The organism is Nocardioides sp. Root140, from assembly GCF_001426745.1.
Classification (GTDB): Bacteria; Actinomycetota; Actinomycetes; order Propionibacteriales; family Nocardioidaceae; genus Nocardioides.
In genome coordinates, this window is the sequence record NZ_LMFI01000010.1 from 1,299,522 (window position 1) to 1,409,274 (window position 109,753).

At 70.2% G+C, this 109,753-nt stretch carries 122 protein-coding genes and 1 pseudogene (1 of these 123 running past the window's edge); 53 read left to right on the forward strand and 70 right to left on the reverse strand.

What is annotated here, in order from left to right; translation table 11 throughout:
- Positions 1-1,256: 1,256 nt before the first annotated feature.
- The gene (locus tag ASD30_RS16465; RefSeq protein ID WP_056683682.1) at positions 1,257-3,104 is read right to left on the reverse strand and encodes a penicillin-binding transpeptidase domain-containing protein; all 1,848 of its coding nucleotides are present in this window, start codon (positions 3,102-3,104) and stop codon (positions 1,257-1,259) included.
- 74 nt (positions 3,105-3,178) lie between these two features.
- Here ASD30_RS16465 and ASD30_RS16470 point away from each other — a divergent pair, with 74 nt between their 5' ends.
- Complete coding sequence (locus tag ASD30_RS16470) at positions 3,179-3,751, forward strand: GNAT family N-acetyltransferase (protein WP_056683684.1); 573 nt, start codon at positions 3,179-3,181, stop codon at positions 3,749-3,751.
- Complete coding sequence (locus ASD30_RS16475) at positions 3,748-4,164, forward strand: hypothetical protein (RefSeq protein WP_156388752.1); 417 nt, start codon at positions 3,748-3,750, stop codon at positions 4,162-4,164. The genes ASD30_RS16470 and ASD30_RS16475 overlap by 4 nt, the downstream gene beginning before the upstream one ends.
- A 1-nt stretch (position 4,165) precedes the next feature.
- Here the strand turns inward: ASD30_RS16475 and ASD30_RS16480 are convergent, their stop codons facing one another.
- The 5 genes from ASD30_RS16480 to ASD30_RS16495 all read right to left on the reverse strand — a co-directional run bounded on the left by ASD30_RS16480 (position 4,166) and on the right by ASD30_RS16495 (position 8,119).
- A complete protein-coding gene (locus ASD30_RS16480; RefSeq protein WP_056683690.1) occupies positions 4,166-4,576 on the reverse strand; it encodes a VOC family protein in 411 nt (136 codons plus the stop codon).
- 124 nt (positions 4,577-4,700) lie between these two features.
- Positions 4,701-5,750 carry an NAD(P)-dependent alcohol dehydrogenase gene (locus ASD30_RS16485; protein ID WP_056683693.1) on the reverse strand — a complete coding sequence of 350 codons (1,050 nt, stop codon included), beginning with the start codon at positions 5,748-5,750 and terminating at the stop codon, positions 4,701-4,703.
- 30 nt (positions 5,751-5,780) lie between these two features.
- On the reverse strand, positions 5,781-5,930 hold the full coding sequence (locus ASD30_RS27590) for a hypothetical protein (RefSeq protein ID WP_156409837.1): 150 nt from the start codon (positions 5,928-5,930) through the stop codon (positions 5,781-5,783).
- A 19-nt stretch (positions 5,931-5,949) separates the two neighbouring features.
- Positions 5,950-7,296 (reverse strand): MFS transporter, encoded by a 1,347-nt coding sequence (locus tag ASD30_RS16490; protein ID WP_200951163.1) that lies wholly within the window; start codon positions 7,294-7,296, stop codon positions 5,950-5,952.
- Between the two features lie 40 nt (positions 7,297-7,336).
- Entirely contained in the window at positions 7,337-8,119 is a 783-nt protein-coding gene (locus ASD30_RS16495; protein WP_082563884.1) for a glycoside hydrolase family 25 protein, read from the reverse strand.
- A gap of 19 nt (positions 8,120-8,138) precedes the next feature.
- On the opposite strand from ASD30_RS16495, the gene ASD30_RS16500 reads away from it, so the two are divergent.
- The gene (locus ASD30_RS16500; RefSeq protein WP_056683698.1) at positions 8,139-8,630 is read left to right on the forward strand and encodes a GNAT family N-acetyltransferase; all 492 of its coding nucleotides are present in this window, start codon (positions 8,139-8,141) and stop codon (positions 8,628-8,630) included.
- A 77-nt stretch (positions 8,631-8,707) separates the two neighbouring features.
- Here the strand turns inward: ASD30_RS16500 and ASD30_RS16505 are convergent, their stop codons facing one another.
- Entirely contained in the window at positions 8,708-9,829 is a 1,122-nt protein-coding gene (locus ASD30_RS16505; protein WP_056683701.1) for a DNA glycosylase AlkZ-like family protein, read from the reverse strand.
- Positions 9,826-10,395: a GNAT family N-acetyltransferase gene (locus tag ASD30_RS16510; RefSeq protein ID WP_056683704.1), complete on the reverse strand. Its 570-nt coding sequence runs from the start codon at positions 10,393-10,395 to the stop codon at positions 9,826-9,828. Before ASD30_RS16510 ends, ASD30_RS16505 begins: the two co-directional genes overlap by 4 nt.
- A 54-nt stretch (positions 10,396-10,449) precedes the next feature.
- Between ASD30_RS16510 and ASD30_RS16515 the strand changes: the two genes are divergently transcribed.
- Positions 10,450-11,400: a helix-turn-helix transcriptional regulator gene (locus ASD30_RS16515; RefSeq protein ID WP_056683707.1), complete on the forward strand. Its 951-nt coding sequence runs from the start codon at positions 10,450-10,452 to the stop codon at positions 11,398-11,400.
- Here ASD30_RS16515 and ASD30_RS16520 read toward each other — a convergent pair.
- Positions 11,397-12,077 carry a lysophospholipid acyltransferase family protein gene (locus tag ASD30_RS16520; RefSeq protein ID WP_056683710.1) on the reverse strand — a complete coding sequence of 227 codons (681 nt, stop codon included), beginning with the start codon at positions 12,075-12,077 and terminating at the stop codon, positions 11,397-11,399. The two genes, ASD30_RS16515 and ASD30_RS16520, sit on opposite strands and share 4 nt — an antisense overlap.
- Positions 12,078-12,141: 64 nt before the next feature.
- On the opposite strand from ASD30_RS16520, the gene ASD30_RS16525 reads away from it, so the two are divergent.
- The 3 genes from ASD30_RS16525 to ASD30_RS16535 all read left to right on the forward strand — a co-directional run bounded on the left by ASD30_RS16525 (position 12,142) and on the right by ASD30_RS16535 (position 13,487).
- Entirely contained in the window at positions 12,142-12,717 is a 576-nt protein-coding gene (locus tag ASD30_RS16525) for a TetR/AcrR family transcriptional regulator (RefSeq protein WP_082563885.1), read from the forward strand.
- 10 nt (positions 12,718-12,727) lie between these two features.
- A complete protein-coding gene (locus ASD30_RS16530) occupies positions 12,728-13,141 on the forward strand; it encodes a VOC family protein (protein WP_056683713.1) in 414 nt (137 codons plus the stop codon).
- A 64-nt stretch (positions 13,142-13,205) separates the two neighbouring features.
- Positions 13,206-13,487 carry a hypothetical protein gene (locus ASD30_RS16535; RefSeq protein WP_056683716.1) on the forward strand — a complete coding sequence of 94 codons (282 nt, stop codon included), beginning with the start codon at positions 13,206-13,208 and terminating at the stop codon, positions 13,485-13,487.
- Positions 13,488-13,505: 18 nt separating this feature from the next.
- On the opposite strand, the gene ASD30_RS16540 is transcribed toward ASD30_RS16535, so the two are convergent.
- Positions 13,506-14,330 carry a dienelactone hydrolase family protein gene (locus ASD30_RS16540; RefSeq protein WP_056683718.1) on the reverse strand — a complete coding sequence of 275 codons (825 nt, stop codon included), beginning with the start codon at positions 14,328-14,330 and terminating at the stop codon, positions 13,506-13,508.
- A 97-nt stretch (positions 14,331-14,427) separates the two neighbouring features.
- On the opposite strand from ASD30_RS16540, the gene ASD30_RS16545 reads away from it, so the two are divergent.
- Complete coding sequence (locus ASD30_RS16545; RefSeq protein WP_056683721.1) at positions 14,428-15,045, forward strand: class I SAM-dependent methyltransferase; 618 nt, start codon at positions 14,428-14,430, stop codon at positions 15,043-15,045.
- On the opposite strand, the gene ASD30_RS16550 is transcribed toward ASD30_RS16545, so the two are convergent.
- From ASD30_RS16550 to ASD30_RS16560, 3 genes are read right to left on the reverse strand one after another with little or no spacing between them, the layout of a single operon-like run.
- Complete coding sequence (locus tag ASD30_RS16550) at positions 15,023-15,742, reverse strand: alpha/beta fold hydrolase (RefSeq protein ID WP_056683724.1); 720 nt, start codon at positions 15,740-15,742, stop codon at positions 15,023-15,025. The genes ASD30_RS16545 and ASD30_RS16550 overlap by 23 nt on opposite strands.
- The gene (locus ASD30_RS16555) at positions 15,739-16,296 is read right to left on the reverse strand and encodes a DinB family protein (RefSeq protein WP_056683727.1); all 558 of its coding nucleotides are present in this window, start codon (positions 16,294-16,296) and stop codon (positions 15,739-15,741) included. Before ASD30_RS16555 ends, ASD30_RS16550 begins: the two co-directional genes overlap by 4 nt.
- Before the next feature lie 43 nt (positions 16,297-16,339).
- On the reverse strand, positions 16,340-17,005 hold the full coding sequence (locus ASD30_RS16560; protein WP_235532606.1) for a hypothetical protein: 666 nt from the start codon (positions 17,003-17,005) through the stop codon (positions 16,340-16,342).
- Positions 17,006-17,036: 31 nt separating this feature from the next.
- Between ASD30_RS16560 and ASD30_RS27220 the strand changes: the two genes are divergently transcribed.
- Entirely contained in the window at positions 17,037-17,198 is a 162-nt protein-coding gene (locus tag ASD30_RS27220) for a hypothetical protein (protein ID WP_200950090.1), read from the forward strand.
- A gap of 74 nt (positions 17,199-17,272) precedes the next feature.
- Positions 17,273-17,686, forward strand: a complete 414-nt coding sequence (locus ASD30_RS16565; RefSeq protein WP_056683731.1) for a hypothetical protein — start codon at positions 17,273-17,275, stop codon at positions 17,684-17,686.
- Positions 17,687-17,696: 10 nt separating this feature from the next.
- Here the strand turns inward: ASD30_RS16565 and ASD30_RS16570 are convergent, their stop codons facing one another.
- The 6 genes from ASD30_RS16570 to ASD30_RS16595 form a co-directional block, all read right to left on the reverse strand.
- Entirely contained in the window at positions 17,697-18,239 is a 543-nt protein-coding gene (locus ASD30_RS16570; protein WP_200951164.1) for a DinB family protein, read from the reverse strand.
- A gap of 52 nt (positions 18,240-18,291) precedes the next feature.
- Positions 18,292-18,780 carry a GNAT family N-acetyltransferase gene (locus ASD30_RS16575; protein WP_235532607.1) on the reverse strand — a complete coding sequence of 163 codons (489 nt, stop codon included), beginning with the start codon at positions 18,778-18,780 and terminating at the stop codon, positions 18,292-18,294.
- Between the two features lie 14 nt (positions 18,781-18,794).
- Positions 18,795-19,310: a GNAT family N-acetyltransferase gene (locus tag ASD30_RS16580; RefSeq protein WP_235532608.1), complete on the reverse strand. Its 516-nt coding sequence runs from the start codon at positions 19,308-19,310 to the stop codon at positions 18,795-18,797.
- Entirely contained in the window at positions 19,303-20,046 is a 744-nt protein-coding gene (locus tag ASD30_RS16585) for a DinB family protein (protein ID WP_056685152.1), read from the reverse strand. The genes ASD30_RS16580 and ASD30_RS16585 overlap by 8 nt, the downstream gene beginning before the upstream one ends.
- Positions 20,047-20,302: 256 nt before the next feature.
- Positions 20,303-20,965, reverse strand: a complete 663-nt coding sequence (locus ASD30_RS16590; RefSeq protein WP_056683740.1) for a hypothetical protein — start codon at positions 20,963-20,965, stop codon at positions 20,303-20,305.
- 44 nt (positions 20,966-21,009) lie between these two features.
- On the reverse strand, positions 21,010-21,591 hold the full coding sequence (locus tag ASD30_RS16595) for a dihydrofolate reductase family protein (protein WP_056683743.1): 582 nt from the start codon (positions 21,589-21,591) through the stop codon (positions 21,010-21,012).
- 116 nt (positions 21,592-21,707) lie between these two features.
- On the opposite strand from ASD30_RS16595, the gene ASD30_RS16600 reads away from it, so the two are divergent.
- Positions 21,708-22,007 carry an ArsR/SmtB family transcription factor gene (locus ASD30_RS16600; protein ID WP_056683746.1) on the forward strand — a complete coding sequence of 100 codons (300 nt, stop codon included), beginning with the start codon at positions 21,708-21,710 and terminating at the stop codon, positions 22,005-22,007.
- Positions 22,004-23,242 (forward strand): SRPBCC domain-containing protein, encoded by a 1,239-nt coding sequence (locus ASD30_RS16605; RefSeq protein ID WP_056683749.1) that lies wholly within the window; start codon positions 22,004-22,006, stop codon positions 23,240-23,242. The genes ASD30_RS16600 and ASD30_RS16605 overlap by 4 nt, the downstream gene beginning before the upstream one ends.
- Positions 23,243-23,346: 104 nt before the next feature.
- On the opposite strand, the gene katG is transcribed toward ASD30_RS16605, so the two are convergent.
- The 3 genes from katG to ASD30_RS16620 are packed head-to-tail and all read right to left on the reverse strand — an operon-like array spanning position 23,347 to position 28,427.
- On the reverse strand, positions 23,347-25,545 hold the full coding sequence (katG, locus tag ASD30_RS16610; RefSeq protein ID WP_056683752.1) for a catalase/peroxidase HPI: 2,199 nt from the start codon (positions 25,543-25,545) through the stop codon (positions 23,347-23,349).
- 49 nt (positions 25,546-25,594) lie between these two features.
- Positions 25,595-26,011 carry a Fur family transcriptional regulator gene (locus tag ASD30_RS16615; RefSeq protein ID WP_082563886.1) on the reverse strand — a complete coding sequence of 139 codons (417 nt, stop codon included), beginning with the start codon at positions 26,009-26,011 and terminating at the stop codon, positions 25,595-25,597.
- Between the two features lie 55 nt (positions 26,012-26,066).
- Positions 26,067-28,427, reverse strand: coding sequence for an ATP-binding cassette domain-containing protein (locus ASD30_RS16620; protein ID WP_056683755.1), 2,361 nt, complete (start codon positions 28,425-28,427; stop codon positions 26,067-26,069).
- Positions 28,428-28,569: 142 nt separating this feature from the next.
- Between ASD30_RS16620 and ASD30_RS16625 the strand changes: the two genes are divergently transcribed.
- The 6 genes from ASD30_RS16625 (at position 28,570) to ASD30_RS16650 (ending at position 33,521) form a co-directional block, all read left to right on the forward strand.
- Entirely contained in the window at positions 28,570-28,947 is a 378-nt protein-coding gene (locus ASD30_RS16625) for an ArsR/SmtB family transcription factor (RefSeq protein ID WP_056683758.1), read from the forward strand.
- 41 nt (positions 28,948-28,988) lie between these two features.
- Positions 28,989-29,486: an SRPBCC family protein gene (locus tag ASD30_RS16630; protein WP_200950092.1), complete on the forward strand. Its 498-nt coding sequence runs from the start codon at positions 28,989-28,991 to the stop codon at positions 29,484-29,486.
- A gap of 176 nt (positions 29,487-29,662) precedes the next feature.
- Entirely contained in the window at positions 29,663-30,286 is a 624-nt protein-coding gene (locus ASD30_RS16635) for a maleylpyruvate isomerase family mycothiol-dependent enzyme (protein WP_056685157.1), read from the forward strand.
- 111 nt (positions 30,287-30,397) lie between these two features.
- Positions 30,398-31,009, forward strand: a complete 612-nt coding sequence (locus ASD30_RS16640) for a dihydrofolate reductase family protein (RefSeq protein WP_056683764.1) — start codon at positions 30,398-30,400, stop codon at positions 31,007-31,009.
- 125 nt (positions 31,010-31,134) lie between these two features.
- On the forward strand, positions 31,135-32,634 hold the full coding sequence (locus ASD30_RS16645) for an APC family permease (protein WP_056683767.1): 1,500 nt from the start codon (positions 31,135-31,137) through the stop codon (positions 32,632-32,634).
- On the forward strand, positions 32,631-33,521 hold the full coding sequence (locus ASD30_RS16650; RefSeq protein ID WP_056683770.1) for a universal stress protein: 891 nt from the start codon (positions 32,631-32,633) through the stop codon (positions 33,519-33,521). The genes ASD30_RS16645 and ASD30_RS16650 overlap by 4 nt, the downstream gene beginning before the upstream one ends.
- A gap of 6 nt (positions 33,522-33,527) precedes the next feature.
- Here the strand turns inward: ASD30_RS16650 and ASD30_RS16655 are convergent, their stop codons facing one another.
- The 4 genes from ASD30_RS16655 to ASD30_RS26680 form a co-directional block, all read right to left on the reverse strand.
- Complete coding sequence (locus tag ASD30_RS16655; protein ID WP_056683773.1) at positions 33,528-34,430, reverse strand: anti-sigma factor; 903 nt, start codon at positions 34,428-34,430, stop codon at positions 33,528-33,530.
- On the reverse strand, positions 34,427-34,972 hold the full coding sequence (locus ASD30_RS16660) for a SigE family RNA polymerase sigma factor (RefSeq protein WP_056683776.1): 546 nt from the start codon (positions 34,970-34,972) through the stop codon (positions 34,427-34,429). The genes ASD30_RS16655 and ASD30_RS16660 overlap by 4 nt, the downstream gene beginning before the upstream one ends.
- 61 nt (positions 34,973-35,033) lie before the next feature.
- Positions 35,034-35,759, reverse strand: coding sequence for a ParB N-terminal domain-containing protein (locus ASD30_RS16665; protein ID WP_056683779.1), 726 nt, complete (start codon positions 35,757-35,759; stop codon positions 35,034-35,036).
- Between the two features lie 14 nt (positions 35,760-35,773).
- Entirely contained in the window at positions 35,774-35,926 is a 153-nt protein-coding gene (locus tag ASD30_RS26680; protein ID WP_156388754.1) for a hypothetical protein, read from the reverse strand.
- Between the two features lie 80 nt (positions 35,927-36,006).
- Between ASD30_RS26680 and ASD30_RS16670 the strand changes: the two genes are divergently transcribed.
- Positions 36,007-36,612 (forward strand): TetR/AcrR family transcriptional regulator, encoded by a 606-nt coding sequence (locus ASD30_RS16670; RefSeq protein ID WP_056683782.1) that lies wholly within the window; start codon positions 36,007-36,009, stop codon positions 36,610-36,612.
- On the opposite strand, the gene ASD30_RS16675 is transcribed toward ASD30_RS16670, so the two are convergent.
- From ASD30_RS16675 to ASD30_RS16695, 5 genes are read right to left on the reverse strand one after another with little or no spacing between them, the layout of a single operon-like run.
- Positions 36,597-37,409, reverse strand: a complete 813-nt coding sequence (locus tag ASD30_RS16675) for a putative hydro-lyase (protein WP_056683785.1) — start codon at positions 37,407-37,409, stop codon at positions 36,597-36,599. The genes ASD30_RS16670 and ASD30_RS16675 overlap by 16 nt on opposite strands.
- Positions 37,399-38,289 (reverse strand): biotin-dependent carboxyltransferase family protein, encoded by an 891-nt coding sequence (locus ASD30_RS16680; protein WP_056685159.1) that lies wholly within the window; start codon positions 38,287-38,289, stop codon positions 37,399-37,401. Before ASD30_RS16680 ends, ASD30_RS16675 begins: the two co-directional genes overlap by 11 nt.
- 4 nt (positions 38,290-38,293) lie before the next feature.
- Complete coding sequence (pxpB, locus tag ASD30_RS16685) at positions 38,294-38,902, reverse strand: 5-oxoprolinase subunit PxpB (RefSeq protein WP_056683788.1); 609 nt, start codon at positions 38,900-38,902, stop codon at positions 38,294-38,296.
- A complete protein-coding gene (locus ASD30_RS16690) occupies positions 38,899-39,678 on the reverse strand; it encodes a LamB/YcsF family protein (RefSeq protein ID WP_056685162.1) in 780 nt (259 codons plus the stop codon). Before ASD30_RS16690 ends, pxpB begins: the two co-directional genes overlap by 4 nt.
- Before the next feature lie 5 nt (positions 39,679-39,683).
- Complete coding sequence (locus ASD30_RS16695; RefSeq protein ID WP_056683792.1) at positions 39,684-40,913, reverse strand: NRAMP family divalent metal transporter; 1,230 nt, start codon at positions 40,911-40,913, stop codon at positions 39,684-39,686.
- Positions 40,914-41,048: 135 nt separating this feature from the next.
- Between ASD30_RS16695 and ASD30_RS16700 the strand changes: the two genes are divergently transcribed.
- Positions 41,049-41,756, forward strand: coding sequence for a GntR family transcriptional regulator (locus tag ASD30_RS16700; protein WP_056683794.1), 708 nt, complete (start codon positions 41,049-41,051; stop codon positions 41,754-41,756).
- A gap of 246 nt (positions 41,757-42,002) precedes the next feature.
- A complete protein-coding gene (locus tag ASD30_RS16705; RefSeq protein WP_056683797.1) occupies positions 42,003-42,653 on the forward strand; it encodes a glyoxalase in 651 nt (216 codons plus the stop codon).
- A gap of 65 nt (positions 42,654-42,718) precedes the next feature.
- Here the strand turns inward: ASD30_RS16705 and ASD30_RS16710 are convergent, their stop codons facing one another.
- The 7 genes from ASD30_RS16710 to ASD30_RS16740 all read right to left on the reverse strand — a co-directional run bounded on the left by ASD30_RS16710 (position 42,719) and on the right by ASD30_RS16740 (position 51,498).
- Positions 42,719-43,573, reverse strand: coding sequence for an alpha/beta fold hydrolase (locus tag ASD30_RS16710; protein WP_056683799.1), 855 nt, complete (start codon positions 43,571-43,573; stop codon positions 42,719-42,721).
- A gap of 48 nt (positions 43,574-43,621) precedes the next feature.
- Entirely contained in the window at positions 43,622-45,262 is a 1,641-nt protein-coding gene (locus tag ASD30_RS16715; protein WP_235532609.1) for a long-chain fatty acid--CoA ligase, read from the reverse strand.
- Positions 45,263-45,348: 86 nt separating this feature from the next.
- On the reverse strand, positions 45,349-46,746 hold the full coding sequence (locus tag ASD30_RS16720; protein ID WP_056683805.1) for a sensor histidine kinase: 1,398 nt from the start codon (positions 46,744-46,746) through the stop codon (positions 45,349-45,351).
- Positions 46,743-48,398, reverse strand: coding sequence for an FAD-dependent oxidoreductase (locus ASD30_RS16725; protein WP_056683808.1), 1,656 nt, complete (start codon positions 48,396-48,398; stop codon positions 46,743-46,745). Before ASD30_RS16725 ends, ASD30_RS16720 begins: the two co-directional genes overlap by 4 nt.
- A gap of 100 nt (positions 48,399-48,498) precedes the next feature.
- Complete coding sequence (locus ASD30_RS16730; RefSeq protein ID WP_056683811.1) at positions 48,499-49,374, reverse strand: RNA polymerase sigma-70 factor; 876 nt, start codon at positions 49,372-49,374, stop codon at positions 48,499-48,501.
- The gene (locus tag ASD30_RS16735) at positions 49,371-49,964 is read right to left on the reverse strand and encodes a carboxymuconolactone decarboxylase family protein (protein WP_056683817.1); all 594 of its coding nucleotides are present in this window, start codon (positions 49,962-49,964) and stop codon (positions 49,371-49,373) included. Before ASD30_RS16735 ends, ASD30_RS16730 begins: the two co-directional genes overlap by 4 nt.
- Before the next feature lie 82 nt (positions 49,965-50,046).
- Positions 50,047-51,498 carry a flavin-containing monooxygenase gene (locus tag ASD30_RS16740; RefSeq protein WP_056683820.1) on the reverse strand — a complete coding sequence of 484 codons (1,452 nt, stop codon included), beginning with the start codon at positions 51,496-51,498 and terminating at the stop codon, positions 50,047-50,049.
- Between the two features lie 113 nt (positions 51,499-51,611).
- Between ASD30_RS16740 and ASD30_RS16745 the strand changes: the two genes are divergently transcribed.
- On the forward strand, positions 51,612-53,360 hold the full coding sequence (locus tag ASD30_RS16745; RefSeq protein WP_056683822.1) for a pyruvate dehydrogenase: 1,749 nt from the start codon (positions 51,612-51,614) through the stop codon (positions 53,358-53,360).
- A gap of 148 nt (positions 53,361-53,508) precedes the next feature.
- The gene (locus tag ASD30_RS16750; protein ID WP_082563888.1) at positions 53,509-54,591 is read left to right on the forward strand and encodes a WD40/YVTN/BNR-like repeat-containing protein; all 1,083 of its coding nucleotides are present in this window, start codon (positions 53,509-53,511) and stop codon (positions 54,589-54,591) included.
- 28 nt (positions 54,592-54,619) lie between these two features.
- Here ASD30_RS16750 and ASD30_RS16755 read toward each other — a convergent pair whose 3' ends face one another.
- Both ASD30_RS16755 and ASD30_RS16760 read right to left on the reverse strand, forming a co-directional pair.
- Positions 54,620-55,411 carry a hypothetical protein gene (locus ASD30_RS16755; RefSeq protein ID WP_056683824.1) on the reverse strand — a complete coding sequence of 264 codons (792 nt, stop codon included), beginning with the start codon at positions 55,409-55,411 and terminating at the stop codon, positions 54,620-54,622.
- Positions 55,412-55,432: 21 nt separating this feature from the next.
- Positions 55,433-56,167 (reverse strand): sulfite exporter TauE/SafE family protein, encoded by a 735-nt coding sequence (locus tag ASD30_RS16760; RefSeq protein ID WP_056683827.1) that lies wholly within the window; start codon positions 56,165-56,167, stop codon positions 55,433-55,435.
- A gap of 146 nt (positions 56,168-56,313) precedes the next feature.
- Here ASD30_RS16760 and ASD30_RS16765 point away from each other — a divergent pair, with 146 nt between their 5' ends.
- Together ASD30_RS16765 and ASD30_RS16770 are read left to right on the forward strand one after the other, a co-directional pair.
- On the forward strand, positions 56,314-56,880 hold the full coding sequence (locus tag ASD30_RS16765; RefSeq protein WP_056683828.1) for a dihydrofolate reductase family protein: 567 nt from the start codon (positions 56,314-56,316) through the stop codon (positions 56,878-56,880).
- A gap of 21 nt (positions 56,881-56,901) precedes the next feature.
- Positions 56,902-57,288, forward strand: a complete 387-nt coding sequence (locus ASD30_RS16770) for a VOC family protein (RefSeq protein ID WP_056683833.1) — start codon at positions 56,902-56,904, stop codon at positions 57,286-57,288.
- Between the two features lie 34 nt (positions 57,289-57,322).
- Here the strand turns inward: ASD30_RS16770 and ASD30_RS16775 are convergent, their stop codons facing one another.
- Positions 57,323-58,534 carry an HNH endonuclease signature motif containing protein gene (locus ASD30_RS16775; RefSeq protein ID WP_056683835.1) on the reverse strand — a complete coding sequence of 404 codons (1,212 nt, stop codon included), beginning with the start codon at positions 58,532-58,534 and terminating at the stop codon, positions 57,323-57,325.
- 295 nt (positions 58,535-58,829) lie between these two features.
- Between ASD30_RS16775 and ASD30_RS16780 the strand changes: the two genes are divergently transcribed.
- Entirely contained in the window at positions 58,830-59,657 is an 828-nt protein-coding gene (locus tag ASD30_RS16780; RefSeq protein ID WP_056683842.1) for an SRPBCC family protein, read from the forward strand.
- A gap of 5 nt (positions 59,658-59,662) precedes the next feature.
- Here the strand turns inward: ASD30_RS16780 and ASD30_RS16785 are convergent, their stop codons facing one another.
- The 5 genes from ASD30_RS16785 to ASD30_RS16805 all read right to left on the reverse strand — a co-directional run bounded on the left by ASD30_RS16785 (position 59,663) and on the right by ASD30_RS16805 (position 62,643).
- On the reverse strand, positions 59,663-60,169 hold the full coding sequence (locus tag ASD30_RS16785) for a SigE family RNA polymerase sigma factor (RefSeq protein WP_056683845.1): 507 nt from the start codon (positions 60,167-60,169) through the stop codon (positions 59,663-59,665).
- Positions 60,166-61,128: a hypothetical protein gene (locus ASD30_RS16790; RefSeq protein WP_056683848.1), complete on the reverse strand. Its 963-nt coding sequence runs from the start codon at positions 61,126-61,128 to the stop codon at positions 60,166-60,168. Before ASD30_RS16790 ends, ASD30_RS16785 begins: the two co-directional genes overlap by 4 nt.
- Complete coding sequence (locus ASD30_RS16795) at positions 61,125-61,703, reverse strand: GNAT family N-acetyltransferase (RefSeq protein WP_235532610.1); 579 nt, start codon at positions 61,701-61,703, stop codon at positions 61,125-61,127. Before ASD30_RS16795 ends, ASD30_RS16790 begins: the two co-directional genes overlap by 4 nt.
- Positions 61,675-62,163, reverse strand: a complete 489-nt coding sequence (locus ASD30_RS16800) for a DoxX family protein (protein ID WP_056683851.1) — start codon at positions 62,161-62,163, stop codon at positions 61,675-61,677. Before ASD30_RS16800 ends, ASD30_RS16795 begins: the two co-directional genes overlap by 29 nt.
- Positions 62,164-62,241: 78 nt before the next feature.
- Positions 62,242-62,643: a VOC family protein gene (locus tag ASD30_RS16805; RefSeq protein ID WP_056685166.1), complete on the reverse strand. Its 402-nt coding sequence runs from the start codon at positions 62,641-62,643 to the stop codon at positions 62,242-62,244.
- A 116-nt stretch (positions 62,644-62,759) separates the two neighbouring features.
- Between ASD30_RS16805 and ASD30_RS16810 the strand changes: the two genes are divergently transcribed.
- Positions 62,760-63,536 (forward strand): TetR/AcrR family transcriptional regulator, encoded by a 777-nt coding sequence (locus tag ASD30_RS16810; protein ID WP_056683854.1) that lies wholly within the window; start codon positions 62,760-62,762, stop codon positions 63,534-63,536.
- Between the two features lie 28 nt (positions 63,537-63,564).
- Positions 63,565-64,017 carry a cytidine deaminase family protein gene (locus ASD30_RS16815; RefSeq protein WP_056683857.1) on the forward strand — a complete coding sequence of 151 codons (453 nt, stop codon included), beginning with the start codon at positions 63,565-63,567 and terminating at the stop codon, positions 64,015-64,017.
- 31 nt (positions 64,018-64,048) lie between these two features.
- Here ASD30_RS16815 and ASD30_RS16820 read toward each other — a convergent pair whose 3' ends face one another.
- The 11 genes from ASD30_RS16820 to ASD30_RS16870 form a co-directional block, all read right to left on the reverse strand.
- The gene (locus ASD30_RS16820) at positions 64,049-65,695 is read right to left on the reverse strand and encodes an acyl-CoA dehydrogenase family protein (RefSeq protein ID WP_056683859.1); all 1,647 of its coding nucleotides are present in this window, start codon (positions 65,693-65,695) and stop codon (positions 64,049-64,051) included.
- Between the two features lie 4 nt (positions 65,696-65,699).
- Complete coding sequence (locus ASD30_RS16825) at positions 65,700-66,689, reverse strand: NAD(P)H-dependent flavin oxidoreductase (RefSeq protein ID WP_056683864.1); 990 nt, start codon at positions 66,687-66,689, stop codon at positions 65,700-65,702.
- Positions 66,686-67,849 carry a thiolase family protein gene (locus tag ASD30_RS16830; protein ID WP_056683866.1) on the reverse strand — a complete coding sequence of 388 codons (1,164 nt, stop codon included), beginning with the start codon at positions 67,847-67,849 and terminating at the stop codon, positions 66,686-66,688. Before ASD30_RS16830 ends, ASD30_RS16825 begins: the two co-directional genes overlap by 4 nt.
- 37 nt (positions 67,850-67,886) lie before the next feature.
- Complete coding sequence (locus ASD30_RS16835; RefSeq protein ID WP_056683869.1) at positions 67,887-68,669, reverse strand: crotonase/enoyl-CoA hydratase family protein; 783 nt, start codon at positions 68,667-68,669, stop codon at positions 67,887-67,889.
- A complete protein-coding gene (locus ASD30_RS16840) occupies positions 68,666-69,430 on the reverse strand; it encodes an SDR family NAD(P)-dependent oxidoreductase (RefSeq protein WP_056683871.1) in 765 nt (254 codons plus the stop codon). The genes ASD30_RS16835 and ASD30_RS16840 overlap by 4 nt, the downstream gene beginning before the upstream one ends.
- Positions 69,431-69,437: 7 nt before the next feature.
- Entirely contained in the window at positions 69,438-70,586 is a 1,149-nt protein-coding gene (locus tag ASD30_RS16845) for an acyl-CoA dehydrogenase family protein (RefSeq protein WP_056683875.1), read from the reverse strand.
- 73 nt (positions 70,587-70,659) lie between these two features.
- Positions 70,660-71,847: a CaiB/BaiF CoA transferase family protein gene (locus ASD30_RS16850; RefSeq protein WP_056683877.1), complete on the reverse strand. Its 1,188-nt coding sequence runs from the start codon at positions 71,845-71,847 to the stop codon at positions 70,660-70,662.
- Positions 71,844-73,166, reverse strand: a complete 1,323-nt coding sequence (locus ASD30_RS16855) for an MFS transporter (protein ID WP_200950094.1) — start codon at positions 73,164-73,166, stop codon at positions 71,844-71,846. The genes ASD30_RS16850 and ASD30_RS16855 overlap by 4 nt, the downstream gene beginning before the upstream one ends.
- 23 nt (positions 73,167-73,189) lie before the next feature.
- Complete coding sequence (locus tag ASD30_RS16860) at positions 73,190-73,984, reverse strand: enoyl-CoA hydratase-related protein (RefSeq protein ID WP_056683879.1); 795 nt, start codon at positions 73,982-73,984, stop codon at positions 73,190-73,192.
- A gap of 153 nt (positions 73,985-74,137) precedes the next feature.
- Positions 74,138-75,163: a LysR family transcriptional regulator gene (locus ASD30_RS16865; protein WP_056683882.1), complete on the reverse strand. Its 1,026-nt coding sequence runs from the start codon at positions 75,161-75,163 to the stop codon at positions 74,138-74,140.
- A 40-nt stretch (positions 75,164-75,203) separates the two neighbouring features.
- Positions 75,204-76,697: a SulP family inorganic anion transporter gene (locus tag ASD30_RS16870; protein ID WP_082563891.1), complete on the reverse strand. Its 1,494-nt coding sequence runs from the start codon at positions 76,695-76,697 to the stop codon at positions 75,204-75,206.
- Positions 76,698-76,788: 91 nt separating this feature from the next.
- On the opposite strand from ASD30_RS16870, the gene ASD30_RS16875 reads away from it, so the two are divergent.
- The 3 genes from ASD30_RS16875 (at position 76,789) to ASD30_RS16885 (ending at position 78,841) form a co-directional block, all read left to right on the forward strand.
- Positions 76,789-77,196 (forward strand): MerR family transcriptional regulator, encoded by a 408-nt coding sequence (locus ASD30_RS16875; RefSeq protein ID WP_200951165.1) that lies wholly within the window; start codon positions 76,789-76,791, stop codon positions 77,194-77,196.
- A gap of 69 nt (positions 77,197-77,265) precedes the next feature.
- Positions 77,266-78,096 (forward strand): SMP-30/gluconolactonase/LRE family protein, encoded by an 831-nt coding sequence (locus ASD30_RS16880; protein WP_056683891.1) that lies wholly within the window; start codon positions 77,266-77,268, stop codon positions 78,094-78,096.
- A 52-nt stretch (positions 78,097-78,148) separates the two neighbouring features.
- Positions 78,149-78,841, forward strand: a complete 693-nt coding sequence (locus tag ASD30_RS16885) for a 2'-5' RNA ligase family protein (protein ID WP_162250990.1) — start codon at positions 78,149-78,151, stop codon at positions 78,839-78,841.
- A gap of 49 nt (positions 78,842-78,890) precedes the next feature.
- Here ASD30_RS16885 and ASD30_RS16890 read toward each other — a convergent pair whose 3' ends face one another.
- On the reverse strand, positions 78,891-79,556 hold the full coding sequence (locus tag ASD30_RS16890; protein WP_056683897.1) for a response regulator: 666 nt from the start codon (positions 79,554-79,556) through the stop codon (positions 78,891-78,893).
- The gene (locus tag ASD30_RS16895) at positions 79,553-80,320 is read right to left on the reverse strand and encodes a sensor histidine kinase (RefSeq protein ID WP_057294162.1); all 768 of its coding nucleotides are present in this window, start codon (positions 80,318-80,320) and stop codon (positions 79,553-79,555) included. The genes ASD30_RS16890 and ASD30_RS16895 overlap by 4 nt, the downstream gene beginning before the upstream one ends.
- A gap of 197 nt (positions 80,321-80,517) precedes the next feature.
- Here ASD30_RS16895 and ASD30_RS16900 point away from each other — a divergent pair, with 197 nt between their 5' ends.
- Positions 80,518-81,891, forward strand: coding sequence for an FAD-binding oxidoreductase (locus tag ASD30_RS16900; RefSeq protein WP_056683903.1), 1,374 nt, complete (start codon positions 80,518-80,520; stop codon positions 81,889-81,891).
- 15 nt (positions 81,892-81,906) lie between these two features.
- Here ASD30_RS16900 and ASD30_RS16905 read toward each other — a convergent pair whose 3' ends face one another.
- Positions 81,907-82,416: a putative immunity protein gene (locus tag ASD30_RS16905; RefSeq protein WP_056683906.1), complete on the reverse strand. Its 510-nt coding sequence runs from the start codon at positions 82,414-82,416 to the stop codon at positions 81,907-81,909.
- A 99-nt stretch (positions 82,417-82,515) separates the two neighbouring features.
- Here ASD30_RS16905 and ASD30_RS16910 point away from each other — a divergent pair, with 99 nt between their 5' ends.
- The 7 genes and pseudogenes from ASD30_RS16910 to ASD30_RS16935 all read left to right on the forward strand — a co-directional run bounded on the left by ASD30_RS16910 (position 82,516) and on the right by ASD30_RS16935 (position 87,771).
- Positions 82,516-83,214, forward strand: a complete 699-nt coding sequence (locus tag ASD30_RS16910) for a FadR/GntR family transcriptional regulator (RefSeq protein ID WP_235532611.1) — start codon at positions 82,516-82,518, stop codon at positions 83,212-83,214.
- Positions 83,211-83,972 (forward strand): creatininase family protein, encoded by a 762-nt coding sequence (locus tag ASD30_RS16915; RefSeq protein WP_056683911.1) that lies wholly within the window; start codon positions 83,211-83,213, stop codon positions 83,970-83,972. The genes ASD30_RS16910 and ASD30_RS16915 overlap by 4 nt, the downstream gene beginning before the upstream one ends.
- Positions 83,973-84,095: 123 nt before the next feature.
- Positions 84,096-85,073 (forward strand): alpha/beta hydrolase family esterase, encoded by a 978-nt coding sequence (locus ASD30_RS16920; protein ID WP_056683912.1) that lies wholly within the window; start codon positions 84,096-84,098, stop codon positions 85,071-85,073.
- Positions 85,070-86,620 (forward strand): AbgT family transporter, encoded by a 1,551-nt coding sequence (locus ASD30_RS16925; RefSeq protein ID WP_056683915.1) that lies wholly within the window; start codon positions 85,070-85,072, stop codon positions 86,618-86,620. Before ASD30_RS16920 ends, ASD30_RS16925 begins: the two co-directional genes overlap by 4 nt.
- A 129-nt stretch (positions 86,621-86,749) precedes the next feature.
- Positions 86,750-86,857, forward strand: a pseudogene (locus ASD30_RS27980) (hypothetical protein); the annotation flags it as partial.
- 85 nt (positions 86,858-86,942) lie between these two features.
- Positions 86,943-87,266 carry a hypothetical protein gene (locus tag ASD30_RS27225; RefSeq protein ID WP_200951166.1) on the forward strand — a complete coding sequence of 108 codons (324 nt, stop codon included), beginning with the start codon at positions 86,943-86,945 and terminating at the stop codon, positions 87,264-87,266.
- Between the two features lie 154 nt (positions 87,267-87,420).
- A complete protein-coding gene (locus ASD30_RS16935) occupies positions 87,421-87,771 on the forward strand; it encodes a DUF1330 domain-containing protein (protein WP_056683919.1) in 351 nt (116 codons plus the stop codon).
- A gap of 14 nt (positions 87,772-87,785) precedes the next feature.
- Here the strand turns inward: ASD30_RS16935 and ASD30_RS16940 are convergent, their stop codons facing one another.
- The 4 genes from ASD30_RS16940 to ASD30_RS16955 all read right to left on the reverse strand — a co-directional run bounded on the left by ASD30_RS16940 (position 87,786) and on the right by ASD30_RS16955 (position 91,219).
- Entirely contained in the window at positions 87,786-88,466 is a 681-nt protein-coding gene (locus ASD30_RS16940; RefSeq protein ID WP_056683922.1) for a Type 1 glutamine amidotransferase-like domain-containing protein, read from the reverse strand.
- A gap of 115 nt (positions 88,467-88,581) precedes the next feature.
- Positions 88,582-89,124, reverse strand: coding sequence for a hypothetical protein (locus ASD30_RS16945; protein WP_156393680.1), 543 nt, complete (start codon positions 89,122-89,124; stop codon positions 88,582-88,584).
- A gap of 312 nt (positions 89,125-89,436) precedes the next feature.
- Positions 89,437-90,558 carry a sensor histidine kinase gene (locus tag ASD30_RS16950; RefSeq protein ID WP_327152740.1) on the reverse strand — a complete coding sequence of 374 codons (1,122 nt, stop codon included), beginning with the start codon at positions 90,556-90,558 and terminating at the stop codon, positions 89,437-89,439.
- Positions 90,545-91,219 carry a response regulator transcription factor gene (locus ASD30_RS16955; RefSeq protein WP_056683930.1) on the reverse strand — a complete coding sequence of 225 codons (675 nt, stop codon included), beginning with the start codon at positions 91,217-91,219 and terminating at the stop codon, positions 90,545-90,547. Before ASD30_RS16955 ends, ASD30_RS16950 begins: the two co-directional genes overlap by 14 nt.
- Positions 91,220-91,306: 87 nt before the next feature.
- On the opposite strand from ASD30_RS16955, the gene ASD30_RS16960 reads away from it, so the two are divergent.
- Both ASD30_RS16960 and ASD30_RS16965 read left to right on the forward strand, forming a co-directional pair.
- A complete protein-coding gene (locus tag ASD30_RS16960; protein WP_056683935.1) occupies positions 91,307-91,975 on the forward strand; it encodes a M15 family metallopeptidase in 669 nt (222 codons plus the stop codon).
- Between the two features lie 5 nt (positions 91,976-91,980).
- Positions 91,981-92,568 carry a VanZ family protein gene (locus ASD30_RS16965; protein ID WP_056683938.1) on the forward strand — a complete coding sequence of 196 codons (588 nt, stop codon included), beginning with the start codon at positions 91,981-91,983 and terminating at the stop codon, positions 92,566-92,568.
- Positions 92,569-92,645: 77 nt separating this feature from the next.
- Here the strand turns inward: ASD30_RS16965 and ASD30_RS16970 are convergent, their stop codons facing one another.
- Positions 92,646-93,089: a DUF6069 family protein gene (locus ASD30_RS16970; RefSeq protein ID WP_082563895.1), complete on the reverse strand. Its 444-nt coding sequence runs from the start codon at positions 93,087-93,089 to the stop codon at positions 92,646-92,648.
- A 209-nt stretch (positions 93,090-93,298) separates the two neighbouring features.
- Between ASD30_RS16970 and ASD30_RS16975 the strand changes: the two genes are divergently transcribed.
- The 3 genes from ASD30_RS16975 (at position 93,299) to ASD30_RS16985 (ending at position 95,376) form a co-directional block, all read left to right on the forward strand.
- Complete coding sequence (locus ASD30_RS16975; RefSeq protein WP_056683941.1) at positions 93,299-93,661, forward strand: YciI family protein; 363 nt, start codon at positions 93,299-93,301, stop codon at positions 93,659-93,661.
- Between the two features lie 51 nt (positions 93,662-93,712).
- A complete protein-coding gene (locus ASD30_RS16980; RefSeq protein ID WP_056683945.1) occupies positions 93,713-94,927 on the forward strand; it encodes an RNA polymerase sigma factor in 1,215 nt (404 codons plus the stop codon).
- Positions 94,928-95,037: 110 nt separating this feature from the next.
- Positions 95,038-95,376, forward strand: coding sequence for a YciI family protein (locus tag ASD30_RS16985; protein WP_056683948.1), 339 nt, complete (start codon positions 95,038-95,040; stop codon positions 95,374-95,376).
- A 28-nt stretch (positions 95,377-95,404) separates the two neighbouring features.
- Here the strand turns inward: ASD30_RS16985 and ASD30_RS26685 are convergent, their stop codons facing one another.
- Entirely contained in the window at positions 95,405-95,650 is a 246-nt protein-coding gene (locus ASD30_RS26685) for a hypothetical protein (protein ID WP_156393681.1), read from the reverse strand.
- Between the two features lie 855 nt (positions 95,651-96,505).
- Here ASD30_RS26685 and ASD30_RS16995 point away from each other — a divergent pair.
- Together ASD30_RS16995 and ASD30_RS17000 are read left to right on the forward strand one after the other, a co-directional pair.
- On the forward strand, positions 96,506-98,830 hold the full coding sequence (locus ASD30_RS16995; protein ID WP_235530143.1) for a molybdopterin cofactor-binding domain-containing protein: 2,325 nt from the start codon (positions 96,506-96,508) through the stop codon (positions 98,828-98,830).
- A gap of 10 nt (positions 98,831-98,840) precedes the next feature.
- Positions 98,841-99,317: a (2Fe-2S)-binding protein gene (locus ASD30_RS17000; RefSeq protein ID WP_056683954.1), complete on the forward strand. Its 477-nt coding sequence runs from the start codon at positions 98,841-98,843 to the stop codon at positions 99,315-99,317.
- A 12-nt stretch (positions 99,318-99,329) separates the two neighbouring features.
- Here the strand turns inward: ASD30_RS17000 and ASD30_RS17005 are convergent, their stop codons facing one another.
- From ASD30_RS17005 to ASD30_RS17015, 3 genes are all read right to left on the reverse strand, one after another.
- Entirely contained in the window at positions 99,330-100,106 is a 777-nt protein-coding gene (locus tag ASD30_RS17005) for an amino acid ABC transporter ATP-binding protein (protein WP_056683957.1), read from the reverse strand.
- A complete protein-coding gene (locus ASD30_RS17010; protein ID WP_056683960.1) occupies positions 100,106-100,900 on the reverse strand; it encodes an amino acid ABC transporter permease in 795 nt (264 codons plus the stop codon). The genes ASD30_RS17005 and ASD30_RS17010 overlap by 1 nt, the downstream gene beginning before the upstream one ends.
- 64 nt (positions 100,901-100,964) lie before the next feature.
- Positions 100,965-101,750, reverse strand: a complete 786-nt coding sequence (locus tag ASD30_RS17015; RefSeq protein ID WP_056685184.1) for an ABC transporter substrate-binding protein — start codon at positions 101,748-101,750, stop codon at positions 100,965-100,967.
- Between the two features lie 141 nt (positions 101,751-101,891).
- Here ASD30_RS17015 and ASD30_RS17020 point away from each other — a divergent pair, with 141 nt between their 5' ends.
- The 7 genes from ASD30_RS17020 to ASD30_RS17050 all read left to right on the forward strand — a co-directional run bounded on the left by ASD30_RS17020 (position 101,892) and on the right by ASD30_RS17050 (position 109,583).
- Positions 101,892-102,530: a dihydrofolate reductase family protein gene (locus ASD30_RS17020; protein ID WP_056683963.1), complete on the forward strand. Its 639-nt coding sequence runs from the start codon at positions 101,892-101,894 to the stop codon at positions 102,528-102,530.
- Positions 102,531-102,659: 129 nt separating this feature from the next.
- A complete protein-coding gene (locus ASD30_RS26125) occupies positions 102,660-104,807 on the forward strand; it encodes a M4 family metallopeptidase (protein WP_082563896.1) in 2,148 nt (715 codons plus the stop codon).
- 126 nt (positions 104,808-104,933) lie between these two features.
- Positions 104,934-106,490, forward strand: a complete 1,557-nt coding sequence (locus tag ASD30_RS17030) for an FAD-dependent monooxygenase (protein ID WP_056683966.1) — start codon at positions 104,934-104,936, stop codon at positions 106,488-106,490.
- Positions 106,491-106,621: 131 nt separating this feature from the next.
- On the forward strand, positions 106,622-107,290 hold the full coding sequence (locus ASD30_RS17035) for a methyltransferase (protein WP_056683969.1): 669 nt from the start codon (positions 106,622-106,624) through the stop codon (positions 107,288-107,290).
- A gap of 84 nt (positions 107,291-107,374) precedes the next feature.
- Positions 107,375-107,842 (forward strand): hypothetical protein, encoded by a 468-nt coding sequence (locus tag ASD30_RS17040; RefSeq protein ID WP_056683972.1) that lies wholly within the window; start codon positions 107,375-107,377, stop codon positions 107,840-107,842.
- A 257-nt stretch (positions 107,843-108,099) separates the two neighbouring features.
- Complete coding sequence (locus ASD30_RS17045) at positions 108,100-109,131, forward strand: RNA polymerase subunit sigma-70 (RefSeq protein WP_056683985.1); 1,032 nt, start codon at positions 108,100-108,102, stop codon at positions 109,129-109,131.
- Positions 109,128-109,583, forward strand: a complete 456-nt coding sequence (locus ASD30_RS17050; RefSeq protein WP_056683988.1) for a DUF6069 family protein — start codon at positions 109,128-109,130, stop codon at positions 109,581-109,583. Before ASD30_RS17045 ends, ASD30_RS17050 begins: the two co-directional genes overlap by 4 nt.
- A 26-nt stretch (positions 109,584-109,609) precedes the next feature.
- Here the strand turns inward: ASD30_RS17050 and ASD30_RS17055 are convergent, their stop codons facing one another.
- A protein-coding gene (locus tag ASD30_RS17055; RefSeq protein WP_056683991.1) for an NUDIX domain-containing protein crosses the window boundary here: on the reverse strand, positions 109,610-109,753 show its 3' end. 276 nt of this gene lie beyond the right edge of the window; only the last 144 of its 420 coding nucleotides appear in the window; its start codon lies beyond the right edge, outside the window — the gene reads right to left on this strand; its stop codon occupies positions 109,610-109,612.

The following is a 109,753-nucleotide window of genomic DNA, read 5'->3' on the forward strand; positions in this document are numbered from 1 at the left end:
GATCGCGGATCGGCAGGCCAGCGCCGACCTCCTCGGCCTCATCGGCGACGACAACGGGACCGACGACCATGCCAACAGGAACCGTGACGGCGACGGCAACCACGACGGTGCAGGAGCCGGCGAAGGCGACGGCGACGGCGATGCAGCCAGTGAAGGCGACGGCGCGGGCAGTCACGGTGCGGGCAAGCAGGTCACGCCGCGCAAGTCCTACCTCAAGACCCGGCTCTACATCCACGTGAACCTCGCCGACCTCGCCACCANCGCGGGCAGTCACGGTGCGGGCAAGCAGGTCACGCCGCGCAAGTCCTACCTCAAGACCCGGCTCTACATCCACGTGAACCTCGCCGACCTCGCCACCACCGGCACCTCCGCAGGCACCGGTGGCCACGAGCCGGCGCCGGGGATGGCGGAGACGAACCTGTTCGGCGCCGTCACCGCGGAGAAGATTCTCGACTGGATCCGAGACCTCGGACCCGACGCCACCCTCACCCCAGTCATCGACACCAACCAGACCTGGGCCGTCGACCAGCACGACCCACCCGAAGCCATGCGCGAACAAGTCCTCACCCGCGACCGAAACTGCGTCTTCCCACACTGTTCGGTTGACTCGAGGCGTTGCGACCTCGACCACATCACCGCCTACGACGACACCGGGCCACCGGGCCAGACCAGCCCCGACAGACTTGCCCCGTTGTGTCGACGACATCACCTCGCCAAAACCCACGGCAGATGGTCCTACGTCCGCAACAAGGACGGCACCTATACCTGGACCAACCAATACCGCCGGACCTGGCTGGTCACCACCCACGGGACCATCGAACTCCCCACCAACTGAACCCGACACCTGCAGCCTCATCCGCGGGCAATGTCGGGAACAGCACAAGCAGCACCGGCCCCACAGCACCACCAGCGCAAGCCCCGCCACCACAACACGGTGGCCGGGGCTACCGCCACGCCCACACCCGGCCCCACCCGCCGTCCTCACCGCCCGCCTGGCCCTGTTGCCCTGACCGGGCCTGGTTTCGGGACGGTCGCCAGAGCGACCTCCTCAACCACCGATCCATGCATGGTTCGAGACGGCGCTGGCGCGCCTTCTCAACCACCGAGAAGCGCACGGCGTCGCAAGCACGGCCTTCCGAGGTGGCTGACGACTCCCGATCGTCGTCTGGACGACAAGCACCCACCACGGAAACAACAGCCCCGACGCCCGCGCGAATACGAGACCGCAGACCCTTGAGCGACCGAGGCAAGCCTGACTATCGAGCTTGGAGGAAGGCGGTCAGCAGGGGGCCGGCGGTCGCCGAGCCGGACTCGCCGGTCTCCACGAACACCGCCAGGGCGAGGTCCTTCGTCGACGCGATCATCCAGGTGTGCGTGGGAAGCGGGTCGCCGGTGCCGTACTCCGCGGTGCCGGTCTTGGCCATCACCTCGCCTGGCAGCCCGGCGAGGAACGAACCCGAACCGTCGGTGACCACGCCCCGCATCAGCTCGCGCAACTGGTCCGCCTCGCGGGCGGTCAGCGGCACCTCGGGCTCGATCTGGGTGACCTTGTGGCCGGTGATCAACCGCGGAAGAACCGTGCGTCCGGCGCGCACCGACGCAGCCACCGTCGCCATCGCCATCGGGGAGGCGAGCACCGTGCCCTGGCCGATCTGGTCCGCCGCCTTGCCAGTCTCGCTGGTCGGATCCGGCACCTGCCCGAAGTAGGCCGGGAAGCCGAGGTCGTGGTCGACGCCGAGGCCGAGGGCTGCGGCGGCCTGCGCCAGGTCGCCCTTCTTCAACCGGTCGCGCTCGGCGATGAAGGCGGTGTTGCAGGACTGGGCGAAGGCCTCACGGAACGGGATGTCGCCGATGTGTCCGGCCGGGTAGTCGTCGTAGTTCTTGAACGTCTTGCCGTCGACGACCAGCGTCGAGGTGCACGGCACGGTCGTGTCCGGGGTCAGGCCGGCACGCAGCAGTGCCAGCGCGGTGACCACCTTGAACGTCGAGCCGGGTGCGTACTGCCCGAACGTCGCGGTGTTGATGCCCTTCGAGCCGGGGCCACTCGCGGCGGCGAGGATGTCGCCGTTCTTCGGGTCGATCGCGACGATCGCGCTGGCCGGCCTGGTCTGTGCGAGGACCTGCTCGGCCCTCATCTGCAGGCCCGAGTCGAGGGTCAGCACCAGCGGCTCACCGTTGACCGGCTTCGTCGTGAAGAGCTCCCGCTCGCTGCCCTTGCCGGCCACCGCCTCGATCTGCACGCCGGCCTTGCCCGACAGCTGTTCGTCGTACCTCGCCTGCAGTCCGGAGAGCCCGGTGAGGTCACCGGCCGAGAGGCGTCCCTCGGACTTCTCGATCGCCTCGGCGGTGGCCTCGCCGACGGTGCCGAGGATCGGGGCGGCGAACTCCTTGGTCGGGGCCAGCGGGCGCTGTGAGCCGATCGCCACGGCGCCCTTGATCTCACCGTACGTCGGGGGCAGGTCTGCCGCGGCCGACTTGCGCAGCACCAACGCCTCGACGAACGCCTTGTCCCCGCTGGCCTTGGTGCGTGCCACGAAGGACTTCACGTCGAGGTCGAGGACCTGGGCAATGGCCCGGGCGCTGGCCAGCTCCTCGGCCTTCGTCAGGGTGGACTTGTCGAGGCCGAGCTTGACGACGTCGCGCTCGACGACGATCGGGGCTTCCTGCGGCCCGAGGATCGCGCCACGGGAGGGCAGCAGCGTGTCGACCTCGAGCACCTCCTTGTCGGTCAGCGAGGGCTCCACGATGGCGCGGTCCCAGGCCACCTGCCAGTCGTCGCCGCTCTTCTCCAGCGCGGCCGTTGACCGGTAAGACCATTCGTTGCCCTTGACGTCCCACGTCCAGGTCAGTGCGACCGAGCCCGTGTCACCGTCGAGGTCCGGCTCGGCAGCCTTCACCTCGAGCGGGGCATCGCCCAGTCCGCCGATCACCTCGGCGTACTCCTCGGTCGGGTCGGCGCCGGTGAACGCCACGTCGGAAAGTTTCTTCTGGGTCAACCCCGCGGCCAGGTCGTCGGCGACTCCCTGGGCGTCGTCGTCCCCGTCGGACGAACACGCGGTCGGCAACAACAACAGCAACGAGATCCCGAGAGCAGCGGTGCGCATGCGCAGATCATGTCAGCCGGGTCCTGACGGCGTCGCCGGGAATTTCGCTTGCGCAGGTTCGGCATGATGTCTCCATGGCCCGCACCTTCGACCGCATCGACTGGCCCGTGCGCACCGATCGCCTGACGTTGCGCCCCGCCACGTTCGCGGACGCCGACGCGACCTGGGAGTTCCGGCACCTGCCGGAGGTGAGCCTCTGGATCACCCGTGCAGCCACCGACTACGACGACTACGTGCGCCGCTTCGTCGAGCCGGACTCCATCGACCTCACCCTCGTCATCGAGCTGGACGGCGAGATCATCGGCGACCTGATGCTGCGGGTCAACGACCCGTGGAGCCAGGTCGAGGTCCGTGAGCTCGCCGCGGGCACCCAGGCCGAGCTCGGGTGGTCCCTCCATCCCGACCACGGCGGCAAGGGCTACGCCACCGAGGCGGTCGCCGCCGCCATGGGAGTCTGCTTCGACCAGCTCGGGCTGCGCCGGGTCACTGCCGAGTGCTTCGCCGAGAACGAGGCGTCCTGGCGGCTGATGGAGCGTCTCGGCATGCGAAGGGAGTCACACACCGTGAAGGATTCGTTGCATCGCGACGGCGAGTGGCGCGACGGGCTGCTCTACGCGATCCTCGACGAGGAATGGAGGGCCCGATGAAGTTCACCGAACGAGAGATGACCGAGGCCGTCGACGCAGTCGGTCAGAAGGTCTTCGCCGCCTCGCGGCCCCTGAAGCGCAACCACGACGAGGCTTGGCAGGCGCTGTCGAAGATCGAGAAGTACCACCACCGCGCGGCCGCCGGCGAGATGATCCTGACCGCGTTGATCGCGCTCCCGGAGCGGCCGACGGTCGGCTCGCCGCCGCAGTTCACCCCCGAGGAGTACGCCGAGGCAGCCACTGCCGGCACCCGTCAGCTGATGGACCACCGCCGCCCCGGCGCGTGGGACGGGCTCTCCTCACGCAAGCAGAAGGCGTTGGTGAAGGCCACCGCGATGATGGTCGAGATCGGCGTGCTGGCGATGCCGATCCGTCAGGACCCCGACGCGTTCATCGTGCCGGACCACCTCTGACTCATTCGCTCCGGGCGCTGATGTTGAAGCCCCAGGGAGTGCCGAACCTGTCGACCAGGTCGCCGTACTCGTCGCCCCACACCTGCGTGGCCAGCTCGGTGCCGACCGTGCCGCCGTCGGCGAGCCTGGCCCACTGGGTGCGGAGTGACTCATCGTCGCCGCTGAGCATCACGGTGATGCCTGCCGGCGCCTCGTAGGTCATGCCGGGCGGGGTGTCTGCGCCCATCATCGTGAAGCCGGCCGCAGTCTCGAGCTGACCGTGCATGACCAGGTCGGCCTCGGGTGCATCGGGGTGGCCGAGCGAGCCGAACGTGTTGATGTCGAGCTCGCCGCCGAACACGTCGCGGTAGAACTCCAATGCCTCGCGGGCGTTGCCGTCGAAACTGAGATACGGGGTGAGCAGGGAAGCCATGTCTCCTCCAGGGAAGTCGGGTTGCTCCCGACGTTAGACCCCGGGACCGACACGTGGAATCGCTCGAGCGCACGATTTCTGTCGCAGGCCGCGAAGACCGCGACAGAGATCGTGCGCTCGGCGCTCAGGCCCCGATCGTAGCGGTGTCGATGACGAACCGGTAGCGCACGTCACCGGCGACGACCCGCTCGTACGCCGCGTCGACCTCAGCGGCGGCAACGGTCTCGACGCTGGCCCCGATTCCCTTCTCGGCGCAGAAGTCGAGCATGTCCTGGGTGGCCTGGATGCCGCCGATGTTGGACCCCGCGACGACGCGGGATCCGCCGATGACCGAGCCCGGAGGGATCGACCACGCCGACGGCGGCATGCCCACGTTGACCAGGGCGCCGAGCGGCTTGAGCAGCGCGATGTAGTGCTTGAGGTCGAGGTCGGCGCTGACCGTGTTGAGCACGACGTCGAAGCTGCCGCGCAGCTTCTTGAGCTTGAGTGGGTCGGCGGTCGCGACGTGTGCGGTCGCGCCCAGGGCCGCGCTGTCATCGGCCTTGGCGTCGCTGCGGGAGAGCACCGTGACCTCGGCGCCGAGGGCGGCCGCGAACTTCACGCCCATGTGGCCGAGCCCGCCGAGTCCGATGACGGCGACCTTGCTGCCCGGGCCGACGCCCCAGCGCTTGAGCGGTGCCCAGGTCGTGATGCCGGCGCACAGCAGGGGCGCAGCCTCGTCGAGGCCGATGCCGTCGGGGATCGAGCAGACGAACCGCTCGGAGACAGCGACCTGCTTGGCGTAGCCGCCCTTGGTCTCCTCGCCGTCGTAGCCGGTGCCGTTGTAGGTCATCACCGCACCCTTGAGGCAGTACTGCTCCTCGCCGTCCTTGCAGTACTCGCACTCGCCGCACGAGTCGACCATGCAGCCGACGCCGACCCGGTCGCCGATCTTGTGCTTGGTGACACCCGAGCCGACCGCCGACACGACGCCGGCGATCTCGTGTCCGGGAGTCATCGGGAAGATCGCCTTGCCCCACTCCTCGCGCACCTGGTGGATGTCGGAGTGGCAGATGCCGGCGTACGCGATGTCGATGAGGATGTCGTCGTCGCGCAGGTCGCGGACGGGGACCTCGGCGACCTCGAACGGGGCGCCGGCGCTGGCGGCCTGGAGTGCAGTGGTGGTGGTAGGCATGCTCCCCACACTAACCACGCATTCAACGCCTCAGGAGTGGTGGATCACGACCATCACCACCGTGGCTACGTTGACCGCGACACCGGCCAGGACCAGGCGCTCACGGTGGAGCGTTTCGAGGAGATTGCCGTCCCGAGAAATTCTGCACATGTCGAGGAGACGGCCCCGCGGCCGTCCCATGACGCGACTCTCCGCCCGATCAGCGCCCGGGGTCGGTCACGGCGGGGTCGGTCAGGGCCGGATCCACGACCGTGGGAGGCACCGGTGGCACGTCGTCTCCCCCGCCACCGCCGACGCCGTTCACCTCGGGCGAGATCTGTCGCTCGAGGCGTACGGCGACCACGGCCAGCACCGCACACCCGGCCAGGAGTACGCCGATGAACGCGCTGCCCAGGTGGTGGCGCAGCAGGAACCCGGCGACCAGCGGTCCGACCACCGCGCCCAGCTGGAACGCACCCGACGTGAGGGCGTTGTAGCGGCCGCGCAGGTGCGCAGGAGCGAGGTCGTTGGTGATCGCCGGCAGGGTCGGCTGGAGCAGGGTCTCTCCACTGGCGAACAGTGCGTGGAAGACCAGCACCATCGTGGCCGCGGTGAGGGTGCCGGCGAACGGGGCGGTGGCACCGAGCACCAGCCAGGACACGGCCCAGATCGCGGCCATGAGTACGACGACCCGCGTGCGCCGGTGCCCCTCGATGCGGCGCAGCACGAAGAACTGGAACGCCACGATCACGACGGTGTTGACCGCGAACGCCCAGCCGATCACCTGGGTGGAGACCTCACTGACCTGACGGGCGAACGCCGGGAACCCCGCCTCCATCTGGCCGTAGCCGACGAACGAGAAGACCAACCCGATCAGCACCAGGTGGAGCACGCCGGGCCGACGCAGCAGGGTGAGGTAGGAGACCTTGGTGTCGACCTCGTCCTCCGGCGTCTCGCTGCGGCCGTGCACGTGGCGCAGCGGCCCCAGCATCAGGCCGATCGGGATCAGCATGCAGACCGCGTCGACCAGGAAGATCGTGGTGAACGTCTCCGGGCGGTGTACGTCGACGAACACTCCACCCACCACGCCTCCGAGCCCGATGCCGAGGTTGATCAGGGCGAAGTTGATGCCGAAGTACTGCACCCTGACCGGGCCGTCGACGAGCGAGGAGATCAGCACGTTGAACGCCGACCAGCCGCCGGCGTTGCAGATGCCGACGAACACCATGGCCAGCGCCACGGTCGGGATGTCGTCGGCGAAGGCGAGGATCGCGACGCCCACGCTCTGCGCGGCGCTGCCGATCATCACCATGATCCGTGCACCGAGCCGGTCGGTGAGGCTGCCGGCCAGCGGGGTGAGCACCAGCGCCACCGCGAAGGCCAGGCCCATCATCGTGCCGGCCACGTCGAGGGTGAGGTCGCGCACCTCGTGGAGGTAGATGATCGTGAACGGCAGGGTGAGGCCACGCCCCAGCACCTGGAAGACCGTCGAGGCGAGCAGCCAGCGCGCGGGCGTGGGCAGTGCTGCCCAGAAGGACCGCAGGGTCATCTGGTCCGGGGAGGTCACCGGTCCATCATCGGTGGTGGCGGGGCCGGTGATCCACTTGTTATCGGCGCATCACGTCCACGTCTACCGGCGTGTTCACGCCGTCGACGGATCCGTGGTCGTCGCGCTGCCAGATGACCCAGTCACCGGGTGGTGCCTTCGTGCCCACTCGTCGTACCCACAGGCGGCGGTCCAGGTCGGCGACCATCGCGTAGTGCGCCTCGAAGTCGGGGTGGAAGTAGACGACGATCTTCGTGCCGGTGGTGGCCTCCACGCGCTCGATGAAGGTCACCACGTCGGCCCGGAGCCCTGCCTTCTCCGGCGGCGGGTCACAGTTGCCGATCAGCTCCAGGTCGACGACGGGCGGGAGGTTCGTGCGGGCCGGTTGCAGCGTGGCCACGAAGTGGTCGGCCTGGGCCTCGGGCGGAGCGCACAACGTGTAGTAGTGGTAGGCGCCGACCTTCAGCCCGGCCGCCCTGGCCTCGCGGGCGTTGGTCGCGAAGCGGTCGTCGGTGAACCCGCTGCCCTCGGTGGCCTTGAGGTAGGCGAAGTCGATGCCGTCGGCGGCCACGCGCGGCCAGTCGATGGCGCCCTGGTGGTGGGAGACGTCGATGCCGCGCAGGTTGGTGGCCCGTTTCTCTGACCCTTCCTTCGACCCGTCCTCCGACTGAGTCGACGAGCTCGGCGATTCCGTCGAAGTCTCCGTTGTCGGCGAAGCGGTCGCGCTAGGCGGCGAGGGGTCCGGCGCATCCGGCGCATCTCCCGACGCGCCGCCGCCACCGCACCCGGCCAACGCCGCGCAGAGTGCGAGCGGCGCCACCAGTCGCCTCACGTCCTTCGTCATGGGTCATAGATTGGCACCCATGGCCGCCGAAGACACGCCACTGCTGCGCCCCGCCACCCACGCCGACGTGCCGGTCGTCGCCGCGATCTGGGAGCCGGGCTGGGCCGAGGCACATGCCGGCCGGGTGCCCGACGCGCTGGTCGCCGCCCGACCGTCGGAGTACTTCCTGAGCTCCACCGCCGATCGAGTGGCCGACACGACCGTCGCCGAGATCGACGGCCGGGTGGTCGGGTTCGTCATGGTCGCCGACGCCGCCGTCGACCACATCTTCGTCCACCCCGGCGAGCGCGGTGGTGGCGTCGCCGCGGCCCTGTTGACGCACGCAGAGAACCGGATCGCGGCGGCCGGGCACGACCGGGCCTGGCTGGCCGTGGTGCCCGGCAACGACCGCGCGCAGGCGTTCTACAGGCGCCAAGGTTGGCGCGACGAGGGCGTGTTCGACCACGCCGCCAAGGGCCCGGACGGTCCGATCCCCACGCCGTGCCACCGGTTCGTCAAACCGTTGCGCTGAGCCTCGTCGGCGTCCGCGTCTGCACGATGCGGTTGTCACCAGCGACATCCGCAACCATTTCGTGCAGACGTGCAGGGTCACACCCGCGCCAGTCCGAGGAACGCGGCCAACGCGTCGATCTGCTCCTGGACGTCGGCGCGCATGCCCGGCGTCCAGGAGCCGTCCTCGTGCACGGCGTCCACGCGCAGCACGCCGGCCTCACGGTCTGCGGTGGCGTCCAGCTTCCCGACCAGGCGGTCGTCGTACAGGATCGGCATCGCCCAGTAGCCCCAGCGCCGCTTGGCGGCCGGCTTGAACATCTCGAGCTGGTAGTCGAAGTCGAAGATCTCGGTCATCCGCTTCCGGTCGATCACCAGCCGGTCGATCGGCGAGAGCAGCACCGTGCGGCCGGTGAAGCCACCGTCGGCGCCGACCAGGTCGAGGTACGCCGGGTCGAGGCGCCACTTCCCGCGGACTCCCTCGATGACCGCTGGTACGCCGACCTGCCCCACGTCGTTGGTCTCGTTGGGGATCTGTTGCCCCTTCGCACGGCTGACGCCCAGGGCCCGCAGGCGCCGCTCGCCGAGGGTGCGGGCTGCCTCGTCGAAGGGCACGACCGGGCCGTCGGGGTAGATGCGCTCGGCCAGGTCCCACACGCGTTCGCGGCCCTCGGTGCCGGCGGCGGCGATCTCGCCGCGGGCCACCATCATGTCGAGCAGTCGCCGCACGTTGCGGTCGTTGTTCCACCCGCTCGACTGCCACGGCACGACGGTGGTGTCGGGCAGCTGGCTCGCGGGCAGGGGTCCGTCGCCGCGCAGGCTCTCGAGGATGTCGCGCCGGCACTCGTCGTTGGCCTCGACCCAGTCGCGCACGTCCTCCTGCCACGGCTTGAGCGGCCCGCGCCCGGGCCAGGCCGCCATCTCGGCCCGGAAGAGCCCGATGTCCTCGGCCGGACGCAGCATGTTGTGCAGCTCGATGACCACTCCGGTGGTGGTCAGCCGCTCCAGGTCGCCCAGCTCGTACGCCGATCCGAGACGGCTCCACGCCACGATCTCCGCGCTCGGGGCGACCGGCCTGGCCGGGTCGTTCTGCACGACGGTCAGGTGGCGCACCACCTCGAGGAGGTCGACCCGCTGTGGTGCGTCGAGCAGCTGCGCGCGCACGGCGATCCGGCGGGCGTCGCGGGCACTGAGCTCGACGGGCGCCGCTTCGGCGCTCATGGCACCAGCCGCATCAGCACCCGAGGGAAGCCGCCCGAGACCGAGTCGGTCGACGAGGCCACAGTGAAGCCCGCGGCCTCGAACAGCCTGCGGGTGCCGACGTAGGCCATGGTCAGGTCGACCTTCTCGTCCCCGTTGTCGACCGGGTAGCCCTCGAGGGCCGGCGCCCCCTGAGCCACCGCGTAGTCGACCGCACCGGGAATGAGGTGGCGGGCCACGCCGCGTCCGCGGTGCCCCGGCCGGACGCGGATGCACCAGATCGACCAGACCGGCAGGTCGTCGAGCTGCGGGATCTTGCGGGACGTCGCGAACGGCAGGTCCGCCTTCGGCGCCACCGCCGCCCATCCGACGACCTCGTCGCCGTCGTAGGCCAGCACGCCGGGGGCCACCTTCTTCGCGCACAGCTCGCGGACGAACTCTCCACGCTCAGGGCCGACCAGCGACCGGTTGACCCTGGCCGGGATGCGGTGGCTCAGGCAGAAGCAGACGGACGACGTCGGGTTCTTCGGCCCGAGCATGGTCGCGGTGTCGTCGAAGTCGTGCGCCGGGCGGATCGTGATCGTCACACGGCGACACTAGAGTCGGTAGCGGACGTTCTCCTTCCTGAACCGGAGCGGCTCATGCAGACCGATGTCAGTCCCACCGCGCGCGCCCTCCTGACCCTCGAGCTGCTCCAGAGCCAGCCGGGAATCACCGCACGCCGACTGGCCGAACGCCTCGGCGTCTCCGACCGGGCCGTGCGCCGCTACGTCGACATCCTCCGCGAGGCCGGCATCCCGGTGGAGTCCGAGCGCGGGCCCTACGGCGGCTACCGCGTGGGCCGCGGTCTGCGCCTGCCGCCCCTCACGTTCACCGCCACCGAGGCGCTCGGAGTCGTGATGGCCGTGCTCGACGGGCACCACCGCGCGGGCGACCCGACCGACCCGGTCGGCAGTGCACTGGGCAAGATCGTGCGGGCGCTGCCCGAGCCGGTCGCCGCCCAGGCCGAGTCCGTACGCCGCGCCGCGGCTCCGGTGCCCGACCGCTCCGCCGCCCGCCCCGACCCCGGTACGACGACCGCGCTGGTCGAGGCGGTCTCCCACCACCACGTCGTGCGGCTCGACTATCGCAGCGAGGCCGGCACGGAGTGGACCTGCGAGGCCGAGCCGTGGGCGGTCGTCGTACGCCACGGGCGGTGGTACCTCCTCTGCCGCCTGGTCGACCGCGACAGCATCCGCACGCTGCGCGTCGACCGGGTCCGTGCGGTCGAGCAGCTCGAGGCGACGTTCACGCCGCGCCCCGACCTCGACCCGGTGGCCGAGCTCGAGAAGCACCTCTCGGTCGGGTGGGAGTTCGAGGTCGACGTGGTGATCGACGCGCCGCTGGCGTCGATCTGGTTCCCCCGGGCGCTCGGCAGTCTCGAGGCGATCGACGAGGCGACCACCCGGCTCACCGGCACCACCAGCAACCCGTGGATGTACGCCGAGGCGTTGGCCGGTCTCTCCGTGCCCTACCGCATCGTGGGCGGCGACGAGGTGCGGGCCGCCGCCCGCAAGGTCGCCGAGCGGATGCTGGCCGCGACGCAGGGCTAGCCGGCCTCGGGCAGGCGTCGCTCCGCGTAGCCGTCGACGTACTCCTGCCCCGTGAGCGCGCGGATCTCGCCCATCAGGTGGTCGGTCGCGGCACGCCACGTGGTGGGGTCGTCAGGAGTGAGACGCCAGCGGTCGAGATCGAGCGGCGCGCCGAAGGTGACTCGCACCCGCCCTCTCCGCCAGCCGCGGCGTCCGGGTGCGTCCACGGCGGCGGTTCCGTGGAGGCCGACCGGGATCACGACCACCTCCGGCACGCTGAGCGCCACCCGCATCACCCCCGTGTGGCCCCGGTGAAGTCGGCCGTCCGGGGAACGCCTGCCCTCGGGGTAGATCGCCCAGACGCCGCCGTTCGACAGCAGTTCGCGAGCGGCGTCCAGTGCACGCAGTGCCGCGTCCCCGCCGTTGCGGTCGAGCGCGATCTGGCCGGTGACGGTGCACAGCCAGCGGTCGGCTCGACCACGCAGGGTCGCGGCGTCGAAGTACTCCCGCTTGGCGACGAAGGTCGGGCGTCGCGGGCTGACCAGCGAGAGCACCAGCGAATCGATCTCGGCGTGGTGGCTGGGCGCCAGGATGACGGGGCCGTCGGCGGGCAGGTGCTGCCGGCCGATCACCACCGGCCGGGCGAAGAGCCGCACCACCGGACCGAGCAGCACCCACTTGAGCAACCAGAAGATCACGGGCCCTCCAGAAGTAGACAGTGTCTACTGGACAGTGTGCCGCATTCTTGTTGACACTGTCTACATGGCCACCAAGGACGATCTCGTCGATGCCGGCGTACGCCTGCTCGAGCGCGACGGCCTCGCGGAGCTGACACTGCGCACCATCGCCCGCGAGGCCGGCGTCTCGCACGGCGCGCCACGTCGCCACTTCCCGACGTACGCCGCTCTGCTGGGTGCCGTGGCAAGACGCGGTGTCGACGACCTCGACGCACTGCTCGCCCCCGCGTTGAAGCGGGCCCGCGGCGCCACCGGGGTGCGCAACGCGGCGCAGGCGTACGTCGACTTCGCGATGCAGAGGCCGGACATGTTCGAGCTGATCACCAGGCACGACCTGCTCGAAGGAGCCGGAGGCGAGCTGCGAGGCGTCACCGCCGGCTGGTTCGACTCGTTGCGCGCCGCCATGTCGCGCGTGAGTGGTCGAGAGGTCGAACCGGTCGACGCCCTGTCCCTGTGGGCCGGCGTGCACGGGGTGGCAGTGCTCTTCTCCCGACGGGCTGTCGAGGCCGCCGCTCCGGGGGCCACTTCGGGCGCCGACGATCCGGCCCCCGCCCTGGCCCGTCTGGTCGACGCGCTCGTCCCTGCCGCTGGGGCCCGATAGTCTCGACGGCATGGCTGAGTTTCCGCAGCTCCTGCACACGGTGCTCGACACCACGGACGTGCGCGGACTGGCCGAGTTCTACCGCGAGCTGCTCGGCCTGAGCTACCGCCCCGGGGACGAGCCACCGACCGACGGCTCTCCGGATGAAGAGGACTGGCTGGTGCTGGTCGACGACGACGGCGCCCGCAAGCTGGCGTTCCAGGAGGTCGAGCGGCTGGAGCCGACCACGTGGCCCGCGCACGACGTGCCGATGCAGCTGCACGTCGACTTCACCGTGCCGACTCGCGAGGAGCTCGAGCACCACGTGGAGCGGGCGGTGGCACTCGGCGCACGGGTCCTGCTCGATCGCACGGACGAGGAGGGCGAGCCGTTGTACGTGCTGGCCGACCCCGCGGGGCACCCGTTCTGCGTCTTCGTCGGCTGAGCCGACCGACCGGCCGGACCGGGTCGTCGGTGGCGGGCACTAGAGTCGACCTCGTGAGCCAACGATGAGCAAGATGGATGACCTGCGCAAGATGCGCGAAGCCCGCTATGAAGCGGCCGCCGCCCGCGCCAAGCAGTCCGCGGCCGGCAAGGCGGCCGCGCGCCCCGCTGTGGCGCCGAACGCCGCGCCCGAACGCGCCGCGGTCAAGAAGGTCGAGAGCCCGGCCGACGAACCCGTGGCGACCGAAGCCCCCCAGGAAGAGGCCCTCTGCGGGCACCGCAACATGAGCGGTCGCACCTGCACCCGCGAGCAGGGCCACTCGGCCAAGAGCCACCGCTACTCCTGACGCAACCGGGTCGGCGCGTCAGGCTCCGGGCAGCAGCCTGGTCCGGAACAGCTCGAGGACGTCGTCGAGTGCGGCGCGCGTGCGGGTGCCCGGCTCGTCGATGAGGTGCTCGGTCAACACCGAGTGCGGCGGCAGCAGCCCCTCGGGGTTGGCGTCCTCGTCGTCGAGCTCGACCGCGACGAACGCGTCACCCAGCTGCGCGCGCAACCAGTCGAAGCGCTCGTCGGAGACCAGCTTGTCGCCGCGGAAGCGCAGGCCCATCACCGTGAGGTCGCCAGCCACGCAACGCTGCCTGACCACGGCCAGGTCGTCGGCCGAGATGTCGGTGCCACGCTTGCGGCCCGGGATCACGGTCAGCGGAAGGGACGGCTGCGACAGCACGGGAGCGAGCATGCGTTCGTCGGTCGCCATCGCCAGCGCGAAGCCGCCGGTCAGGCACATCCCGACCGCGCCGACACCCGGGCCTCCACAGCGCTCGTGCTCGTGGGCGGCCAGCGCACGCAGCCAGGTCACCACAGGCGAGGTCCGGCCCGTCGCGAAGAGGCTGAACTCGCGGCTGACGCAGACCCGGCCGAAGGCACGGGCGCCGGTCGCCACGGTGCCGGCCCAGCCGTGCGCCGGCGGGTTCGGGTCGCGGCCCGGCACTCCGAACAGGTGTGGCAGGACGACGGTGAAGCCCTCCTCGCGCACCGTGCGGGCGAACTCGACCACCTTCGGGGTGATGCCGGGGATCTCGGCGATCACGATCACCGCCGGCCCGCTGCCCGAGCGGTGGACGGGGTGCTCGGTGCCTCCGTGGCCGAAGGTCTCCCTGTCGAAGTCGACCAAAGCGTCGTCGCTCATCTGCGCCCCATTCGGTCGGCTGAAGTGTCGGCTGCCGCTGCCTGCCATGTCTGCGCCCGCACTCTAACCGGCTCGGGCCACGTGGGACCGTTGCACCATGAGCGGTCACCACCACGATCACGAGACGCCCGACTGGGACGTGCACTACGCAGGCGCCGCCCCGGTGTGGAGCGGCAATCCGAACGAGGCGCTGGTGCGTGAGGCCTCCGACCTCCCCGCCGGTACGGCGCTCGACGTCGGCTGCGGCGAGGGCGCCGACGCGATCTGGCTGGCCTCCCGGGGCTGGCAGGTGACCGCGCTCGACGTCTCGGGCACGGCCCTCGACCGCGCCCGCGCCGCAGCGGAGTCGGACGGGGCGCAGGTGGCCTGGCTGCACACCGGGCTGGCCGATGCTCTCACCGCGTCCTACGACCTGGTCATCTCGTTCTACCCGGCGCTCGAGCGTGCGGACGGCGCCAACGTCGACCGGTTGCTCTCACTGGTGACTCCCGGCGGCACCCTGCTCGTCGTACACCACGCCGACGTGGACCGGGAGCGGGCGCTGGAGCACGGCTTCGACCCCGAGGCGTACGTCGGCCACGAGCACCTCGTGGACGCCGTCACCGACGCAGGCTGGGTCGTCGAGCAGCAGGGCCGGCGCGCGCGTACGGCGCCGGAAGGGCCCGGCGCGCACCATCACACCGACCTCGTGCTCAGGGCGCGGCGACCGGGCTGACCCGTTCGGCGGCGGCGTCGAGGATCACCCGGGCGAGCGCTTCGGGCTGGGTGAGCTGCGGCCAGTGCCCGCCGGGCAGGTCGACGTAGTCCACCTCGGCGGCGCCCGACAGCTCGGGCAGGTCGCCCGAGTCGACCCAGGCGCGCAGGTCGGCGGCGGTGTACTCGGGGCAGACCGCGGTGACCGGCACCGCGAGGCGGCGCTCGTCGACGAGGTGCACCGGGTCCTTCAGGACCCGGGCCGGTGCGGGGATCGCGTCGGCGTAGAAGCGCGCCAGGGCCGCTTCGTCGAGGTCGACGATGTTGGCGTCCTCGCCGACCTCGGCCCAGTCGGGCATCAGCACCTCGCCGTCCACCGCGGGCAGGCTGCCCAGCAGCGCCTCGCCCTCGGCACTGGGGAACCCGCCGACGTGCACCACTCGCGCCACCCGGTCGGGTCGGGCGTCGATCGCGCAGTGACCGATGCCGCACCCGGCCGAGTGGCAGACCAGCAGCACCGGCTCGTCGGCGGCGTCGAGGGCGGCGACCACGGCGGCCACGTGGTCGGCCAACGTGATGCCCGAGCGGTCGGCGTCCTTGCTCTCCATGCCGGGCAGCGTCAGTGCCTGCACGGAGTGGCCGGCGGCCTCGAGGTGCGGGGTCACGGCGTCCCACGTGTGGGCGTTGAGCCAGAGCCCGGGAACCAGGACGATCTTCATGACGCTCTCCATCCGTTGGGCGGGTCTTCGCCGACCACGCCGTCGACCGCCTCGCGCAGCAGGTCGGCATGGCCGGTGTGGCGGCCGTACTCCTCGATCAGGTCGCACAGCATGCGGCGCAGGTTGGCGTGTTGCCCGTCGGAGTCGGCTGCCGCGACGGGTTGGTCGAGCCCGCCCCGGGCCAGCACCTTCGCAACGCGTTCGCGGGAGCGTTCGACGGCTCCCTCCCACAACGCGTAGAGCTCCTGCGGGCTGTCGGCGGCGGCCGAGTCGAACTCCCAGTCGTTCATGCCGTCCCAGTCGGAGCTCTCCCACGGCTCCCCGATGGCGTCGCCGGTCATCTTGACGGTGAAGTAGTAGTCCTCGACCGCGGCGAGGTGCTTGAGCAGCCCGCCGAGCGACATCGAGGACGACGGGATCCGGTGGTCGAGCCCGGCGGCGTCGAGGCCGTCAGCCTTCCAGCGGAACGTGGCACGCAACCGGTCGAGCGCACCGATCACGGCCTCGGCTTCGGTGCCCGCGAGGGGCGGTTCCCAGGGTCGGTCGTCTGTCATGTCGGCCAACCTAGGGCTGGTTCCGGACGGTCGGGTTCCGCAATCAGCGCCAGCGGGTGCGGCTGCTCGGCGCCGGGCCCTTCGGCTCGTCGCCCACCTGCAGCTCCCCGCCGTACGACCAACCCTCGCGCAGCGGCAGGTAGGCGCCGCTCCAGAACGTTCCGGGGTCGTACCAGATCGCCTTGCGGTCGTCCTCGAGCACGCCCATCTCCTGGAGAGTCAGGGCCACGGTCTCGGCACAGAAGGCCGCCTCGGGGCGCACGCGCTGGCCGCGCTTCTTGCGTGGTTGGTAGCCGTCACGCCCACGCAGCCACCGCTTCGCGAGCATCGCCGTGCTCGGGAACGAGACGCCGTCGAGCCTGGCGATCGTGCGCAGCACCGAGTCCTCCTCGGCGCGGCCGACCTCGGGGCTGAGCTGCCGCAACCACGAGGCCTGGCCGTAGACGTCGCGCCAGCGGCGGACCGCGTCACCGAGGTCGTGCAGCTGTACGCCGCGGTGGTGGCCGCCGCTCCAGTGGTCGAGGAGGTGCTTGCTCAGCTCGGCGTGCCACATCAGCGGTGGCAGGTCGTCGATCACCACCGCCATGCCGACGTGGTTGACCGGCGCGTTGGTCAACGTGCGGATCGCGCGGTCGGCCGCCGTACGACCGCGGAAGAGCCACAGGTCGCCGGTGCGGGTCAGCTTGACTGCCTCGTCGATGTCGAGCACGGGGCCAGTCTGCCCGGTTAACCTGATGAGCATGGCGAAGCGTTGGTGGAAGTGGCTCGGACTCGCAGGTGTCGCCGGCGTCGCGGCGACCGGTGCCGCGATCGCGCGGCACGAGCGCGTGCGCCGCGCCTACACGCCCGAGCAGGTGCGCTCGCGGCTCCATGAGCGGTACGCCGAGGCGCGCGACGCCTGAGCCCTGGGCCGGGTCGGCACGTGCCTGTGGATGACGCGAGCGGCGACCCCTCGATCTGTTGCAGCCTTGTCGGCATGACCTTCAAAGACCTGCCAGCATCCTGGGGCGACCACCCCCTCACTCCGGACCTGCTCCCCGACGTCGTCGACCTGTTCGTCTCCGAGCACGACCGCGTGTGCGGCTGCCTGGTGCTGCTCCTGCTCGACGCCGATCATCGACTGCTGCAGCCGATCGTGGTCGGTGACGTGCCGTTGCACACCGGGCCGACCGGCGGCGAGGAGTTCTTCGAGCAGCTGGCCCAGATGGTGAAGGACGACGACGGCCACGTCGTGGTCGCCCGCGGCCGACGGGGTGGCGAAGACCTCACGGTCGACGACGAAGACTGGCGCGCGGCCTGCTCCCGCGCGTTCGGCGAGCGCCTGGTGGCCATGTTCGTCGCCGCGCCCGGCGTCGTACGCCGCATGCCACCGGCCGCACGCGCCGCCTGACGCAACCCTGCTACTGCCCGGTGCGACCGTCGATGCACTCGCGCAACAGGTCGGCGTGGCCGGCATGGCGCGCGTACTCCTCGACCATGTGCACGAGCACGTCGCGGATGCTGACCTTGTCGTCCTTGCCCAGTGGCACCTCGCGCCCGAGGTCGGCCTCGGCGACGGCCTCCACCCAGGCCTCGGCCTTCGCGATCTCGGCCTTCCAGGTGGCGAACGCGTCGTCGACGACGGCCTGGTCGGCCACGGCACCGTTGAAGTCCAGGTCGCGGTCGTCCTCACTCCGGTAGAGGCGCGGGTCGTCGCGGTGTCCCTCGAGCACGCGGTGGAACCAGTTGTTCTCGACACTCGCCATGTGCCGCACCAGGCCGAGCAGGCTCATCGTGCTGGGCGGCACGGAGCGGGACGCGAGCTGCTCCGGGGTGAGGCCCTGGCACTTGAGCTCGAGGGTGAGGCGGTAGTTGGCGAGGTACTCCTGCAGGGTCGCCTTCTCGCCGACCGGGTTGCCGTAGGTGCGGGGGTCCTCGGCGGGGTCGGTCCACATGTCGCTCATGGTCAGGAGCCTGCCCCCATGCGGGTTCTGCGTGCAAGGAGATTTCGCCCGCTCACAGTTGCTGCTTGAACCCCACGTGGGTCGCCGCGAAGCCGAGGCGCTCGTAGAAGGTGTGCGCCTCGGGCCGCGCGCTGTCCGAGGTGAGCTGCGCGAGCGCTGCTCCACGACGTCGACCTTCGTCGAGAGCCCAGCGGATCATCGCCGACCCGAGTCCGCTCCCCCGTTGGGAATCGGCCACCCGCACGGCCTCGATCTGCAGGCGGGTGGCGCCTTGTCGGGACAGGCCGGGAATGAACGAGAGCTGCATGGTGGCGACGACCTGCTCGCCGGCGCGGCCGACGACGAGAAGCTGCGCCCGGTCTCGGTCGATGGCCGCGAACGCGTCGGCGTAGGCCGCACCAAGGCCCGCGTCGGCGGAGTCGCCGCGACTCCGGGCGATGGCGTCGTCGGCGATCAGGGCGACGAGCGCGTCGAGGTCGGCGGCAGTAGCCCGGGCCAGTTCGACCGGCCCGTTCGGAAGATCGAGGAGGGCGAGGGTCACACGCCCATCCTGCATCACGGCAGCGCGGCGGCGTACACCCGGAACCGCTGGTCGCCGAACTCCTGCTCCAGCACCAACCCGCACTTCTCGGCGACCCGTTGCGAGGCCCGGTTGTCGGGATGCACGATCGCGATCAACCGCTCGATGCCACGTCGGCGCGCCAGTTCGCGGCAGGCCCGGGCACCCTCGCTGGCCAGTCCGCGACCCTGCATCGCGGGCACGACGTGGTAGCCGATCTCGAGGTCCTCCCGGCCCTCGACGCGCTGCCAGGTCAGGCCGCAGTCCCCGACGAAGCGCCCCTCGAGGTCTTCGATGATCCAGAGCCCGAAGCCGTCGCGCGCATAGTTGGCCAGATTCCATTCGATCCACGCCTGCGCCTCGGCCCGGGTCTTCGGGCGTGGGTAGTGGGCCATCACCTCGGGGTCGCCGAGCAGGTCGCTCATCGCGTCCAGGTCGTCCATGGTCATCTCGCGGAACCGGAGCCGTTCGGACGACGGCCGCTCGGACGACGACGGCTCCCGCTCAACCACGCGACTGGAGGACGTCGAGGTCGCGCTCGGCGTACAACCGGTGCTGCCACTCCTCGTTGAGCACGATCCGCAGCGGTTCGGCGAACGGGAACGCACGCGCGGGCGGCCAGCCCGGCCCGTCCACGGGCGTGGTCTCGGTGGCCAGCTGTTCGTCGGTCAGCTCGTCGAGCACCCGGCGCACCGTCGCCTGACGTTCGGCCCGCACCGCGAGCACCTCGTCGAGCGAGGGCCGGACGTTGAGGTCCCACGGCACCTCGGGATGCGGCGTCGCGCCGTCCCACGGCAGGTCGAGCGGGTGGAACGGCCTCGGGTCGCCGAGCAGCACCCGGTTGACCCAGCAGTCGGTGGCATAGACGAGGTGGCGCAGGGTCTGGATGAACGACCACTCGCCGTCGACCGACTCGTGCAGCAGGTCGGGATCCAGGCCACGGGCGCGGTCGACGGTGCCCGCCCACATCCGTTGGACGACGTCCCAGCCCTCGCGGAACCCGGCGGCATCGGTCGGCCGCATCTTGACCCGGTTGGGATGACGGCGGTCGAGCTCGGCCTCGACCAGCGGGACGACGTCGACGCCGTTGATGCGCAGGTCCGAGATCTCGCCGTCGATGTCCACGTCCACCAGCTCGACGCCGCGCATGACGGTGCCGGTGAGATCGACGTCGCGCAGCCTCGACCGGCTCAGGTCGACGTTGTGGAAGGTGGCACCACTGAGGTCCTGGTTCTCGAAGCTGGTCATGTCGCCCACGCTAGAACCCAAGCAGGACGAATCGCGTCCGGTACCGCTCCCCGTGGTCGTACTCCCTCCGGGCCGGAAGAAGCAGGACCTCCACTGCGCCTGCTGGGCCGATTGGCTCGCTCTGCGATGGGTAGAAGGGGCCAATCGACTCAGCAGACCGAGTGGTCACCGAACTGCCCGTCCCGGTCACCGACGAGGTGACGGGCGTGCAGGGCGGCGGATGGACGCCGGAGCACAGTTCGGCTGCGGCCCCGACTCAGCCACCCTGTCCATCGGGCTCGGTCGCGGCGCGCTCGGCAAGGCGGCAGGCGGCGTGCGCCACCAGGTCAGCCTCTTCGGGGTCAGCCGCGGCCTGCTCCGGCACCGCCCCGCCGAGCAGTCCCGCCGGTTGGGTCAGCCAGGCCCACGCGTTCCACGGATCCATTCCCGCAGCGAGGAGTGGCCTGATGACGGGGGCCAGCTCGGCGCGCAGTGCGCCGTCCGCGCCGAGTTGGAAGGCCGGGACCAGCGTCCGGCCCTCGTCGGCGATGACGAGGAGGGCGTGGTCGGCGGCGGCCTTGTGCACGGCGAAACGGGTGGCGTTCACCGTCGTCCCGCGCAGGGTCGCCAACGTCTCGTAGGTGTGGGTGTGGCTGGCTACCAGCTCCGCCCGGACGCGGGCCTTGCGGGCCAGCATCACCAGCGCGACGGGTACGGCGTGGGCCGGGTCGGTGCCGTCGTTGTGGAGCAGGGCGTCGAGCCCCTCGAGCTGCTCGGAAGTCATCGGCTCACCCGTGGCCGGGTCGGTCCAGGTCGCCGTACCGTCGGCGTCGCGGGTGAAAGTGGGCAGCCCCGCCTCTGCCAGCTGATCGGCCAGGCCGAGGCCCTCGAGCCAGGCAGCCAGCCGCTCGCCGACCTCGCCGGCATCGTTCGCAGTCATGGCACAAGCCTGCCGCACGCGTCGTACGGCGGCTCAGGCAGGCGTCAGCGGAGGACCCGGTAGCGCACGTGCATGACCCGGTGCTCGGGGTCGAGGTCGGGCGTGGTCAGCGTGCGCATCAGCTCGAGCTCGATGTGCTCGGCGGGGAGGTGGTCGAAGAGCCGGCGGCCCTGGCCGAGGAGCACTGGTACGACGTGCAGCTCGAGCTCGTCGACGTGTCCGGCACGCAGCAGGGCCTGGGCCGCTCCCGCGCCGTGCACCATCACGTCTCCGTCGCCGGTCGCCTTCCGAGCCAGCGCTGCGCACTCGTCGACGTCGGTCACGTAGCGGACGCTGCCCGGCGGTGGCTCGTCCGGCACGTCGTGGGTGAGCACGAGGACCGGGACCCCGTCGTGGTGGTCGCCCTGCCACCGGTTGGCCAGCTCATAGGTGCGTCGCCCGGCGATGAAGGCACGGGTGGCCAGGGCCTCGGCGTACACCTGCCCGCTCGGGCCCGGGGCCTCGCGATGGTCGAGCCAGTTGAACAGCCGGAATCCGCCTACGCCCAGCGGGGCTTCCGGGCTGTCGTCGGGGCCGGCGACGAAACCGTCCACCGACACGGTCATGTAGAGCCTGATCGTGCTCATGGGTCACCTGGGCTTTCGTGGGTTCGGGCGTCCTGGTCGTGCTGACCCGGCCGCGAGCCCGGAATCATCGCGGCAGACCCCATTGCCACTGCATCACTATGTGCTTATCATTGGCTATGGCTTATGAAGCGCTGGACTGCATCGGCGATCCCACACGCAGAGAGATCCTGACCCTGCTGCGCGGCGGCGAGCGATCGGTGCGCGAGCTGACCGACGAGCTCCCCGTCTCGCAGCCCGCGGTGTCCCAACACCTCAAGGTGCTGCGCGGCGCCGGGCTGGTGAGCTCGCGCACCGAAGGGACCCGCAACCTCTACCGCGTCGACCTCGACGGACTCGCCGGGGTGCGCGCCTGGGTCGACCAGTTCTGGGACGACGCACTCGACTCGTTCGTCCGCTACACCGAGGAGAAGTCATGACCACTCCCGTGCTCCGTGCCGCCGACGTGGCCCACGGGCCCGAACGCACGTTCGCGATGTTCACCGACCACATCGGGGCCTGGTGGCCGCTCGCCACGCATGGGCTGTTCGGCACGCAGGGCACCGTCGGCTTCGAGGACGGTCGCCTCGTCGAGCGATCGCTGCGCGGCGACGAGTGCGTCTGGGCCGAGGCGACCACCTGGGAGCCACCGCACCGACTCGTCCTGCAGTGGCACCCGGGCCGCGGCACCGACGAGGCCAGTGAGGTCGAGGTGCGGTTCATCGCCACGGAAACCGGCACCCGCGTCGAGATCGAGCACCGCGGCTGGGAGCGGTTCGGGGTCGACGCCGCCCAGCGCCGGTCGTCGTACGCCGGGCCGAGCGCGTGGGGCTTCGTGCTCGACCACTTCGCCCATCTGGCCGAGCCGTCGCCCGGCGCGCGGGAAGGCCTCGCCGACCTCGCCACGGCGTACGACGCGTTCTTCGCCGAGGCGGAGGCCGGCGGCTTCTTCGCGCCGAGCGACGGAGGGTGGGACGCCGCACAGACCATCGCCCACGTAGCGCTCAACGACATCGCGATGGCGGCGGTCGCCCGCGACCTGATCAACCGCGGTGAGCCGGCGTTCGAGAACCAGACCTGCCAGGACCGCGCCGTGCTCGACGCCCTGGTCGCGCGGTGCGGCACCTTCGAGGACCTGGTGGCGTTTGCGCGCGCGCAGTCGCGCATCGCCCTGGACCTCTCCGGCCGCTTGGACGACGAGCAGCTCGCCGCACCGGTGCCGTGTCACCTCACCCACGACGGAGACGTCGTGCTCGACCGGCCGATGCCGTGGGGCCAGATCGCCATCGTCACCCAGGCCGCACGCCACCTGCCCGCCCACGTCGAGCAACTGACCAAGCTGCGGTTCTTCGGCTCGTGGTCCGACGAGCCGGACGACGAGTGGTTGCCGGAGTCGGCGGTCGGCCAGTCGTGCGCGATCTGCCAGGGCCAGGACGTCGCCTGGCTGCATCCGCTCGCGGCCGACAAGGTCGGGTTCCGGGCCTTCGGACAGGGCTACACGCTCCCGACCTTCTGGACGTTGTGCCGTCAGTGCGAAGACCTGTACGTCGACCGCGACGACGAGGCGTTCCTCGCACTCATGCAGCAGCCAGATGACGCCGACGACGAGCTGAGTCGGTCGTCTCTCGCTGCATTCCGAGCCGCGGATCTCGGAGCCCGTCCATTCCAGGCCTGAGTCGACGACCCACCCTGGCACTTGTGCGGTGGTGTGGTCGCTCCACACGTGTCACGACACGTGTGGAGCGACCGTAACCCCGCGTTACTGCGAGTGGTGAGGGATCAGTTCTTGACGTCGAACCGGTCGGCGTCCATGACCTTCGTCCAGGCAGCGACGAAGTCGTGCACGAACTTCTCGTTCACGTCGTCGCTGGCGTAGACCTCGGCGACGGCGCGCAGCTCGGAGTTGGAGCTGAACACCAGGTCGGCGCGGGTGCCGGTCCAGGACTGGCCCTCCGCACCGGTGCCGACGTACGTGCCCTGACCGTCACCCGGGCGCCACGTGGTGCCCAGGTCGAGCAGGTTGACGAAGAAGTCGTTGGTCAGCACGCCGACGCGGTCGGTGAGCACACCGGCCGTGGAGCCGCCGCTGTTGGCGCCCAGGACGCGTAGTCCACCGACCAGCACGGTCAGCTCGGGAACACCCAGGTTGAGCAGGTTGGCCTTGTCGACGAGGTGGTTCTCGGCCGGCAGCTTGAGGTCGGCCGCCGCGTAGTTGCGGAACCCGTCGGCGCGCGGCTCGAGGTAGGCGAACGACTCGACGTCGGTCTGCTCCTGCGTCGCGTCGCCGCGGCCACCGGTGAACGGCACCTCGACCTTGACGCCCGCAGCCGCGGCCGCCTGCTCGACGCCGACGTTGCCCGCGAGCACGACGGTGTCGGCGAAGGACACGCCCGTCTCACCGGCGATGGCCTCGAGCTTCTCGAGCACCGGCGCCAGCTCGGCCGGGTCGTTGGCGGCCCAGCTGCGCTGCGGCTCGAGCCGCAGGCGACCGCCGTTGGCACCACCGCGCTTGTCGGACTGGCGGTACGACGAGGCTGCCGCCCATGCCGTCCTGACCAGCTGCGAGACGCTGAGGCCGGCGTCGGCGATCTGCTGCTTCGCGGCGGCGACCGCGTCGGCCGACGGCGCTGCAGCCTCGGGGATCGGGTCCTGCCAGAGCAGCTCCTCGCTGGGCACCTCGGGGCCGAGGTAGCGCGAGACGGGGCCCATGTCGCGGTGGGTCAGCTTGTACCAGGCGCGGGCGAACGCGTCGGCAAACGCAGCCTGGTCATCCTTGAACCTGCGGCTGATCGCGTCGTACGCCGGGTCGGTGCGCAGGGCGATGTCGGAGGTGAGCATGCGCGGCTCACGCTTTCCGTCACCGAACGCCTCGGGCACCAGGTCGGAGCCCGCGCCGCCCTTGGGCTTCCACTGGTGCGCGCCGGCCGGGGACTTGGTGAGCTCCCAGTCGTAGGCGTAGAGGATGTGGAAGAACTCGTTGTCCCAGCGGGTCGGGTGGTAGGTCCAGGTGACCTCGAGTCCGCTGGTGATCGCGTCGGGACCGGAGCCAGTGCCGTAGCTGTTCTTCCAGCCGAGGCCGTTCTGCTCGATCGGCGCACCCTCGGGCTCGGGGCCGACGTTGGGCTCCGGGTCAGCGGCACCGTGGGTCTTGCCGAAGGTGTGGCCACCGGCGATCAGGGCGACGGTCTCCTCGTCGTTCATCGCCATGCGCGCGAAGGTCTCGCGGATGTCGATCGCCGAGGCGAGCGGGTCGGGGTGGCCGTTGGGACCCTCGGGGTTGACGTAGATGAGGCCCATCTGCACGGCGGCGAGCGGGTTCTCGAGGTCGCGCTCACCGGAGTAGCGCTCGTCGCCGAGCCACTCGGTCTCGGGGCCCCAGTAGACGTCGTCGTCGGGCTCCCAGGCGTCGACGCGACCGCCGGCGAAGCCGAAGGTCTCGAAGCCCATCGACTCCAGCGAGACGTTGCCGGCCAGGACCATCAGGTCGGCCCACGACAGGGCGTTGCCGTACTTCTTCTTCACGGGCCACAACAGGCGGCGGGCCTTGTCGAGGTTGCCGTTGTCGGGCCACGAGTTGATCGGGGCGAAGCGCTGCTGGCCGGTGCCCGCGCCACCGCGGCCGTCCTGGACCCGGTAGGTGCCGGCGCTGTGCCAGGCCATGCGGATCATCAGCGGACCGTAGTGGCCGAAGTCGGCGGGCCACCAGTCCTGCGAGGTGGTCAGCACTGACTCGATGTCGCCCTTGACCGCGGCCAGGTCGAGGCCCTCGAACGCCGCTGCGTAGTCGAAGTCGCCGCCGAGCGGGTTGGCCACCGCCGGGTTCTTGGCGAGGATCTTGAGGTTGAGGCGCTCGGGCCACCAGCCCTGGTTGGCACTGCCCTGCGTCGGGTGCGCCCCGCCGTCGTGCAGCACCGGGCAGCCGCCACTGGCGCTGCTCTCGTTCATCTCTTTCATCTCGGTGCCGGCGTCGTTCGTCATGGGCATCCCTTCGTCGTTTCTGGGTCGGTTGCTGGATGTTCTGGAAAGCTCAGGCGGTGGAGCAGTCGGGGCAGGTGCCCCAGTAGACGACCTCGGCCTCGTCGATCTCGAAGCCGTGGTGCTCGGAAGCAGTGAGGCAGGGGGCGTCGCCGACGCTGCAGTCGACGTCTGCCACCGCACCGCAGGTTCGGCACACCACGTGGTGGTGGTTGTCGCCGACGCGCAGCTCGTAGCGCGCCACCGAGCCGGCGGGCTGGATGCGGCGCAGCATGCCGGCTTCGGTCAGCGCGTTCAGGCAGTCGTAGACCGCCTGGTGGCTGACCGCAGGCAGCTCGACGCGCACCGCGGCGAGCACCCCGTTGGTGTCTGCGTGCGGGCGCGAGCCGATGGCGTCGAGCACGGCCAGGCGCGGCTTGGTGACACGGAGCCCGGAGCTCCGCAGCGCCTGGTCGTGGGTGTGCGTCACAGGGCCAACACTTCCGCGTTTTCTTGAATGAGTCAAGTAAGGACGGGCATCGATTTCACGACTTGTCGACGTACGCCGCCAGGTGCTCGCCGGTCAGGGTCCTCGCGTCGGTGACGAGCTCGGCCGGCGTACCTTCGAAGACCACGGAGCCGCCGTCGTGACCCGCCCCCGGACCCAGGTCGATGATCCAGTCGGCGTGCGCCATCACGGCCTGATGGTGCTCGATCACGATCACCGACTTGCCGGAGTCGACGAGCCTGTCGAGCAGCCGCAGCAGGTTCTCGACGTCGGCCAGGTGCAGGCCGGTCGTGGGCTCGTCGAGGATGTAGACGCCGCCCTTCTCGCCCATGCGCATGGCCAGCTTGATCCGCTGGCGCTCGCCCCCGGAGAGGGTGTTCAGCGGCTGGCCGAGCTTGAGGTAGCCGAGCCCGACGTCCTCCAGTCGGCCCAGGATCGCGGCTGCGGCGGGGGTCTTCGCGGCACCCTCGACGAAGAACGCGTGGGCCTCGGTGACCGGGAGGTCGAGCACCTCGGCGATGTTGAGGCCACCGAAGGTCAGCTCGAGCACGGACGCCTGGAAGCGCTTGCCCTGGCACTCCTCGCACAGGGTCGCGACGGTCTCCATGAAGCTGAGCTCGGTGTAGATCATGCCGTTGCCGTTGCAGCTCTCGCAGGCACCCTCGGAGTTGGCACTGAACAGCGCCGGCTTCACGCCGTTGGCCTTGGCGAACGCCTTGCGGATCGGCTCGAGCAGTCCGGTGTACGTCGCGGGGTTGCTGCGGCGCGACCCCTTGATCGCGCCCTGGTCGATCACCACCACGCCGTCACGCCCGGCGATCGACCCGTGGATCAGCGAGCTCTTTCCGGAGCCGGCGACACCCGTGACGACGGTCAGCACCCCGGTGGGTACGTCGACGTCCACGTCGCGGAGGTTGTGGGTCGAGGCGCCCCGGATCTCGAGCGCACCGGTCGGCTGGCGCACCTCGTCCTTCAGGGCCGCGCGATAGCTGAGGTGCCGGCCGGTGAGCGTGTCCGACGTGCGCAGCCCGTCGAGGTCGCCCTCGAAGCAGATCGTGCCGCCGCCCGTGCCGGCGCCGGGCCCGAGGTCGACGACATGGTCGGCGATCTCGATGGTCTCCGGCTTGTGCTCGACCACGAGCACGGTGTTGCCCTTGTCGCGCAGCTCGAGGAGCAGCTTGTTCATCCTCGCGATGTCGTGCGGGTGGAGGCCGATGCTGGGCTCGTCGAAGACGTACGTGACGTCGGTGAGCGCCGAGCCGAGGTGCCGGATCATCTTGGTGCGCTGGGCCTCTCCGCCCGACAGGGTGCCGGCGGGACGGTCGAGCGAGAGGTAGCCGAGGCCGATCTCGACGAACGAGTCGAAGAGGTGGAGCAGGTTGGCCAGGAGCGGGGCAACGGACTTGTCGTCAATGCCGCGGGCCCATTCGGCAGCGTCGGTGATCTGCATGGAGCAGACCTCGGCAATGCCCTTGCCGTTCACCCTCGACGAGCGGGCGGCCTCGTTGAGCCGGGTGCCGTCGCAGGCGGAGCACGGTGCGAAGACCGCGGCCCTCTCGACGAACGCCTTGATGTGGGGCTGCAGCGAGTCGACGTCCTTGCTGAACATCGACTTGCGGATCTTGGGGATCAGGCCCTCGTAGGTGACGTTGATCTTGTCGACCTTGACCTTGCGCGGCTCGGCGTACAGGAAGTCCTGGAGCTGCTCGTCGGTGAACTTCGAGATCGGCACGTCGGCGGGGACCGCGACCTTGAACGCGGCGACCATCCAGCCGTCGGCGGTGTAGCCCGGCACCAGGATCGCGCCGTCGACCAGCGACTTCGACCCGTCGTAGATCTCGGCGAGGTCGAGGTCGGAGACGGTGCCGCGGCCCTCGCACTCGGCACACATGCCGCCGAGGTAGACGGCGTTCTTGACGACCTTCTTCTCGACCTTGCCGCCGGCCTTCTCGGTGCTCATCACGCCGCCGGCCCTGCGGGTCGGCACGTTGAACGCGAAGGCGGTCGGCGGCCCGATGAACGGGTCACCGATGCGGCTGAACAGCACGCGCAGCATGGCGTTGGCGTCGGTCGCCGTACCGACCGTCGAGCGGGCGTTGGCACCCATGCGCTCCTGGTCGACCAGGATCGCGGTGGTCACGCCCTCGATGTTGTCGACCTCGGGGCGGGCCAGGTTGGGCATGAACCCCTGCACGAAGGTGCTGTAGGTCTCGTTGATCATGCGCTGCGACTCGGCCGCGATCGTGGCGAAGACAAGGGAGCTCTTCCCCGAGCCCGAGACCCCGGTGAAGACGGTCAGCCTGCGCTTGGGCAGCTCGATGCTGACGTCCTTGAGGTTGTTCTCCCGAGCCCCGTGGACCCGGATCAGGTCGTGGGTGTCGGCGACGTGCTGGGTCATCGTTCTCCATCTCTCGGGCGGTGCAGTCCAACCAGCCCCAATCCAAGCAGGACACCGGGAACCGCGCTTCTCGATTCGTGATCACCGGGAACTTCGGACAACCCCTTGACAACGTACAACCACTTGGTTGTATGTTTCTTCCATGACGACACGGGACCGGGACGCCGACGAGGACAGGGCAGACGCCATGTTCCATGCGTTGGCCGACCGGACCCGCCGCGACATCCTGCGGCGGGTGCTGGCCGGAGAACACTCGGTCACCGCCCTCGCGTCGTCGTACGACATGAGCTTCGCGGCCGTGCAGAAGCACGTCGCCGTCCTCGAACGAGCCGGCCTGATCAGCAAGCGACGCAATGGTCGCGAGCAGCTGGCGAGCGGCGAGGTCGAGGSGATCCGTTCGGTGGGCTCCATGCTCACCGAGCTGGAAGGCGTCTGGCGCGGCCGCATCGCCCGGATCGACGAACTGCTCAAGACACCCACCACCCCACCCAGTTCTCCCCCCGCCACCCCACCCCAGTAATCCCCCGCCACCCCACCCCCGCCACCCAAAGAATCGAAGGAATGAGAACCATGCCCGTCACCGACGTCAGCCACGACCTGGACAACCTGACCCTCACCATCCACGCCGAGTTCGCCGCCCCGGTGGAGCGGGTGTGGAACGTGTACGCCGACCCGCGCCAGCTCGAGCAGGTCTTCGGCCCGCCGTCCTACCCGGCCACCTTCGTCGACCACGAGCTGCGCCCCGGCGCCCGTACGACGTACTTCCTGACCTCGCCGGAGGGCGAGAAGCACGCCGGCTTCTGGGAGATCACCGAGGTCGACGAGCCCCACAGCTTCAGCTTCGTCGACGGTTTCGCCGACGAGGACTTCAACGTGATCGAGGGCATGCCGGTCTCGACGAACGTCTACGCCCTCGCGCCGACCGAGGCCGGCACCAAGGCCACGTACGTCGCGACCTACGCGTCGGCCGAGGCCCTGCAGCAGGTGCTCGACATGGGTGTCGTCGAAGGAGCCAGCTCGGCGATCAACCAGATCGACGACCTGCTCGCCAAGGGCTGACTCACCAAGGGCTGATCGACCCGAGCTCCCGCTCTGTTCCTGAGCGCACGATTCCTGTCCGGTTCTCTCCGAAACGCGACAGGAATCGTGCATTCACGAGGTTCTGCGCAGCTCGGCCGATGATTTCTGCCGGCACCCGTGGTCTGATCGCCAAAGGTTCCGGAGGAGGAGTGATCGTGGGAGACGTCTGGCCGATCGTGCACACGGAGCGGGCCGCGCTGGTCGCGGACCTCGAGGGCCTCACTGATGCCCAGTGGGAGCAGTCGTCGCTGTGCACGGGTTGGAGCGTGCACGACGTCGCCGCCCACCTCGTCGACGTCGCGCGCACCACCCGGCTGGGGTTCCTGGCCACCATGGCCCGCGCCCGCTTCGACTTCGACCGGCAGAACGCCGACGGCGTACGACGGCACAGGGGCGCCACTCCGCAGCAGACCCTGTCGGCCCTCCGCGAGGTGATCGGTCGTACGTCGACCCCGCCCGCGCCGCTCGACAGCCGGATCGTCGAGGAGATCGTGCACGGCGAGGACATCCGCCGCCCTCTGGGCATCACCCGCGCCTACCCGGTCGCCGCAGTGGCCCGCGCGCTGTTGCACCAGGTCGGCACGAAGGGCGCGTTCGGTGGAGCCAGGGAGGCGGTGTCCGGCGTACGCCTCCTGGCAACCGACGCCGACCTGTCGATCGGCGACGGTCCCGAGGTCACCGGTCCCGCGCTCTCGTTGCTCCTGGCCGTGTCCCGACGAACCGGCGCCCTCGACGATCTCACCGGCCCCGGCCTCGGCACACTCGCAAGGACACTCTGAACACCCGGCGCTCCACCCACCACCCACCCGGCGCTCCACCCACCACCCACCCAGCGCTCCACCCACCACCCACCCAGCGCTCGACCCACCACCACCCCCAAGGAGCAACACATGGGCCTCGTCCACGCAGACCTCGGCATCACCCTCGACGGCTACTCGTCCGGACCCAACCAGCGACTCGAGCAGCCGTTCGGCGACTTCCCCGTCGACAAGCTGCACGCCTGGATGTTCGAGCACGGCGACGAGAACGCGGCCGAGGTCGCCGCGATCGTCGACGCCGGCGCCTTCGTCATGGGACGCAACATGTTCACCGCCGGCAGGGGTGAGCACGACCCCGAGTGGAAGGGCTGGTGGGGCGAGGACCCGCCCTACCACGGGCCGGTCTTCGTGGTCAGCCATCACGCGCGGGAGTCGATCCCCATGGAGGGCGGCACCACGTTCCACTTCGTCACCGACGGCGTCGAGTCGGCGATGGCGCAGGCCAAGGCACAGGCGGGCGACCGCAACGTGTCGGTCACCGGCGGCGCCCAGACGGTCAACCAGTGCCTGGCCCTCGGCCTGATCGACGAGCTGCGACTGCACGTGGTGCCGTTCACCGCCGGCGACCCCGTCGCCGAGGGCTCGCGAGTCTTCGCCGGCGTGCCACCGATCGCCCTCGAGATCGCGTCGGTGCGACACACCCGGCACGTCACGCACCTGACCTACCGACGCCCGGGCCTCTGACCCTGGAGGACCCTGGAGACGCCCCCGGCTGAGCTCCCGGCCGAACTTCCGGCCGAGCTCCGGGGCGACGCGGCGAGGCCGCCCGAACGTGGCGGAAGTTGCTTGGTATGTCCTACCGTCGAGTGATGAGACTCTCGGACCTCACTCGCACCAAGCACGTCGACGACGTCATCCACCAGAACGAGGCAGACCCCGAGGACGAGCACGCAGGCCACCTCAAGCAGGACCTCACGGCTCGTGACCTGATCGGGTTCGGCATCGGCATCGTGATCGGGACCGGCATCTTCACCCTCACCGGCCTGCAGGCGAAGGAGAACGCCGGCCCGGCGGTGGTGATCAGCTTCCTGATCGCCGGCTTCGTCAGCCTGCTGGCCGCCCTCTGCTACGCCGAGCTGGCCGCGGCGGTGCCGACCGCGGGCAGCTCCTACACCTACGCCTACACGACGATCGGCGAGATCTTCGCCTGGATCATCGCGTGGGACCTCATCCTCGAGTTCGCCCTCGGTGCGGCGGTGGTGGCCCGCGGTTGGTCCGGCTACGTCGCCGGGGTCTTCGACCTCCCGCAGAAGTGGTTCGGCGAGGAGGGCTCGGTCATCAACGTCGGCGCGATCGCGATCACCCTCGTGCTCGGGTACGTCGCGATCCGCGGCATCCGCGAGTCCAAGTGGGTGACCAACGGGCTGGTCGCGATCAAGGTCATCGTCTGCCTCTTCGTGATCGCGGCGGGCTTCTTCTACGTCAAGACCGACAACCTGACCCCGTTCATCCCGAAGTCCCGGCCCGGCGACAGCGACTCAGGCTCCCTGACCGCCCCGCTGTGGCAGTTCGTCACCGGCATCGAGCCCTCGACGTACGGCGTCGCCGGCGTGTTCGTCGCCGCGGCCGTGGTCTTCTTCGCCTACAGCGGCTTCGAGGCGGTGGCCAACCTCGGCGAGGAGACCAAGAAGCCCGAGCGCGACATGCCGATGGGCCTGCTCGGCACCCTCGGCATCTGCACCCTGCTGTACGTCGGCGTGTGCCTGGTGCTGACCGGCATGGTCAGCTACAAGAACCTGTCCGAGGGTGACGCCGTCGCCGACGTGTTCGACCAGGTCGGCCTGGCCTGGGCCGGGATTCTCGTCGGCATCGCGGCCGTCGCCGGCCTCAGCTCGGTGATCCTGGTGGACCTCGTCGCGATGGGCCGGATCGGGTTCGCGATCGCCCGCGACGGCCTGCTGCCACCCGTGTTCAGCCGGGTGCACCCGACGTGGGGCACCCCGGTGCTGATGACGTCGCTGACGGTGGGCGCGGTGGCCCTTCTCGGCGGCCTGATCCCGATCTCGGTCCTGGCCGAGATGGTCAGCATCGGCACCCTGTTCGCGTTCGTCGTGGTCTCGGTCGCGGTCGCCGTACTGCGCCGTACCCAGCCGGAGATGAAGCGACCGTTCCGCACGCCGCTGGTGCCGCTCGTGCCGATCGCGTCCGTGGTGTGCTGCGTCGGGCTGATGGCCAGCCTCGCGGTCGAGACCTGGTTGCGCTTCCTGGTCTGGCTGCTCCTCGGCTTCGTGGTCTATGCGTTCTACGGGTTCCGGCACTCCCGGGTCGGCAAGCGAGCCAAGGCCGAGGCCGAGGAGGCGACCGCGTGAGCATCGTCGTCGGCTTCGGTCCCGATGTCCGCAGCACGGCGGGCCTCCGCCTGGCCGGGCAGCTCGCCCGTTCCACCGGCCTGCCGCTCGTGCTGTGCTGCGTGGTGCACGACGCCTTTGACGCACCCGGTCTGCGCGACGCCCACCACGTCGACGCGGAGTGGCGCGCGCACCTGCAGAGCTCGGCGAAGGAGGCGATCGCCGCGGCCCGCGAGGTGCTGCCCGCGGAGGTCACCGCCGAGACCGTCGTGCGCACCGGTCGCTCGGTGCCGCAGGTGCTGCGTGACGAGGGCGCCCGCCGCCACGCCGAGCTCCTGGTCGCCGGGTCGGCGACAGTCGGTGGAGTCGGCCGGATCTCGCTGGGCAGCACGACCGACCGCCTCGTGCACAGCTCGGCGGTGCCGGTCGCACTGGCGCCCCGCGGCTACCAGGACGACGGCGACGTACGCCGGGTGGTGCTCGCCGTCGAGCCGACCCGCGGCGACGTGGCCCTCGCGGACCAGGTCGCCGCCTTCGCCGGACACCTGGGCGTCGAGGTGGAGATCGTGACGTTCCTGGTGCGTCAGCGCTCGGCCAACGCCGCGTTCGTGTCGAGCGGTGTGGTCCGCGCATGGAGGGAGGAGGTCGCCCAGGCGCACCGTGAGATCGCCGACCGACTGCGGGCGCGCGACGTGACAGTGGCCGGAACCCGCATTGCCGAGGCCGAGAGCTGGTCCGACACGGTCCGCGTGCCGGAGTGGCAGCAGGGTGACCTGCTCGTCATCGGCTCCAGCCAGCACGGGCCGATGGCGAGCGTGTTCCTGGGCTCCACCGCCGCGCGCATCCTGCGCCACTCACCGGTGCCCGTGATCGTGCTTCCCCGCCTGCGCGGCCGGGCCGACCAGTAGGCCGGGTCAGCGGGGCCAGACCGGGTCGACGTCCACCGTCGCCGATCGGGGGTCGCGCGGCCGCTGGGCGAAGTAGATCGTCCCGGCCTCGGCGGCGTCGAGGAACAGCGGGTCCTTGACGACCGCTGCCATCTCGTCGGCGGTGAACGTGATCTGTGCGTTCTCGTCGGGGTGAGCGAACATCCCCCACTCGAGGAAGAAGTTGTCGCCGAGCACGATCACCGCTGCCCCATGACCCACGGGAGCATCCGGGTCGGACTCGTCGTTCGACGAGTAGTTGCCGAGCGCGGAGAATTCGCGGTCGGCCAGGTAGACCAGCTTGCCCCCACCGGTCGTGCCGTCCGCACAGTCGACGATCTCCCACGTGAAGTTGGCCTCGGCGGCGACTTCACGAAGGCCGTCGCAGCCGCCGTACCCGGGTTGCTGTGAGCGCGCGCCTTCGTAGCCCTGGATCCCGATGCCCGAGTCGAAGCGAGGATTGTCGCCGCGCGTGCGGAGAACGGTGATCCCGTCACGCCGGTGCACCTGGTCGACGCCGTCGAAGCGCTTCGGCAGCAGGGCGTCGAAGGTGGCATCGAGGACGTCGTTCCACTCCTCCTCGCTGACCTTGCCGTCGGCGCGGGCATCGGCGATGACCGCCGTCGCGGTGTCACGCAGGTCGGGGGCGGTGGCCGGATCGACGGCCACGCTCTGGTCCCGGTCATCGGAACCGGGTGCCGGGTCGTTCGTGCCGACCACATGGCCACCGACCGCGAGGGCCGCCACACTCAGCACGGCCACGCCGGTGCTCACCCGACGTCGGCGCAGCCGCCGTTCGCCCGCCGACCGGGCCCGGGCCACGACGTCGGTCGGGGCCAGGGTGTCGAGCTCGTGCGCGATCCGCTCGCGCAGGTTTTCAGGTGACGTCATCGGAGGTCCTCTCTCACACGGGTCGGCACGTCCGGCGCGGCTGCCCCGGCGTGCTCCTCGAAGCCCTCACCCAGGAGGTCCCGCAGCCGGGCGAGCCCGCGGCTCGCGGTCGACTTCACGTTCCCGGTGCTGGTGCCCAGCAGCTCGGCGGTGCGCTCCACACTGAGGTCCTCCCAGTAGCGCAGCACCACCACCGCCCGCATCCGGTCCGGCAGCGCGGCCAGCGCGTCGAGCACGGTCAGCGAGCGCGACGGGTCCCTGTCGGGAACCGCGCCGTCACCGAGTCGGTGCAGCTCCCGCTCGCGGTCACCGCGCTTCTTGGTGCGCAGGAACTCGCGCAACAGGGTGCGATAGGCGTACGGCGCGGGGTCCTTGATGCGCGGCCAGGCGACGTACAACGCGGTGAGCGTGCTCTGCACCAGGTCCTCGGCGCCGGCTCGGTCACCGGCGAGCAGGTAGGCCTGCCGGAAGAGTCGCTGTTGCGACTCCTGCGCAAAGGCGGTGTAGCCCTCGCGGGCGGCACTCCTCGTGCTCCCGAACATCGGTCTCCTCGTGGGTCGGTCTTCATCATGGTTCGAGACGCGACCCCGGCAAAGGGTTGCTTCAGGACCGCCGATTCGTGGCGAGAAGCTCGTCGAGGTCTTCGGGCCAGTCCAGCGTCCCGAGTCGATCCCGCGCCGCGAGCGCGGTGACGTAGACCTGCACGTCGCGCAGGTCAGGCGTGACTCGAGGGCGCAGCCGGTCGAGGACCGGGACCACCTCGTCGCGCCACCACGCTGCCGCGAGGTCGGAGACCGTGACCGGCCCGCACCTGCTGCCGCGTGTGCGATGCGCCCACGCCTCGGCCGAGTCCGCCAGCCGGGCCCAGTCGGCGGGGGCGTCGAGCCACAGGTCACGGCGTACGTCGTCGGGCAGCGGCACGCGCTCCAGGAACCTGCGTTCGGCCGCCTTGCTGGGCAGGTGTGACCTGCGCAGGCAGCACATCGCGTAGGCGACCGTGCAGACTCGGGTGACCCTCGCCGGCAGGCTGTCCCAGCCCAGGGTCTTGGCCGCCGAGACGCGGTGGTGCCCGTCGCGCACGAAGTAGAGCTCGCCCAGCTGGACCAGGTCGACCGGCCCCAGGGGCTCACCGGCACGAAGCATCGCGGCCAGCCCGTCCCGCCGGCCGCGCAACGCCGGGTTGGTGAGACCGAAGTCCTCGTCGAAGTCCTGGGCGCGTGCCGCACTGCCGACCACCGCGTCGAGCGGGACGATGCCCTCGTGTCGCCCCATCGTCCCGGCATCGCCCAAGGCGTCCAGGGCGTCGTACAGCGGGATCAGGGTCGTCATCCGCCTGCGCCACCTCAGCTGTCCCATCGCGCTCCCCGTCCGGGCCGGTGGTGCCTGGCCGCGGAGTCGGCGGGCACCCGACGACCGTGCCGGATGGCATGACCGGCGTCCACGCCGGCCGCGAACTCGCGCACCCACCTGTTGAGCAGTCGCATCCTCGGTCCCATCACTCCTCCTTGGTACACTGATCTGTGAAGTTGCTTCCACCCTAAGTACACAGATCTGTGAATGCAAGGAGATTCGGAGAATGCCCGCCACCCCCACGGTCGACCTCGACTCACTGACGCCGGGTGCCCGGAGAATCCTCGACACCGCCTCGACCCTCTTCTACGAGCAGGGCATCCACGCCGTCGGCGTGGACACCATCGCCGCCGAGTCCGGGGTCACGAAGCGGACTCTCTACGACCGGTTCGGCTCCAAGGACGCCCTGGTGGCGGCCTACCTCCAGTCACGGGACCGTCGCTGGCGCTCGATGATCGCCACCCGCCTCGACGAGGGCGGCGCTGACCCCGTCTCCCGCGTCCTGGTGCCGTTCGACGTGCTCCCGCTCTGGCTGGACGAGTGCGCTCGCGGGTGCAGCTTCATCAACGCCTTCGGAGAGCTGCACGACGCCGACCACCCCGGCCGCGACGTGATCGTGGAGGAGAAGACCTGGCTGCTCGACCACTTCCGGACGACCCTCACCCACGCAGGGATCGCGGAACCCGAACCACTCGCCGTCCAGCTGCTGAGCCTGCACGAGGGTGCGATCGTCGCCTACTCCATCGCCGGTGCCGCCGGCGCCGCGGAAGCCGCGCACGCCGCGGCCCGGAGCCTGGTCGAGCTGGCGCTCGTGGGTCAGGGCACGAGGTAGGCACTGTCGCGGGCGTCGGTGATCGCCATGTGGCCGGGCGCGTGCCCGATCGCGAAGGGCGGTCGCGACGCCATGACGGCCGCCTGCGGGGTGACGCCGCAGGCCCAGAAGACCGGCACCTCCCCGGCGCGGATCTCCACCGGGTCGCCGAAGTCGGGCGCGTCGAGGTCGGTGATGCCGAGAGCGGCCGGATCGCCCACGTGGACCGGCGCCCCGTGCACGGAGGGATAGCGCGACGTCACCCGCACCGCGGTCGCCACCTGAGCGGCCTGGACCGGCCGCATCGAGACCACCATCGGCCCCGACAGGCTGCCGGCCGGGCGGCAGTCGACCGAGGTTCGGTACATCGGCACGTTGCGGCCCTGCTCGATGTGCCGCACCGGTACGCCGGCCTCACCGAGGGCCGCCTCGAACGTGAACGAGCAGCCGATCAGGAACGCGACCAGGTCGTCGCGCCAGAACTCGGTGGCGTCCTCGACCTCGGCAACCGGCTCGCCGTGCTCGTAGACGACGTACGCCGGCAGGTCGGTGCGCAGGTCGCCGGCGAAGAGCGGGCTGCTGGACGCACCGACCTCGGTCACGTCGAGCACCGGGCAGGGCTTCGGGTTGCGCTGCGCGAAGAGCAGGAAGTCGTAGGCCAGGTCGCGCGGCAACGCGATCAGGTTGGCCTGGGTCCAGCCGGCGCTCCAGCCGGAGGTCGGCACCCGGAGCCCGCCGCGGAACAGGGCGCGCGCCGCCTCCGGGGAGAGGGACGCCGGCTGTTCGGGAAGGACCGGGGCGGGCAGATCAGAGGTCATCGAAGTCTCCTCCAGGGACGGTCGTGCGGGTGAACCTGACGCGCTGCCCGGGGCGGGCCTGCGCAGCGAGCGGCAGGTCGGCGGCGACCACCACGGCGATCACCGGGTAGCCGCCGGTGACCGGGTGGTCGGCGAGGAAGAGGGTGGGCTGGCCCGACGGCGGCACCTGGAGGGCGCCGCGCACCATGCCCTCGCTGGAGAGCTCGCCGTCGACAGCACGCGCGAGCGGTTCCCCGGACAGGCGCATGCCGATCCGGTTGCTCTCGGCGGTGACCTCGTAGGAGCCGCCGACCAGGGCGGCGAGGGCCTCGTCGGTGAACCAGTCGGCCCGCGGGCCGGGCACGACGCGCAGCACGACCTCGTCGTCGGACGGCGGGCAGACCGGCGCGAGGTCGACGTCCGGCAGCTCGCCGGTCGGGGCGCCGACGGGCAACGTGACACCCTCGGCCAGCGGGTCCGGACCGACCCCGGCGAGCGCGTCGGTCGAGCGTGAGCCCAGCACCGGTGGCACGTCGAAGCCGCCGCGCACCGCGAGGTAGCTGCGCAGCCCGCTGGTCGGTACGCCGAGGCGCAGCGTGGCGCCGTCAGGCATCCAGATCACGGAGTTCGCGGCCACCTGGCGACCGTCGAGCGTCATCGGGCACGGTGCCCCGGTCAACGCGACGTAGGTGCCGCCGCCGCGGGCCGCCACTTCGAGCCCGCCGAACGTGACCTCGATGGCCGCGGCCTCCGCGGGGTTGCCGAGAAGCCGGTTCGCCAACCCGAAGGCGTGCGTGTCGGCGGCTCCGGACTGCCCGACGCCGAGGGCGGCCAGGCCGGGGCGGCCGAGATCCTGAAGGGTGGCCAACGGACCCGGCGTGATGACTTCGAGGGTGCACATCACTTCACGCTTCCACGAAGCGCACGCGGATGCCCGGGGAGAGCAGGGCCGGCGGGTCACGGTCGAGGTCCCAGGCCTGGACCGGTGTGTGCCCGATCAGCTGCCAGCCGCCCGGCGACTCGCGCGGGTAGACGCCGGTGAACTCGCCGGCCAGGGCCACGGCGCCGGCCGGCACCTTCGTGCGGGGCGTGCTGCGGCGCGGCACCTCGAGCCTGTCGTCGGTGCCGACGAGGTAGCCGAAGCCGGGAGCGAAGCCGCAGAACGCGACGGTCCACTCCTGGCTGGTGTGGGCCTCGATCACGCCGCGCTCGCCGAGGCCGGTCAGGCGGGCCACCTCGGCCAGGTCCTCGCCGTCGTAGGTGACCGGCACCTCGACGTGGCCGGCGTCGGGCCGGGTGCCGCTGCGCGGGTCGGCGGCCAGCACGGCGCGGGCGACCCGGCGCAGGTCGGTGCGCTGCGGGTCGATGCGCAGCAGGAGGGTGCGGGCCGCGGGCACCAGGTCGACCACGCCCTCGGGTGGTGCGTCCACCAGCTCGGCGTACAACGCGAGCACCTCGTCGAGGTCGGCCAGCTCGACGAGGATGCCCTGGTCGGCACAGGGCAGCAGCTTCACGAGCCCGGCCCGTCGACGAACGGCGCGATGCGCACACCGGCCTCGTCGAGGCGGCGGCGTACGTCGGTCGCCATCGCCACCGCACCGGGGCTGTCCCCGTGCACGCACAGGGATCCGGGTCGCACCTCGACGACGGAGCCGTCGACGGCCTCGACCTCGTGGCGGGTGACCATGCGCTCGCAGCGCTGTGCCACCTCGGTCGGGTCGTGCAGCACCGCCCCGGGCTCGCGGCGCGAGACCAGCGTGCCCTCGGGGGTGTAGGCGCGGTCCGCGAACGCCTCGGGCACCGTGGTGAGTCCGGCCTCGTCGGCCAGGCGCAGCCACGCCGACCCGGGCAGGCCGAGCACCGGCAAACTGGGGTCATAGCGGCGTACGGCGTCGACGACCGCGGCCGCCTGCTCCTCGTGGTGCACGATCGCGTTGTAGAGCGCGCCGTGCGGCTTGACGTAGCGCACGCTCGTGCCGGCAACACGGGCGAAGGCCTCCAACGCGCCGATCTGGTAGAGCACGTCGTTGGTCAGCTCGTCGGGCGCCACGTCGATGAAGCGGCGGCCGAAGCCAGCCAGGTCGCGGTAGCCGACCTGGGCGCCGATCACGACGCCGCGGTCGGCGGCCGCCCGGCAGGTACGCCGCAGCACGGTCGGGTCTCCGGCGTGGAAGCCGCAGGCCACATTGGCGCTGGTGACCAGGTCGAGCAGCGCGTCGTCGTCGCCGAGGGTCCACTGGCCGAAGCTCTCACCGAGGTCGGCGTTGAGGTCGATCGTCAGGTCAGTCATCTCGGTCACCACAGGTCCTTGATCCCGCCCAGCGACTCCCAGCCGAGGTAGATCGTCAGCATCCAGACGAGCACGCCGGCCGCCAGCAGCCACTTCGGGTAGTGGTAGCCACCCAGCAGGTCGCCGGAACGCCGGAAGGCAACCCACAGGATGACGGCCAGGCCGACCGGCAGGATCAGGCCGTTGAGGGCACCGGCGAGGACGAGGAGCGTGACCGGCGCCTTGCCGAGGGCCAGGAACGCGACCGCGCAGGCCGCGATGAACGCGACGACGGCGTAGTTCCGGTTCTTGCTCGAGCCCTTGAAGGCACCGGAGAAGAACGACACGGAGGTGTAGGAGGCGCCGACCACCGAGGTGATGCTGGCTGCCCACAGGATCACGCCGAAGACACGGACGCCGACGTCGCCCATCACGTGCTCGAACGCGGACGCCGTCGGGTTGGCGTCGGACAGTGCCACGCCACCGGAGACTACGCCGAGGATGGCCAGGAAGAGCAGCGCCCGCATGACGCCGGTGACCAGGATGCCGGTGACCGATCCGCGGCTGATCATCCGGATGCTGTCGGTCCCGGTGATCCCGGAGTCGACCAGGCGGTGCGCCCCGGCGTACGTGATGTAGCCGCCGACGGTGCCGCCAATGAGGGTGGTGATGATCAGGAAGTCCACGCTGTCGGGGAGGACGGTCTGCTTGAGTGCCTCACCCGCGGGCGGGTCGGAGGCGATCGCGGCGTAGAGCACCATGCCGATCATCAGCACGCCGAGCACCACGACGATGCGGTCCATGGCGACGCCGGCGCGGCGGCTGAGGAAGATGCCGATCGCGATGATCGCGGAGATGGTGCCGCCGATCTTCACGTCGAGGCCGAACATCGCGTTCATGCCCAGAGCGGTGCCGCCGATGTTGCCGATGTTGAAGATCAGGCCGCCGAGGAACACGAGGACGGCCAGGAACCAGCCGGCGCCGGGGATGACCTTGTTGGCGAGGTCCTGGGCGTGCATCCCGGCGATGCCGATGACGCGCCACACGTTCAGCTGGACCGCGATGTCGACGACGATGGACAGCAGGATCGCGAACGCGAACGCCGCGCCGAGCTGCTCGGTGAAGACCGTGGTCTGCGTGATGAAGCCGGGGCCGATCGCGCTGGTGGCCATCAGGAACATGGCGCCGAGGAGGGCACCGCGTCCCGCCCGTGCGGCCACCGGGTTCGGTGGGGTGGTCGTCGTGCCGTTGTCCATGGAACTCGCCTTGCTGTCGGGGTCCGGTCTGACCTGTTCGCTGCCCTCGGGCTGTGCTCGTGGAGATGGGGGTCACACCAGAATGAGGGATTGTTGAACAATTCGTCAATACCCCTATCTGTCTAGACTGTCCGCGTGACGACGAACGAGCGGGGAATCGGGTGGGTCGAGGAGCTCGGTGCCGAGCGCGCCTCACTGGGGCGGGCCAGCACCGCGCGCCGGGTCGCCGACGTGCTGCGGGCCCGGATCACCGAGGGTCGACTGCCCCCCGGAACCCGTCTCTCCGAGGAGGACATCGGCGCAGCGCTCGGGGTCTCGCGCAACACCCTGCGTGAGTCGTTCCGGCTGCTCGCCCACGAGCGCCTGCTGGTCCACGAGTTCAACCGCGGCGTCTTCGTCCGCAAGCTCGACGCCGACGACGTGCGCGACCTCTACGCGTTCCGGCGGATCCTCGAGTGCGGCGCGCTGCGTCACGCGACCCGCACCGACGAGGCCGTACGCCGTACCGCCGTCGAGGCCGTGCGCCGAGCGGTCGAAGACGGAGAATCCTCAGCCACACAAGGGAACTGGGTCGACGTCGGCACCGCTAACATGGCCTTCCACCAGGCGATCGCACTGTTCGCGCAGAGCCCGCGGGTCGACGAGGCGATGCGCCACGTGCTCGCCGAGCTGCGCCTGGTCTTCCACGTGATGGCGGCACCGCAGACCTTCCACGAGCCCTACCTCACCGACAACCGCCGCATCCTGGGCCACCTCGCCGACGGCGAGTTCGAGGCCGCGGCGCAGGCCCTGGCCGCCTACCTCGACGCGGCCGAGTCCCAGCTGGTCGCCGTCTTCGAATGATCACTCCTCGCTCGACGTGAGTGAGTTGCGGGCAGCCCGAGATGAGCAAGCTGTTCATTTCAACCTGCAGTTCGCCCGGGTCCAGGGCACGGCACCGCTCAGCGGCCGCCCCAGAGGCGTCAACTGACTGTTGAAATGAACAGGAGGCTCGCGCTGAGCGAGCTGGACGACCTGACCCGGACGCGAGTGCGGCATCAGTCAGGAATCGAGAAGCACCGCCCGCGGGGCGCGCCTAGCGTTGCGGGCATGACTTCCATCGACACCTTCACCCTCGAGGTCGACGACCTCGCCACCGCCACCGACTTCTACGACGCCGCGTTCGGACTCTCCGGACCCGGCAGCCTGCTGCAGCTGCGCGCCACCGACGCCGCGACCTCCGGGTTCCGCGGCTTCACGCTGTCCCTCATCACCTCCCAGCCCGCCGACGTGGACGCCCTGGCCGAGACCGCGATCGAGGCCGGCGCCGAGGTGCTCAAGCCGGTCGCCAAGTCGTTCTGGGGGTACGGCGGCGTGCTCCGCGCCCCCGACGGGACGATCTGGCAGATCGCCTCCTCGTCGAAGAAGAACCACGGCCCTGCGACCCGCAGGATCGACTCCGTCGTGCTGCTGATCGGCGCCGACGACGTGCTGGCGAGCAAGAGATTCTACGAGGAGCAGGGCCTGGAGGTGGCGAAGAGCTTCGGCCGCAAGTACGTCGAGTTCGAGGCCGGTGCCGGTCGCGTGACGCTGGCCCTCAACGGCCGCAAGGCGCTGGCCAAGGTGGCAGGTGTGCCCCTCGAGGGCGAGGGCTCGCACCGCGTCGTGATCGGCACTGCTGCGGGTGCGTTCACCGATCCCGACGGCTTCACGTGGGAGTCGGTGTCCGTCGACGTACCGCGCCGGCCCGTCAACGGCTGACCGTGTGCCACCCCGCGTGGCGGCGTGCCCTCGCCGACGCCCACGCGCTCACGACCGTGGGCAGCTCAGGCGTGCTGGTCGAGCCACGCGATCACGTCGGCGGTGACCTCGTCGCGGTTGGTCTCGTTGAAGATCTCGTGGCGCGCGTCGTCGTACACGCGGACGGTCACGTCGCCCAGCCCGGCGTCGCGGTAGCGCTGCCCGAGCAGCTGGACCAGGTCGCCTCCGCCGGCCAACGGGTCCGCGCTGCCGGAGGCGATCAGGATCGGCAGGTCGCCGCGCACGGCTGACGGGTCGGCGAGCCGCGCGGCCGGACCGAACAGGGCGGGAATCGTCTCCTCGGGCAGGTCGAAGCCGGACAGCGGGTCGGCCACGTAGGCGTCGACCTCGGCCTCGTCGCGGGAGAGCCACTCGTAGCCGGTCCGGTTCTCGAAGGCGGCGTTGAACGCCTCCAGGCCGACCGGTCCCTCCGACTGGGCCAGCCCGGCCGCGAGCACGTCGAGGGCGGTCGAGCCCGACAGCACCACGCCGGCGTACTGCGCACCGTGCTCGAGGATCGCGGCCTGGGCGGCGAACGACCCCATCGAGTGGGCGACCAGGAAGAGCGGCAGGTCCGGGTGGTCCTCGCGCAGCCGGGCGCCGTACGCCGCCAGGTCGGTGATCAGGCCGTCGAAGCCGGCCGCACCGAAGTCGCCCGGCACGTCGGTGACCGACTTGCCATGGCCACGGTGGTCGAGGCCGCGCACGAGGTAGCCGGCGGAGTTGAGCGCGGTGGCGAGCCGGTCGTAGCGGGCCAGGTGCTCGGCGACACCGTGCGCGAGCTGGACCACGCCGCGGGGTTGCGCCGCGTCGTTCCAGGCGTAGGTCGCCAGCGCGATCCCGTCGACGGGCGACGTGAAGGTGGAGCACTCGAAGGTCATGGCTGATCCGTTCTCTGCAGGGGTGGGACGGGACGGGTCACTGGGACCTCAGCGCGGCTTGGGGCCCTCGAGCTCCACGACGTCGAGCTCACCGGCTGCGTGCTGCGCGCGGATCACCTTCTTGTCGAACTTGCCCACGCTGGTCTTGGGCACCTCGGCGATGAAGGCCCAGTGCTCGGGCAGCTGCCACTTGGCGAACCGGTCGGCGAGCGAGGCGCGCAGGGCCTCGGCGTCGGCGCCAGCACCCTCCTTCAGCACCACGGCGACCAACGGGCGCTCGTCCCAGGCGGTGTCGGGCACCCCGATGACCGCGGCCTCGAGCACGTCCTCGTGTGACATCACCGCGTTCTCGAGGTCGACCGACGAGATCCACTCGCCGCCCGACTTGATCACGTCCTTCGAGCGGTCGACGAGGGTGAGGTAGCCGTCGGGGGTGATCCTGCCGACGTCACCAGTGCGCAACCAGCCGTCGTGGAACTTCTCCGGGTCGACGGTCCGGCCGTCGGGTGAGTAGTAGGAGCCGGCGATCCACGGCCCCTTCACCTCGAGCTCGCCGAGGCTCTCGCCGTCGTGCGGCACGAGGTTGCCGGCGTCGTCGATCAACCGCGCCTGCACCGACGCGGCGAACTGGCCCTGGCTGATCCGGTAGGGCCAGGCTTCCTCGGCGGTCGCCTTCGCGGGCGGGTGGGCCACCGAGCCCAGCGGCGAGGTCTCGGTCATCCCCCACGCGTGGAGGATCGGGACGCCGTGCTTCTCGTCGAACTCCTTCATCATCGCCGGCGGCACCGCGGAGCCACCGACGATCACCTCGCGCAGGTGGGTGATGTCCTGCGGGTGGACGGCGAGCTGGCCGAGCACGCCGGTCCAGATGGTCGGTACGGCGGCGGCGAAGGTCGGCTTCTCGACCGCCATCATCTCGAGCAGCGGCTCGGGCTGGAGGAACCGGTCGGGCATCAGCAACGAGGCGCCGCACATCAGGGCGGCGTACGGGATGCCCCAGGCGTTGGCGTGGAACATCGGCACGATCGCCAGCACGTTGTCGCGCTGCGAGAGGGCCATCCCGTCGGTGGTGCAGACGTGCATCGAGTGGAGCACGCTCGAGCGGTGGGAGTAGGCCACGCCCTTGGGTTCGCCCGTGGTGCCCGAGGTGTAGCACATGGCCGCGGCCAGGCGTTCGTCGACGACCGGGAAGTCGAACTCCTCGGAGTGCGCCGCCAGCAGGTCGTCGTACGCATGGACCGTGACGCCGGCGGGAGCCTCGAGGGCGCTCGCGTCGCCGTTGGCCACGATCACGTGCTGCACCGACCTCAGGCCCGGCAACAGGGGTCCGAAGAGCGGCAGCAGCGAGCCGTCGACGATGACCACCTTGTCCTCGGCATGGTTGGCCACGAAGGTGAGCTGCTCGGGGAACAGGCGGATGTTGAGGGCGTGCAGCACCGAGCCCATCGCCGGAATCGCGTTGTAGGCAACGAAGTGCTCGTTGTTGTTCCACATGAACGTGCCGACCCGGTCGGTCTGCTCGACCCCGAGTCCGCGCAGCGCGTTCGCCAGCCGACCGGCCTGGCGGCCGACCTCGCCGAAGGTCATCCGGCGCACCTCGGACCCGGTCCAGGTGGCGACCTCGGCGTCCGCCTTCGACGTCATCGCGTGGCGGAGGATGGTGGCCAGGGACAGGGGCTCGTCCTGCATCGTGCTCAACATGGGCCATCATGGCCACACTTCCCGCTCGAGCGCACCACCCTTCGGGAGGAAATGTGCAGCCTTCGGGGAGCTGGTCAGCCCGCAGGGCTCGACGAGGGTCGCTTCGGCAGGCGCACGCGGAACACCGTCCGGCCCGGTTCCGACTCGATCGTGATCTCGCCGCCGTGGCGTTCGACGACGATCCGGCGCGAGAGGTCCAGGCCCAGGCCGGTCCCCTGCCCGACGTCCTTGGTGGTGAAGAACGGCTCGAACGCGTGCGCCTGCACGTCGTCGGGCATCCCCGGGCCGGAGTCGACGATCTCGACGACCACTCCCTCACCCTGTGCGCGCGTCGACACCCGCAACGTGCCGACGCCCTCCATCGCGTCCACCGCGTTGTCGATCAGGTTGGTCCACACCTGGTTCAGCTCCGCCGCGGTCGCCTCGATCTGGGGTACGTCGGAGCCGTAGTCGCGCACGACGGTGATGCCACCCAGCTTGTGGCCCAGCATCACCAGGGTGCTCTCCAGTCCCTCGGTCAGGTCCATCCGCTGGACCGAGGCCCGGTCGAGCTGGGAGTAGGTGCGCACCGCGGCCACCAGCTCCGAGATGCGCCGCGTCGACTCCTTCACCTCCGAGAGGAGTGCCGAGGTGGAGAGCGAGCTGGCCACCCACCCGAGTCCCGCGGCCAGCGGGCCACCCTCGAGCACGACCGCCACCCGGTCGCACCACGCCACGTCGACGCCGGCGGCGGCGAGGTGGGAGGCGACCTCCCACTCCCGTTCGACGCCGTGCGCGGCGAGCCAGTCGGAGAGCGCGTCCTCGCGATCGGCCACGGCCAGGGGATCGGCGACGGCCGGCGGCGGTTCGATCTCGCGGCGCAACGTGTCGAGCTCCACGAACTGACCGGCGGTGATCGGTCCCTCCGCCAGCCGGGTGAGCGAGGACAGCAGCTCCTCGCAGGTCTCCGCGAGGGCGTCGACCGCCCGGGTGGCGGCGGAAGCCGGGTTGTTGATCTCGTGCGCCAACCCGGCCGCGAGCGTGCCGAGGGCGACCAGCGCCTCACGCTGGCGGGTGCGCGACTCGATGCTGCGCACGGTGTTCATCAGTCCGCTGATCATGTGGACCCCGAACGGGAACCAGGCGTCGGCGAGCCCACGGAGCCGGTCCGCCGGCACCCGGAGCAACCGTCCCGCGGTGTCCCCGCGACCCGTGGCGGTGTAGATGCCGTGCGGGTCCCAGGCCTGGAACCCGCCGGCCCATTGGCCGGGGGTCGCCATCCTGCCCATCAGGGTCTCCTCGTGGCCGACGTGACGGGTCAGCGTGAGGGAGCCCTCGAGGAGCACCCACCAGTCCGCGGCCGGGCGGGCCTCGCGGAACAGCTCCTCCCCGACCCCGAAGGCGACCTCGTCTCCGGCATCCAGCAGCTGACGGAGCTGGTCGTCATCCAGCCCGTCGAACAGTGCGATGGCCCGCACGGCGTCGAAGCTCATGTCGTCGCCAGGTAGCGGTGGACCAGGTAGACCGACATGGCGCCCTCGCCCACGGCGGAGGCGACCCGCTTCATCGAGTCCAGGCGCACGTCACCGGCGGCGAACACTCCGGGCACGCTCGTCTCCAGGGCGTACGGCGACCGCAGCAACGGCCACTGCCCGGCGTGGGCAGAGGCGAGCAGCTCCTGCCCGGTCAGCACGAATCCCTTGTCGTCACGTGCCACGGAGTCGCCGAGCCACGCGGTGTGCGGCACCGCGCCGATGAAGACGAAGAGCCACGACGTCGACACCTCCGTCGTCGTCCCACGGGCCCGGTCGGCCAGGGTGATCGCCTCGAGGTGGCCGTCGCCACGGGCCGCCACCACCTCGGTGCCCAGCTGCACCTCGACGTTCTCCGCGCCACGGATCCGGGCGACGAGATACTGCGACATCGTGTGCTCCAGAGCATCACCGCGCACCACGAGCACGACCCGCTTGGCGTAGCGGGCCAGGTTGAGCACCGCCTGGCCGGCGGAGTTGGCCGCGCCCACGACGTACACCTCCTCGCCGGCGCACTCGACAGCCTCGCTCGCGGTCGCCCCGTAGCGGGCACCGTGCAGGCCGAGCCCGTCGAGGCCCTCCGCCTCGAGCCGGCGGTAGGAGACGCCCGTGGCGACCAACAGCGACCGCGCCTCGATCTCGCCGGAGTCGAACCGCACCGCCCGGACCGGGCCGCGTGTCTCGAAGCCCACCACGTCACGCGCCAGCACCATCTCCGCACCGAACCGTGACGCCTGGGCCACGGCCCGGTGGGTGAGGTCGGCGCCGGTCAGGCCCTTCGGGAAGCCGAGGTAGTTCTCGATCGCCGCGCTCTGGCCGGCCTGCCCACCCGGGGCGTCCCGCTCGACCACGACGGTGCTCAGGCCCTCCGAGGCCGCGTAGACCGCCGCCGCCAGGCCGGCGGGTCCGCCGCCGACGATGCACAGGTCGTAGAGCGGTTGCTCGGCCCTCGTGCGCAGGCCGAGCGCCTCAGCCAGGGCCAGGGTGGTCGGCGTGCGCAGGGTGTCGTGGTCGGGAACCAGCACGAGGGGCAGGTCGGCGGCTCCGCCACCAGCGAGGGCGAGGAGCTTGCGAGCCTCGTCCTCGCGCTCGATGTCCAGCCACCGGTAGGGAACATGGTTGCGGGCCAGGAAGGTCTTGAGCTCGTGGCTGCGGTCGGACCACCGGTGACCCACGACCCGCACGGTCGCGGCGTCGTCGGGGTGGTCGCTGCTCCAGTCGTCGAGCAGGTCGTCGACCACCGGGTAGAGGTGCTCCGCGGGCGGGTCCCACGGCTTGAGCAGGTAGTAGTCCAGCCCGATGTCGTTGATCGCCTTGATCGCCACGTCCGTGTCGGCGTACGCCGTGAGCAGGAGCAGCTTGGTGTCGGGCGTGAGGAGCCGCACCTGCTCGAGGAGCTCGATGCCGGTCATGCCGGGCATCCGCTGGTCGGAGGCGACCAGCGCCACCGGCCGGGCCCGCAGGGCCAGCTCGGTCATGGTGGTCAGCGCCTCGGAGCCGGACGTGGCCCGGATGATCGTGTAGTCGCCGCCGTAGCGCGTGCGCATGTCCCGCGCGATGGCGCGGGAGACCCCCGGGTCGTCGTCAACCGCAAGGATTGCGGGTTTCGCCATCGCAGCACCCCTCCAGGACCACCATCGAAGGTATCGGCGCCGACGGCGATCGCGTGGGTTTCGCTCCCGACCTACCCGATTCTGGGGATGCGGGTCATTGTCAGCGGCTGAGCTCGACCTCCTGGAGGATCCGGGACAGCTTCTCCGGGTTGCGCAACGCGTAGATGCCGCTGACCAGGCCCTCCTCGACGCGCAGGGAGACGACGCTGTCGAGCTCGTCGTCGATCCACACGACCAGGGCCGGCCATCCGTTGACCGTCACCGTCTCGGTCCTCGTGGCGCTCGCGGCAAGGACGGCGAGCCCGGCCCTGAGCAGGCGGCCCACCTTGTCGGCCCCGCACACCGCGTTCGGCACGGCCTGCTTGATGCCGCCGCCGTCGCCGAGCACGACCACGTCAGGGGCGAGGATGTCGAGCAGGTCCTCGATCTCGCCGGTGGCCACCGCCCGTTGGAACGCCTCCAGCGCTCCCTGGGTGTCGGCCCGCGAGACCGCGCCGCGCGGCTTGCGCTCGGCAACGTGTGCCCTGGCCCGACTGGCGATCTGGCGTACGGCGGCCTCGGACTTGCCGACCGCCTCGGCCAGCTCGTCGTAGCCGAAGTCGAACACGTCGTGCAGCACGAACACCGCGCGCTGGGTGGGGGTGAGCGTCTCGAGCACCAGCAGCATCGCCATCGACAGGCTGTCGGCCAGCTCGACGTCCTCGGCGATGTCGGGGCTGGTCAACAACGGCTCGGGCAGCCACTGCCCGACGTACTCCTCACGGCGGCGGGACGCCGTACGCAGCTGGTCGAGCGCCGCACGGGTGACGATGCGGACCAGGAACGCACGCGGGTCACGCACCTCGGCCTGGTCGACCCGCGTCCACTTCAGCCACGTCTCCTGGACGACGTCCTCGGCGTCGGCCGCCGTCCCGAGCATCTCGTAGGCGACCGTGAAGAGCAGGCCCCGGTGGGTGACGAACGGGTCTGTGGTCACGACGCCGACACTACGGGTCGCGACGGTGCGGCGAGAGGCGCCAGCCCGCAGGCCTCGGCGAACTCGGCGGACCTGATGCCGAGGGCCACGTTGCCGCGTGCGGTCATGTTCATCATGCCGACCCGCGAGGTCAGCTCGAGCAGCCCGGCGGCACCGAGATCCTCGAGCAGGGCGGCCGCCAGCTCGTCGGTGACGGCCACCGGGAGCTGGCACATCGCGACGGCGTACTCCATCACCCGGCGCTCCACCGGCGTGAACGCGTCGGACTCGCGCCAGCGCGGCACCTCGCGCGCCTTCGACTCGTCCAGTCCCTTGTCGTGGGCCAGGAAGTAGTGGAAGTCGAGGCAGAAGCTGCACCCGACCTCGGCCGCCGCGGCCATCGCGGCGAGGGTGCCCAGGGTGCGGTCGAGCTTGTCCCACTTCTCCACCTTGGCGCCGAACTTCATGCTGTCCTTGAAGATCGCGGGGTGGTGCCACATCACCTCGGCACCCTCGGGCACGCTGCCCATCTTCTTCTTCATCGCGAACTTGAGGATCCCGCCGTAGATGCCGTCGAGGGGCTTGCGGGGGATGCGGGTCGTGCCGTTCATCGTGGTCTCCTGTCGTCGGTTACGACATGAAGACGCCGGCCATCGTCGATCTGTGACAGTTCGTGCTGACCGGTCCCGCAGATCAGTGCACGGACTCGTAGTCGGCCGGGTCGAACCTGGCCTGCCGGCGGTACTGCACGCCGAGCCACGGCCAGTTGGTCGTGATCCGTCCGTCGGCCTGGCGGTACCACGAGGCGCACTGGCTCCAGACGCTTCCGCGCAGCTCCTGCTGCACGCGGTCGTCGTACGCCGCCTCGACGTCGGCGCGCACCTGGAGGGGAGCTCCCGTCGTGGCGAGGTGCTCGACGTAGTCACCGAGGTGGTCTGCCTGGGCCTCCAGGAAGTAGATGATCGAACCACCTCCGGTGTTGGTGTTCGGGCCGTACATCACGCACAGGTTGGGGAAACCGGGCACCGTCATGCCGTAGTAGGCGTGCGCGCCCGTCGCCCAGGCGTCGGCCAGGCTGACGCCGTCCGGACCCTCGATCCTCATCGGCGCGAGGAACTCGGTGGCCTTGAACCCGGTCCCCCAGACCAGGACGTCGGTCTCGTGCTCGCGTCCGTCCGCGGTCGTGACACCGGTGGGGGTGATCGCGGTGATCGCCTCGGTCACCACGTCGACGTTCGGCTGGGCCAGCGCCGGGAGGTAGTCGTTGGAGAAGAGGATCCGCTTGCAGCCGATCGGGTAGTCGGGCCACACCTTCTCGAAGAGCCCCGGCCGCGACTTGGTCTGACGGCGCATGTGGAACTTAGAGACTCGCTTCAGCACGCGGGACAGGGGCTTGGAGTAGACCCACGCGACGCTGAGTCCCTCGACGACGCCGTACCACGTGCCGCGTTCGGCCAGCTCGGTCGCGGGCACCTTCTCGAAGACCTTGTGGTGGGTCGCGCTGAACTCCCGGTCCATCCGCGGGATGATGTACGGCGCGCTGCGTTGGAACAGCGTCACGTGCGCGGCGTCCTGGCGGATGTGCGGCACGAACTGGATCGCGCTGGCGCCGGTGCCGATCACCGACACACGCTTGCCGGTCAGGTCGACGTCGTGGTTCCACTCCGCCGAGTGGAAGCTCTCGCCGGCGAAGGTCTCGCGGCCGGGGATGTCGGCGTACGCCGGCCGCGACAGCTGGCCGACCGCGGAGACGAGCACGTCGACCTCGATCGGCTCSCCGCCGTCGATCTCGACGGTCCACCGTCCGGTCGCGGCGTCGTACGACGACCCGAGCACCTCGGTGCCGAGCCGGAGGTGCCGGCGCAGGTCGTACTTGTCGACGACGTGGTGGATGTAGTCGAGGATCGCCGGCTGCCGCGAGAAGCGGTGCGGCCAGCGCGGGTTCGGCTCGAACGAGTAGGAGTAGAACGGCGAGGGCACGTCACAGGCCGCGCCGGGATAGGTGTTCTCGCGCCAGACGCCGCCGACGTCGTCGGCCTTCTCGAGGAGCACGAGGTCGTGGAAGCCACGCTTCTTCAGCTCGATGGCCGCGGCGAGACCGCCGAAGCCGGTCCCGATGATGGCGATGGACGGGTTCGCAGGCATTGGCTGATCGTGGCACGCCCGCCGACCCGTCGCCAGTTCCAGTTGACCTGTCGCCAGTTGTGGTTGTCCAGCGCATACTCGAAGACCAGTTGACCCCAACGAGAGGAAGCGTCGTGGCCCAGGAGCTCGCCAGCCAGTTCGTGGAACAACTGCAGTCCGCGGGAGTGCAGCGCATCTACGGGATCGTCGGTGACAGCCTCAACCCGATCGTCGATGCCGTGCGCCGCACCGGTGGCTCGGCCAAGGGCGGCATCGACTGGGTGCACGTGCGGCACGAGGAGGCCGCGGCCTTCGCGGCGTCGGCCGAAGCACAGCTCACCGGGAAGCTCGCCGTGTGCGCCGGATCGTGCGGCCCGGGCAACCTGCACCTGATCAACGGCCTCTACGACGCGAACCGCTCGGGGGCACCCGTCCTCGCCCTGGCCTCCCACATCCCGAGCCGCCAGATCGGCAGCGGCTACTTCCAGGAGACCCACCCGGACCGGATCTTCACCGAGTGCTCGGTCTACTCCGAGCTGGTCAGCACCACCGACCAGGCGCCCCGCGTCGTCCGCGACGCGATCCAGCACGCAGTCGCCAGGCGCGGCGTCGCGGTGGTGACGCTCCCCGGAGACGTCGCTGATCTGGAGGCGTCGGCCCCGACGCCGTCCTGCCGTCCCGTCGAGCCGGGAGCGCTGCACCCCGCGCCGGAGAGCGTGCGGCGGCTCGCGGACGCGATCAACAAGGCCGACAAGGTGGCGATCTTCGCCGGCGCCGGCGTGCAGGGCGCCCACGACGAGGTGATCGAGCTGGCCGCGAGGATCAACGCACCGATCGGCCACTCGCTGCGCGGCAAGGACTTCATCCAGTACGACAACCCCTTCGACATCGGGATGACCGGGCTGCTCGGCTACGGCGCCGCGGCCGAAGGCATCGAGGACGCCGACCTGCTGCTCCTGCTGGGCACCGACTTCCCCTACGACCAGTTCCTCCCGGACACCCCCACCGCCCAGGTCGACCGGGCCGCCGAGCACATCGGGCGGCGCACCGAGGTCGCCGTACCCGTCCACGGCGACGTCCTGCCCACCCTCGCCGCGCTGCTGCCGCTGGTCGAGGCGAAGAAGAGCGACCGGTTCCTCACCCGGATGCTCAAGAAGCACGACAAGCTGATGAACAAGACCGTCGGCGCGTACACCCGCAAGGTCGACAAGCTCGTGCCGATCCACCCGGAGTACGCCGCGTCCGTGCTCGACGACGTGGCCGACGAGGACGCGATCTTCACCGCCGACACCGGCATGTGCAACGTGTGGACCGCCCGCTACATCCGGCCCCTGGGCACTCGCCGGCTGATCGGCTCCTACCTCCACGGATCCATGGCGAACGCGCTGCCCCACGCGATCGGCGCCCAGATGAGCCATCCCGACCGACAGGTGATCTCCGTGTCCGGGGACGGCGGACTCTCCATGCTGCTGGGCGAGCTGGTCACCGCGGCGGCGTTGAAGATCCCGATCAAGGTCGTGCTGTTCAACAACTCGACGCTCGGCATGGTGAAGCTGGAGATGCTGGTCGACGGGCTGCCCGACTTCGGGGTCGACGTCCCCGACACCAACTACGCGGCGGTCGCGCAGGCGATGGGCTTCCACGCCCGGCGGGTCGTGAAGCCGACCGACCTCGAGGAGGCCTACCGGGCCGCCTTCGCGCACGACGGGCCAGCGCTCGTCGAGATCATCACCGACCCGCAAGCCCTCTCCCTGCCGCCCAAGATCACCAGCGAGCAGGTCTTCGGCTTCGCCACCGCGATGTCGAAGATCGTGCTGAACAAGGGTGCCGGCGAGGCGGTCAGCATGGCGCGCAGCAACATGCGCAACCTGCCCCGCCGCTGATCCTGGTCAGCGTCCGCCCACCCCGGTGTAACGCGGGGTTATGGTCGCTCCACACGCGTTCTGACACGGGCGAACCGTCAACAGCACCGCACCAGTGCCGCCGTACAGGCTCTGGACAGACGTGGTCACGCGCGGCAGGGTGCCAAGCATGCGCATCCTCCTCGGAACCCTCGCCCTGGTCGTCAGCTCGCTTCCGTTCGGTACGCCGGCCGTGGCCGCCGCCCCGCACGATCGCGGGCACTCGGACCCCATGTGGAGCGAGTCGGTCGTCGACGCCGACCAGAGCTTCCGCGGCCTCGACGCGGTCGACGACCGGACGGCCTGGGTCAGTGGCGGCAGCCTGACCGACGGCGGGCCGGGCAAGGTCTTCCGCACGACCAACGGCGGCGAGTCCTGGCAGGACGTCAGCCCGCCCGGCACCGAGGGACTGGGCTTCCGCGACGTCGAGGCGAGCAGCGCCAGGACCGCTTCCGTGCTGGCGATCGGGCCCGGCGAGGCGTCCCGGATCTACCGCACCACCGACGGTGGGGCGACCTGGACCGAGACCTTCCGCAACACCGAGGAGACCGCGTTCTACAACTGCATGGACTTCTATCCCGGCGGCAAGCGTGGCCTCGCGGTCAGCGACCCGGTCGACGGCAAGTTCCGCATCATCGGCACGCACGACGGCGGCCGGTCATGGCAGGTGATGTCCGACCGTGGCATGCCCGACTCGACCGGTGAGTTCAACTTCTCCGCCAGCGGTGACTGCCTGGTGATCAACGGCCGCCACGCCTGGTTCGGCTCGGGCGGCAGCATCTCCCGGGTCTTCCACTCGACCGACTTCGGGCGCACCTGGGAGGCCACCGACTCCACGATCCCGGCCGGCGAGGCGGCAGGCGTCTTCGGCCTGGCCTTCCGTACGCCGGGCGAGGGCCTGGCCGTCGGCGGCGACTTCTCCGCACCCGACAACGGTGTCGACGCCACGGCGGTCACCACGCGACGCGGCGGCTGGCGCAATGCCGGCGATCTGGCCCACCTCGGCGAGGACGCCGCGTGGATCCGGGGCCGTCACCACACCGTCGTGGTGGTGGGTGAGTCCGGTGATGTCGCGGGCAGCAGCATCAGCCTGGACGGTGGCCTCAACTGGGAGCGCTTCTCCGAGACCGGTTTCCACACCCTCGACTGCGTGCGTCGTACGTGCTGGGCGGCCGGAGGCAACGGCCGGGCCGCCACCCTGCACCTGCGCTGACTCCCCGGAACTCAGACCGTGCGAGCGGTCAGCGTCGGCTGAACCAGCGCCGGCGGCGCGGGGCTTCCGGCACGGGGTGCAACAGGGCGGAGCCCAGCACGCGGGCGACTTCCGGCACCCCGGAGACGGTGACCGCCTCGTTGGCCAGGTCATGACCGTGCAGCCACCAGTGGACGTCGACGGCAGGGCCCTCGACCACGACGGCGGGCGCCTCAGGGGACCCGAGCCGCATCTCGGCTGGCATGCCGTTCTCGGGCCAGCTGAGCCCGACGTGCCACGCCTCCCCCGTGTCGCTGGTCCGGATCTCGACGATCTCGGGCAGCCACTGGACCTCGGCCTCCGGAGCTGCCCAGTGCCCGAGCGCCCGGTCGATGCCGTCGGCGGCCACCTCTGCGGTCAGCGGCGGCGTCGCCCGACCCGCGGTCAGGCTCGCCGCGTGCGCGACGGTGATCGCCTCGTGGGCGAGCAGCCTGGCCACCTCGGCCGTCGTACCCGGTCGCCCGAAGTAGTCCAGCGTCGTGTCGGGTCCGGCGGCCCTGAGAGCGGTCTCGAGCCTGCCGAGCTCGGCGGCGATCCCGGCCACCAGCTCCGCATGAACCGAGGGTGCGTCGACGTCGTCGCGCCGGCTCCAGTGGTCGTCCGGGTTCTCCAACGACCATGCCCAGATCTCCAGCGTTGCCCAGTGGTCGGCAACCGCCTGACGCACCGTCGTGGACGCCGGCGGCAGCCTGTCGTCGGGCTGGAGCAGCCCGAGGCTGGCCGCGCCCGCGCGCCCGTGGAGGTCGAGCAGGTCGAGGTGCTCGGAGAAGGAGACGGTCACGTCACGAGCCTAGAGGGCAGCTCAGGCCACGAGCAGGCGCACCAGGATCAGCGTCCCGGCGGCGAGGCACGCGCAGGCCACCACCTTGCGCAGCGCCTCGCCCGGCACCCGCGTCGCCAGGAGGGCTCCGCCGACCGTGCCGAGAGCGGCCACCACTCCGAGCAGGGTCCCGAGGCGTACGTCGACCAGGCCGGTCTGCAGGAAGCCGATCGAACCGGCGACCACCACGGGCAGCTGGACGGCCTGACTGACCGCGACCGCCTTCAGCGGCGCGACTCCCAGCAGGAGCAGGATCGGCACGAGCAGCACCGGCCCACCCGTGCCGGTGAGCGCCGAGCCGAGGCCGACGAACGCCCCGATGCCGACCAGGGGCACCGTGCCGAGCTCGCCGACGTCCAGGTGTCGAGCGCCGGGGAGGAGCTGGTTCACGCCGACGAGCAGGGTCAGCGCGGCCAGGCCGAGCATGAGGGCTGTCGCGGGCAGGCTGGCGCTGACCAACGCACCGAGGAACGCAGCAGGCACGACGCCCACCCCGAGTCGGCGCAGCATCGGCCAGGGCACGACGCCCTGCCGGGCGTAGGCGATGGTGCCGACCACACCCGTGAAGAGGAACGCCCAGGTGCTGGTGGCGGTCGCCTCGTGGACCGACAGATCACCCAGTGCCACCAGGCCCGGCGGCAGCAGGACCCCGCCGACGCCGACCATGCCGATGAGGGCGCCGATGACGAGGGCGAGCAGGCCCAGGGCGACTGCCACGGTCGGTTCTCCTTCTCCAGGTCAGACAGCACACGGAACATGCGACATTACGACGCGATGAGTTCTCGGCTGACTGGAGGTCTGTTCATCCAGGAGCCTCCACCGCACCGGTGTGGCAGGCGAGCCTTGACCCAGGAGGAAACGACATGTCCGAGCTGCTGGTCGACTACATCACCTCACTCGACGGGTACGGCGCGGCCGAGGGATGGCCGGGCTTCTGGGGCATGGAGAGCCCCGAATACCTTGCCTGGCTGGGCGAACAGCCCGAGCACATCCACCTGATGGGCGCCAACACCTACCGCCTGATGCACGGCTTCGCCGCCCAGGGCGAGCCCGGCACCGACGTGATGGCCGACTTCCGGAAGGTGGTGTTCTCCTCGACCCTGAGCGAGCCGCTGGAGTGGGCGAACAGCACGCTCGTCTCGACCGATCCCGTGGAGGCCGTGCGCGAGATGAAGGCCCACGAGACCATGCCGATCGCCACCCTCGGCAGCCTCACCCTGTGCCGCTCGCTGCTCGCCGCTGGCCTGGTCGACAGGTTCCGGGTCGTGGTCTTCCCGGTGATCACCGGCGCCACCGGCCAGGAGCGCATCTACGACGGCTACCCCGACGTCGCGCTCGACCTGGTCGAGAGCCGCACCTTCGAGGGCGGGCTCCAGCTCCTGACCTACCAGCCCCGAGTGTTGGACGGACCTCCCAGCACAGGCGCATGATGCATGGAGGGAGGTCCAGGGATGAGTGAGCTGACGCCGTACCTCTGCGTGGGCGACGCCCGCGCCGCGATCGACTGGTACGTCGACGCGCTCGGCGCACAAGTCGTCTACGACCCGATCGTCATGGAGGACGGGCGCATCGGCCATGTCGAGCTGGCGATCGGTTCAGCCCGCTGGATGATGGCCGACGAGTTCCCCGAGTCCGGCGTCGCGCCACCGGACCCCGCTCGCGGGTCGGCGGTCAGCCTGCACCTGGTCGTCGACGACGTGGACGCGGTGGTGGGCCGCCTGCTCGCGGCAGGGGTGACCATGGACCGCGGCCCCGAGGACTCGCCGCCTGCCGGCCGGGTCGCGGTCTTCCGGGACCCGTGGCACCACCGCTGGTTCCTGAACCAGTCCACGCCCTGAGGCCTGGGCTGATCTCTCCTGCACCCGGGTCGGCCTAGGTGCGTCTGGTGAAGCGGATGGATCCGTCGGGGTGTCGTTCGTGGTGGTAGGCAGGGTCGTGGACCCGGTGGTGATGGTGGCAGCAGAGCAGCACGCCGTCCTTGACGGTCGTCTTGCCACCCTTGGACCAGGCCTCCAGATGGTGCACGTCGCACCACTCGGCGGCCACGTCGCACCCGGCGGCACGGCACCTCTTGTCGCGGAGCCTGATCACCTTGCGTTGAATCGGGTTGTGGAAGCGGGAGCCACGCCCGGCGTCGAGGACCTGCCCAGCGCCACCGAGCACCATCGGATAGATGGTTCCGTTGCACGCCAACCGGCGGGCGGTGGCCGCGGTGATCGGGGTGTCGTCGTCGTAGCCGAGTCCGGCGGAGGAAAGCTCGGTGCGCAGCTGGTCGAGGGTGATCGTCACGATCACCGTGGTCGCATCACCCCCGTGGTCGGGCAACCGGTGCGGATCGACACGCTCCAACAGGTCTCCCATCGCCCGGGCCAACAGCGTGTTGTAGGGCACCCGGCGACCATCAGCCTCCGCCGCCTGCTTGCGTGGCTGGGCGAACGCCTCGAGGTAGCGCTTGAGTCGCTTGGCCACCGCGTCGGGCAGGCGCGCGCTGATGCGGGTGGTGCCATCGCCCTGGGGACGCAGTGACAGCTTCGCCTTCTCCGCGGCGAGCTTGTCCTCCTCGGCCAACCGCTTCGCCTCACGCTCCTCGGCGGAGTCGGGGTCGACCACGTCGGCCAGGTGTCGACCCAGCCGGCGCAATCCGGTGGGATCGAGTCGCTTGGCCTCGGCCAGCAAGGTCCGCTCCGCCTCGACGAGCTGGGCGCCCGAGAGCTCATCGCGGACCTCGTCGAGGGCGTGCGCGATGGCACGGGCCTGCTCCAGGTTCACCTCACCGGCCCCCAAGGCAGCAGCAACCAGGAACCACCGTTGCGCGAGCACCGCGGCCAACGACTGGTCGGCATGGACGGCGCGCTTGTCCAGGTTCTGATCGTGGCTCAACCACGACGCCGCACTCTTCGCGCCCGCATCATCGGCCACATCGCCGGCGACGGCCAACACGCCCAACCGCACCGCAGCCAACTGAGCCTCCGCCGCCACCAGACCCCGCATCAGCTCACGCTTCTGCGGCATCGGCACATACAACGGATCGAACCCCGCCAACTCCTCGATCGCGGAACGCACTGCCGCCAGACTGTCGGTCATCGGGTGCACACTCACGGTCGTCCTCCACAGCGCAGGTTGGTCTTCACTGCGACGCCGGAGGCCCCGAACCGGGACTATCACTCACCGTGGTGCATCTGACCCATCACCCTTCGCCCACGAAGGCCCAGAAACCCGGGCCCGGCCATTTCGGATGATGAAGTGCCCTCATCGTACGCCCGTTCGGAAACAGGCACAAGCCATTCTTCCAGATTCTTCGATGACAAGTGTTTCGGTCACCGACACCCAGCATGCCCGCCGCCACCGACACCTCAGGCGCCAGTGGTTTGATGGAGTGATGGTGATCCATGACGAGATCTTCATAGCCGCACCTCCCGAGCGGGTGTGGGAGCTGACCGAGGACGTCGAGGGCTGGCCGGCACTCACTCCGACCATGACCTCGGTGGGGCTGACCTCTGACGGCCCCCTCGGCCCGGGCTCGACCGCACGCGTCAAGCAGCCGCGACTTCCGTCAGCCACCTGGACGGTCACGGACCTCGACCCACCCAGGCGATTCGCGTGGCAGACCCGCCGCAATGGCGTCCTCATGACCGGGAGCCACGAAATCGAGCCGACAGGGGGCGGCTGCCGCAACCGTCTCTCCCTCGAGCTCGAGGGACCCGGCGCAGGCGCGCTCGCGACAGTGGCCAGACCTGTGCTGCACAAGGCGATCGCCACGGAGAACGACGGATTCCGTCGGGCCGCCGAGGGCCTGAACAGACCGACGTACGTCGACGAGCACCGGGTGGACCTCGACGTGCAGGCCACGCAGGCCTGGCCGGCGGTCGTGGGCTTCGCCGAGCACCTGACCGGGCAGGAGCACGCCCTCCTGTCCCGCGCCCTGGGACTCGAGCCGTCCGCCGGGTTCTCCGTGACCCAGCGGGAGGCACCACGAATCCTGGGCCTGACCGGTCGGCACCGCTTCTCGCGCTACGCGCTCGACTTCCGGCTGGTCGACGTGCCCGGCGGCAGCGAGCTGTCGGCGGTCACGTATGCCGACTTCCCCGGCCCACTGGGATTCGCCTATCGCAGTGCGGTCATCGGCACCCGCGGCCACGTGCTCGCCGTACGCCGGATGCTGCGCAAGATCGCGGCGACTGCGAACGGCGATGTCAAGCACCCTTGACTGACCTACCGCGACACCTGGGCGTGCTCGTCGAGCACGGCCCGCAACGAGGCCAGTCCGCGCGACGCGTGGCTCTTCACCGTGCCCTCGCGGATCCCGAGCTCCTCGGCGGTCTCGGCCACGGAGAGTCCGAGCCAGTGCCGGAGCACCACGACGCGTCGTTGCATGGCCGGCAGCCGCCGCACCGCCGCGAGCAGGTCGGAGCGATCCTCCACCGGCAGCCCGGGCGCCGCCGCCGTGCGTTCCAGGTGATCGACACCGGTGGTCGCTCGCCGCCTCAGCCAGGGCCTGCGTCGGTCGTCGAGATCGGCGTTGACGATGATGCGGCGCGCGTAGGCCTCCTCGCGGCCCGCCTCGCGCACCTTCGACCACGACAGGTAGAGCTTGACGAATGCGTCCTGCAGCACGTCTTCGGCGCGGTTGTCGTCGCCGCAGACGGCGTAGGCGATGCGCCGGAGCCGATCCTGGTGCGCGGCGACGAAGTCGACGTAGGAGGCGTCGCGCTCATTCACGAAAGGTCACCGCGTGCCCATTCGATGAAGGCTGCGAAATCGGGAGCCGAGTCGGCCGGCTCGTAGGCCTCGATCCAGTCGGTTCCGGCGACCACGAACCAGGTCTTCCCGGCCCAGCGCACCTCTGCCGCGGCGGAGCGCTTGGTGGTCCCGGCAAGGACATCCCCGCGCTGGCGCACGATCTCCACGCCCTGCCCCGGCTCCAGAACGTCGGAGCGGTCGCTCGCATACCCGACCAGGCGCGCGGCGAAGTCGGGTCGACCCTGGTCGTGGGCCGTCACGTCGTCGACCCACAGCTCGAAGTCGTCGGTCCAACGACCGGGCTCGTCCATCTCCCCCACCGTGGCAGTTTCGGCGGTCCGGCTGACGATCACCCACACGACATCGCCCTTGAACGCCTCGGGTTCCATGGGCACCTCGGGCACGTCGAACTCGGCCTCGACGGCGTACGACACGAATGTCGGGTCGCCGTCGGTGTCACCAGGGTCCAGCGGGTCGATGACGGTGCGCCGTATGACCGCGTCGGGCGCGACCCACAGGCGTCCGTCGGGCGCGATGGCGACCGGTCCGTGGTCTCCGTACTCCTCGGCCCAGCTCGGGATCTCGTCCGTGGTGTAGGCATCGACCCCCCTGACACCGTCCACGGCCTCGACCGGATTGGCCGGCGCCGGTGCCACGTAGTCGGGATCGGGCCCGAGGGTGCCCGGATCGGCGACCGCCGGCGCCCGCTCCCGCCCGACGCCGGACGCCGCAGGCTCCGCGTCCCTTTCATCGTCACCGCCGACCACTGCCGCGGCAGCGCCGCCGAGAGCGACCACCGAGGTGGACACCACGAGAGCGACTGCGATGCGGCGCCGGCGGACTCGTTTCGCGGTGTGCAGGTAGTCGAGGGCTGGGGCCATCGGCAGGTTGCGCAGCGAGCGCTCCAGCTGGTGGGCGAGCTCGGTCTCTGTGGTCATGCACCCTCGACGGATCCGGGAGCCGTGGCGTTGTCACGGCGTGTCAGATTCTTTTCGTGCGGTTCGACGACCGGCCTGGACATCGCGACCCGCGGCCACCGGTCGAGACCGAGCTCGGCCTCGTGCACACGCACGCGTCGCAACTCGTCGCCCAGGTGGTCTGGGGCGAGCACGCGGAAGCCCAGTCGACGGTAGTAGGGAGCATTCCACGCCACCTCGGCGAAGGTGGTCAGGGTCAACGCAGTGAAGCCGTTGCGCCGAGCCCATGACGCCGCTTCCTCGATGAGCGCGCTGCCCAGCCGCCGGCCGGCATGGTCGGGGTGGACCGACACCTGCTCCACATGGCCCGCACCGTCGACGACATCGACGATCAGATAGGCCACGGGCCGGTCCATCTCGTCGGTGGCCACCCACGCCCGCGCCCCGTCGACGTACCCACGCAGGACGTCGACGGAGAGCGGCTCGTCGTCGGCGACGGCGGCCATCCCCACGGCACGGAACGCCTCGCCCGCGGCGCGTTCGATGGCGCGCAGGAGCGGCACGTCGTCAACGCGGGCCGGCCGGAGCACGCTCACCCTCCTCCACCTTGGTCTGCGACCAATGATGACGTGCCACCAGTGCTGTCGCGGCGACGTAGACGATCTGCAGGATCGTCCGGGGCACCAGGTGGTCCGTCCATTCGGCGATCAGACCATGCGTCGCGGCATACACGTTGGCCGGGAACATCGCGACCATCAGCAGTCCGAGCGCTGCCGCGGCGGTGCCCGTCGTACGCCGCCACACCAGGCCGACGGCCCCGAGGAGCTCGAGCACGCCGGTCAGGGTGACCAGGGTTCCCGGGGACGGGAGCGACGGCGGCACCATGGCGATCAAGTCGTCGCGCATCCCGACGAAGTGAGCGCATCCGGTGACCGTGAACATGGCCGCCAGGCCGAAACGCAGTGCGGACGGCCACGGCCGCGCGCCGGAGGGACCGCGCCCTCCGGCCAGCCTGACGGCCACAGTGACGAGCACCAGGATCAACAGGGGAACCATGTCGCACCTGCTTTCTCAGTGTGTGTCGAACGGTCGTACGGCGGCGGTGCAGCACCTGGGCCTGCACCACCGCCGGGATCAGCCGGCGTACTGCGGGTCGGTCGGCGCCACCCACTGGACGAGCTGATAGACCACGCCGTTGGGGTCGGTCATCTGGAAGTAGCGTTCTCCCCACGGCTCGGTCTCGATCGGGGTGACGATCTCGACTCCCTGATCCTGCAGCTGCGCGTAGTCGGCGTCGATGTCGTCGACGGTGAAGACCACGAGCAAGCCGTCGGCACGGCCGGCAGCGGAGGCCGGCTTGAACGTCGGCAGGCCGGTGCGCAGGTAGATCAGGTTGAATCCGACCTCGGGGTGGGCCAGTGAGCAGAACCCGTCGGCAGCCATCGCCTCGGTGAAGCCCAGGTGCTTCTTGACCCAGGCGGCGGATGCCTCGACGTCGGGGACGTTGAGCGAGATCGCGGTGTCGGTGAATTTCATGCGGTGGTCTCCTGTCGACTGTGCGTCGTGCGTGCCACGGCCCATCAGTCCGGGCCACTTTCATTGTACGCCGTACACCGTACAATGTACAACGTAAATGTGCAACAATCATTCCCATGACCGAGAACAGCACCGGATCAGGGGAGCCCAGCCGCACGCTGGCGCTGCTGTGGGGCGAGCCGACAGAGGCGCCGCGACGCAAGGGCCCGGCGCGCTCCGTGACGGTCCCGCAGGTCGTCGACGCGGCGCTGCTGCTCGCGGACGAGCAAGGACTGGCGGCCGTCACGATGCGCGCGGTGGCCGAGAAGGTCGGCGTCTCGGCGATGTCGGTCTACACCTACGTTCCGGGCAAGCCGGAGCTCCTCGACCTGATGGTCGACACCTGCTACTTCCGGATGACCCGCAAGCCGTGGGGCAGGCTGGGTTGGCGCAAGCGGCTCGTCGCGGTCGCCGACGCCAACCGCGAGCTCCTCAGCGGGCATCCCTGGCTCACCGAGGTGGCCGCCCTGAGCCGCCCGCCTCTGGGGCCGGGCGTGATGGCGAAGTACGAGCACGAGCTGGCGGCCTTCGACGACACCGGGCTGTCAGAGGTCGACATCGACGCCGGCCTGGCCTACCTGCTCGGCTTCGTCCAGAGCCACTGCCGGTCGGCACACGACGCCGCACGGTCGACGACCGACACCGCGATGAGCGACGCCGAGTGGTGGGGCGCCAACCAAGCGGTGCTGGCCCGTGTGTTCGACGCCGAGGCGTACCCCCGCGCCGTACGCATCGGCTCCGCGGCCGGTGAGGCCCAGGGCAGCGCATGGGCCGCCGACCACGCCTGGAAGTTCGGCCTGGCGCGCACGCTCGACGGCCTGGCCGCGTTGATCGGCGACGATGCCTCGGCGTGAGGCACCCCGCGTTGATAGGTTGCGCCCTGTGACCGCGACAGGACCCGAGCCAGCCCAGCCGCTCACTTCCGAGGAGGTCGAGCTGACCGAGTGTGCGCGCGACACGATCGACCGCGCGACGGACGCCGGGCCGGACGAGGACGGCATACACACCATGGGTGCCGCCGTGCGAAGCGCCGACGGGCGCATGTTCAGCGGCGTCAACCTCTATCACTTCACCGGTGGACCGTGCGCTGAGCTGGTCGCCCTCGGCAGCGCTCGCGCGGCCGGAGCGACCGAGATCACCCACATCGTCGCGGTCGGCAACCACGGCCGTGGGCCGATCGGTCCGTGCGGCCGTGATCGCCAGATCCTCTTCGACCATTACCCGCAGATCCGGGTGATCCTGCCGACCCCCGACGGGGTGCGGAGCGTCGCGATCTCCGACCTGATCCCGTTCGCCACCGCGTGGTCCCTCGAGGACGGATCCACCACGGCCTGACCGGACCTGCGGGTGTGTGCCCGTGATCGCCTCAGCCGGTCACGCCGGACGGCACCCGCTGGAGGATCCCTGCGATGTCGATGCCACGCGGCAGGGTGCCGAAGGCGATCCCCCACTCACCACCCAGTCGCGAGGCGACGAACGCGTCGGCGATCGCGGGCGTGCTGTGCCTCACCACCAGGCTGGCCTGGAAGACCAGGGCCAGCCGTTCGACGAGACGTCGCGCGCCGAACTCAAGATCGGCCTGGTCCACCCCGTCGACCCGTAGGTCACGCTCGAGGTCCGAGATGGCCGCGTCCAGGCGACGGTCGCCCCCCGAAGCCAGGTGCAGCTCGCCGAGGAACGCCTCGACGGTCTCGGGCTGCCGGCGGATCGCGCGCAGCACGTCAAGGGCAGCGACGTTGCCGGCGCCTTCCCAGATCGACTGGAGCGGCGCCTCGCGGTAGAGCCGTGGCATTCCGGAGTTCTCGATGTAGCCGTTGCCGCCCAGGCACTCCAGCGCCTCACCGACCACTGCCTGGGCGCGCTTGCACACCCAGTACTTGATCACGGCCAGGCCGAGCCGGCGCACGTTCGCCTCCGACTCCGAGGTCTCCGCACGATCGGTGGCACCGCCCAGGCGCATCAGGGCAGTGACCGCGGCCTCCGACTCCAGGGTCAGGTCGGCCAACACGTTGCGCATCAGGGGCTGCTCGATCAGCCGGTTGCCGAACGCGCTGCGGTGCTGCGCGTGGTGGACGGCGCGCATCAGGCCCTTGCGCATGAAGGCGGTGCTCATGGCGACGCAGTTGAGGCGGGTGAAGTTCACCATCTCCATGATCGCCCGTACGCCGCGGCCCTCTTCGCCGACCAGCCAGCCCGTGGCGCCGTGGTACTCGATCTCGGCCGAGGCGTTCGACCGGTTGCCGAGCTTGTCCTTGAGCCGCTCCAGACGAATCGGGTTCCGGCTGTCGTCAGGCAGCACCCGCGGCAGGAACAGGCAGGAGAGACCGGACTCGGTCTGCACCAGCGTGAGGAAGGCGTCGCACATCGGAGCCGAGGTGAACCACTTGTGGCCGAACACCTCAAAGGTGCCGTCCGGGCGTTCGGCGGCGGTGGAGATGTTGGCGCGCGCGTCCGAACCTCCCTGCCGCTCGGTCATCGACATGCCGAAGACCAGACCGGGTTTCGTGTCGAGCGCGCGGAGCTTCGGGTCGTAGTGCTTCGTACCGAGCTGGGTTGAATACGCCTGGTCGAGCTTGGGTGCGTGGCGCAGGGTCGGCACGGCGGCGTACGACATGCCGATGGGACACATGTGACCCGACTCGGCCTGTCCCCAGATGAACGACTTGGCGGTGCGCGCCGCGTGCGTGCCCGGCCGGTCGTCGAACCACGGGGCAGCGTTGAGGCCGAACTCGCAGGCCTTCGACATCAGCGAGTGGTACGCCGGGTGGTACTCGATCTCGTCGATCCGGTGCCCCACCGAGTCGTAACGGTGCAGGATCGGCTCGTTCTCGTTGGCCAGACGGCCCCACTCCTGCACTTCGTGGCTGCCGGCCGCCCGGCCGACCTCGGTGAGGTCGTCAAGGGCCCATTCTGCTCCTTCGCGGACCATTCCCTCACGCAGTGCCGGGTCGGCGGAGACGTCGTAGTCGATCAGCTCCGGCACCTGGTTGATGACGTCGTTGCCCTTGATCATGGCCCTACTCCTTGTTCGCGTGGTGCGGTCGGCGGTCACCTAGAAGGTGAAGGCGTGCGGCGTGGTACTCGTCGGCCAGTCGATCGACCAGGGCGGCGGCCGGCCCGACGGCGTTGACCACGCCGATGCCCTGCCCCGAGCCCCAGACCTGGCTCCACGCCTTGGCCTTGCTGGTTCCGTCGGACCAGCTCATGGTGGCCCGGTCCTCCTCGGCGAGGCGGTCGGGATCGAGGCCCGAAGCCTCGATGCTGCCGCGCAGGTAGTTGCCCGGCACCCCGGTGAACAGGTCGGAGTGCACGATGTCGGATGCGCCCGAGTCCACGACCATCCGCTTGTAGCGGTCACCGGCGAGCGCCTCATGGGTCGCGATGAATGCGGAGCCCACGTAGGCGAGATCGGCCCCGGCAGCCTGCGCTGCCAGCACCGAACGGCCGTGGGCGATGGCACCCGAGAGCACCAAGGGACCGTCGAACCAGGTGCGGATCTCCTGCACCAGCGCGAACGGCGACTGGGAGCCGCCGTGTCCGCCGGCACCCGCGGCGACGGCGATCAACCCGTCGGCGCCCTTCGCCACGGCCTTGCGCGCGAACCCGTCGTGGATCACGTCGTGCAGCACGATGCCGCCGTAGGCGTGCACGGCCTCGTTCACCTCGGAGCGCGCACCCAGCGAGGTGATCACGATCGGCACCTCGTGACGCACGACGGTCTCGAGGTCGGCCTCGAGCCGGGCGTTGGTGCGGTGCACGATCAGGTTCACGGCGTACGGCGCAGCTGGCGCCTCCGGGTGATTGGCGTCGTGCTTGGCCAGCGCGTCGGTGATGGTGGTCAGCCACTCCTCGAGCAGCTCCTGGGGCCGCGCGTTGAGCGACGGGAACGATCCGACCACCCCAGAGGCGCACTGGGCGATCACCAGGTCGGGCCCGGAGACGGTGAACATCGGTGAGGCGACGACCGGCAGTCGCAGCCGGTCACGCAGGATCGGGGGGAGGCTCATGACTCGGCCGCCAGGTTCTCGAAGATCGTCGCGTTGGCCAGGCCGCCGGCCTCGCACATGGTCTGCAGGCCGTAGCGCAGGCCCTCGTCGCGCAGGTGGTGCACGAGCGTCGTGGCGATCCGGGCACCGGAGCCGCCGAGCGGGTGGCCCAGCGCGATGGCACCACCCAGCGGGTTGACCAGGTCAGCCCGAGCACCGGTCGCGTCGAGCCACGCACCGACGACGCTGGCGAACGCCTCGTTCACCTCGAACGCGCCGATGTCGGCCAGCTCGAGCCCGGCCAGCTTCAACGCCTTCGCGGTCGCCGGGATCGGTGCGCCCAGCATGGTGACCGGGTCGTCTCCGACCACGGTAGCCGTGTGCACGCGGGCGATCGGGTCCAGGCCGAGCGCACGGGCCTTCTCACTCGTCATCACCAACAGCGCGGCGGCGCCGTCGGAGATCTGCGACGCGTTGCCCGCGGTGACCCTGCCGTCTTCCTCGAATGCCGGCTTCAACCCGGCCAACGACTCCAGCGTCGACTCGCGTCGTACGCCCTCGTCCTCGGAGAGCGTCGACCCGTCGGGCAGCTCCACCGGCGCGATCTGCTTGACGAAGCGGCCGTCGTCGATGGCCCGCGCCGCTCGACGGTGCGACTCCAGGCTGTAGGCGTCGAGCTGCTCCCGGCTCAGGTCGTGGCGACGGGCGAGGATCTCCGCGCCGGTGCCCTGGTTGAACGCGAAGTCGTCGTACCTGGCGCGCATGAGAGGCCCGAACGGCTGGCCCGGACCGGCGTTCCTTGCCGAACCCATCGGCACGCGGCTCATCGACTCGACGCCACCAGCGACGACCACGTCGGCGTGACCGGCGATGACCGTCGCGGCCGCGAAGTGAAGTGCCTGCTGGCTCGACCCGCACTGCCGGTCGATGGTGGTGCCGGGGACATGCTCGGGCCAACCTGCGGCGAGCACGGCGTTGCGACCGACGTTGGCGGACTGCTCGCCGACCTGGCCGACGCAGCCCCACATGACGTCGTCGACGAGGGAGAGGTCGATGCCGGAGCGCTCGGCGAGGGCGTGCAGCACCGCTGCGGAGAGGTCGACGGGGTGGGTCTCGGCGAGGGCGCCCTTACGGCGACCGATGGGAGTGCGAACTGCTTCGACGATGACTGCGTCACGCATGCGAAGTCCTTCCGTGGTGGGGATGTGGGGAGACTGGTCAGCTGCCGGACCAAGCAGGCTGGCGGCGCTCGGCAAAGGCGCGGGCACCTTCACGGGCGTCGGCGGAGGCGAAGACCAGGGCAGCGGCCTCGCGCAGGCGGGCGAACTCCTCGTCGGGCGGCCAGTCGACCGACTCGACGACAACGCGTTTGCTGGTGTGGACGGCGAGAGGTCCGTTCTCGGCGATCCGAAGCGCCAGGTCGACCGCCGTCGCGAGGGCCTGCCCCGGCTCGACCAGTCGGTTGACCAGGCCGAACTTCGCAAGGTCCGCGGCGGGGAACGAGTCACCGGTGAGGATCATCTCCAGCGCCACCGCGCGCGGCAGCGACACGGGCAGGCGGGTCAGCCCTCCGGCCGCAGCCACCAGTCCACGCTTGACCTCGGGCAGGCCGAACGAGGCGGGAGTGGAGGCAACCACGAGGTCGCAGGCCAGCACGATCTCGAAGCCGCCACCGAGGGCGCTGCCCTCCACGGCCGCGATCAACGGCTTGGTCGGCGGCGCCTCGACCAGTCCGGCGAACCCACCCGTCTCGGTGCGGGGTCGCTCGCCGCGCAGGTGCGCCTTGAGGTCCATGCCCGCGCAGAACGTGGGGCCGTTGGCCGCGATCACGCCGGCCGCCAGTGACCGGTCCGACTCGAGGGTCTCGACGGCCGCGCCGATCGCCTGCGCCGTGCGCAGGTCGATCGCGTTGCGGGCCTCAGGACGGTCGAGCGTGATGACGAGTACGGCGCCGTGCCGTTCGAGCAGCACTGGTTCGGCGCTGACTGCCGAGGCGGTCACCGGGGAGCCATCCGGATCGCGCCGTCGAGCCTGATCGTCTCTCCGTTGAGCATGCCGTTCTCGACGATGTGGGCGGCCAGCGACGCGAACTCGGTCGGGTCGCCGAGGCGACGCGGGTGCGGTACGGCGGCCGCCAGCGACTCGCGCACGTCGGCCCGGGCGCGAGCCAGCAGCGGGGTGTCGAACGTGCCGGGGGCGATCGTGCAGACGCGGACGCCGATGCCGGCCAGGTCACGGGCGGCCGGCAGGGTCATGCCGACCACAGCGGCCTTCGCGGCGGAGTAGTTGAGCTGGCCGATCTGACCCTCGAAGGCGGCAACGGACGCGGTCAGCACGCAGACACCCCGGTCGCCGTCGAGCGGAACGTTCCGCGCCATCGACTGCGCGGCGAAGCGGAGCAGGTTGAAGGTGCCGATCACGTTGAGCTCGATCACCGATGCGAAGGGCTCCAGCTCGACGGCCTCCCCGGCCTTGTCGAGCAGCCGCATCGGCCGCCCGCGACCGGCGCAGTGCACGACCGCACGCACCGGGCCCTGCTCCTCGGCGACGGCGAACGCGGCCGCGATCTCGTCGCCGTCGATGACGTCGGCGGCCACGAACCGGGCCCGGTCGCCCAGTGCCGCGGCCACCTCCTTGCCGTCCGAGGAGGGCAGGTCGACCAGGGTGACGGTTGCTCCGCCGGCGATCAGCCGTTCGGCGGTGGCCCGGCCCAGGCCTGAGGCGGCACCGGTGACGAGGGTGTTGATCCCGTTGATGTCCATGGCAGCCTCACAATCCCAGCGACTTGGAGACGACGCTCTTCATGACCTCGCTGGTGCCGCCGAAGATCCTGCTGACCCGCGCGTCGGCGTAGAGGCGTGCGATCGGGTATTCGCGCATGTAGCCGTAGCCGCCGTGCAGTTGGAGACACTTGTCGATGACCCGCGACTGCACCTCGGTGCAGAAGAGCTTCACCTTGGCCGCGTCGGCCACCGTCAGCGTGCCGGCATCGAGTGCCGCGATGGCGCGGTCGACCATGGCTTGGGCCGCCTCGATCTCGGTGGCGCACTCGGCGAGCACGAATTTCGTGTTCTGGAAGTCCGCGACGCGGTGCCCGAAGGCCTTGCGCTCCTTGACGTAGTCGATGGCAAGGTTCAACGCCGCGGTGGCCGTGGCGTAGGCCACCACCGCGATGGTGAGGCGCTCCTGGGGCAGGTTCGAGGTGAGTGCGGCGAACGCCTCGCCCTCGGTGCCGAGCAGGTTGGCAGCCGGCACCCGGACCTCGTCGAAGGAGAGCTCGGCAGTGTCCTGCGCCTTGAGGCCGATCTTGTCGAGATTGCGGCCGCGGGTGAAGCCGGGCATGCCGGACTCGACGACGAGGAGCGACAGGCCCTTGCGCCGGTTGCTGTCGTCGCTGGAGGTGCGGGCCACCACCACGATCAGGTCGGCGTTGATGCCGCCGGTGATGAAGGTCTTGGCGCCGTTGAGGATGTAGTCGTCGCCGTCACGCCGGGCCGTCGTGGCCACACCGGCCAGGTCGGAGCCGGTGCCGGGCTCGGTCATCGCGATCGAGCTGACCAGGGTGCCGTCGGCGAAGCCGGGGAACCAGCGTTCCTTCTGCTCCTCGTCGGCGAACTCCAGGAAGTAGGGCAGCACGGTGCTGAGGTGCACCTGCAGGCCGCCGAGGTTCACGGCCGCGAAACCGATCTCCTCGAGCACGACCGCGTTGAAGCGGAAGCTCTCGACCCCACCGCCGCCGAAGCGCTCGGGGATCTGGAGCCCGTTGATGCCGGTGTCGGCGGTCTTGCGGAACAGGTCGCGCGGCACGATGCCGGCCGCCTCCCAGGCGGGGAGGTGAGGCACGACCTCCTTGTCGATCAGCTGCCGAACGGTCTCGCGGAACGCGTCGTGGTCTTCGTCGTAGATGTCTCTGATCATGGTTCTCTCCAGTCGTGGTGATGATGAGTGGCCGGGCACGACGATGGGTCCGGCCGGACGGACGTTCTTCGGGTCAGCCGCCGAGGCCGATGACCTGTGCCGCAGCGAGGTCCTCGATCTCCGCCGGGTCGTAGCCGTGGGCGCCGAGCACCTCGACGGTGTGCTCACCCAGGCGCGGGGCGGCGGTGCGCGGCCCGTCTTCCGCCGATCCCAGGTGCCAGGGCGAACGCAGGGTCGGATGGGTGGCACCGTCGGGCTCGATCGCCTCGATGAACAGGCCGGCGGCCTCGACGTCGGGGTTCTTGATCACCTCGTCGTACCCGCTGATCCGGCCGGCCACGACGCCGTTGGTCGTGAGCAGATCCATCGCGGCGTCAGTGGTCAGCGAGGCGAACGCGGCACGCAGCTCGACCAGAAGCGGGGCCCGGTTGGCCACGCGGTCCTCGTTGGTGGCGAACCGGGGGTCGCCGGGCAGGTCGTCGCGCCCGATCAGCCCGCACAGTCGGGCGAAGTGCTGCGGCGAGTACGCCGACACGACGATGGCGCCGTCGAGCGTGGGCATCAGGTCGGCCGCGGGGGCGATGGTCGGCTGCCCGTTGCCGCGGCGTTGCGGGCTCTGTCCGGTCAGCAGGTACTCGCCCCAGTTGGGACCCTGCAGGTGTACGGCGACCTCCAGCAACGAGACCTCGACCTCGTCGCCGAGCCCGAAGCGCACCTTGCGGACGAAGGCCCCGAGCACGGCCTGGGCGAAGACGTGGGCGGCCGCGGCGTCGACCACGGGGAAGCCCACCCGCTGCGGCTCACCGTCGGACTCGCCGGTCACCCACATGATGCCGCTCTCTGCCTGGGCCGCAATGTCGAGGCCGGGCCGATTGCGTGAGGGGCCGTGCAGGCCGAACCCGCTGACCGTCGCGTAGACGATGCCCGGGTGCCTGGCACGCACCGCGGAGGCATCGAGTCCGAAGCTCTCCATCACACCTGGACGCAGGTTCTGCACCACGATGTCGGCCTCGGCGACGAGCCGCTCGGCGATCGCACGACCACGAGGGTCCTTGAGATCGAGCGCGATGGCCCGCTTGCCCCGGTTGTAGGTGCGCAGGATCGCCTCGCCGTACACCCCGATGACCCGGGCTGCCTCGCCGGTGACCGGCTCGACCTTGATCACGTCGGCGCCGAGGTCGGCCAGCACCTGGGTGGCGGCGGGCGCGGCGATGAACTGTCCGAAGTCGACGACGCGGACGCCATCCAGCGGGGCGCTCATCGGATCGCCGCCACACGCTCGCGAATGCGTGCCAGGTCGCGCTCGGGCCGCACCAGGAGGAGGGACAGGGCGCCACCGATCGTCATCAACAGGCCGGTGACCGCGAAGCCGTGGTTGTAGCCGGTGATGGCGTCGGGTGCGGCGTCGACCAGGTAGCCGAGCAGAAGCGGCGCCAGAACGCCCGCCATGCTGTAGAACGCGACCAGGCAGCCGAGCACGGTGCCCCGGCGCTTCGGGTGGACGACGTCACCGATGGCCACGAAGGCGACGGCGTACGCCGCGGAGTTCATCGAGAACGCGAGGGTGATGAACACCATCTGCAGGGGCCCGCGGTCGATGATCGTGAACAAGTACATCGAGAGCCCGGCCAGCACGACCAGCCCCCCGGCGAAGTAGCCGCGGGTGATGCGGCGGCTGACACCGCGTTCGGTGAGTCGGTTCGAGGCCAGCCCGGCACCGACCGCCGCGACCGCTGCCACGGCGTACGGGAAGGTGATCAACCGGCTGCTGGTGACCGCGTCGTAGCCGAGGCCCTGGCTGAGGAAGAGCGGCAGCCAGGCCACCTTCAACGTGGTGGACCAGTAGGCAAAGAAGGTCAGGAGCGCGGTGCCGATCACGGTGCCGGTGGTGAGGATGACCCGCAGAGGCGCCTCCACCGGGGCGGTGTCAGGGTCCACCACCACACTGGTGCCCAGCACGCTGCCCTCGGGGGGTGCCGAGCGGCCGAGCAGGAGCCAGGCGGCCAGCCACAGCACACCCGCGACGGTCAACACGCCGAATGCGGCGTGCCACGACCAGGTGACAATCACCCAGGTCAGCAGGGGTGCCGCGATCAGCGGGCCGATCGAGGCGCCGGCGGTGATCACGCCCGCCGGCAGGCCGCGCTTCTCGGGCGGGAACCACGAGTGCACGATGTGGGTGCACAGTGCGTATGCCGGGCCCTCGGCGAACCCGAGCGCAATCCGGCAGGCCAGCACCGCGGTGAACCCGAGCGGCCACATCAACGGGGCCATGGTGAGCACCCAGACCAGCATCAGGCCGGCCACCAGCCAGCGCGCATCGATGCGCGAGGTCAGTGCACCGATGGTGACGGCGCCGACGGCGAACAGCCAGAAGAATGCGCTCTGCAGCAGGCCGAACTGCTTGGCCGATATGTCGAGGTCGGCCATGATCTGGACCCCGGCGAACCCGAGCACCGCCTTGTCGGCGAAGTTCAGGAGCATGAAGACGAGGAGCAGGATCGTGACGGTCCAGGCGCGTCTGCGGAAGGCCCGTTGGCCGGGTGCCTCCGTGGGGCGCTCAGTGGTGTGCGTGGTCATGGGTGTCTCCGGTCGGTGAGGGCTCAACGGCCCGCGAAGGCGGGCTCGCGGCGCTGGAGGAAGGCCGACGCGGCCTCGCGGGCGTCGTCGGTGTGGAAGGAACGCACCATCCGCTCGGTCTCGGACCCGAGGTAGGCGGCCAGCGGCTGGGTGGTGGCGTCGAGCAGGTTCTGCTTCATCGCCCGGGCAGCCAGGGGTGCGGCCGCGGCCAGTCGAGTGGCGAGGTGGTGGGTCTGTTGGTCGAGCTCCTCGTCGTCCGCGACGGAGGTGACCAACCCGAGGTGTTCGGCGCGGGTGGCGTCGAACTTGCCCGGCAGGAGGAAGAGCTCGCGGGCCCTGGCCACACCGAGGATCCGGGTGAGGAACCAGATGGCGCCGAGGTCGCCGGAGAGCCCGGCGGCCAGGAAGGCCGTGTTGAAGACGGCGCTGCGTGCGGCGATGCGCAGGTCAGTGGCCAGGGCGAGGGAGAGACCGGCGCCGGCACAGGCTCCGTTGATCGCGGCGATCGTGACCTGCGGCATCTGGTGTAGCCGCTCGGCCACGCGGGCGGCGTTGCGCAGTCGCGCGGTGTCGGCCTCCACAGAGTCGCCACGAAGCGACCGCGTCTCCGGCGCTGCCGCGAGGTCGGCTCCCACGCAGAAGGCGCGTCCGGAGCCGGTGAGCACGACCACCCGCACGCGGGCGTCCGCCTCGATCCGGCCGAGGACGTCGTACAGCTCACCGAGCAGCTGCACGGACACGGCGTTGCGCCGCTCGGTGTTGCGCAGGGTGACGGTTGCGATCGAGTCGGTGGTCGAGCAGGTGACCTGTGCTGCCATGTGGAGCTCCCTGGTGTGGCGTGTCGTGGTTGACGTACGTCACATGAAACGGGAGGAGCACCGACAGCGTCCAAGACCAAAAGTGGGCCAGCTCAATTGGGATTGCCTATCAGTCGTACGCCGACCCACAGCAGTGCACGACGACCCGGAGCGCTATCGCTCCGCGGGACCTGCGGGATAGATCGGTCCGATCTCGTCGAACAACACGCGTTGCCGACGCTCGATCGCGGCGACCACCTCGGCGGAGGCATCCACTCGCGAGGCGCCGGCTGCCATTCGGCGCACGACCGCGCGTTCCCACGAGGCCAACTGCTGGTGGGTGTAGTCGAGGAAGGCCGCCGCTGCGGGAGTCAAGCGGTCCGAGCGGTGGATCGCTCCGATGGACCAGGACACGTGCGGGCTCAGGTCGCGCACGACCGCGCCTCGCTGGCGTGCCTCCAGGGCGACGCGCTGCGGGAGGATTGCCGCACCTGCACCGGAGAGCACCATGGGTACGACGGCGCCACGCTGCGGCACCTCGACCGCGACGAGCGGCTCGACGCCGCCGGCGCGCAACATCGACTCGACGTGGTCGCGACTGGTCGTGTTGCGCTCGCCCATCACGAACGGGACGCCGTCGAGCGAGCTGACCTCCACGGTGTCGGGAAGGTCGGTCGGGGTGCCGGGCGGGAAGACCACCACGAAGTGCTGGTCGACGAGGAAGTCGTGCGACAGGTCGTTGACGTGCACCGGCAGCACGGTGATGCCGAGCTCGCAGGCACCGCCCTTGACCAGGTCGACGATCTCGCCGATGCGGTCCCGCTCCTCCACTCGCAGTTGCACCAGGGGGTTCTTCACCCGGAACTGAGCCACCCACACCGAGAGCGGATCGGTCGAGGTGTCGGACAACGCCGCAATGTCGATGCGTCCGCCCTGCAGGTGCTCCACCGCCGAGACTGCCTCCCGGGCCAGCTCGATGTCTCGGAGCACCTGCCGCGCCGGTCCGATCAGCGCCTCCCCAGCACTGGAGAGCACGAGGCCCCGGCCGACCCGGTGGAACAGCTGCGCCTGGATGTCCTTCTCGAGCCTGCGCAGTGACTGGGAGAGCGAAGGCTGCGCGACGTGGAGTGCGGTGGCCGCCCGGTTGACCCCGCCATGTTCGACCACGGCCAGGAAGTACTCCAGTTGGCGGGGATCCATGGCCGCAGCCTAAGCCGTCTCCCGTGATGCGGGTGCGTCGTCAGGGCAGCTCGCCGGTCAGCTTCCAGTGGCGCTGGGCGCTGCTCTCGTTGAGCCCGACGATCTCGACAACCTTGCCCTTGCGGGCGTACTTCGTCGTGATCGCGTCGAGCGCAGCGACGGTCGAGGCGTCCCAGACGTGCGACGCGGAGAGGTCGATCACGATGCGTTCCGGGTCGTCGGCGTACGCGAACTGCGTGTAGAGGTCGTTGCTGGAGGCGAAGAACAGCTCGCCGGTCACGCGGTAGACCGCACTCGCACCGTCCTCGTCCTCGACGAGCTCCCGGTGGGTCTCCGTGAGGTGTGCGACCCGGCGGGCGAACAGCGTCATCGCGACCAGCACGCCGACCACGACCCCGATCGCGAGGTTGTGGGTCGCGACGGTGACCACGACGGTCGCCACCATCACGCTCGTCTCGGACCTGGGCATGCGGCGCAACGTCGCCGGCCGAATGCTGTGCCAGTCGAAGGTGCCCACCGACACCATCACCATCACGGCGACCAGAGCCGCCATCGGGATCAACGCCACGACGTCACCGAACCCGACCACGAGGACCAGCAGGAACGTGCCGGCCAGGAAGGTCGAGATGCGCGTGCGGGCACCGGAGACCTTCACGTTGATCATCGTCTGGCCGATCATGGCGCAGCCGCCCATGCCACCGAAGAACCCGGTGACCACGTTGGCGGCGCCCTGCCCCCAGGCCTCACGGGTCTTGTCGGAGTGGGTGTCGGTGATGTCGTCGACGAGCTTGGCGGTCAGCAGCGACTCCAGCAGTCCCACGACGGCCATGGCCAGTGCGTACGGCGCGATCACCTGCAACGTGTCGAGGGTCAGCGGCACGTCGGGCAGGAACCAGGTCGGCAGGCTGTCGGGCAGGTCGCCCTGGTCGCCGACGTCCGGCACGTTGACGGCGCCGACGACCGTGAAGGCCGTGAGAGCGACGATCGCGACCAGTGGCGCCGGGACGACCTTGTTGACCCGCGGGAATCCGACGATCACGGCAATGCCGACGGCGATCATCGGATAGACCGCCCACGGTACGTCGACCAGGTGGTCGACCTGGGCCTCGAAGATGAGGATGGCCAGGGCGTTGACGAAGCCCACCATCACCGAGCGCGGGATGAACCGCATCAGCCTGGCCACTCCGGCCAGCGCGAGCGCGACCTGGATCAGCCCGCCCAGGAGCACAGTCGCGATCAGGTAGTCGTAGCCCTGGTCGCGCATCACCGGCGCGATGACCAGGGCCACGGCACCGGTGGCTGCCGAGATCATCGCCGGACGCCCGCCGAGGAACGAGATCGCCACCGCCATCGTGAACGAGGCGAAGAGTCCGACCCGCGGGTCGACGCCCGCGATGATCGAGAACGAGATCGCCTCGGGAATCAACGCCAGGGCCACCACGAGTCCGGCCAGGACCTCGGTGCGCAGGAGCCGTGGAGAACGCAGGGCCGCGCGCACGGTCGGCTCGGGTTCGTGGGGCAGGGTGGTGCTCACGGGGCTCCGTTCATGGCCGGCTGACAGCGCACCACCCTAACCTCACGTAACGTGAGGGTTGGCATCGACAGTGATGTGAGAGGGACCACCTGTGACCAGCGAACCCGCCGCAGCGGACGGCCCAGCAGTGATGCACATCGGCGAGGTCGCCACCCGCACCGAGCTGTCCCTGCGCAGCCTGCGGCACTGGGACGAGGTCGGCCTGCTCCGACCCTCCGGGCGCACTGACGGTGGTTTCCGGCTCTACACCGAGTCCGACGTCGAGAAGATCCTGGTGATCCGGAGGATGAAGCCGCTCGGCTTCACACTCGAGCAGATGAGCGCGGCGATGCGCGACCTCGAGACGGTTCGCGACCCCGCCGCGGCAGATCGGCACGACGTGGCCCGCGAGCGACTGGTGGGCATCCTTGCCGACGCCGGAGAGCGCCGCGAGAAGCTGGAGCGGCAGCTCGGCATGGCGGACGAGTTCATCGACCTGCTGGGGCAACAGCTGTCCTGACGCCGTCGACCGCACGATGATTCCGGACGAGTCCTCGGGTCTGCACTGGAACCCGACCAGGAGGCAGCCATGGAGACCATCATCGAAGGGATCGTGTTCGGGGAGTCACCCCGCTGGAGGGACGGGCGGGTGTGGGTCTCCGACTGGGCCCGCGGACGTGTCTCCTCCGTGGAGCCCGACGGCAGCGGTGAACGGGTCGAGGCCGAGGTCGCGTCGTTCCCGTTGTGCTTCGACTTCCTCCCGGACGGAGACCTGCTGCTGGTCTCGTCCGCGGACCGTGCCCTGTTGCGGCGCGAGGCCGACGGCTCGCTGACGACGTACGCCGACCTGGCCGGCCTCGCCTCCACGCCGTACAACGACATCGTCGTCGTCGGGCGTGGCAACGCCTACGTCAACAACATCGGCTACGACTTCCCCGGTGGCGAACCGCGCCCGGGCATCGTGGTGCTGGTGACCGGTGACGGCCGGGCCTCCGAGGTCGCCGACGACCTCCAGTTCCCCAACGGGATGGCGGTCACGGCCGACGGCAGCACGCTGGTCGTGGCCGAGTCGCACGCCGAGCAGCTGACGGCGTACGACATCAGCGCGGACGGGACCCTGTCCGGACGGCGGGTCTGGGCGGAGACGCCCGGCGACCATCCCGACGGCATCTGCCTCGATGAGACCGGCGCGATCTGGTACGCCGACGTCGGCAACGCACACTGCCGTCGGGTGCGTGAGGGCGGCGAGCTCCTCGACACGATCGCCTTCGCCCGCGGTGCGTTCTCGTGCACGCTCAGCCGCGCGGGCGAGCCGACACTGTTCGTGGTCGGCCAGGACTACGGCGGTCCCGACGATGCGCCGCCCAGTGGCGTCCTCGGTGCCTTCCCGGTCCGACACGGCGGTGCCGGGTTCCCGTGACGAACACGCTCGGCACGGGTCGGGCGTTGACTCTGGCCGTGAGGCGGCAGACGTGCCATTGTGTTCCCTCGTGGCGCACAACGGCACGATGGACGTGCGGATCCCCGTCCAGAGATCCGCACAGGCGGGTGAGCACTTCGCCGTACTCCTCCATCTCGACGACCCGGCCGAGCAGCGGGTCCATCGCATCTGGGACGCCCTCGACGACCACGGCACCAGGCCGGTGCGGTGGTCACACGGCCCGGAGTACCGACCTCATGTCACGCTCGCCATCGCCCGGGCCTTCGACCTGGAGCATGTGGAAACGGTGCTGGATCCAGTGCTCTCCCGGGCACGGGGCCTGGCCGTTGACCTGACCGCGGTCGGCTTCTTCGTCAGCGACAAGGCCCCCGCGTTCCTCGCGGTCAGCCCCACGGTCGATCTGGTGACCCTGCACCGCGACGTCCATGCGGCCCTCGACGCGGAGCCCGCGCAGGTGCACGGCAACTGGGACTACTACCGTCCCGGCACCTGGCTGCCGCACTGCACGCTGGCGATGGACGCCGACACCCCCGGCACCGTCACGTCCGCAGTCGGGTCGGTCGACGACCTGCCGATCCGGGCCACGGTCTCGGCCGTGCGCCTCGAGCCGGTTCCCGCGCAGCTCCTGCGGCCGGGACATTCCCGCGGCGGTGAGCCGCAGCACCGCGCCGGCCCACAGCACCGGAGACTGCGCCGTCGCTTCCTCGTCGGCGACCAGCGTTGACCCGACCGCTTGCTGACCCGACCCGTGCTGACCCGACGGGCCGCCGGGCTCAGGTGGTGGTGCGCGGAGCGACCAGCCCGGACTCGTAGGCGAAGACCACCAGCTGTGCGCGGTCGCGGGCCCCGAGCTTGGTCATCGACCGGCTGACGTGCGTCTTGGCGGTCATCGGGCTGAGCACCATGCGGTCGGCGATCTCGTCGTTGCTCAGCCCGTGCGCGACCAGGGCGACGACCTCACGCTCCCGGTTCGTCAGACGGTCCAGCTCCACGCCGGAGAGGACGTCGGCCGGACGGGCCACGAACTCGCTGATCAACCGCCTGGTGACGGCGGGCGAGAGCAACGCGTCACCGCGCATGGTCACTCGCAGGGCCTGCAGCAGGTCGTCCGGCTCGGCGTCCTTGACCACGAAGCCGGCCGCGCCCGCGCGCAGGGCGTTGAAGACGTACTCGTCGAGCCCGTAGTTGGTCAGCATCACCACGTGCACTCCGGCAAGGTCGTCCTCGCCGGTGATCCGCCGGGTCGCCTCGATGCCGTCCATCTCCGGCATCTGCACGTCCATCAGCACGATGTCGGGGCGGTGCTCCTCCGCCAGGGCGACGCCCTCGCGACCGTTGCCGGCCTCGCCGACCACGCTGATGTCGTCCTCGGCGTCGAGGAGCGCGCGGATGCCCATCCGGATCAGCGGCTGGTCGTCGACCAGCACCACCCGGATCACGAGGCGGGTTCCGCCGGGAGCTCGGCAAGCACCGTGAATCCCCGGTCGGCGCCGGGCTCGGCCCTCAGGTTCCCGCCGAGCGCGGTGACGCGTTCGCGCATCCCGACCAGGCCGTAGCCCGGCACCGGCGGCCGACGCGAACCCGCTCCGTCGTCCTCGACCCGCACGGTCAGGGTCCGCTCGTCGTACGTCAGCTCGACGGCCACGTTCGCCGACCCGGCATGCCGCGTCACGTTCGTCAGGGCTTCCTGCACGACCCGGTACGCGGTCTGCTCGACCTCCGACGGCACGCGGCGTACCCGTCCACGGATCCGGTAGCTGGTCGGCAGCCCCGTCGACCGGGCCCGCTCCACCAGGGTCGGCACCCGCTCCAGCCCGCCACCGCCGCCGTCCTCGTCGCGACGCAGCACGTCCAGGGTCGAGCGCAGCTCACGCACCGCGTCACTGCTGGCCTCCTGGATCGCGAGCAGCGCCGGCGACGGCTCCTCGCCGTTCTTCCTCGCCAGGTGGGTGGCCACCCCGGCCTGCACCTTGATCACCGAGATGCTGTGGGTCAGGGAGTCGTGCAGCTCGCGGGCGATCCGCAGCCGTTCCTCGACGGCGAGCCGGCGGGTCTCCTCCTCGTGCGTGCGTTCGGCCTCCTCGGCGCGCTTCTCCATCTCGGCGACGTGCGCCTTCCACTGGTGGGCCGCCATCACCCCGAACACCGCGGAGACCATCCAGCCGGTGCGGTAGAACCTCGCCCATCCACGATCTGTGCGCATGCCTCCGAGCCTAGGGTCCCGGCCCAGGACGCGCATCCGTCATGGGGAGTAGGGCCGGCCTACTCCGCCGGGAGTACGGACGCGGCCGCGGACCGGTCCGGCGGGTAGCCGGAAGTGACGCCCCTGGGCCGACGCGGTCAGGGCTCGTTTCGCGAACGATCGACGGCATAGACATCGGACGAACGAGGGAGAAGCGCATGAGCCTGCATGACACGACGACGGCCACCGGCACGTTGGACACCGAGACCGTGGCACCCGGCGACGAGGAGTACGACGACGCGGCGCGGGTGTTCTTCGGCACCGGAGCCCCGGAGCTGGTGGTCCGGCCTCGTGACGCCGACGAGGTCGCGGCCGCGCTGGCCCACGCCGTACGACGTGGCCTGGCCGTCTCGGTCAGGTCGGGAGGCCACAGCCTGCTCGGCCACGGGACGAACACCGGCGGCATGGTGATCGACCTGCGCCACCTCGACGGCATCGAGGTTCTCGACGTCGATCGCCGCGTGGTCCGCGTCGGAGGCGGTGCCACGTGGGGCCGGGTGGCCGAGGCGCTCGACCCGCGGGGCTGGGCGTTGACGTCCGGCGACACCGCCGGCGTCGGAGTCGGCGGGCTCACCCTCGGTGGCGGCTTCGGGTGGATGGTGCGCCGTCACGGCCTGGCCATCGACAACCTCGTCGCCGCGCGCGTGGTGACTGCCGGGGGGCGGCTGCTCACCGCCTCGGCGACGGAGAACCCCCAGCTCTTCTGGGCCCTGCGCGGTGGCGGTGGCAACTTCGGCGTCGTGGTCTCCTTCGACTTCGTCGCCCAGCCGGTGGCCACGGTGCACCGAGGCACGGTGACCTACCAGCTCGACGACGTGGCCGAGCTGGTCGTGCGTTGGCGCGACGCGATGCGTGCGGCGCCGGAGGAGCTGACCAGCACCCTGGTGCTCCCGCCGGCGGTGCCGGGCCAGATCCCCGAGGCGATGGTCCTGCTCTGCTACGCGGGACAGGGCGACGTGGCCGCCGCCAACGACGCCATCGAGCCGCTCCTCGAGCTGGGCACGGTGCTCCGGGCCAGCATCTCCGAGTGCCGGTACGCCGACCTGCTCGAGGACGCCGCGGCACCGCCGGGGCTCAGGGTCGCGGGGCGCAACACCCTCGTGCGTTCGGTCAACGACGAGGTCATCACGGCGATCGACCGACTGCACCGCAGCCCTGCCCCGGCGATGATCGCCCTGCGCAGCCTGGGTGGTGCGTTCTCCCGGGTGCAGCGCGAGGCCACGGCGTTCGCCCATCGTGACGCCGAGGCGATGGTGCTGTGCATGGCCATGCTGCCGGAGTCGGCGACGGACGACGACGTGGCCAGGGCACTGCAGCCGTGGGAGCCGGTCGCCGCGCGGGGCATCGGCAGCTACACGAACTTCCAGGGCTCGGCGTCGGCCGCGGACCTGGCCGCGGCGTACCCGCCGGCGACGTACGCCCGCCTGTCCCTGGTCAAGCGCGCCTACGACCCGGGCAACGTGTTCGCGCACAACCACAACGTGCTCCCCGGCGACGGGCTCCCGCGTCCACGGACGGCAGATCGACGATGACAGCCGCGTCGTGGCTCAGCAATCGAAGACCGACCAGCAGAGGTCGTTGCGCAGCCGCTGGTCGTCGAGCACCAGGGCGCGGATCTCCGGCGGCAACTGCTCCCGCTGCCACTGGCACTCGTGGCGCCCGGCCTCGTCGCTCTCGCCCTCGACGGCTCGTGCCGCCTTGATGGCATAGGCCGCGGCACCGAGGTCGTGCGCAGCGACATGGGCAACCGCGCCGGCCTGTCCCGCGGCGTACGCCGCATGACGAGGAGCACCACGCAGGTCCCTGGCCGCGCCCATCGCGTGGCCGCCAGCGGCTCGCGCCTCCATCATCCTGACCTCGCCGCGCACCCACGCCCGTGCGGCGTCGATGGCCTGACGAGGTCGCGGATCGTCGGGCCGAGCGGCCTCGAAGAGCGGCAGCACGTGCTCCGCGCAGTCGGCCGCCCAGAGGGCCAGGAGGTGGTGATCGGCGTCGGTGAGCGATCCGCCGCGGCGGATCGTGACCAGGCGCGGGTCGCGGACCTTCGAGAGGATCACGGCTGCCCTCCTGTTCGACCGAGCCGACCCCACGCACCCTACGTTTCTGCCTTCGGAGACCTTGACAGGCCAGGTCATCAAGTGATCTAGTCACTTGATGTGACCACCACCACATCGCACTCGACCGCCTCCCGCTCTCTGTCCGAGCGCATCGCCGACGCGATCGCCGACATGATCCGCACCGAGGGCCTGGCCCCCGGAGACCCGCTCCACTCGGCCCGGTCGCTGGCCGCCGAGTTCGAGGTCACCGTGCCCACGGTCCGGGAGGCGCTGCGGCGGCTCGAGGCCGTCGAGGTGATCCAGTTCCGGCACGGGTCGGGCACCTACGTCGGCGGCGGCGTACGACGTCGGCTGCTGGCCAACCCGCACACCGGCGGCGACCTGGCGTCGGTGCTCGAGCTGGTCGACGCCCGACTCCTGATCGAGCCCGGCATCGCCGCCGCGGCCGCGGCCAACCGCAACGACGAGCAGCTCGCCGCACTCGAGGCGACCACGCAGAACGCCCTCGTCCCCCAACGCGGCAACGAACGACCCCGCGAGCACTTCCACGTCGCCCTGGCCGCGGCGTCCGGCAACGCCTTGGTCTGCGACACCCTCGCGGCCCTGCTCGACGTACGTTCGCGCGACCAGGTCGAGATCCGGCGTCGCTACCACGACCGCGAGCGAGACCACGAGGAGCACATCGAGATCTTCCGGGCCGTCTCGGAGCAGGACGCCGCCGCGGCCGCCGAGCTCACCCGCACCCACCTCGCGGCGATCCGCGACACGGTCATCACCCTCGGCGAGGAGCTCGGATGAGCCGCCGGCTCGGAGAGATGACCACGGTCGAGGCCGGGGAGTCCGCCGCCGCCGGAGACGTCGTCATCCTTCCGGTCGGGGCGTTCGAGCAGCACGGCCCCGGCCTCCCGCTGGCCACCGACCAGATCCGCGCCGAGGCGGTCACCGACCTGGTCGCCGACCGCCTCACCGATCGCGTCGTGATCGGGCCCGCCGTGCCCGTCGGAGTCTCCCCGCACCACAGTGGCTTCGCCGGCACGGTCACCCTGCCTCCGTCGCTGTTCACCGCAGTGCTGCGCGCGTACGTCGACAGCCTGGCCGCTGCCGGATGGCGACGATTCCTCGTCATCAACGGGCACGGCGGCAACAACGCGGCGCTCGGCACGCTGGCGCAGGAGCTGCTGCACGAGCACCCCGACCTCGAGTTCGCCTGGACACCGTTGACCTCGGTGGCCGCAGACGTCGTCGCCTCGATGGACGTCGACGAGGTGCACGGTCACTGCGGGGAGGCCGAGACCGCCCAGATGATGCACGTCGCACCGCACCTGGTGCGTCACGACCGGCTCACCACCGGCACCACGAAGCTCGCCGACCTCGACCCGCTCTCGCGCCTCTCGCGACGGTCCGGCCATCCCACACTGACCGTGCGCTACGACCGCCTGTCGCCGATCGGCGTGCTCGGCGATCCCACCCGGGCCTCACCCGAGGACGGTCGACGCATCGTCGAGACGGTCGTCGACCGGATCACCGCGTTCGTCGAGGAGTGGCTCGACACCTGACCCGAGCCGACCGACTCCTCGGTCCGACCACCACCCCACCACCACCCCACCGACGACGCGTCCGCGTCGCCCGGACGCTTCCGCACACCCAGAATCCCTCTCCCCTCCCCGAAAGGTCCTCCCATGCGCGTACGACGCCACCTGCTCCGGGCCACCGCCCTCGCCGTACTGCCCCTGGCGGCGCTGGCCACCTCGCCCGCCCAGACGACCGCCCAATCGGCTGCGTCGTCCGACTCCGCGGCGTCGTCGGCCGCCTGCGCCCTCGAGGCTCCCCAACCCGACGGGACCGATGCCCGCTACGACCTGACCCTCGGGGGTCGCGAGCGCTCGTTCGTCCTGCACCTGCCGGCGGGCTACAGCATGCGGGAAGACTGGCCGCTGATCGTGGCCTACCACGGCCGCGGCAGCACCGCCGTCGAGCTTCAGGGCTACTCGAAGCTGTCCACGCTGCCGGCGGTCACGGTCTTCCCCGAGGGCGAGATCGGCACCGGATCCGGGTATCGCCAGGCCTGGCAGGGCGCGCCGTACGCACCGCCCGGTGTCGACGACGTCGCCTTCACCGCCGACCTGCTCGACCACCTCGACAGCACGCTGTGCGTCGACGAGTCGCGGACGTATGCGACCGGCAAGTCGAACGGCGCAGGGTTCGTCGCCCTGCTGGCCTGCCGGATGCCGGACCGCTTCGCCGCGTTCGCACCGGTCGCCGGCGCCTTCTACCCGGGCTCCCGCGAGGGCTGCGACACCGCCGCACCGACCAGCGTGATGGAGGTGCACGGCAGTGGCGACGCCACGATCCCGTACGCCGGGGACGCCGACCGCGACCTGCCCGCCATCCGCGACTGGGTCGACGAATGGGTCGTCCGCGACCAGTGCCGTCCCGACCCCAGGACCGCCAAGCGCGGTGACGACGTCACCCTCCTGAGTTGGGGCGGCTGCACCGACGGCACCTCAGTCGAGCACGTGGTCGTCGAGGACGGAGGACACGTCTGGCCCGGGGCCGACGTCTACTCCGGCGGTGGCTACGTCACGCACACCGTCGAGGCGCACCGCCTCATCTGGAAGTTCTTCAGCCAGCACAGCCTCGAGGAGGCCGACCGATGAGCGCCGAGAGCCCCACTGCACCCGCCCCCGAGCAGGAGAAGCTGCCCCGGCTGATCCGGGCGATGGCCGTCGTCGAACGCGTCGGCAACGCACTGCCGCACCCGTTCTGGTTGTTCTGGATCCTCTGCGGGGTCGTGGCCGTGATCAGTGCCGGACTGTCGATCGCCGACGTCTCCGTGATCTCACCGGCCGACGGCGAGCGCGTCGCCGTGCAGAACCTGATCAGCGGTGACGGCCTGGCGATGGCCCTGTCGACCGCGATCACCAACTTCGCCACGTTCCCGCCGATGGCCACGATCGTCGTGGTGATCATGGGCGTCGCGGTCGCCGAGCGCTCCGGCTTCCTCACCGCCGCCATGAAGGTCGGTGTCTCGCGGGTGCCGGCCGCCTGGGTGGTCTTCGCGGTCGCGTTCATCGGCACGGTCTCGCACGTGGCGTCGGCGGCGGCGTACATCATCCTCGTGCCGCTGGGCGGTCTCGCCTTCCAGGCCGTGGGTCGCTCCCCGATCCTCGGCGTCGTGGTCGCCTACACCTCGATCGCCTCGGGGTACGACGCCAGCCCCGTGCCGACTCCCAACGACGCCATCTTCGCCGGTATCACCACCGCAGCGGCCCGCATCATCGACGAGGACGCCTACGTCTCGCCGGTCAGCAACTGGTTCTTCAACATCGCCTCGTCCCTGCTCCTGGCAGCGGTGATCACGCTGGTGACCAAGCTGGTGCTCTCCAAGCGGACCGACCTCGCCCCCGACCCTGACGTCGACCTCGACGACATCGGCAGCCTGCACCTCTCCGACCGCGAACGCTCCGCGCTGCGCACGGCCAGCCTCGTGCTGCTCGGCCTCATCGTCGCCATCACCGCCGCCGTGCTGCCGAGTGGCTCGCCCCTCCGCGGCGAGGGCGGTCAGATCGCCGAGTCGCCGTTTCTCGACGGCATCGCCATCGTCGTCGCCCTGCTGTTCGCGGCCGTCGGCACCGTCTACGGGATGCGTTCAGGAAGCGTCGAGAACGCGGCCGACGTGCCCCGGCTCATGGCCGAGGGCATCAAGCAGATGGCACCGGTGCTCGTGCTGTTCTTCGCGATCGCACAGTTCCTCGCGTGGTTCGACTGGAGTCACCTGGGCGACGTCCTGGCCGTCGAGGCCGCGCAGTTGCTGGACAACAACGACATCCCGGTGCCGGTGATCTTCCTGATGGTGCTGGCCCTGCTGACGGTTGTGAACATCATGGTCACCAGCGGCTCGGCCATGTGGTCGATCGCCGCACCGGTGATCGTGCCCATGCTGATGCTGCTGTCGGTACCTGCCGAGACGACCCAGGCTCTGTTCCGGATCGCCGACTCGGGCTCGACCGCGGTCACGCCGATGAGCCCCTACTTCGTGATGGCCCTCGGCTTCCTCCAGCGCTACCGCAAGGACGCCGGCATCGGCACGCTCGCGTCGTACACGCTGCCCCTCGCGATCGCGATGACACTCGCCTGGACCGCACTGTTCTTCCTGTGGTGGGCGCTGGGCATCCCGCTCGGCCCGGGTGCGCCGGTGCGCTGACCGGTCCAGAATGGCGTCATGGCAGACCTCAGCGCACTGGCCACCGACGAGCGGAACGACCTGGCCGACTTCCTCGAGACCCTCGACGAGGAGGAGTGGTAGCGGCCGTCGCTCTGCCCGGGATGGTCGGTGCGCGACATTGCCGGGCACGTCCCGAGCTACGACATGCTGAGCAAGCCGGCGGTGCTGGCGCTGTTGGCCCGCTCGCGGTTCTCTCTCGGCCGTGCCAACCAGGCCCGTCTCGAGCTGAGTCGGCGCCTGAGCACTGCGGAGCTGGTGGCACGGCTGCGCGAGTACGCCGTTCCACAAGGGCATCACGGCGATGTTCGGCTGTGGGATCGCCCTCACCGACGGCGTCATCCACCAGCAGGACATCCGTCGTGCGTTGGGCCGTCCCCGGGTGGTGCCGCCGGAGCGCCTGGTCGCGGTGCTGGGGTTCATGCCCCGCGCCCGAGCCCTGCCGTCACCGGCAAACGTGCGCGGACTCCGCATCGTCGCGACCGACGTCGACTGGGCCGGTGGTAGTGGGCCCGAGGTGCGCGGCCCGGGTGAGGCCCTGGTCATGTCGCTCGCCGGTCGACCGGAGGCCCTGGCCGAGCTGGACGGCGCCGGACTCGCCACGCTGACGGCGCGGGTCACGGGATAGTCGAGTCATTGTCGTCGCCCGGGTCGCCCAGTCGCCCGGTCGACCTCGGCAGCGAGGCTGGCGCATGACCTCTGAGGTAATCGACTGGCCGCAGGGTGCGCGGCCAGACTCATGGTGCACGACCCGTTGCCGCCATCCAGATCGGAGAATCCCCATGCCTGCCTACGCAATCGCCCACCTGCACGACGCCGCACCCCACCCCGAGATCGCGGAGTACATCGAACGCATCCCCGGCACCTTCGAGCCGTACGGCGGCCGCTTCCTCGTGCACGTCACCCAGCACGAGGCGAAGGAGGGCGCCTGGCCCGGCCACGTCGTCGTGATCGGCTTCCCCTCCATCGATCGGGCCCGGGCGTGGTGGGACTCGGCCGCCTACCGCGAGATCGCTCCCTTGCGGGCACGCAACATCGGCGGCGACATCATCCTGGTCGACGGCGTGCCCGAGGGCTACGACCCTGCGGACACCGCGCAGGCGATGCGCCTCGAGCTCTCGGCGTCTGCCTGACCCGACGCGCCTGATCAGCCGACGGGTGCGTCGAACTGTCGCCAGTTGCCTTCGGAGACGACCTCGACCCTGCCGTCGTGCACCGTGATCGCGGTCGCGTCGTCGATCGCGTACGCCGGACCGCCGATCTCGGCCGCCCACTTCTCGGCGTCGACCATGCGGTTCTCCGGCAGGTCCGGGTGGTCGAGGTGCGGGAAGATCGAGAAGTCGACGATGCCCAAGGTGGTGTCGTCAGCGGAGGGCGCCCGCCACCCGACGAAGTCGGCGCCGATGCGTGGTGCCATCACCATGCTGCCGGCGCTCAGCCCGACCCAGACCGTCTCGGCGAGCTCCGGCACCAGGTCGGTCAGTCCGGACTCCCGCATCCAGTGGTTCAGGTAGAGCGCGTCGCCACCGGCAACGAGCAGCACGTCCGTCTCCCGGACCAGCGGCACCCACCGCTCGGCGTCGATGCTCGGCAGCGCGGTGAGCTCCAGCACTCCCACCGACTTCCACCCGAGGTCGACCATGTGCAGGGGGGACCGGCCGCTGATGAAGCGCCAGGGCCCTTCCCCCGGTCCGACGGACGGGTGGCCGTACTCCGCGGTCGGGATGGCGAGCGCGGTCGCGTCCGCGATCGGCTTGCCCAGGAGGTCGACCAGAGCGTCCCGGATGCTCGGGTTGCTGACTCCGGCGGAGGTGAGAAGAAGTTTCACGGCTGCTCCCGTTCGGAAAAGGATGTGGCGTTCCGAGTGTGGACCGGCGGGCGTCGGGAAACTCATCGCTGCCGGCGCGAATCCTCGCGGGCAGGCGTACTGGCGGCGCGGCGCTCTACTGCGGTGGGCCGACGGACGCCGGAGTCGTCAGTTCCCGAAGGTCGGCCGACGAACGGCCCGGCACGTAGGCGTACTTCCGGTCGCCGGCATCGAGGAGCGCGGTGCGGGAGCCCGCACTGCTGCGGATCAACTGCGACGGTGGCTCGTGCCCGGTCCGCTGAACGAGCCGGCCGCGACGCTTGATGAAGAGGACCTGCTCCGGGGAGTCTTCCACGATGGCATCGCCGCCCACGGCGTACTCCGCGACGTGCCCGCCCTGGTCCATGAGCAGCGGCAGGTAGTCACCGAACCAGCTTTCGAGGTGTTCCCGGCTGGCGCAGCCGCAGGCCAGGCGGTCGTCCCCGCGGTACGAGTCGAAGATGGCCGGGTCCTTCGGATGCGGCCGCGTGACCCGGTGCTCGGCCTCCATGTAGCGGGCCAGCTCCTCGGCCGCAGGGGTCAACCACTGCGAGGTGTAGGGCCCGAGCCAGGCAATGCGCCCGCCCGGTGGCTGGGCGAACTCGAGCCTCCAGACTCGTGCCACATCCTCTTCGCTCACCCGGTCCACCCTAGGGTGCCCGACGGCTCGGGCGCCGTCGCCACAAGTGATCCGAGTGGGCCGTCGATCGGTCGCAGTCCGCGGCTTCGCTGGACTTCCGGGCGCCGGAGGCAAGCCCGGCGACCACTGGGCGCTCCGGTCCGATCGGACCGAGAAGGCCCCACACTGCGTCCGATCGGACCGAGTGAGCGGATCTACTCGGCCCACATGGGCCCTACCACCTAGGAGCGGCCCGGCTCATCCTTCGCCCGACCTGATCGAGCGGCCCCGCCGGCACCGGCAAGCTCGACGGCGACGCGGATCTCGTTCAGGTCAGGTCCTCTCGTCCGGCTGGGTGTGGCGTGGCGGGGCGACCGGCAGCTCCACGGTCACGCGCAGCCCTCCGTCGGCGCGCGGCGTGAGCCTGAGTGTTCCGTCGTGGGCGCGCGTGATGCTGGAGACGATGGCCAGGCCGAGACCGACACCGGCGTGGTCGGTGCGGATTCGCTGCGTGCCGCGCTGGAACGGTTCGGCCAGCGTGGAGACCAGCTGGTCGGTGAGCTTCGCGCCGGTGTTCTCGACGGTCAGCACCACGGTCCCGGGTTGGACGCTGGTCGCCACCCACACGGTGCCTGCTTCGGGCAGGTTGTGCACGATCGCGTTGTGCACGAGGTTCGTGGTGAGCTGCTGCAGCAGGGCATCCGAGCCGACGGTGGCCGCCTGGGTGCCGGTGGTCTCGATGGTGATGCCCCGCTTCTCCGCCAACGGCAGCAGGGTCTCGGTGGTCTCCTCGGCCAGCAGGGACAGGTCGACCAGCTCACGCGAGAAGGCGCGGCGGTCCGAACGGCTCAGCAGGAGCAGAGCCTCCGTGAGGTCGATCGCCCGGGCATTGACGGCGTACAACCGGTCGATGAGCTCGTCGGTGTTGGGGTTCGGCTCGTTGCGGGCCACCTCGAGCAGGGTCTGGACGATTGCCAGCGGCGTGCGCAGCTCGTGGGAGGCGTTGGCCGCGAACCGCTGCTGCTCGGCGTCGTGCGCCTCGAGCCGGGAGAGCATCGTGTCGAAGTCGTCGGCGAGTGAGCGGAACTCGTCCTTGCGCCCCTCCATGCGGATCCGGTGGGAGAGCGAGCCCTCTGCGGCGAGGTGGGTGGCCTGGGTGAGTCGGGTCAGCGGTGCGAGCATCCGGCCGGCGAGGAACCATCCACCGATCAACCCGAAGACCAGCAGGAACGCCATCGCCTGGGCAGCCCTCGGCGCGAAGGCCTCGAGCAGGTCGGAGCGGGTGGGGTTGAACGGCGCCGGTCCGGGGCCGTACTGCGCGCGCTCGGGAACGTAGCGCAGCAGGAACACCCACACGGTGGCGAGCAGCAGGCCGCCGGCCACGATCAGGAAGCCGGCGTAGCTGAGCGTGAGCTTGAGCCGAACGCTCAGCCCCGGCGCCCTATTCACTGCCATCTCCCGTGTCGATGCGGTAGCCGACACCGGGCACGGTGGCGATGATCCAGGGCTCACCGAGCCGCTTGCGCAACGCCGAGACCGTGATGCGCACCGCGTTGGTGAACGGGTCGGCGTTCTCGTCCCAGGCCCGCTCCAGCAGGTCCTCGGCACTGACCACTCCGCCTTCGGCCGCGACCAGGACCTCGAGTACGGCGAACTGCTTGCGGGTCAGCGCGACATAGCGGTCGTCGCGGTAGACCTCACGGCGGAACGGGTCCACCCGCAGGCCAGCGATCTCACGCACCGGTGGCCGGTGGTGCGCCCGTCGTCGGTCGAGAGCCCGCAGTCGGAGCACCAGCTCGCGGAGCTCGAACGGCTTGGTGAGGTAGTCGTCGGCACCCAGCTCGAAGCCGGAGGCCTTGTCGTCGAGCCGGTCGGCCGCGGTCAGCATCAGGATCGGCATGCCACTGCCGGAGGCGACCACGCGTTGGGCGACCTCGTCCCCCGAGGGCCCCGGTATGTCGCGGTCGAGGACGGCGATGTCATAGGCGTTGAGACCGAGCAGCTCGAGCGCGGTGTCCCCGTCGCCGGCGATGTCCGAGGCGATCGCCTCGAGGCGCAGGCCGTCGCGGATGGCCTCGGCCAGGTAGGGCTCGTCCTCGACGATCAGCACACGCACACGCCTGATGCTACGAGCCCGCGCATATCGCCGGCGTATCCAAAACCGCATACGCCCTCGCAACTCGACGGTCCCTTGACTCGAGGCATGACCCTTCGAAACCCAGCACCAACGCGTGGTCGCCGTACCCGCCTGATGATCCTGGCCGTGCTCGCCGTGACCTGCGCGGCGCTCGTCGCGATCGCGCTGCCCGCCAGCGACCTGACCCAGCACGATTCCGGATCCGGCGTGTTCGGCTTCGAGATCGACCCCTCGGACCAGGGCGGCCCCGGGCAGCTCCTGGGCACCCGCGCCCGCCCGTCACTCGGCGGTTCGGGTCACGTCCCCGACGGCACGACCGTCTTCGACGACGACGTACCTGCGGTGGGCAACCTCGACCCCGACCTGCTCGCGGCGCTGCGCGAGGCCGCTGACGATGCCGCTGACGACCACGTCGGGTTCCACGTGAACAGTGGCTGGCGGTCGGCGGCGTACCAGCAGCAGCTCCTCAACGAGGCGGTCTCGCAGTACGGGTCGATGGAGGAGGCCTCGAGGTGGGTGGCCACCCCGGAGACCTCGGCCCACGTGTCGGGCGACGCGATCGACCTCGGTCCCCCGGAGTCCGCGGAGTGGCTGGCCGACCACGGTGACGACTACGGCCTGTGCCAGATCTACCGCAACGAACCGTGGCACTTCGAGCTGCGCACCGAGGCTGCCGATGACGGCTGCCCCGAGATGTACGACGACCCGACGCAGGACCCGAGGATGCAGCAGTGAGGTTGATGAGCTGGTACGGCTTGTTCGGCACGTTCACCGGCGTCGCGTTCCTCACCGTGGTCGCGGTGCCGTTGGCCGCCCTGGTGGTGGTCGCCCTCGCCCAGTGGCGCAGGGCCTCCGGCACCCCGCGGTCCGGGGCGTGGCGTACGGCGCTCGCGGACGTCGGGATGGTCTACGGGACGGTGCCGTGGGTGTGGATGACGATGATGCCGGGGAGTCACGCGGGCGAGGTGCTCGGCCGGGTCAGCCTGGTGCCGTTCCGCGACCTGGTCTCGATGGGCAGTCTCGGCATTGTCGGCAACCTGCTGGTCCTCTCCGCCCTGGGCTTCTTCGCGCCCCTGCGGTTCGCGCCGCTGGCCTCGTGGCCCCGGGTGCTGCTGTTCGCCGCGAGCTGCTCGCTGCTGATCGAGGTGGCGCAGTTCGTGCTGCTGCTCGACCGGGTGTCGTCCGTGGACGACGTTCTGCTCAACACTGCAGGCGCCGGCCTCGCCGCCTGGCTCTCACGTCCGTGGTGGCTCACGCCAGGAGAGGCCACGGTGTCTGAGGAGCCAGGAACGAGCGAATCGAAACCATCCACGGTCGCAGGCCGTTGAGCGCACGCCGAACCGGCCGGGCCATGTCGGCCCGGCCGGATGGTCACGCGGCCGCTTCGTCCACGGCCCCGACCCGATCAACGTGCGTCGGCCAGTCGACGCGCCAGGGTCGGGACCACGATCGCCGCGGCGACGACGTGCAGCGCGATCAGGGTGACCGCGGAGCCCGCGTCGAACCCGAACGTGACGTCGGGGACGAAGGACAGCACGGTCAACGCGACCGCCGTACGCACGAAGGTGGAACGCGGGTGACGGGCCTTGCGGGCCATCACGGCGGCCATGCCGACGCCGATGAGCGAGAAGACCAGGGTCAGCTGGGTGAACCCGAGGATCGGGATGCTCTCTCCGCCAGAGGTGTTCGCGAACGAGACACCGGCGGCCGACGCGATCGCCGCGAGGACGGTGGTGGCGACCGAGGCAACAACCGCAGCGGCGACACCGTGCTTCCAGACCGGCTGGCGCTCGTCGGTCGACGCGCTGTGGGTGGTGACCTGCGTGGTGGGGATCTGCGTGGTGGACATGTCGAACTCCGTTTCTCCTGCTGGCCGCCCTGTGCGACCTGCTCATGCCACTTCCACGAACGGGTCTCGACGGATTCGACAGGTCAGTGAGAATTTTTTTCTCTGGTTCGATTCGAGACTCCTGTGGCAGGTTGTCGTATCGGTGGCCTTCCGTTCGTAGTGGGGTTGAAGGCGGTCATCGGGACCGCCCGGAACTGAGGAGAAACGTGATGACTGCATATCTGATGTCCGTGCACGGTCCGGCCGAGATGGAGGAGTTCGGCAACTACGGCTCGAGGGAGGCGATGGAGGAGTCCTTCGCCGAGACCGGCCGCTTCAACGACAAGCTCAAGGCCGACGGCTACTGGGTCTTCGCCGGCGGCCTCCAGCCCGCGTCGACTGCGACCGTCGTCGACGGCCAGGGCGAGACGCCGGTGGTGACCGACGGTCCCTACCTCGAGACCAAGGAGCTCATCGGAGGCTTCTGGGTGATCGAGGCACCCGACCTCGACGTGGCGCTCAAGCTCGCGGCCGAGGCGTCCAAGGCCTGCCGCGGCAAGGTCGAGGTCCGCCCGTTCGACGGACTGGCCTGAGCCCAGGATGTCGACAGCGCAGCTCGAGACAGCCCATTTCAAGACGGCGCAGTGACGCAGACCGGGCAGGCGGCCGTCGAGCGGGTCTTCCGCGAGGAGTACGGCCGCCTCATCGCCTCGCTCGTACGCCGCTTCGGTGACATCGACATCGCCGAGGAGGCGGCGAGCGAGGCGCTCGTCACCGCGTTGGAGAAGTGGCCGGAGTCCGGCGTACCTCCCAACCCGGGCGGGTGGCTCACCACCACCGCGGGCAACCGCGCGATCGACCGACTCCGCCGCGAGAAGCTGCGCGACAAGAAGCACCAGGCGGCCTTCATGGACCACGACGACACACCCCACACCCCCACCGGGCCGGTCGAGGACGACCGGCTGCGACTGCTCTTCACCTGCTGCCACCCGGCGTTGGCGTCGGAGGCGCGCGTCGCCCTGACCCTGCGCCTCCTCGGCGGCCTGACCGTGCCCGAGATCGCGCAGGCGTTCCTCGTGCCCGAGACCACGATGGGCCAACGCATCACCCGTGCGAAGAAGAAGATCGCGGCCGCGAAGGTGCCCTACCGGGTGCCCGAGGCCGCCGATCTTCCCGAGCGCCTCGGCGGCGTCCTGACGGTGCTGTTCCTCGTCTTCAACGAGGGCTACCTCGCGAGTGGCGACGGCGACCCGGTGCGCGCCGAGCTGACCGGTGAGGCGATCCGGCTGGCCCGCATCCTGCACCAGCTGCTTCCCGACGAACCAGAGGTGACCGGGCTCCTCGCGATGTTGGTGCTCACCGAGGCCAGGCGTGAGGCCCGGGTACGCAACGGTCAGCTGGTCCCGCTCGGCGAGCAGGACCGCGCCGGCTGGGACCACGCGTTTATCGCCGAGGGCCACGACCTGGTCCGCGAGTGCCTGGCGATCAACCGGCCAGGTCGCTATCAGATGCTGGCCGCGATCAACGCCGTCCACACCGACGCCCCGAGCGCGGCGGACACCGACTGGTCGCAGGTGGTCGCGCTCTACGACCAGCTGACCCGACTCGACGCGTCTCCGATCGTCGCGCTCAACCGGGCGGTCGCGGTCGCCGAGCTCGACGGCCCCTCGGTCGGTCTGGCCCTGGTCGACCGGCTGCCGCTGGAGGGCTACCACGCCTGGCACGCCACCCGGGCCGACCTGTTGCGCAGGCTGGGTCGCACCGTCGAGGCGAAGGAGGCGTACGACGCGGCGATGACCGCCACCCAGAACTCGGCCGAGATCGCCTACCTGGGCCGGAAGCGCGGCGAGCTGGTCTGAGCCAGATCTGGCGAGAGTTTCTTCTGGGAGACTGTCGGATCCGGCACAGGCCGTTCGTAGCAGAGGTGAGAGGCGCCCTGAAGCGAGCGCCGGGACAAGGGAGTTGTGCGATGACGCAGTACCTGATCTCGTTCGATGACGGCTGGATGGACTTTCCCGACGAAGAGCTGCCCGACGTCGCCAGGGCCGCCAACGCGGTGGTCGAGGAGGCCCGGGCCGCGGGCGCCTGGGTCTTCGGTGGAGGGCTCGAGAGCCAGCGGGCCAGCGTGGTGGCCACCGACGGCACGATCACCGACGGTCCCTACCCGGAGACCAAGGAGGTCCTCGGCGGGTTCGCCGTCGTCGAGGTCGACTCACGCGAGGAGGCCCTCGAGTGGGCCGCCAAGATCGCGGTCGCCTGCCGGTGCTCGCAGGAGGTCCGCGAGCTCCTGCCCGACCCGACCGTCTGATCGGAACGGCAATCTGAGCCTTCGCCGCTCACCTGCCGTCGTGGTACGGCGGGAGCGGCGGAGGCTCCGGCCAGCCACGCTTCTGCGCCGCATAGGCGTACAGCCCACGGAACAGTTCCCGGCTGACGTCGCGCTCGTTCTTCAACCCGAGGTAGAGCTCCACGGGCGCGTAACAGGTCGTCGAGCAACGCCCGTCCCGGCCTGGCTTGCGATGCATGAAGCGCAGTTTCTCCCGGTCCTCCACGAACAGGAAGAAGTCATTGTCGTCCGTCACGTTCTGCAACCACCAGGTACGCCAGTCAGGATCGCGATGGAGGTCGATGGTAGCGAGTTCCGTGGGACCTTCGCCTTCGACATGGCAGGATTCCCCCGACTGAGGCGAGTACCGAAACTCATCCACCCGATGCTGATTCCCCACGGATGAGCGAGGTACCACTCGCCGATCTCATCATTCATCACAGTCCCCTCGGCATCCCGATGGGAAGGTGTCCGGCCTGCTTCTTGTAGCGCGCCGTGTGAAACGCTTCCCACTTCCTGGCCGTCCGCCAGCCAATCACATCTTCGCGCACCCGCTTCCACCGACACTCGAGGCCTGTTGCCCGACGGCACGCAGACAGTCGCGATCGCGGGCTGTACTTGGCTGTCTTGGGCATCTTCGGTTTCACCTTGGGCCACGGGACGCCCTGCCGCTTGACGAACCGGCGCATCCCCGCGGGCGTGACGTCGGATGCCCTCACACTCCCCGTGCCGCAGCGACCGTAGGGTGTCCTAGGCAGCGCTGAACTGCCGCGCGGGATGGCTACGCGCGACTCTCCGGCCGCGCGGTACAGGCCGCCACCGAGAACTCCGCCGAGATCGCCCTACCTGGACAGGAAGCGCGGAGAGCTGGTCTGACCCGGCCGCTCAGCGACCGGTCTCGCTCCTGTCGCCCCTATGGGAGGACTGGTCCCCTCCTGAGTGGGGACGCGAGGACACCCGTTCGTGTGATGACAATTTGGGGAACGACACGGAGGCTCCGGGCACCGATGAGGCGTGTCCTGCCGTGATGAGCACCGACACGGAAGAGGCACGAGGCATGAGCAGGCCATTTCGGCGCACACCCGGCTCGGTCGAGAGCACTCCTCCCGAAGTGCCTGACACGACAGGCTCGGCACTGGGGCGACGGCGATTCGTCGGCCTCCTGCTGGCCGCGCCGACACTCACCGTCACGGCCCGCCTCCTCGGCGACGTGGCCACTGCCCCGCCTGCGTCGGCGAGCGGGGGCGGCCTGGTCGTGCCGACCCCTGACGGGCCCGCCGACATCTTCGACGTGAGTGACGCACAGATGCTCACGGTCCTCCCGACCGCCAGTCTGATCCACCTGACGCTGGACACCGCCGGCGTCGCACACTTCGCCCTCCACCGCTCCGAGAACGGCCAAGGCATCACCACGTCGACGGCAATGTTGATCGCCGACGAGCTGGACATGCCCATCCAGGACGTGAGCGTCACACTCGCCGACGCGCGCCCCGAGCTGCTGATGAACCAGTTCACCGGTGGCTCCAACAGCACCATGTCGACGTACCGGCCGATCCGGACGATGGCAGCTGCGGCGCGAAAGCGCCTCGTCGAGACCGCTGCCAGGCGCACCGGACACTCCGCATCGACCCTGCGCACCGCGGACGGACACGTGGTCTGCCCCGACGGTTCGAGGATCGCCTACGGCGACCTCGCCGTGGATGCCGCCGTCGACGAGGACACCCCGCTGGTCGCACCCCTAAAGCCCCTGTCGGAGCTCACGATGGTCGGCCAGCCGAAGGGACGCACGGACGCCCATGCCTCCGTCACCGGCACCAAGGAGTTCGCCATGGACCTGAAGGTCCCCGGCGCTCTGCCGACGATGGTCTGCCGGGCACCGCGCCTGAACGGCAAGCCGATCCGCTTGCTCAACCACGACGAGGTCAAGGCCATGCCCGGGGTCACGCACGTGGCGTTGGTCAGCACCGGCATCGCCATCCGTGCCCGCACCTTCGGGCAATGCATCGACGCCATCCGTGTGGTGCGCGCGGAATGGACCGAGGGCACCGCCGGCCGCAAGTCGGACGCCGACGTGCTGGCCGACCTGCGCAAGGCCGAGATCCCGCTGCTCGTGCCCAAGGTGCCGGTGCTGGCACAGACGGTCGAGACCGACTTCACGTTCCGATTCGCGAGCAACGCCGCATTGGAGACCAACTGCGCCATCGCCGACGTACGCAGTGACCGGGCGGAGGTTTGGTCGGGCCTGCAAGTGCCGCTCGTGGCCCGCAAGGACATCGCCGAAAAGGTGGGGCTTCCCGAGAAAGCGGTGGCCGTGCACGTCACGCTGGGAGGCGGGGCCTTCGGGCGCAAGGCCTTCTCCGACGCCGCGATCGAGGCCGCCGAGGTCTCGAAGGAGATGGGCGTGCCGGTCAAGCTCATGTGGCACCGGGTGGACGACGCCCGCGTAGGTCGGGTCCACCCCATGGCCACCTCCCGGATCCGGGCAACGGTCCTGGCCGGCAGCGTCCTCACTTGGGATCAGCGACACACCAGCGTGGCCACCGACTTCACGCACGGGTTCGGCGACGTCCTCACCGCGGCTGCTGCGGAACTCCCTGTCGTGGACCTCGGCTTCTCCGAGACGGTCTACGCACTGACCCAGGGAACGCACTACAACTTCGGAGTCACGACGAACCTGCTCAACGAGGTCGACCACGGATTCAACACGGGCTCGATGCGCGGCATCTACTCACCGAACGCGGCAACCGCGCGCGAGCTCACGGTCGACAAGATCGCCCATCTGGTCAACTCCGACCCCTATCAGTTCCGCCGCAAGTTCATCCGCCGCGCGCGCGGACGGGCGGTGCTCGACAAAGTTGCCCAGGTGGGCAGTTGGGGGCGGCAGATGCCGGCCGGGACGGCCCAGGGCATCGCGGTACACGAGGAGTATCACGGCTTCAGCGCCTGCCTGGTTGAGATCGACTGCCGTCCTGAGACGGTCAGTCGTGAGGTCCCCGAGGCGGTCACGGGGCCTCGGGTGACCAAGGTCGTGTTCGCCATCGACGTCGGGCTGGTGATCAACCCGCGCGGGCTCGAAGCCCAGATGATGGGCGGAATCATGGACGGCCTCGCGATGACCCTCACCTCGAGCATGCACCTCGAGGACGGTCACTTCCTCGAGGCCAGTTGGGACAACTACGCCTACACCCGCCAGTGGAACGCCCCACCCCAACTCGAGATCATCGTGATGCCCTCGACGACCGAGGAACCCGGCGGCGCCGGCGAGTTCCCGGTCGCCACCAGCGCCGCGGCCGTGGCGACGGCGTACGCCCGGGCGACTGGAACGCTGCCGACGGAGTTCCCGGTCAACCACAGTGCACCGCTCTTCTTCACCCCGAAGTCGTTCGAGCCACCGTTGCCGGCATCGCCCACCGACGGTCTCTCCCACACCTACTGAGGATGCCGACATGCCCACCCACACCTTCAAGGTCAACGGCGAGACCGTCACCGTCGACGTCGAGGACGACGTACGCCTCCTCTGGGTGCTGCGCGACATTCTCGGCATCACCGGGCCCAAGTATGGCTGCGGGATCAACGTCTGCAAGGCCTGCACCAGCCACGTCAACGGCAAGGCCTTCAACCCGTGCTCGGTCCCGGTCGGGGCGCTGGAGGACGACGACGAGATCACCACCATCGAGGGACTTCCGGCAACGGTGGGCAAGGACCTGCACCCGATGCAGGAAGCCTGGATCGACCGTGACGTCGCCCAGTGCGGCTACTGCCAGCCCGGCCAGATCATGGCTGCGGTCGCCCTGGTGAAGAAGGTACGCAGCGAGAGTCGCTCCATCACCGATGCCGACCTCGATGGCATCCGCAACATCTGCCGGTGCGGGACCTACGTGAGGATCCGCGAGGCGATCAGGGCCGGCGCGGCGCAGATGTGACCCAGCGGCCGGTCAGAGCACCTTGGACAGGAACCCTTGCGTGCGCTCGTGCTGGGGGTTGGCCAGCACTTCCGCCGGAACGCCCTCCTCGAGGATCACACCGCCGTCCATGAACACCAGCTTGTTGCCGACCTCGCGGGCGAAGCCCATCTCGTGGGTCACGACCATCATCGTCATGCCCTCCGAGGCGAGGTCCTTCATCACCTGCAGCACGTCGCCGACCAGCTCCGGGTCGAGCGCCGACGTGGGCTCGTCGAAGAGCATCATGTCGGGCTCCATCGACAGGGCCCGGGCAATCGCCACGCGCTGCGACTGACCACCCGACAGGTGCGCCGGGTAGGCGTCCTCCTTCTCGGACAGTCCCACCTTGGCCAGGTTGGCCCGCGCGATCTCGACCGACTCGGACTTCGACCGCCCCTTGACCCGCTGCTGGGCGATGCAGAGGTTCCTCAGCACCGTCATGTGCGGGAAGAGGTTGAACGACTGGAACACCATGCCGATCCGCGAGCGGAGCTTGTCGACGTCCGCGTCGGGGTCGGTGATCTCGTCGCCCTCGACGAAGATCTTGCCGCTGGTCGGAGTCTCCAGCATGTTCACGCAGCGCAGCAGGGTGGACTTGCCCGAGCCAGACGGCCCGATCACGCAGACCACCTCGCCGACACCGACGTGGAAGTCGATCCCCTTGAGGACCTCGTTGCTGCCGAAGTACTTGTGCAGTTGTTGTACGTCGATCGCGGCCGTGCTGCGGTCACTCGGGACGTGTGGCTCGCCCGTGCTCCAGGTGGTCATCAGCGGGCCCTCTCAGACTTGGCTTCCATGCGGCGTACGACGATCGACAACGGCACCGTGATGAGCAGGTAGCAGAGCCCCACCACGATGATCGGGGTCAGGTTGGCCGCGCTGTTCATGCCCTCGCGACCCCACTTGGTGAGGTCGTACTCGTCGAGCGAGAGGCCGAGGATGTAGATCAGTGAGGAGTCCTTGGTCAACAGGATCAGCTCGTTGGTCAGCGGCGGCAGGATGATCCGGAACGCCTGCGGGATCACGATCGAGATCATCGCCCGCGAGTGCGACATGCCCAGGGAGCGGGCGGCTTCCATCTGGCCCTTCGGCACGGCCTGGATGCCGGCCCGGATCGTCTCCGCCATGTAGGCGCCACCGACGAGGCCGAGAGCCAGGGTGGCGACACCGAGGCCGCCACCGGGGATCTCGTAGTCGGGGAACGCACGCGAGAAGCCGGGGCCCAGGGCGAGGAACACGACGAGTGCAGGCAGACCGCGGAAGAGCTCAATGATCGCGGTGGAGAGCCAGCGCCACGGGCCGATGCTCGAGAGCCGCATCAGGGCGAGCACGAGACCCAGCAGCAGGCCGAAGACGAACCCGCACGCGGTGTAGATGATCGTGTTCTTCAGTGCCGTCTTCAAGATGTCGGGGAACTGCTCCCTGACCAGGTCGGGCTTGAAGAACGAGTCCCGCAGTGACGCCCAGTCCGCCGCGAAGGCGATGACGGCCACGACGAGGACGATCAGGGCGTACTGCGCGTAGCGGAGATAGGCCGCGCGCTTGCGCTTGCTCAGCGCCATTGGAAACTCCCGTCAGGCCGCGCGGAGTGCACGACCGTGGTCCGGAGGGACACGGATCGAGGCATCACCCGGCGGTGCCGAACCACTTCTCCTTGAGCTTGTCCATCTCCGCCTTGTCGGCGATCGCCTCGTTGATCGCCTTGAGCAGCTCGGGGTTGTCATCCTTCGCCACCGAGAAGCCGTACTTCTCACCGGTCGCGAACTCCTTGCTCACCTCGACGCCGTCGTTCTGCGCGACGTAGTAGTTGACCAGGCCGTTGTCGTTGACCCCTGCGTCGGCGTCACCGCTGTTCACGGCTTCCATCATCAGGACCGAGTCCTCGTAGGAGACCTTCTCGGCGCCCTTCGGGAGGTTCTCCTCGACGTAGGTCTCACCGGTGGTGCCCTCCTGGACGGCGATCCGCTTGCCGGCCAGGTCGGAGAGGTCGGAGTAGCCCGAGCCCTTCTTGACCAGCATCGCCTGGGTGGCCTCGAAGTACGGGTTGCTGAAGTCCATCACCTTGACCCGTTCGGGCTTGATCGTCATCGCGCCGGTGGCCACGTCGCAGTCGCCGTTGTCGAGCGCGTTGCCCGAGACGATGGTCTCCCAGGGTGTGTCGATGACCTTCGTCTTGAGGTCCTCGTTCTTCGCCACGAGCTTGAGCACGTCGATGTCGAAGCCGACGACCTCGCCCTTCTCGGTGAACTCGAACGGCTCGTAGGGCAGGTGGGTGCAGATGGTCAACGTGCCCTTCTCGACCACCTTCACCCCCGACTCGGTGGTCGTCGTGTCCTTGTCCTTGGCACAGGCGGAGACGGAGAGGGCGAGGATGGCGACGGCCAGGGCAGCGGGCACGGTGCGAAGGTTCATGCCCAGCACCATAGACCGGATCACCCTCGAGATGCAGGCCGCGACCTCACCACGTCGGGCCGGCGATTCGCGATGAGTCCGGCTGTCATCACCGGTCTGTCCACACGCTGCCCGTTGCATCCGCTGACTGAAGGAGTCGCCATGCCTCGCACCAGGGTCCACAACCTGAACATCTCCCTCGACGGCTATTCCGCCGGCGACCACGTGAAACTCGACGCCCCGATCGGTGGCGCGGAACAGCTCTTCTCGCGCTTCGACGGCAGGGCCATCCACGGCGTCGACCAGGTGGACTCGCCCTTCACCTTCGACCATGCCCTGACCAGCACGTGGGGTCAGGGCGTCGGCGCCGAGATCATGGGGCGACGCAAGTTCGGCCCGCAGGTCGGCGAGTGGCCCGATGACGGGTGGCGGGGTTGGTGGGGCGATGAGCCGCCGTTCCGGACACCGGTGTTCGTCCTGACCCATCATCCCCACCCGACGATCGACTTCCCCAACGGGACGAGCTTCCGTTTCGTGGACGGTACGCCGGAGGAGGTGCTTCACCTGGCCCAGGAGGCCGCCGGCGGTGGCGACGTCCGCATCGGTGGTGGGCCCTCGACCGTCCGGCAGTTCCTCCAGGCGGGGCTGATCGACTTCATGCACCTGGTGATCGTGCCGATCACCCTCGGCAAGGGTGTGTCGATCTGGGAGGGGACGAGCGGCATCGAGGATGCCTTCACGGTCGAGTCGATCACCTCTCCCAGTGGGCTGGTCCACCAGTTCTGGAACCTGCGTCGTTGACCCGTTCGGGCAACTCGAGCATTTCCGGGTCGCCCCGGTACTCCCGCGGAGAGCGCCGACTCCTTGTGGGTATTGACCGTGCGACGCACGCGAAGGATGCGCGCCGGTCCGATCCGGAGCGAGGAACCCATGACTCACACGCCTGACCACGACTCGGCGTACGACGCGATCCAGTGCATCGTCCCGCCGTACATGCTCGAACAGCTCGCCCGCAACGGCACCGACGCGCAGCGGGCCTGGGCCCGCGAGGCTCTGGCGGTGACCGCACGGGCCAGGGAGCTGCGTTCGACCCGCGGCCTCCGAGGCACCGCCCGACGCACCAGGGAGGCGCGCGCGGAGCTTGCCGCGGCCGCACCCATCCGCAAACACCGCTTGATCCACGATGCCGGCCACGACACCGACCTGCCCGGCCAGCTGGTCCGCAAGGAGGGTGACGCGGCCACCGGCGACGTCGACGTGGACCGCATCTATGACGGGCTGGGCGCGACGTGGGACCTCTACTTCGACCTGTTCGGTCGCAACTCCTACGACGACGACGGCGCCAGCCTCATCGGCACCGCCCACTACGACAACAACTTCGGCAACGCCTTCTGGGACGGCGAGCAGATGGTGTTCGGCGACGGCGACGGGCTGCTCTTCGTCTCCATGACCGCCGCCGTCGACGTGATGGCCCACGAGCTCAGCCACGCGGTCACCGAGCACGAGTCCGACCTGGAGTACGAGAACCAGTCCGGCGCCCTCAACGAGCACCTCTCCGACGTGTTCGGCTCGCTGGTCAAGCAGCGGCTGGCCGGCGACACCGCGGCCACCGCCGACTGGCTGATCGGCGAGGGCCTCCTCGGGCCCACGATCAACGGGGTCGCCCTGCGGTCGATGATCGCGCCCGGCACGGCGTACGACGACCCGGTGCTGGGCACCGACCCGCAGCCGGCCCACATGGACGACTTCGTGGTCACCACCAGCGACAACGGTGGCGTGCACATCAACTCCGGCATCCCGAACCGCGCGTTCGCCCTCTTCGCGCAGGCACTCGGCGGCAACGCGTGGGACCAGGCCGGCCGGGTCTGGTACGCCACCGCGACCGACGACGCCCTCGACTCGAACGCCCGCTTCGACCGTTTCGCCGCCCTCACCGCCGACCACGCGTTCGCGCTGTTCGGCCACGACGTGGCTGCCGCGTGCGTCACGGCGTGGGCGACGGTAGGGATCGGCGTGCCGTGGAACCGGCACGTGGACCGCACGGCGCAGCACCGCGCGGCGGGTTCGTCCTCGACCCCCGCGGGCGTGGTGGTGACCGGGCTGAAGACCCAGAACGTCGCCTTCCGCGACGACGACGGGCACCTGCACGAGCTCTGGCGCGACGCCGCCGCCGGCACCGGGACGTCCGACCTGACCGCCCTCGCCGGTGCCCGCGACGCCACCGGTGAACCGCGGGCGTACGTCGACCAGGGCCGCAGCACGGTGATCCTGCCGTTCCGCGCGAACAACGCCTCTGTCCGTTCCCTCTACTGGTCCACCGGCGCGGTCGGTCAGGACGACCTGTCCGGCACCGCCGGGTCTCCGTCCGCGGCGGGGAACCCGATCGGCTACCACCACGCCGAGTCCGACACCCACCACGTGGTCTACCGCGGTGGAGACGGGCACCTCCACGAGCTGTTCTGGGTCGGGGTGGCGCCGGTGAACTACGGCGGCAACCTGACCGGCACGATCGGCGCGCCGAAAGCGGCCGGCGACCCGGCGCCGTACGTCACACCGGACGGCACCAACATCGTCGTCTACCGGGCCGTCGACGGCCGGATCCTCAGCGTCTACTGGAAGGACGGTCCGAGCGGTCTCGACGACCTGTCCGGCACCGCGGGGACGCCGAAGGCCGCGAGTGACCCGGTGGCCTACTACGTGCCGCAGACCGACACCCACCAGGTCGTCTATCGGGGCGTCGACGGACACGTGTACGAGCTCTACTGGGTCGGTGCCGCGCCCGTGTCGGGCTGGAACGTGACCGCGTCGGCGGGGGCGCCGCTCGCCACCGGCCGACCGACCACCGTCCACTGGGGCGCCCGGAACGTGAAGAGCGTCGTCTACCGCCGCTCCGACGGCCACCTGCATGAAGTGTGGTGGACCCCGGGCCAGGCGCCCGGCCACGGCGACGTCACGGCCAACTCCGCGGCCCCGCCCTCGGCATCGGACCCGTTCATGTTCATCGACGACGTCGCCGGCTCGGGCCACCTGGTCTTCCGCTCAGGTGACTCCCACGTCCACGAGATCTCCTGGAGGTAGGCGCCCTTCCGCCGTACGGCCCCTCCCTTCCAAGGTATAGCGAAGTGGGGGGCTTGCGGCAAGGCCCCGGTGGTGCCGCACACTGTCCGCTCGGCGCCCACGGTGGTCGCCGAGGAGGGGGCAGGAATGACTGACGTGATCGTGGCCGGCGGCGGCCCGACGGGCATGATGCTGGGCGCCGAGCTCACCTTGGCGGGCGTCGACGTGACGGTCGTGGAGCGCAGGCCGAGCGCCGAGCTGGTGGGCTCGCGGGCCGGCGGGTTCCATGCGCGGACGATCGAGGTCCTCGACCAACGCGGCATCGCGGGTCGATTCCTGGAAGCCGGCAAGACCTATCAAGGTGCTGCGGCCGGCAGCGCGATGTTCGACGTCAGCGACTTCCCGACCCGCCACCCCTACACGTTGGGGCTGTGGCAGAACCACATCGAGCGCATCCTCGCCGAGTGGGTCGACGAGCTCGGGGTCAAGGTCGAGCGGGGTCGCCAGGTCACCGGCTTCGTCCAGGACGCCGACGGGGTGGACGTGCGGCTGGCCGACGGCGCGACCGTGCGGGCGTCGTACCTCGTCGGGGCCGACGGTGGGCGCAGCGTGGTCCGCAAGGCCGCGGGCATCGACTTCCCCGGCTCGGAGGCCACGCAGACCAAGCTGATCGCCGAGGTCGAGGTCGGCGAGCAACCGCCGGTCGGCGTACGCACGGACGAGAGCGGCATCCACGGGCTCCAGGTGATGGAGGACGGGCGCACCTTCCGGGTGATCACCACCGAGCACCAGATGGGGCCCGCCACGGAGCCGACCCTGGACGACCTGAGGGCCGCGCTGCACCGAGTCTTCGGCACCGACTTCGGCGTGCACAGCCCGACCTGGATCTCGCGGTTCTCCGACGCCACGCGCCAGGCGGCGTCGTACCGCGAGGGGCGGGTGCTGCTGGCCGGGGACGCCGCGCACATCCACTATCCCGCAGGCGGGCAGGGCATCGGCCTCGGCGTCCAGGATGCCGTGAACCTCGGCTGGAAGCTCGCCCAGGTGGTCAAGGGCGTCTCGCCGGAGAGCCTGCTCGACACCTACCGGGCCGAGCGGCACCCGGCGACCGCCCGTGCGCTGAAGCAGACCATGGTGATGGGACTCCTCCAGCAGCAGGACGCGCGCCACGTCGCGGTGAACGACCTGATGGACGAGTTCGTGGCGATGGACGAACCGCGCCGGCACGTCGCCGGACTGCTCTCCGGTCTCGACGTCCACTACGACCTCGGGGACGGGCACCCGCTGCTCGGTCGGCGGATGCCCGACCTCGACCTCGAGACTCCCGACGGACCGGTCCGGGTCTTCGAGCTGCTGCACGCCGCCCGGCCGGTGCTCCTCGACCTCGGGACCCCGGGCGGCGTCGACCTCGGTCCCTGGGCCGACCGTGTGCGCCTGGTCGTTGCCGAGAGCAGCGGCCCGTGGGAGCTGCCGGTGATCGGTGAGGTGACGCCGCCGAGCGGTGTGCTGATCCGGCCGGACGGCCACGTTGCTTGGGTGGGTGGCGGGATGGGGGCCGCGGGTGGCGGGATGGAGGCCGTGGGTGGCGGGACGGAGGCCGTGGGTGGCGGGACGGAGGCCGTGGGTGGCGGGACGGAGGCCGTGGGTGGCGGGACGGACGCGGGTCTGCACGACTCACTGACGCGGTGGTGCGGTCCGGCCTGACGTGTCGCAGGGTGCTGCGGCGCAGCGGCGCCCGACCGAGCTGCCGGGCGCGTGAGACCCCGCTCGTTCCCATCGCTGTGTCAGCCTGTAGCGGACCACCCACACGCCCCCAAGGCAATGAGGTTGCTTCCATGTCGGACTCACTCACCAGTGCTGCAGAAGAGCTGATCGCGCGCGGGGTCACCCTCGGCGGGCCCCGCAAGAGCTTCGCCCATGCCGGGCGCAAGCAGCTGATGACCCTGCTCCACCACGGCCTGAACCCCGATTCCAAGGTGCTCGACATCGGCTGCGGTTCACTGCGCGCCGGCCACTGGCTGGTCCGGCTCCTGGACCCCGGCTGCTACTACGGCATCGAGCCCAACCGCGAGATGCTCGAGGCAGGGGTCGACGTACTCCTCGGTCCCGAGATGGTCGCTGCCAAGCGGCCGACCTTCTCGCACCGCGACGACTTCTCGATGGCGCACTTCAACGAGACATTCGACTTCTATGTCGCGCGCTCGATCTGGAGCCACGCGTCGAAGCCCCAGATCGAGGTGATGCTCGACGGCTTCGTGGCCACGTCGGCGCCGAACGCGACGTTCATGGCGTCGTACTACCCGGCCTCTGCCGAGCGCCCCGACTACGACGGCGACGAGTGGTTGGGGCGGAGCCACGAGTCGGACGAGTCCGGCACCATCGCCCACGACTTCGGATGGATCACCAAGGCGTGCGAGGCGCGCGGCCTGGTGGCAGGCGAGGCGCGGAACCCGGCCCTGAACTTCGGAGCCCAGACCTGGCTCAGGGTCCGGCACGCTCGCTGAGTCCGGGCGAGCCCTCATGATTCCGGGGTGACAGGGGGCGATCCCTGATGCCGGCGCTCGACGGCGCCGACGAGGCTGGAACGCATGAGAACTCGTCTCGGAATCTTCCTGTCCCTGTGGAGCTTCGGCTTCGCCTGCGTGCACGTCGCCTGGGCCTCCGGGTGGCGCGGCGGCCTCGACTCGCAGTTCGCGCCGATCAGCGAACGCCCGTGGTTCCTCGCCTACGACCTGCTCGCGGGCTTCCTGATGTACGGCGCCGCGGTCGTCGCCTGGATGCTGGCCCACGGAGGTCTCCCGAAACGTCTCACCCGCAGGCTCACCCTCCTGACGATGGTGGGCTCCGGTCTGGCCCTGGGACGCGGGGTGCCAGCGCTGGTGTGGGACGCCGCGGCCGGGGAGACCGGCTTCGTCAGCCTCGGTGCCGACATCTGGTTCACCCTGGCCGGGTTGACGGGTGTGGCCCTCGCGGTCGTCGTACGCCGGGAGGTCCCGCAGGCGTTCGCACGTGACCAGCAGCGCTCCTCGGCATCCCGGGGTGCGCCCGCGAACTGACACGCGTCGGGCGGCTTGCCCTCAGCGACGTGCCTCGAACAGGTGACGAGTCGAGTGCGCGACGAACGGCTCGCGTCGCGGAGCCGGGCGTCGAGGGCGCGCAGGCGGTCGTCGTACGACGCGACGGAGAAGTCGGGCACCCACCACACGCACTTGCGCAACCGTTTTCACCGGGCACGACGACGAGGGTGATGAGTTCTCAGCGCCGGACCCGTCACACCTGTGACAGGGACACGACGAGGCAGAAGGATGCCGTGATGAGTGTGGACACGGGACTGAAGGAGATCGGCATGGGCGAACCGGGCGGGACAGCTCTGGACGAGATCGACGAGCCGGCGTTCACGAGGCTGGCGGAACGGCACCGGCGAGAGCTGCACGTGCACTGCTACCGGATGCTCGGTTCGTTCCAGGACGCCGAGGACACCGTGCAGGAGACGTTCCTCCGAGCCTGGCGACGCAGGGAGACGTTCGAGGGCCGGTCGACGTTACGGGCGTGGCTCTACAAGATCGCCACCAACGCCTGCCTCGACCTCCTGGCCAAGCGCCGCCCGGCGGCCGCGACCGGCGGCGAGGTGCTGTGGCTCCAGCCCTACCCGGACCGGCTGCTCGACGAGCTGCGTGCGGACGACGCGGACGAGCCCGAGGTCGTCGCCGTCGCGCGAGAGACGATCGAGCTGGCCTACCTGGTCGCCGTACAGCACCTCACGCCGCGGCCGAGGGCCGTACTGATCCTGCGCGACGTGCTCGGCTGGCCGGCCAAGGACGTCGCGAAGCTCCTCGGCGACTCCGTCAACTCCGTGAACAGCGCGCTTCAGCGGGCCCGGGCCGGCATGCGGGCGCACCTTCCCGCCGACCGGCAGGACTGGACCGGGGGCGAGGAGGACACCGGGACGCGCGAGCTGGTGCGCCGCTTCACCGAGGCCAGCGTGGCCACCGACATCGAGGCGCTCACAGCCATGCTCCGCGACGACGTCCGCTGCTCGATGCCGCCCACCCCGGGCCTGTACGTCGGCCGCGACGCGGTGGTGAGCAACTGGGTCGAGGACGGGTTCGAGGGCATGACCGGCCTGCGCGGTGTGCCCACGTCCGTGAACCGCCAGCCGGCCGTGGCCTTCTACGAGTGGCGGGAATCGGAGGGCGCCTACCTGCCGCTGACGATCGACGTGCTGCGCATCACCGGCGGGGAGATCACCGAGATCTTCACCTTCCACGACGACCAGTTCCCGCAGCTCGGGCTGGCGGAGCGGTTGCCGTCGGACGACGAACCGAACACCGGCGGGCTGTCATGAACGGCGTGCAGGACCCTGGGCTCGACGCGGGGTTGCAGCCGGGACGGACTGACCGCACGAGAGGGCTCCGTCGGCTGGCCGGCACCGGACTCGTCGCCACGCTGTTGGCGGTGGCGGCCACCACCCTGGCCGCCGCACTCGCCCGGGCCTTGGGCGTCGACTTCGAGATCCACGACGGTGGCGAGACGATCCCGTTGTCCGGGGTCGCCGCGGTGACCGGTGCGTTCTCGCTCGTGGGTGTGGTCATCGCGGCCGCTCTTCTGCGTGTGAGCGCGCGTCCCGCAGAGTCGTTCATGGGAACCGCCGTGTCGCTGACCTTGGTCTCGATGGTCCCGCCGTTCCTCTCCGGGGGCTCGACCGGCACGATCGTCGCCCTCGTCGTCCTGCACCTCGTCGCGGCGACCGTGATGATCCCCGGTCTGGTGCGGGGGCTCCGCCCGCGCAACGTCTGAGGCCGCCGCCGGAGGGCCGGGACCGATCAGCGGAGAGCGGCCTCGAGCAACGCCGACAGATGCGGATGGGCCAGGGCGAGCGCGGCCGTCTCGGCGTGGTTGAGCCACGCCAGGGCGTCGTGCTCGGTCGGGTCGGTGTTGGTCGGCTCCCCACTCCACGAGTCGATGAC

Excerpts from the sequence above, each read along its gene's own strand:
- ASD30_RS16465 (WP_056683682.1), bottom strand. The coding sequence starts at position 3,104 with ATGCGCACCGCTGCTCTCGGGATCTCGTTGCTGTTGTTGTTGCCGACC.
- ASD30_RS16470 (WP_056683684.1), top strand. The coding sequence starts at position 3,179 with ATGGCCCGCACCTTCGACCGCATCGACTGGCCCGTGCGCACCGATCGC.
- ASD30_RS16475 (WP_156388752.1), top strand. The coding sequence starts at position 3,748 with ATGAAGTTCACCGAACGAGAGATGACCGAGGCCGTCGACGCAGTCGGT.
- ASD30_RS16480 (WP_056683690.1), bottom strand. The coding sequence starts at position 4,576 with ATGGCTTCCCTGCTCACCCCGTATCTCAGTTTCGACGGCAACGCCCGC.
- ASD30_RS16485 (WP_056683693.1), bottom strand. The coding sequence starts at position 5,750 with ATGCCTACCACCACCACTGCACTCCAGGCCGCCAGCGCCGGCGCCCCG.
- ASD30_RS27590 (WP_156409837.1), bottom strand. The coding sequence starts at position 5,930 with ATGGGACGGCCGCGGGGCCGTCTCCTCGACATGTGCAGAATTTCTCGG.
- ASD30_RS16495 (WP_082563884.1), bottom strand. The coding sequence starts at position 8,119 with ATGACGAAGGACGTGAGGCGACTGGTGGCGCCGCTCGCACTCTGCGCG.
- ASD30_RS16500 (WP_056683698.1), top strand. The coding sequence starts at position 8,139 with ATGGCCGCCGAAGACACGCCACTGCTGCGCCCCGCCACCCACGCCGAC.
- ASD30_RS16505 (WP_056683701.1), bottom strand. The coding sequence starts at position 9,829 with ATGAGCGCCGAAGCGGCGCCCGTCGAGCTCAGTGCCCGCGACGCCCGC.
- ASD30_RS16515 (WP_056683707.1), top strand. The coding sequence starts at position 10,450 with ATGCAGACCGATGTCAGTCCCACCGCGCGCGCCCTCCTGACCCTCGAG.
- ASD30_RS16525 (WP_082563885.1), top strand. The coding sequence starts at position 12,142 with ATGGCCACCAAGGACGATCTCGTCGATGCCGGCGTACGCCTGCTCGAG.
- ASD30_RS16530 (WP_056683713.1), top strand. The coding sequence starts at position 12,728 with ATGGCTGAGTTTCCGCAGCTCCTGCACACGGTGCTCGACACCACGGAC.
- ASD30_RS16535 (WP_056683716.1), top strand. The coding sequence starts at position 13,206 with ATGAGCAAGATGGATGACCTGCGCAAGATGCGCGAAGCCCGCTATGAA.
- ASD30_RS16540 (WP_056683718.1), bottom strand. The coding sequence starts at position 14,330 with ATGAGCGACGACGCTTTGGTCGACTTCGACAGGGAGACCTTCGGCCAC.
- ASD30_RS16545 (WP_056683721.1), top strand. The coding sequence starts at position 14,428 with ATGAGCGGTCACCACCACGATCACGAGACGCCCGACTGGGACGTGCAC.
- ASD30_RS16550 (WP_056683724.1), bottom strand. The coding sequence starts at position 15,742 with ATGAAGATCGTCCTGGTTCCCGGGCTCTGGCTCAACGCCCACACGTGG.
- ASD30_RS16555 (WP_056683727.1), bottom strand. The coding sequence starts at position 16,296 with ATGACAGACGACCGACCCTGGGAACCGCCCCTCGCGGGCACCGAAGCC.
- ASD30_RS27220 (WP_200950090.1), top strand. The coding sequence starts at position 17,037 with ATGGCGAAGCGTTGGTGGAAGTGGCTCGGACTCGCAGGTGTCGCCGGC.
- ASD30_RS16565 (WP_056683731.1), top strand. The coding sequence starts at position 17,273 with ATGACCTTCAAAGACCTGCCAGCATCCTGGGGCGACCACCCCCTCACT.
- ASD30_RS16570 (WP_200951164.1), bottom strand. The coding sequence starts at position 18,239 with ATGAGCGACATGTGGACCGACCCCGCCGAGGACCCCCGCACCTACGGC.
- ASD30_RS16585 (WP_056685152.1), bottom strand. The coding sequence starts at position 20,046 with ATGACCAGCTTCGAGAACCAGGACCTCAGTGGTGCCACCTTCCACAAC.
- ASD30_RS16590 (WP_056683740.1), bottom strand. The coding sequence starts at position 20,965 with ATGACTGCGAACGATGCCGGCGAGGTCGGCGAGCGGCTGGCTGCCTGG.
- ASD30_RS16595 (WP_056683743.1), bottom strand. The coding sequence starts at position 21,591 with ATGAGCACGATCAGGCTCTACATGACCGTGTCGGTGGACGGTTTCGTC.
- ASD30_RS16600 (WP_056683746.1), top strand. The coding sequence starts at position 21,708 with ATGGCTTATGAAGCGCTGGACTGCATCGGCGATCCCACACGCAGAGAG.
- ASD30_RS16605 (WP_056683749.1), top strand. The coding sequence starts at position 22,004 with ATGACCACTCCCGTGCTCCGTGCCGCCGACGTGGCCCACGGGCCCGAA.
- katG (WP_056683752.1), bottom strand. The coding sequence starts at position 25,545 with ATGACGAACGACGCCGGCACCGAGATGAAAGAGATGAACGAGAGCAGC.
- ASD30_RS16620 (WP_056683755.1), bottom strand. The coding sequence starts at position 28,427 with ATGACCCAGCACGTCGCCGACACCCACGACCTGATCCGGGTCCACGGG.
- ASD30_RS16630 (WP_200950092.1), top strand. The coding sequence starts at position 28,989 with ATGAGAACCATGCCCGTCACCGACGTCAGCCACGACCTGGACAACCTG.
- ASD30_RS16640 (WP_056683764.1), top strand. The coding sequence starts at position 30,398 with ATGGGCCTCGTCCACGCAGACCTCGGCATCACCCTCGACGGCTACTCG.
- ASD30_RS16645 (WP_056683767.1), top strand. The coding sequence starts at position 31,135 with ATGAGACTCTCGGACCTCACTCGCACCAAGCACGTCGACGACGTCATC.
- ASD30_RS16655 (WP_056683773.1), bottom strand. The coding sequence starts at position 34,430 with ATGACGTCACCTGAAAACCTGCGCGAGCGGATCGCGCACGAGCTCGAC.
- ASD30_RS16660 (WP_056683776.1), bottom strand. The coding sequence starts at position 34,972 with ATGTTCGGGAGCACGAGGAGTGCCGCCCGCGAGGGCTACACCGCCTTT.
- ASD30_RS16665 (WP_056683779.1), bottom strand. The coding sequence starts at position 35,759 with ATGACGACCCTGATCCCGCTGTACGACGCCCTGGACGCCTTGGGCGAT.
- ASD30_RS26680 (WP_156388754.1), bottom strand. The coding sequence starts at position 35,926 with ATGGGACCGAGGATGCGACTGCTCAACAGGTGGGTGCGCGAGTTCGCG.
- ASD30_RS16670 (WP_056683782.1), top strand. The coding sequence starts at position 36,007 with ATGCCCGCCACCCCCACGGTCGACCTCGACTCACTGACGCCGGGTGCC.
- ASD30_RS16675 (WP_056683785.1), bottom strand. The coding sequence starts at position 37,409 with ATGACCTCTGATCTGCCCGCCCCGGTCCTTCCCGAACAGCCGGCGTCC.
- ASD30_RS16680 (WP_056685159.1), bottom strand. The coding sequence starts at position 38,289 with ATGTGCACCCTCGAAGTCATCACGCCGGGTCCGTTGGCCACCCTTCAG.
- ASD30_RS16690 (WP_056685162.1), bottom strand. The coding sequence starts at position 39,678 with ATGACTGACCTGACGATCGACCTCAACGCCGACCTCGGTGAGAGCTTC.
- ASD30_RS16695 (WP_056683792.1), bottom strand. The coding sequence starts at position 40,913 with ATGGACAACGGCACGACGACCACCCCACCGAACCCGGTGGCCGCACGG.
- ASD30_RS16705 (WP_056683797.1), top strand. The coding sequence starts at position 42,003 with ATGACTTCCATCGACACCTTCACCCTCGAGGTCGACGACCTCGCCACC.
- ASD30_RS16710 (WP_056683799.1), bottom strand. The coding sequence starts at position 43,573 with ATGACCTTCGAGTGCTCCACCTTCACGTCGCCCGTCGACGGGATCGCG.
- ASD30_RS16715 (WP_235532609.1), bottom strand. The coding sequence starts at position 45,262 with ATGCAGGACGAGCCCCTGTCCCTGGCCACCATCCTCCGCCACGCGATG.
- ASD30_RS16720 (WP_056683805.1), bottom strand. The coding sequence starts at position 46,746 with ATGAGCTTCGACGCCGTGCGGGCCATCGCACTGTTCGACGGGCTGGAT.
- ASD30_RS16725 (WP_056683808.1), bottom strand. The coding sequence starts at position 48,398 with ATGGCGAAACCCGCAATCCTTGCGGTTGACGACGACCCGGGGGTCTCC.
- ASD30_RS16735 (WP_056683817.1), bottom strand. The coding sequence starts at position 49,964 with ATGAACGGCACGACCCGCATCCCCCGCAAGCCCCTCGACGGCATCTAC.
- ASD30_RS16750 (WP_082563888.1), top strand. The coding sequence starts at position 53,509 with ATGCGCATCCTCCTCGGAACCCTCGCCCTGGTCGTCAGCTCGCTTCCG.
- ASD30_RS16765 (WP_056683828.1), top strand. The coding sequence starts at position 56,314 with ATGTCCGAGCTGCTGGTCGACTACATCACCTCACTCGACGGGTACGGC.
- ASD30_RS16770 (WP_056683833.1), top strand. The coding sequence starts at position 56,902 with ATGAGTGAGCTGACGCCGTACCTCTGCGTGGGCGACGCCCGCGCCGCG.
- ASD30_RS16775 (WP_056683835.1), bottom strand. The coding sequence starts at position 58,534 with ATGACCGACAGTCTGGCGGCAGTGCGTTCCGCGATCGAGGAGTTGGCG.
- ASD30_RS16780 (WP_056683842.1), top strand. The coding sequence starts at position 58,830 with ATGGTGATCCATGACGAGATCTTCATAGCCGCACCTCCCGAGCGGGTG.
- ASD30_RS16790 (WP_056683848.1), bottom strand. The coding sequence starts at position 61,128 with ATGACCACAGAGACCGAGCTCGCCCACCAGCTGGAGCGCTCGCTGCGC.
- ASD30_RS16800 (WP_056683851.1), bottom strand. The coding sequence starts at position 62,163 with ATGGTTCCCCTGTTGATCCTGGTGCTCGTCACTGTGGCCGTCAGGCTG.
- ASD30_RS16805 (WP_056685166.1), bottom strand. The coding sequence starts at position 62,643 with ATGAAATTCACCGACACCGCGATCTCGCTCAACGTCCCCGACGTCGAG.
- ASD30_RS16810 (WP_056683854.1), top strand. The coding sequence starts at position 62,760 with ATGACCGAGAACAGCACCGGATCAGGGGAGCCCAGCCGCACGCTGGCG.
- ASD30_RS16820 (WP_056683859.1), bottom strand. The coding sequence starts at position 65,695 with ATGATCAAGGGCAACGACGTCATCAACCAGGTGCCGGAGCTGATCGAC.
- ASD30_RS16825 (WP_056683864.1), bottom strand. The coding sequence starts at position 66,689 with ATGAGCCTCCCCCCGATCCTGCGTGACCGGCTGCGACTGCCGGTCGTC.
- ASD30_RS16830 (WP_056683866.1), bottom strand. The coding sequence starts at position 67,849 with ATGCGTGACGCAGTCATCGTCGAAGCAGTTCGCACTCCCATCGGTCGC.
- ASD30_RS16840 (WP_056683871.1), bottom strand. The coding sequence starts at position 69,430 with ATGGACATCAACGGGATCAACACCCTCGTCACCGGTGCCGCCTCAGGC.
- ASD30_RS16845 (WP_056683875.1), bottom strand. The coding sequence starts at position 70,586 with ATGATCAGAGACATCTACGACGAAGACCACGACGCGTTCCGCGAGACC.
- ASD30_RS16850 (WP_056683877.1), bottom strand. The coding sequence starts at position 71,847 with ATGAGCGCCCCGCTGGATGGCGTCCGCGTCGTCGACTTCGGACAGTTC.
- ASD30_RS16855 (WP_200950094.1), bottom strand. The coding sequence starts at position 73,166 with ATGACCACGCACACCACTGAGCGCCCCACGGAGGCACCCGGCCAACGG.
- ASD30_RS16860 (WP_056683879.1), bottom strand. The coding sequence starts at position 73,984 with ATGGCAGCACAGGTCACCTGCTCGACCACCGACTCGATCGCAACCGTC.
- ASD30_RS16865 (WP_056683882.1), bottom strand. The coding sequence starts at position 75,163 with ATGGATCCCCGCCAACTGGAGTACTTCCTGGCCGTGGTCGAACATGGC.
- ASD30_RS16880 (WP_056683891.1), top strand. The coding sequence starts at position 77,266 with ATGGAGACCATCATCGAAGGGATCGTGTTCGGGGAGTCACCCCGCTGG.
- ASD30_RS16895 (WP_057294162.1), bottom strand. The coding sequence starts at position 80,320 with ATGCGCACAGATCGTGGATGGGCGAGGTTCTACCGCACCGGCTGGATG.
- ASD30_RS16900 (WP_056683903.1), top strand. The coding sequence starts at position 80,518 with ATGAGCCTGCATGACACGACGACGGCCACCGGCACGTTGGACACCGAG.
- ASD30_RS16915 (WP_056683911.1), top strand. The coding sequence starts at position 83,211 with ATGAGCCGCCGGCTCGGAGAGATGACCACGGTCGAGGCCGGGGAGTCC.
- ASD30_RS16920 (WP_056683912.1), top strand. The coding sequence starts at position 84,096 with ATGCGCGTACGACGCCACCTGCTCCGGGCCACCGCCCTCGCCGTACTG.
- ASD30_RS16925 (WP_056683915.1), top strand. The coding sequence starts at position 85,070 with ATGAGCGCCGAGAGCCCCACTGCACCCGCCCCCGAGCAGGAGAAGCTG.
- ASD30_RS27225 (WP_200951166.1), top strand. The coding sequence starts at position 86,943 with ATGTTCGGCTGTGGGATCGCCCTCACCGACGGCGTCATCCACCAGCAG.
- ASD30_RS16935 (WP_056683919.1), top strand. The coding sequence starts at position 87,421 with ATGCCTGCCTACGCAATCGCCCACCTGCACGACGCCGCACCCCACCCC.
- ASD30_RS16950 (WP_327152740.1), bottom strand. The coding sequence starts at position 90,558 with ATGGCAGTGAATAGGGCGCCGGGGCTGAGCGTTCGGCTCAAGCTCACG.
- ASD30_RS16960 (WP_056683935.1), top strand. The coding sequence starts at position 91,307 with ATGACCCTTCGAAACCCAGCACCAACGCGTGGTCGCCGTACCCGCCTG.
- ASD30_RS16965 (WP_056683938.1), top strand. The coding sequence starts at position 91,981 with ATGAGCTGGTACGGCTTGTTCGGCACGTTCACCGGCGTCGCGTTCCTC.
- ASD30_RS16970 (WP_082563895.1), bottom strand. The coding sequence starts at position 93,089 with ATGTCCACCACGCAGATCCCCACCACGCAGGTCACCACCCACAGCGCG.
- ASD30_RS16975 (WP_056683941.1), top strand. The coding sequence starts at position 93,299 with ATGACTGCATATCTGATGTCCGTGCACGGTCCGGCCGAGATGGAGGAG.
- ASD30_RS16985 (WP_056683948.1), top strand. The coding sequence starts at position 95,038 with ATGACGCAGTACCTGATCTCGTTCGATGACGGCTGGATGGACTTTCCC.
- ASD30_RS17000 (WP_056683954.1), top strand. The coding sequence starts at position 98,841 with ATGCCCACCCACACCTTCAAGGTCAACGGCGAGACCGTCACCGTCGAC.
- ASD30_RS17005 (WP_056683957.1), bottom strand. The coding sequence starts at position 100,106 with ATGACCACCTGGAGCACGGGCGAGCCACACGTCCCGAGTGACCGCAGC.
- ASD30_RS17010 (WP_056683960.1), bottom strand. The coding sequence starts at position 100,900 with ATGGCGCTGAGCAAGCGCAAGCGCGCGGCCTATCTCCGCTACGCGCAG.
- ASD30_RS17015 (WP_056685184.1), bottom strand. The coding sequence starts at position 101,750 with ATGAACCTTCGCACCGTGCCCGCTGCCCTGGCCGTCGCCATCCTCGCC.
- ASD30_RS17020 (WP_056683963.1), top strand. The coding sequence starts at position 101,892 with ATGCCTCGCACCAGGGTCCACAACCTGAACATCTCCCTCGACGGCTAT.
- ASD30_RS26125 (WP_082563896.1), top strand. The coding sequence starts at position 102,660 with ATGACTCACACGCCTGACCACGACTCGGCGTACGACGCGATCCAGTGC.
- ASD30_RS17030 (WP_056683966.1), top strand. The coding sequence starts at position 104,934 with ATGACTGACGTGATCGTGGCCGGCGGCGGCCCGACGGGCATGATGCTG.
- ASD30_RS17035 (WP_056683969.1), top strand. The coding sequence starts at position 106,622 with ATGTCGGACTCACTCACCAGTGCTGCAGAAGAGCTGATCGCGCGCGGG.
- ASD30_RS17040 (WP_056683972.1), top strand. The coding sequence starts at position 107,375 with ATGAGAACTCGTCTCGGAATCTTCCTGTCCCTGTGGAGCTTCGGCTTC.
- ASD30_RS17045 (WP_056683985.1), top strand. The coding sequence starts at position 108,100 with ATGAGTGTGGACACGGGACTGAAGGAGATCGGCATGGGCGAACCGGGC.
- ASD30_RS17050 (WP_056683988.1), top strand. The coding sequence starts at position 109,128 with ATGAACGGCGTGCAGGACCCTGGGCTCGACGCGGGGTTGCAGCCGGGA.